At 72.7% G+C, this 115,066-nt stretch carries 104 protein-coding genes, 2 tRNA genes and 1 pseudogene (1 of these 107 cut by a window edge); 79 read left to right on the top strand and 28 right to left on the bottom strand.

All coding sequences use genetic code 11. The features are described from left to right. On the top strand, positions 1 to 435 hold the 3' portion of the coding sequence (locus GXB85_RS02620; RefSeq protein WP_161916078.1) for an undecaprenyl-diphosphate phosphatase. 438 nt of this gene lie to the left of the window's left edge; only the last 435 of its 873 coding nucleotides appear in the window; its start codon lies off the left edge, out of view; its stop codon occupies positions 433 to 435. Positions 436 to 445: 10 nt separating this feature from the next. Here the strand turns inward: GXB85_RS02620 and GXB85_RS02615 are convergent, their stop codons facing one another. Beyond that, positions 446 to 1,399 (bottom strand): CorA family divalent cation transporter, encoded by a 954-nt coding sequence (locus GXB85_RS02615; protein ID WP_161916077.1) that lies wholly within the window; start codon positions 1,397 to 1,399, stop codon positions 446 to 448. 103 nt (positions 1,400 to 1,502) lie between these two features. Between GXB85_RS02615 and mshC the strand changes: the two genes are divergently transcribed. Further along, a complete protein-coding gene (mshC, locus tag GXB85_RS02610; protein ID WP_161916076.1) occupies positions 1,503 to 2,762 on the top strand; it encodes a cysteine--1-D-myo-inosityl 2-amino-2-deoxy-alpha-D-glucopyranoside ligase in 1,260 nt (419 codons plus the stop codon). Positions 2,763 to 2,775: 13 nt separating this feature from the next. Here mshC and GXB85_RS02605 read toward each other — a convergent pair whose 3' ends face one another. Continuing rightward, positions 2,776 to 3,633, bottom strand: coding sequence for a PAC2 family protein (locus GXB85_RS02605; RefSeq protein WP_161916075.1), 858 nt, complete (start codon positions 3,631 to 3,633; stop codon positions 2,776 to 2,778). Between the two features lie 83 nt (positions 3,634 to 3,716). Here GXB85_RS02605 and GXB85_RS02600 point away from each other — a divergent pair, with 83 nt between their 5' ends. Next, complete coding sequence (locus GXB85_RS02600; RefSeq protein ID WP_161916074.1) at positions 3,717 to 4,364, top strand: hypothetical protein; 648 nt, start codon at positions 3,717 to 3,719, stop codon at positions 4,362 to 4,364. Between the two features lie 105 nt (positions 4,365 to 4,469). Further along, positions 4,470 to 5,156: an HAD family hydrolase gene (locus GXB85_RS02595; protein WP_370523962.1), complete on the top strand. Its 687-nt coding sequence runs from the start codon at positions 4,470 to 4,472 to the stop codon at positions 5,154 to 5,156. On the opposite strand, the gene GXB85_RS02590 is transcribed toward GXB85_RS02595, so the two are convergent. Continuing rightward, positions 5,134 to 6,069, bottom strand: coding sequence for a RecB family exonuclease (locus GXB85_RS02590; RefSeq protein WP_370523961.1), 936 nt, complete (start codon positions 6,067 to 6,069; stop codon positions 5,134 to 5,136). The two genes, GXB85_RS02595 and GXB85_RS02590, sit on opposite strands and share 23 nt — an antisense overlap. A 102-nt stretch (positions 6,070 to 6,171) precedes the next feature. Here GXB85_RS02590 and GXB85_RS02585 point away from each other — a divergent pair, with 102 nt between their 5' ends. From GXB85_RS02585 to hisF, 10 genes are all read left to right on the top strand, one after another. Continuing rightward, positions 6,172 to 7,317: a site-2 protease family protein gene (locus GXB85_RS02585; RefSeq protein ID WP_161916073.1), complete on the top strand. Its 1,146-nt coding sequence runs from the start codon at positions 6,172 to 6,174 to the stop codon at positions 7,315 to 7,317. A gap of 11 nt (positions 7,318 to 7,328) precedes the next feature. Continuing rightward, on the top strand, positions 7,329 to 8,375 hold the full coding sequence (locus GXB85_RS02580; RefSeq protein ID WP_370523960.1) for a tRNA (adenine-N1)-methyltransferase: 1,047 nt from the start codon (positions 7,329 to 7,331) through the stop codon (positions 8,373 to 8,375). Between the two features lie 118 nt (positions 8,376 to 8,493). Next, positions 8,494 to 10,137: a proteasome ATPase gene (gene arc, locus GXB85_RS02575; protein WP_161916072.1), complete on the top strand. Its 1,644-nt coding sequence runs from the start codon at positions 8,494 to 8,496 to the stop codon at positions 10,135 to 10,137. Positions 10,138 to 10,214: 77 nt separating this feature from the next. Beyond that, positions 10,215 to 11,798 carry a depupylase/deamidase Dop gene (gene dop, locus GXB85_RS02570; RefSeq protein WP_202627475.1) on the top strand — a complete coding sequence of 528 codons (1,584 nt, stop codon included), beginning with the start codon at positions 10,215 to 10,217 and terminating at the stop codon, positions 11,796 to 11,798. A gap of 145 nt (positions 11,799 to 11,943) precedes the next feature. After that, a complete protein-coding gene (locus tag GXB85_RS02565) occupies positions 11,944 to 12,135 on the top strand; it encodes a ubiquitin-like protein Pup (protein ID WP_161916071.1) in 192 nt (63 codons plus the stop codon). Beyond that, positions 12,132 to 12,965, top strand: coding sequence for a proteasome subunit beta (prcB, locus tag GXB85_RS02560; RefSeq protein WP_161916070.1), 834 nt, complete (start codon positions 12,132 to 12,134; stop codon positions 12,963 to 12,965). Before GXB85_RS02565 ends, prcB begins: the two co-directional genes overlap by 4 nt. Further along, entirely contained in the window at positions 12,962 to 13,654 is a 693-nt protein-coding gene (prcA, locus tag GXB85_RS02555) for a proteasome subunit alpha (protein ID WP_161916069.1), read from the top strand. The genes prcB and prcA overlap by 4 nt, the downstream gene beginning before the upstream one ends. Positions 13,655 to 13,656: 2 nt before the next feature. Then, complete coding sequence (gene pafA / locus GXB85_RS02550; protein WP_161916068.1) at positions 13,657 to 15,018, top strand: Pup--protein ligase; 1,362 nt, start codon at positions 13,657 to 13,659, stop codon at positions 15,016 to 15,018. 124 nt (positions 15,019 to 15,142) lie between these two features. Next, positions 15,143 to 16,027 carry an FKBP-type peptidyl-prolyl cis-trans isomerase gene (locus GXB85_RS02545; protein WP_370523959.1) on the top strand — a complete coding sequence of 295 codons (885 nt, stop codon included), beginning with the start codon at positions 15,143 to 15,145 and terminating at the stop codon, positions 16,025 to 16,027. Positions 16,028 to 16,035: 8 nt separating this feature from the next. Continuing rightward, positions 16,036 to 16,806 (top strand): imidazole glycerol phosphate synthase subunit HisF, encoded by a 771-nt coding sequence (gene hisF / locus GXB85_RS02540; protein WP_161916067.1) that lies wholly within the window; start codon positions 16,036 to 16,038, stop codon positions 16,804 to 16,806. Between the two features lie 27 nt (positions 16,807 to 16,833). Here the strand turns inward: hisF and GXB85_RS02535 are convergent, their stop codons facing one another. Then, complete coding sequence (locus GXB85_RS02535) at positions 16,834 to 17,487, bottom strand: TIGR03085 family metal-binding protein (protein WP_161916066.1); 654 nt, start codon at positions 17,485 to 17,487, stop codon at positions 16,834 to 16,836. Between the two features lie 131 nt (positions 17,488 to 17,618). Between GXB85_RS02535 and GXB85_RS02530 the strand changes: the two genes are divergently transcribed. The 15 genes from GXB85_RS02530 to pyk all read left to right on the top strand — a co-directional run bounded on the left by GXB85_RS02530 (position 17,619) and on the right by pyk (position 37,158). Continuing rightward, a complete protein-coding gene (locus tag GXB85_RS02530; protein WP_370523958.1) occupies positions 17,619 to 19,532 on the top strand; it encodes an ABC transporter ATP-binding protein in 1,914 nt (637 codons plus the stop codon). Beyond that, positions 19,529 to 21,361, top strand: a complete 1,833-nt coding sequence (locus GXB85_RS02525) for an ABC transporter ATP-binding protein (protein WP_161916065.1) — start codon at positions 19,529 to 19,531, stop codon at positions 21,359 to 21,361. The genes GXB85_RS02530 and GXB85_RS02525 overlap by 4 nt, the downstream gene beginning before the upstream one ends. A gap of 48 nt (positions 21,362 to 21,409) precedes the next feature. Further along, positions 21,410 to 21,799 carry a phosphoribosyl-AMP cyclohydrolase gene (gene hisI / locus GXB85_RS02520; RefSeq protein WP_161916064.1) on the top strand — a complete coding sequence of 130 codons (390 nt, stop codon included), beginning with the start codon at positions 21,410 to 21,412 and terminating at the stop codon, positions 21,797 to 21,799. Next, positions 21,796 to 23,355 carry an anthranilate synthase component I gene (locus GXB85_RS02515; RefSeq protein WP_161916063.1) on the top strand — a complete coding sequence of 520 codons (1,560 nt, stop codon included), beginning with the start codon at positions 21,796 to 21,798 and terminating at the stop codon, positions 23,353 to 23,355. Before hisI ends, GXB85_RS02515 begins: the two co-directional genes overlap by 4 nt. After that, positions 23,352 to 23,954 (top strand): Trp biosynthesis-associated membrane protein, encoded by a 603-nt coding sequence (locus tag GXB85_RS02510; RefSeq protein WP_161916062.1) that lies wholly within the window; start codon positions 23,352 to 23,354, stop codon positions 23,952 to 23,954. The genes GXB85_RS02515 and GXB85_RS02510 overlap by 4 nt, the downstream gene beginning before the upstream one ends. 79 nt (positions 23,955 to 24,033) lie before the next feature. Then, on the top strand, positions 24,034 to 24,309 hold the full coding sequence (locus GXB85_RS02505; RefSeq protein ID WP_161916061.1) for an HGxxPAAW family protein: 276 nt from the start codon (positions 24,034 to 24,036) through the stop codon (positions 24,307 to 24,309). After that, a complete protein-coding gene (locus tag GXB85_RS18035) occupies positions 24,306 to 24,794 on the top strand; it encodes a DUF4190 domain-containing protein (RefSeq protein ID WP_237727932.1) in 489 nt (162 codons plus the stop codon). The genes GXB85_RS02505 and GXB85_RS18035 overlap by 4 nt, the downstream gene beginning before the upstream one ends. A gap of 4 nt (positions 24,795 to 24,798) precedes the next feature. Beyond that, the gene (locus GXB85_RS02495; RefSeq protein WP_370523957.1) at positions 24,799 to 25,293 is read left to right on the top strand and encodes a DUF2752 domain-containing protein; all 495 of its coding nucleotides are present in this window, start codon (positions 24,799 to 24,801) and stop codon (positions 25,291 to 25,293) included. Between the two features lie 121 nt (positions 25,294 to 25,414). Continuing rightward, positions 25,415 to 26,227: an indole-3-glycerol phosphate synthase TrpC gene (gene trpC / locus GXB85_RS02490; protein ID WP_161916059.1), complete on the top strand. Its 813-nt coding sequence runs from the start codon at positions 25,415 to 25,417 to the stop codon at positions 26,225 to 26,227. A 59-nt stretch (positions 26,228 to 26,286) separates the two neighbouring features. Continuing rightward, positions 26,287 to 27,513, top strand: coding sequence for a tryptophan synthase subunit beta (gene trpB, locus GXB85_RS02485; protein ID WP_161916198.1), 1,227 nt, complete (start codon positions 26,287 to 26,289; stop codon positions 27,511 to 27,513). Beyond that, on the top strand, positions 27,510 to 28,364 hold the full coding sequence (gene trpA / locus GXB85_RS02480) for a tryptophan synthase subunit alpha (RefSeq protein ID WP_370523956.1): 855 nt from the start codon (positions 27,510 to 27,512) through the stop codon (positions 28,362 to 28,364). Before trpB ends, trpA begins: the two co-directional genes overlap by 4 nt. Continuing rightward, positions 28,361 to 29,395 carry a prolipoprotein diacylglyceryl transferase gene (lgt, locus tag GXB85_RS02475; RefSeq protein WP_161916057.1) on the top strand — a complete coding sequence of 345 codons (1,035 nt, stop codon included), beginning with the start codon at positions 28,361 to 28,363 and terminating at the stop codon, positions 29,393 to 29,395. The genes trpA and lgt overlap by 4 nt, the downstream gene beginning before the upstream one ends. A 188-nt stretch (positions 29,396 to 29,583) precedes the next feature. Next, complete coding sequence (gltB, locus tag GXB85_RS02470; protein WP_237727920.1) at positions 29,584 to 34,119, top strand: glutamate synthase large subunit; 4,536 nt, start codon at positions 29,584 to 29,586, stop codon at positions 34,117 to 34,119. Beyond that, positions 34,112 to 35,593: a glutamate synthase subunit beta gene (locus GXB85_RS02465; RefSeq protein ID WP_161916055.1), complete on the top strand. Its 1,482-nt coding sequence runs from the start codon at positions 34,112 to 34,114 to the stop codon at positions 35,591 to 35,593. Before gltB ends, GXB85_RS02465 begins: the two co-directional genes overlap by 8 nt. A 137-nt stretch (positions 35,594 to 35,730) precedes the next feature. Next, positions 35,731 to 37,158, top strand: a complete 1,428-nt coding sequence (gene pyk / locus GXB85_RS02460) for a pyruvate kinase (protein WP_161916054.1) — start codon at positions 35,731 to 35,733, stop codon at positions 37,156 to 37,158. A gap of 155 nt (positions 37,159 to 37,313) precedes the next feature. Here the strand turns inward: pyk and GXB85_RS02455 are convergent, their stop codons facing one another. Further along, the gene (locus GXB85_RS02455; RefSeq protein WP_161916053.1) at positions 37,314 to 38,273 is read right to left on the bottom strand and encodes a hypothetical protein; all 960 of its coding nucleotides are present in this window, start codon (positions 38,271 to 38,273) and stop codon (positions 37,314 to 37,316) included. A gap of 144 nt (positions 38,274 to 38,417) precedes the next feature. Here GXB85_RS02455 and GXB85_RS02450 point away from each other — a divergent pair, with 144 nt between their 5' ends. Genes GXB85_RS02450 through GXB85_RS18725 form a run of 3 tightly spaced genes read left to right on the top strand, consistent with a single transcriptional unit; the run spans position 38,418 to position 40,404 of the window. Continuing rightward, a complete protein-coding gene (locus GXB85_RS02450) occupies positions 38,418 to 38,924 on the top strand; it encodes an RNA polymerase sigma factor (protein ID WP_370523954.1) in 507 nt (168 codons plus the stop codon). Further along, entirely contained in the window at positions 38,921 to 39,535 is a 615-nt protein-coding gene (locus GXB85_RS02445) for a methylated-DNA--[protein]-cysteine S-methyltransferase (protein WP_161916052.1), read from the top strand. Before GXB85_RS02450 ends, GXB85_RS02445 begins: the two co-directional genes overlap by 4 nt. Beyond that, entirely contained in the window at positions 39,532 to 40,404 is an 873-nt protein-coding gene (locus GXB85_RS18725) for a DNA-3-methyladenine glycosylase 2 family protein (RefSeq protein ID WP_161916051.1), read from the top strand. The genes GXB85_RS02445 and GXB85_RS18725 overlap by 4 nt, the downstream gene beginning before the upstream one ends. On the opposite strand, the gene GXB85_RS02435 is transcribed toward GXB85_RS18725, so the two are convergent. Next, positions 40,376 to 40,618, bottom strand: a complete 243-nt coding sequence (locus GXB85_RS02435; protein ID WP_161916050.1) for a hypothetical protein — start codon at positions 40,616 to 40,618, stop codon at positions 40,376 to 40,378. The genes GXB85_RS18725 and GXB85_RS02435 overlap by 29 nt on opposite strands. A gap of 189 nt (positions 40,619 to 40,807) precedes the next feature. Here GXB85_RS02435 and GXB85_RS02430 point away from each other — a divergent pair, with 189 nt between their 5' ends. The 4 genes from GXB85_RS02430 to GXB85_RS02415 all read left to right on the top strand — a co-directional run bounded on the left by GXB85_RS02430 (position 40,808) and on the right by GXB85_RS02415 (position 45,109). Continuing rightward, positions 40,808 to 41,503 (top strand): GntR family transcriptional regulator, encoded by a 696-nt coding sequence (locus GXB85_RS02430; protein ID WP_161916049.1) that lies wholly within the window; start codon positions 40,808 to 40,810, stop codon positions 41,501 to 41,503. Further along, positions 41,503 to 43,014, top strand: a complete 1,512-nt coding sequence (locus GXB85_RS02425; RefSeq protein WP_161916048.1) for an MmgE/PrpD family protein — start codon at positions 41,503 to 41,505, stop codon at positions 43,012 to 43,014. The genes GXB85_RS02430 and GXB85_RS02425 overlap by 1 nt, the downstream gene beginning before the upstream one ends. After that, positions 43,014 to 43,940, top strand: a complete 927-nt coding sequence (gene prpB / locus GXB85_RS02420) for a methylisocitrate lyase (RefSeq protein ID WP_161916047.1) — start codon at positions 43,014 to 43,016, stop codon at positions 43,938 to 43,940. Before GXB85_RS02425 ends, prpB begins: the two co-directional genes overlap by 1 nt. A 65-nt stretch (positions 43,941 to 44,005) precedes the next feature. Continuing rightward, entirely contained in the window at positions 44,006 to 45,109 is a 1,104-nt protein-coding gene (locus GXB85_RS02415) for a bifunctional 2-methylcitrate synthase/citrate synthase (RefSeq protein ID WP_161916046.1), read from the top strand. A gap of 24 nt (positions 45,110 to 45,133) precedes the next feature. On the opposite strand, the gene GXB85_RS02410 is transcribed toward GXB85_RS02415, so the two are convergent. Further along, positions 45,134 to 46,327: a TerC family protein gene (locus GXB85_RS02410; protein WP_161916045.1), complete on the bottom strand. Its 1,194-nt coding sequence runs from the start codon at positions 46,325 to 46,327 to the stop codon at positions 45,134 to 45,136. 58 nt (positions 46,328 to 46,385) lie between these two features. Continuing rightward, positions 46,386 to 46,459: transfer RNA gene (locus GXB85_RS02405), tRNA-Leu, on the bottom strand. A gap of 127 nt (positions 46,460 to 46,586) precedes the next feature. Here GXB85_RS02405 and GXB85_RS02400 point away from each other — a divergent pair. Continuing rightward, entirely contained in the window at positions 46,587 to 47,264 is a 678-nt protein-coding gene (locus GXB85_RS02400; protein ID WP_161916044.1) for a response regulator, read from the top strand. A gap of 241 nt (positions 47,265 to 47,505) precedes the next feature. After that, complete coding sequence (locus GXB85_RS02395; protein WP_161916043.1) at positions 47,506 to 48,777, top strand: ABC transporter substrate-binding protein; 1,272 nt, start codon at positions 47,506 to 47,508, stop codon at positions 48,775 to 48,777. A 69-nt stretch (positions 48,778 to 48,846) separates the two neighbouring features. Here GXB85_RS02395 and GXB85_RS02390 read toward each other — a convergent pair whose 3' ends face one another. From GXB85_RS02390 to GXB85_RS02375, 4 genes are read right to left on the bottom strand one after another with little or no spacing between them, the layout of a single operon-like run. Continuing rightward, positions 48,847 to 49,671 (bottom strand): ABC transporter ATP-binding protein, encoded by an 825-nt coding sequence (locus GXB85_RS02390; RefSeq protein WP_161916042.1) that lies wholly within the window; start codon positions 49,669 to 49,671, stop codon positions 48,847 to 48,849. Next, a complete protein-coding gene (locus GXB85_RS02385) occupies positions 49,668 to 50,582 on the bottom strand; it encodes an ABC transporter ATP-binding protein (protein ID WP_161916041.1) in 915 nt (304 codons plus the stop codon). Before GXB85_RS02385 ends, GXB85_RS02390 begins: the two co-directional genes overlap by 4 nt. Further along, complete coding sequence (locus GXB85_RS02380; protein WP_161916040.1) at positions 50,572 to 51,558, bottom strand: branched-chain amino acid ABC transporter permease; 987 nt, start codon at positions 51,556 to 51,558, stop codon at positions 50,572 to 50,574. The genes GXB85_RS02385 and GXB85_RS02380 overlap by 11 nt, the downstream gene beginning before the upstream one ends. A 10-nt stretch (positions 51,559 to 51,568) precedes the next feature. After that, entirely contained in the window at positions 51,569 to 53,023 is a 1,455-nt protein-coding gene (locus GXB85_RS02375; RefSeq protein WP_370523953.1) for a branched-chain amino acid ABC transporter permease, read from the bottom strand. Positions 53,024 to 53,396: 373 nt separating this feature from the next. Here GXB85_RS02375 and GXB85_RS02370 point away from each other — a divergent pair, with 373 nt between their 5' ends. After that, entirely contained in the window at positions 53,397 to 54,092 is a 696-nt protein-coding gene (locus tag GXB85_RS02370) for an N-acetyltransferase family protein (RefSeq protein ID WP_370523952.1), read from the top strand. On the opposite strand, the gene GXB85_RS02365 is transcribed toward GXB85_RS02370, so the two are convergent. After that, complete coding sequence (locus tag GXB85_RS02365) at positions 54,005 to 54,427, bottom strand: hotdog fold thioesterase (RefSeq protein WP_161916039.1); 423 nt, start codon at positions 54,425 to 54,427, stop codon at positions 54,005 to 54,007. The genes GXB85_RS02370 and GXB85_RS02365 overlap by 88 nt on opposite strands. Between GXB85_RS02365 and polA the strand changes: the two genes are divergently transcribed. Further along, the gene (polA, locus tag GXB85_RS02360; RefSeq protein ID WP_161916038.1) at positions 54,426 to 57,137 is read left to right on the top strand and encodes a DNA polymerase I; all 2,712 of its coding nucleotides are present in this window, start codon (positions 54,426 to 54,428) and stop codon (positions 57,135 to 57,137) included. The genes GXB85_RS02365 and polA overlap by 2 nt on opposite strands. 24 nt (positions 57,138 to 57,161) lie before the next feature. Here polA and GXB85_RS02355 read toward each other — a convergent pair whose 3' ends face one another. Next, positions 57,162 to 57,965 (bottom strand): class I SAM-dependent methyltransferase, encoded by an 804-nt coding sequence (locus GXB85_RS02355; RefSeq protein WP_161916037.1) that lies wholly within the window; start codon positions 57,963 to 57,965, stop codon positions 57,162 to 57,164. Positions 57,966 to 58,113: 148 nt separating this feature from the next. On the opposite strand from GXB85_RS02355, the gene GXB85_RS02350 reads away from it, so the two are divergent. The 9 genes from GXB85_RS02350 to uvrB all read left to right on the top strand — a co-directional run bounded on the left by GXB85_RS02350 (position 58,114) and on the right by uvrB (position 69,954). Next, the gene (locus GXB85_RS02350; protein ID WP_161916036.1) at positions 58,114 to 59,787 is read left to right on the top strand and encodes an ABC transporter substrate-binding protein; all 1,674 of its coding nucleotides are present in this window, start codon (positions 58,114 to 58,116) and stop codon (positions 59,785 to 59,787) included. Between the two features lie 16 nt (positions 59,788 to 59,803). Continuing rightward, positions 59,804 to 60,808 carry an ABC transporter permease gene (locus GXB85_RS02345; RefSeq protein WP_161916035.1) on the top strand — a complete coding sequence of 335 codons (1,005 nt, stop codon included), beginning with the start codon at positions 59,804 to 59,806 and terminating at the stop codon, positions 60,806 to 60,808. Further along, positions 60,805 to 61,743: an ABC transporter permease gene (locus GXB85_RS02340; protein ID WP_161916034.1), complete on the top strand. Its 939-nt coding sequence runs from the start codon at positions 60,805 to 60,807 to the stop codon at positions 61,741 to 61,743. Before GXB85_RS02345 ends, GXB85_RS02340 begins: the two co-directional genes overlap by 4 nt. A gap of 5 nt (positions 61,744 to 61,748) precedes the next feature. Continuing rightward, complete coding sequence (locus GXB85_RS02335) at positions 61,749 to 63,479, top strand: dipeptide ABC transporter ATP-binding protein (RefSeq protein ID WP_370523951.1); 1,731 nt, start codon at positions 61,749 to 61,751, stop codon at positions 63,477 to 63,479. Positions 63,480 to 63,595: 116 nt separating this feature from the next. Then, positions 63,596 to 64,621: an ATP-dependent 6-phosphofructokinase gene (locus tag GXB85_RS02330; protein WP_161916032.1), complete on the top strand. Its 1,026-nt coding sequence runs from the start codon at positions 63,596 to 63,598 to the stop codon at positions 64,619 to 64,621. A 262-nt stretch (positions 64,622 to 64,883) separates the two neighbouring features. After that, on the top strand, positions 64,884 to 66,362 hold the full coding sequence (gene rpsA, locus GXB85_RS02325; RefSeq protein ID WP_161916031.1) for a 30S ribosomal protein S1: 1,479 nt from the start codon (positions 64,884 to 64,886) through the stop codon (positions 66,360 to 66,362). 97 nt (positions 66,363 to 66,459) lie between these two features. Then, on the top strand, positions 66,460 to 67,113 hold the full coding sequence (gene coaE, locus GXB85_RS02320) for a dephospho-CoA kinase (protein WP_370523950.1): 654 nt from the start codon (positions 66,460 to 66,462) through the stop codon (positions 67,111 to 67,113). After that, complete coding sequence (locus GXB85_RS02315) at positions 67,110 to 67,760, top strand: pyroglutamyl-peptidase I (RefSeq protein ID WP_161916030.1); 651 nt, start codon at positions 67,110 to 67,112, stop codon at positions 67,758 to 67,760. The genes coaE and GXB85_RS02315 overlap by 4 nt, the downstream gene beginning before the upstream one ends. Positions 67,761 to 67,836: 76 nt before the next feature. Then, on the top strand, positions 67,837 to 69,954 hold the full coding sequence (gene uvrB, locus GXB85_RS02310; protein ID WP_161916029.1) for an excinuclease ABC subunit UvrB: 2,118 nt from the start codon (positions 67,837 to 67,839) through the stop codon (positions 69,952 to 69,954). Positions 69,955 to 69,959: 5 nt separating this feature from the next. Here the strand turns inward: uvrB and GXB85_RS02305 are convergent, their stop codons facing one another. Next, positions 69,960 to 70,298 (bottom strand): YciI family protein, encoded by a 339-nt coding sequence (locus GXB85_RS02305; protein WP_161916028.1) that lies wholly within the window; start codon positions 70,296 to 70,298, stop codon positions 69,960 to 69,962. Between the two features lie 83 nt (positions 70,299 to 70,381). On the opposite strand from GXB85_RS02305, the gene GXB85_RS02300 reads away from it, so the two are divergent. Both GXB85_RS02300 and GXB85_RS02295 read left to right on the top strand, forming a co-directional pair. Beyond that, positions 70,382 to 71,722, top strand: a complete 1,341-nt coding sequence (locus tag GXB85_RS02300; protein WP_161916027.1) for a serine/threonine-protein kinase — start codon at positions 70,382 to 70,384, stop codon at positions 71,720 to 71,722. Continuing rightward, entirely contained in the window at positions 71,719 to 72,315 is a 597-nt protein-coding gene (locus tag GXB85_RS02295; protein ID WP_161916026.1) for a hypothetical protein, read from the top strand. Before GXB85_RS02300 ends, GXB85_RS02295 begins: the two co-directional genes overlap by 4 nt. A gap of 16 nt (positions 72,316 to 72,331) precedes the next feature. Here GXB85_RS02295 and GXB85_RS02290 read toward each other — a convergent pair whose 3' ends face one another. Then, on the bottom strand, positions 72,332 to 73,018 hold the full coding sequence (locus GXB85_RS02290) for an MBL fold metallo-hydrolase (protein ID WP_161916025.1): 687 nt from the start codon (positions 73,016 to 73,018) through the stop codon (positions 72,332 to 72,334). Between the two features lie 4 nt (positions 73,019 to 73,022). Then, positions 73,023 to 74,900: a glycoside hydrolase family 15 protein gene (locus tag GXB85_RS02285; protein WP_161916024.1), complete on the bottom strand. Its 1,878-nt coding sequence runs from the start codon at positions 74,898 to 74,900 to the stop codon at positions 73,023 to 73,025. Between the two features lie 116 nt (positions 74,901 to 75,016). Here GXB85_RS02285 and uvrA point away from each other — a divergent pair, with 116 nt between their 5' ends. Beyond that, positions 75,017 to 77,878, top strand: coding sequence for an excinuclease ABC subunit UvrA (uvrA, locus tag GXB85_RS02280; RefSeq protein ID WP_161916023.1), 2,862 nt, complete (start codon positions 75,017 to 75,019; stop codon positions 77,876 to 77,878). Positions 77,879 to 77,894: 16 nt separating this feature from the next. Here the strand turns inward: uvrA and GXB85_RS02275 are convergent, their stop codons facing one another. Next, positions 77,895 to 78,413, bottom strand: coding sequence for an OsmC family protein (locus tag GXB85_RS02275; protein WP_161916022.1), 519 nt, complete (start codon positions 78,411 to 78,413; stop codon positions 77,895 to 77,897). A gap of 106 nt (positions 78,414 to 78,519) precedes the next feature. On the opposite strand from GXB85_RS02275, the gene uvrC reads away from it, so the two are divergent. The 9 genes from uvrC to GXB85_RS02230 all read left to right on the top strand — a co-directional run bounded on the left by uvrC (position 78,520) and on the right by GXB85_RS02230 (position 87,741). Then, positions 78,520 to 80,691, top strand: a complete 2,172-nt coding sequence (uvrC, locus tag GXB85_RS02270) for an excinuclease ABC subunit UvrC (RefSeq protein WP_161916021.1) — start codon at positions 78,520 to 78,522, stop codon at positions 80,689 to 80,691. Then, positions 80,688 to 81,626, top strand: coding sequence for an RNase adapter RapZ (gene rapZ / locus GXB85_RS02265; protein WP_161916020.1), 939 nt, complete (start codon positions 80,688 to 80,690; stop codon positions 81,624 to 81,626). The genes uvrC and rapZ overlap by 4 nt, the downstream gene beginning before the upstream one ends. Further along, on the top strand, positions 81,623 to 82,603 hold the full coding sequence (yvcK, locus tag GXB85_RS02260) for a uridine diphosphate-N-acetylglucosamine-binding protein YvcK (RefSeq protein WP_161916019.1): 981 nt from the start codon (positions 81,623 to 81,625) through the stop codon (positions 82,601 to 82,603). The genes rapZ and yvcK overlap by 4 nt, the downstream gene beginning before the upstream one ends. Before the next feature lie 16 nt (positions 82,604 to 82,619). Further along, on the top strand, positions 82,620 to 83,600 hold the full coding sequence (gene whiA, locus GXB85_RS02255) for a DNA-binding protein WhiA (RefSeq protein WP_161916018.1): 981 nt from the start codon (positions 82,620 to 82,622) through the stop codon (positions 83,598 to 83,600). 254 nt (positions 83,601 to 83,854) lie between these two features. Beyond that, complete coding sequence (gene gap, locus GXB85_RS02250) at positions 83,855 to 84,862, top strand: type I glyceraldehyde-3-phosphate dehydrogenase (protein WP_161916017.1); 1,008 nt, start codon at positions 83,855 to 83,857, stop codon at positions 84,860 to 84,862. A 111-nt stretch (positions 84,863 to 84,973) separates the two neighbouring features. Continuing rightward, positions 84,974 to 86,164, top strand: a complete 1,191-nt coding sequence (pgk, locus tag GXB85_RS02245; protein ID WP_161916016.1) for a phosphoglycerate kinase — start codon at positions 84,974 to 84,976, stop codon at positions 86,162 to 86,164. Beyond that, positions 86,164 to 86,955, top strand: coding sequence for a triose-phosphate isomerase (gene tpiA, locus GXB85_RS02240; protein ID WP_161916015.1), 792 nt, complete (start codon positions 86,164 to 86,166; stop codon positions 86,953 to 86,955). The genes pgk and tpiA overlap by 1 nt, the downstream gene beginning before the upstream one ends. Before the next feature lie 177 nt (positions 86,956 to 87,132). Continuing rightward, a complete protein-coding gene (gene secG, locus GXB85_RS02235) occupies positions 87,133 to 87,378 on the top strand; it encodes a preprotein translocase subunit SecG (protein WP_161916014.1) in 246 nt (81 codons plus the stop codon). A 15-nt stretch (positions 87,379 to 87,393) separates the two neighbouring features. Further along, positions 87,394 to 87,741, top strand: coding sequence for an RNA polymerase-binding protein RbpA (locus tag GXB85_RS02230; RefSeq protein WP_161916013.1), 348 nt, complete (start codon positions 87,394 to 87,396; stop codon positions 87,739 to 87,741). Between the two features lie 60 nt (positions 87,742 to 87,801). Here GXB85_RS02230 and GXB85_RS02225 read toward each other — a convergent pair whose 3' ends face one another. From GXB85_RS02225 to tkt, 6 genes are all read right to left on the bottom strand, one after another. Next, a complete protein-coding gene (locus GXB85_RS02225) occupies positions 87,802 to 88,467 on the bottom strand; it encodes an O-methyltransferase (RefSeq protein WP_161916012.1) in 666 nt (221 codons plus the stop codon). Further along, the gene (gene pgl / locus GXB85_RS02220) at positions 88,457 to 89,269 is read right to left on the bottom strand and encodes a 6-phosphogluconolactonase (protein ID WP_161916011.1); all 813 of its coding nucleotides are present in this window, start codon (positions 89,267 to 89,269) and stop codon (positions 88,457 to 88,459) included. Before pgl ends, GXB85_RS02225 begins: the two co-directional genes overlap by 11 nt. Beyond that, positions 89,266 to 90,192 carry a glucose-6-phosphate dehydrogenase assembly protein OpcA gene (locus tag GXB85_RS02215; RefSeq protein ID WP_161916010.1) on the bottom strand — a complete coding sequence of 309 codons (927 nt, stop codon included), beginning with the start codon at positions 90,190 to 90,192 and terminating at the stop codon, positions 89,266 to 89,268. Before GXB85_RS02215 ends, pgl begins: the two co-directional genes overlap by 4 nt. Positions 90,193 to 90,202: 10 nt before the next feature. Beyond that, positions 90,203 to 91,744, bottom strand: coding sequence for a glucose-6-phosphate dehydrogenase (gene zwf / locus GXB85_RS02210; RefSeq protein WP_161916009.1), 1,542 nt, complete (start codon positions 91,742 to 91,744; stop codon positions 90,203 to 90,205). 37 nt (positions 91,745 to 91,781) lie between these two features. Continuing rightward, positions 91,782 to 92,936, bottom strand: coding sequence for a transaldolase (gene tal, locus GXB85_RS02205; RefSeq protein ID WP_202627473.1), 1,155 nt, complete (start codon positions 92,934 to 92,936; stop codon positions 91,782 to 91,784). A 103-nt stretch (positions 92,937 to 93,039) separates the two neighbouring features. Then, positions 93,040 to 95,208, bottom strand: a complete 2,169-nt coding sequence (gene tkt, locus GXB85_RS02200) for a transketolase (RefSeq protein ID WP_161916008.1) — start codon at positions 95,206 to 95,208, stop codon at positions 93,040 to 93,042. Positions 95,209 to 95,624: 416 nt separating this feature from the next. Here tkt and GXB85_RS02195 point away from each other — a divergent pair, with 416 nt between their 5' ends. The 13 genes from GXB85_RS02195 to GXB85_RS02135 all read left to right on the top strand — a co-directional run bounded on the left by GXB85_RS02195 (position 95,625) and on the right by GXB85_RS02135 (position 107,113). Continuing rightward, on the top strand, positions 95,625 to 96,554 hold the full coding sequence (locus GXB85_RS02195; protein ID WP_370523948.1) for a heme o synthase: 930 nt from the start codon (positions 95,625 to 95,627) through the stop codon (positions 96,552 to 96,554). Next, positions 96,551 to 97,513 carry a site-specific tyrosine recombinase XerD gene (xerD, locus tag GXB85_RS02190; RefSeq protein ID WP_202627486.1) on the top strand — a complete coding sequence of 321 codons (963 nt, stop codon included), beginning with the start codon at positions 96,551 to 96,553 and terminating at the stop codon, positions 97,511 to 97,513. Before GXB85_RS02195 ends, xerD begins: the two co-directional genes overlap by 4 nt. Before the next feature lie 129 nt (positions 97,514 to 97,642). After that, the gene (locus GXB85_RS02185) at positions 97,643 to 98,470 is read left to right on the top strand and encodes an AAA family ATPase (protein WP_161916189.1); all 828 of its coding nucleotides are present in this window, start codon (positions 97,643 to 97,645) and stop codon (positions 98,468 to 98,470) included. Then, complete coding sequence (locus GXB85_RS02180) at positions 98,460 to 99,323, top strand: ScpA family protein (protein ID WP_161916190.1); 864 nt, start codon at positions 98,460 to 98,462, stop codon at positions 99,321 to 99,323. Before GXB85_RS02185 ends, GXB85_RS02180 begins: the two co-directional genes overlap by 11 nt. 2 nt (positions 99,324 to 99,325) lie before the next feature. Beyond that, complete coding sequence (gene scpB / locus GXB85_RS02175) at positions 99,326 to 100,009, top strand: SMC-Scp complex subunit ScpB (RefSeq protein WP_161916007.1); 684 nt, start codon at positions 99,326 to 99,328, stop codon at positions 100,007 to 100,009. Further along, entirely contained in the window at positions 100,006 to 100,752 is a 747-nt protein-coding gene (locus GXB85_RS02170; protein WP_161916006.1) for a pseudouridine synthase, read from the top strand. The genes scpB and GXB85_RS02170 overlap by 4 nt, the downstream gene beginning before the upstream one ends. Before the next feature lie 105 nt (positions 100,753 to 100,857). Continuing rightward, a complete protein-coding gene (aroH, locus tag GXB85_RS02165; protein WP_237727919.1) occupies positions 100,858 to 101,223 on the top strand; it encodes a chorismate mutase in 366 nt (121 codons plus the stop codon). Further along, complete coding sequence (locus GXB85_RS02160; protein ID WP_370523947.1) at positions 101,220 to 102,392, top strand: prephenate dehydrogenase; 1,173 nt, start codon at positions 101,220 to 101,222, stop codon at positions 102,390 to 102,392. The genes aroH and GXB85_RS02160 overlap by 4 nt, the downstream gene beginning before the upstream one ends. 16 nt (positions 102,393 to 102,408) lie before the next feature. Further along, positions 102,409 to 103,152, top strand: a complete 744-nt coding sequence (cmk, locus tag GXB85_RS02155) for a (d)CMP kinase (protein ID WP_161916005.1) — start codon at positions 102,409 to 102,411, stop codon at positions 103,150 to 103,152. Next, on the top strand, positions 103,149 to 103,862 hold the full coding sequence (locus GXB85_RS02150) for a lysophospholipid acyltransferase family protein (RefSeq protein ID WP_161916004.1): 714 nt from the start codon (positions 103,149 to 103,151) through the stop codon (positions 103,860 to 103,862). Before cmk ends, GXB85_RS02150 begins: the two co-directional genes overlap by 4 nt. 46 nt (positions 103,863 to 103,908) lie before the next feature. Further along, positions 103,909 to 105,429 carry a ribosome biogenesis GTPase Der gene (gene der, locus GXB85_RS02145; protein WP_161916003.1) on the top strand — a complete coding sequence of 507 codons (1,521 nt, stop codon included), beginning with the start codon at positions 103,909 to 103,911 and terminating at the stop codon, positions 105,427 to 105,429. 6 nt (positions 105,430 to 105,435) lie between these two features. Next, the gene (locus GXB85_RS02140; RefSeq protein ID WP_161916002.1) at positions 105,436 to 106,512 is read left to right on the top strand and encodes a hypothetical protein; all 1,077 of its coding nucleotides are present in this window, start codon (positions 105,436 to 105,438) and stop codon (positions 106,510 to 106,512) included. Further along, positions 106,505 to 107,113, top strand: a complete 609-nt coding sequence (locus GXB85_RS02135) for a histidine phosphatase family protein (RefSeq protein WP_161916001.1) — start codon at positions 106,505 to 106,507, stop codon at positions 107,111 to 107,113. The genes GXB85_RS02140 and GXB85_RS02135 overlap by 8 nt, the downstream gene beginning before the upstream one ends. Here GXB85_RS02135 and GXB85_RS02130 read toward each other — a convergent pair. Next, the gene (locus GXB85_RS02130; RefSeq protein ID WP_161916000.1) at positions 107,093 to 108,337 is read right to left on the bottom strand and encodes a cation:proton antiporter; all 1,245 of its coding nucleotides are present in this window, start codon (positions 108,335 to 108,337) and stop codon (positions 107,093 to 107,095) included. The genes GXB85_RS02135 and GXB85_RS02130 overlap by 21 nt on opposite strands. 181 nt (positions 108,338 to 108,518) lie before the next feature. On the opposite strand from GXB85_RS02130, the gene GXB85_RS02125 reads away from it, so the two are divergent. The 4 genes from GXB85_RS02125 to istB all read left to right on the top strand — a co-directional run bounded on the left by GXB85_RS02125 (position 108,519) and on the right by istB (position 111,230). Further along, positions 108,519 to 108,592: transfer RNA gene (locus GXB85_RS02125), tRNA-Pro, on the top strand. Between the two features lie 415 nt (positions 108,593 to 109,007). Next, a complete protein-coding gene (locus tag GXB85_RS02120) occupies positions 109,008 to 109,181 on the top strand; it encodes a hypothetical protein (protein ID WP_161915999.1) in 174 nt (57 codons plus the stop codon). Between the two features lie 40 nt (positions 109,182 to 109,221). After that, positions 109,222 to 110,445: an IS21 family transposase gene (gene istA / locus GXB85_RS02115; RefSeq protein ID WP_370523946.1), complete on the top strand. Its 1,224-nt coding sequence runs from the start codon at positions 109,222 to 109,224 to the stop codon at positions 110,443 to 110,445. Next, entirely contained in the window at positions 110,445 to 111,230 is a 786-nt protein-coding gene (gene istB / locus GXB85_RS02110) for an IS21-like element helper ATPase IstB (protein ID WP_161915998.1), read from the top strand. The genes istA and istB overlap by 1 nt, the downstream gene beginning before the upstream one ends. A gap of 495 nt (positions 111,231 to 111,725) precedes the next feature. Here istB and GXB85_RS02105 read toward each other — a convergent pair whose 3' ends face one another. The 3 genes from GXB85_RS02105 to GXB85_RS02095 all read right to left on the bottom strand — a co-directional run bounded on the left by GXB85_RS02105 (position 111,726) and on the right by GXB85_RS02095 (position 114,346). Then, complete coding sequence (locus GXB85_RS02105) at positions 111,726 to 112,427, bottom strand: TIGR02391 family protein (RefSeq protein ID WP_161915997.1); 702 nt, start codon at positions 112,425 to 112,427, stop codon at positions 111,726 to 111,728. A gap of 132 nt (positions 112,428 to 112,559) precedes the next feature. Continuing rightward, the gene (locus tag GXB85_RS02100; protein WP_161915996.1) at positions 112,560 to 113,885 is read right to left on the bottom strand and encodes a hypothetical protein; all 1,326 of its coding nucleotides are present in this window, start codon (positions 113,883 to 113,885) and stop codon (positions 112,560 to 112,562) included. 38 nt (positions 113,886 to 113,923) lie between these two features. After that, positions 113,924 to 114,346: a hypothetical protein gene (locus GXB85_RS02095; RefSeq protein WP_161915995.1), complete on the bottom strand. Its 423-nt coding sequence runs from the start codon at positions 114,344 to 114,346 to the stop codon at positions 113,924 to 113,926. A 317-nt stretch (positions 114,347 to 114,663) separates the two neighbouring features. Between GXB85_RS02095 and GXB85_RS02090 the strand changes: the two are divergent. After that, positions 114,664 to 114,963 (top strand): annotated as a pseudogene (locus GXB85_RS02090) (toll/interleukin-1 receptor domain-containing protein); the annotation flags it as partial. Positions 114,964 to 115,066 lie beyond the last annotated feature (103 nt).

Here is a 115,066-nt window from a genome sequence, read left to right as displayed (position 1 = left end):
AAGCGGCGCCGGCTCGACGAGCTCACCCCGCGCCACGCGGTGCTGTTCGGGTTCGCCCAGGCGATGGCGCTCGTCCCCGGCGTCTCGCGCTCCGGGGGCACCATCACCGCAGGCCTCCTCATGGGCTACACGCGCGAGGCCGCCGCGCGGTACTCGTTCCTCCTCGCGATCCCGGCGGTGCTCGGCTCGGGGCTCCAGCAGCTCGTCACGAGCATCGGTGACTTCGGCGAGCCCGGCACCCCCGGGCTCGGTGCGACGGTCCTGGCCACCGCCATCGCTTTCGTCGTGGGCTACCTCGTGATCATCGCGTTCCTGCGGATCGTCTCGGCGTACAGCTACCAGCCGTTCGTCCTGTACCGCATCGGGCTCGCGACCGTCGTCGTCGTGCTGCTCTGGCTGGGCGTGCTCGAGCCCTTCGGCTCCACCACGGGGTGAGGCCGCTACCTCACAGCCAGCCGGAGCGCGTGAAGAGCCGGTGCAGCAGGACCGAGACGCCGAGCATCGCAAGGAGCACCACCGGATAGCCCCAGGGTTGCGCGAGCTCAGGCATGTGCCGGAAGTTCATCCCGTACACGCTCGCGACCAGCGTGGGCGCCGCGGCGATCGCCGCCCAGGCCGAGATGCGGCGCACGTCGTCGTTCTGGCGCACCGACACCATGGCCAGGTGGGCCTGCAGGAGGTCCGCGAGGAGGGCGTCGTGCGCATCGAGCCTGCGGTCGAGACGGTCGACGACGACCACGAGCCGGCGGGCCCAGGCGTCCTCGGGTCGCGTTCCCGCCGGGTCGGCCACCAGGTCCGCGATCTCGGCGCCCACGGGCAGCAGGCCGCGACGCGCCTCCGCGATCTCGCGCTTGAGCGCGTACACCCGGCCCACGTGCCTCGCCTCGGTCGTCGAGAAGACCGCCCGCTCGAGGTCCTCGACGTCCTGCGCCAGCGCGTCCTCGACGTCGGCGGCCGCACCGACCAGCACCGCGAGGAGCGACGAGAGCACGCCGCCCGTCAGCGCGTCCGGCTCGGGTCCCGGAGCCCGCAGGCGTGCCTCGAGCGCCTCGAGCGCGGCGGCCTGGCCTGTCTCGTACGTCAGCGTCGTGGCCCCCACGACGACGCAGGTGACCTCGCCGGTGAGGACGTCGGACCCGGCCTCGACGTACGTGAGCGTCGGGGCGCGCAGGAGCACGCCGTCCGCCAGGTGCTCGACATGGGGCCGGGCCCGGTGCGTCGTGCCAGCGCGTCCCGCGGCCGGCTGAGGTCGAGCGTCCACCCCACGGCCCAGGGCGGCGTCGGCGAACGCGGCGGCGTCCCGGAAGCGGACCCACGTCCGGACGTCGCCGTCCTGCCCGGTGCCGGGCCTCCAGCCGTCGGCGCCCAGGTGCCAGATGACCGACCCGTCGTGTGCCACCCCCTCAGTGTGGCCCTGCGGCCCGCACGGGCGTGCCCGGCTGCGGCCGCGGCCTCGCCCGGATCGGTTCGAGCGGGCTCCTACGGTGGCCTAGGCTGCCGACGTGCGTACCTGGCCAGCCCCCCACGTCCCCGCCGTCCCCGGGCAGGGGGGAGACGTCAAGGTGGTCGACAGCACCACCGGTGAGCTCGTCGTCGCCGCCACGGGAGGCCGTGCCGGGCTGTACGTGTGCGGCATCACGCCCTACGACGCGACCCACCTGGGCCACGCGGCGACCTACATCGCATTCGACCTGCTGCACCGTGCGTGGCTCGACGCGGGGCTCGAGGTGCACTACGTGTCGAACGTCACGGACGTCGACGACCCGCTGCTCGAGCGCGCGACCCAGACCGGTCAGGACTGGGAGCGCCTCGCAGCCGACCAGACCCAGCTGTTCGCCGAGGACATGACCGCGCTCGGCGTCCTGCCGCCGCACACGTACCTCGGGGCCGTCGAGACGATCCCGACGATCGCGACCACCGTGGGCGCCCTGCTCGAGCGAGGCTTGGCCTACCGCGTGCCGGTCGAGGCCGGGGCGGGGGGCGACCGTCCCGACCTCGGTGACGTCTACGCGGACATCTCGGCCGACCCGCACTTCGGCGCCGTCGCGGGTCTCGACCACGACCAGACGGTCGCGCTGTTCGCCGAGCGCGGGGGAGACCCCGACCGCCCGGGCAAGCGTGACCCGCTGGACCCCGCCCTGTGGCGCCGCGAGCGCCCGGGTGAGCCGGCCTGGGACGGCGGGGGCCTCGGCACCGGGCGACCCGGCTGGCACATCGAGTGCACGGTGATCGCCCAGGCCGCTCTCGGTCCGGAGTTCGACGTGCAGGGTGGCGGGCGTGACCTCTGCTTCCCGCACCACGAGATGAGCACCGCGCACGCCCGGGCCCTCGGGGGCGCCGGGGCACGCGTCCACGTGCACACCGGGATGGTGGGGCTGGGCGGCGAGAAGATGAGCAAGTCGCTCGGCAACCTCGTGCTCGTCTCGCGGCTGCGAGCCGACGGCGTCGACCCCATGGCGGTGCGCCTCGCCGTCCTCGCGCACCACTACCGCACGGACTGGGACTGGGACGACGACGTGCTCGCGACCGCGACCGCGCGGCTCGAGCGGTGGCGGCGAGCGCTGTCGGGCAACGACGGCCCCGACCCCGACTCGACCGTGGCGGCCGTGCGAACGGCCCTCGCGGCCGACCTCGACGCACCCGCGGCCCTGCGTGCCGTCGACAGCTGGGCCGACGCGGCCCTGAGCGTCGGAGGGCACGTCGAAGGCGCTCCGGGTGTCGTCGCGCGCGCGATCGACGCGCTGCTCGGGATCCGCCTCTAGCCGACCGGGCGGCTCAGGACGCGCCGGGCCCGGGGTCGCGTCGCCGCAGGTAGCGCTCGAACTCGCGTGCGATCGCCTCGCCCGACGCCTCGGGCAGCTCGGCCGTGTCCTTGGCCTCCTCGAGCGCCGCGACGTACTCCGCGATCTCGGTGTCCTCCGCCGCGAGCTCGTCGACGCCGTGCTGCCACGCCTCGGCGTCGTCCTGGAGCTCGCCCAGGGGCACGGGCTCGCCGAGCAGCTCCTCGAGGCGCTGCAGCAGCGCGAGGGTCGCCTTGGGCGACGGCGGATGTGCGACGTAGTGCGGCACGGCGCCCCACACGGACAGCGCCCGCATCCCGCGACGGGCGGCCTCGTGACCGAGCACCCCGACGATCCCGGTGGGCCCCTCGTAGGTGCTCGCGTCCAGCCGTAACGTCGCCTGGACCGCGGGGTCCTCGGCGGTGGCCGTCACCGGGATCGGACGCGTGTGCGGCACGTCGGCGAGCAGCGCGCCGACGGTGACCACGGTGCGCACGCCGAGCCTCTCGGCCGCGTCGAGAAGCTCCGCGCAGTAGCGCCGCCAGCGCATCGAGGGCTCGATGCCGTGGACGAGCACCACGCGTTCCTCGTCGACCGGCCGGTCCGCGACCGCGATCGAGGTCGACGGCCAGGTGATCGTCCGGACTCCGTCCTCGCCCACGGCCACGGTGGGTCGGTTGACCTGGAAGTCGTGGTAGTCCTCGGGGTCGAGCTCGTCGACGACCTCGGCGCCCCACATCTCGTGCAGGTGCACCAGGGCCTGGGTCGCGGCGCCCCCCGCGTCGTTCCACCCCTCGAACGCTGCCAGCATGACCGGTCCCGTGAGGGGGCTCGCACCGAGTGCCTCGCTCATGCGGCCAGCCTAGGCGCTCCCCGCCAGGTGGCCGGTGAGCGGGCGAGCCGCCGCGAGCCGCGGTGCTGGCACACTCCTGCTCCGTGACGCGCCCCCGACGCCTGAGCGACGCCGAGCGCGCGCGCCGCCGGGAGCTGCGTTCTCAGCGTCGTGCCGAGCGGCTCTTCGCCGCGGACCCGCAGGTGACCATGCGCTCGGTGCGCCGCGCCCGCACGGCGTTCGGAGTGGCTCTGGCCGGGCTGGCGGTCGGGACCGTCGGTGCGTGGTGGTTCGCGTCGTCGGCGCCCACCGAGGAGCTCCGCTGGGGGCTCGGCCTCGGCGGGCGCCACAGCGGCGGGATCGTGCTCGACGTACTCGTGTCGCCCGGGCACCTCGTTCCGCTCGCCGCGGTCGTCACCGGCCTGCCGGTCGTGGTCGCGCTCGTCGGGCTGTGGCGCACACCGGCCACCGCCCGCCCCGGGCGGCGCGCCGCGACGTCCACGTCCGTCTGGTCCTGGGTCGGGGCCGTGCTCGCGCTCGGCGCGGCACCGAACGTGCTGGGCTGCTACGCGGTGTCGCACGTCCCGGGCCGCTGGCACGACCTGATGCTGCTGCCGATGCTGTGGCCGCAGCTCAGCTTCTTCTTCCTCTTCTACGGTGCTGCTGCCTGGGTGCTCACCGAGCGGCGGCGTCGGCGTGCCGGTCGCACGGGGGCTCGCAGCGGCGGACATCGTCGGGTGGGGCGCGCGTGAGGCGGTTAGCCTCCTGGGGGCCGCCCCGGCGGACGGACGACGACAGGAGCACGGTGTGACCCTCCGACCCACCTCCCACCTCGAAGACCGGCGGAGGTACGCCGCGTGACACGCCCCGCTGCGGTGCTGTGGGACATGGACGGCACGCTCGTGGACACCGAACCGTGCTGGATGGCCGCCGAGACCGCGATCGTGACCGAGTTCGGTGGGCGATGGACCCACGAGGACGCGCTCCAGATGATCGGGCTGCCGCTCATGACGGCGGCACGCATCCTCGCCGAGCACGGCGTCCCGCTGCCGCACGAGGAGATCGCCCGGCGCCTCGTCGACAGCGTGGTGACCGCGGTCGCGCGTGAGCTCGTGTGGCAGCCCGGGGCGCGCGAGCTCCTCGAGCAGCTGCGAGACGCCGGGGTCCCGTGCGCGCTGGTCACGATGTCGTACCGTGTGCTCGCCGAGGCCGTCGTGGCCCAGGCGCCCGACGGCGTCTTCCAGGTCATGGTCACGGGCGACGAGGTCGAGCGCGGGAAGCCCCACCCCGAGCCCTACCTGCGTGCGGCCGAGCTGCTCGGCGTGCGCGCCGAGGACTGCGTCGCGGTGGAGGACTCACCGCCCGGGATCAGCTCGGCGCTCGCCGCAGGGGTGCACACCCTCGGCGTCCAGCACATCGTCCCCGTCGAGCAGCGGCCGGGCCTGAGCCGGGTCGCGACGCTTGAGGGCGTGACCCTGGCGGACCTCGAGGGTCTCGTGCGCGGTCAGGTGCTCGACCGCCTCACGGGCGCAGCCCCAGGGTGAGCTCGATCGCGCCGTCCGGCACGGGCGGCGGCGTGCCACCGAACACCGGGCACAGCGACTGGTGGGCACACCAGTCGCACAGCGCGCTGCGCCGCGGCTGCCAGGTGCCCGTCTCCGCCGAGCGGCGCACGGACTCCCACAGGGCGCGCACCTTGCGCTCCGTCGCGGCGACGTCGCCGGCGTCGGGGACGTGGCGCAGCAGGCGACCGTCCCCGAGGTAGACGAGCTGGAGCATGTCCGGCACGCGCCCACGCAGACGCGAGACCACGAGCGCGTAGAAGCGCATCTGGAACATCGGCTTGGACTCGAAGCCCTCGCGCGGGGACCGACCCGTCTTGTAGTCGACCACGCGGATCGCACCGTTGGGCGCGACGTCGAGGCGGTCGATGATGCCTCGGAGCTCGAGCCCGTCGTCGAGGTCCGTGGACACGTGGAGCTCGCGCTCCGCGGGCTCGAGGCGGTTCGGGTCCTCGAGGGTGAACCACCGGTCGAGCAGCGTCCCTGCCTGGGCGAACCAGTCCGTCAGGTCCGACGCGTCGGGCAGGACGTCGGCGCAGTCGGGCTGCGTCTCGACCATCCCGTCCCACGCCTGGGGGAGGAGGGCGCGCGCGGCATCCGGCGTGCGCTCACCCGCGGGGGCGTCGAAAAGGCGCTCGAGCACCGCGTGCACGAGCGTGCCGCGCACCGCCGCCGCGCTCGGCGGCTCGGGGAGACGGTCGACCACCCGGAAGCGGAAGAGCAGCGGGCACTGCAGGTAGTCGGCCGCGCGGGACGGCGACAGACCGGGGCGGCGCCGCCGTGGGGGTTCGTCCGGCCGCGTGAGCGTGGCCGTCGCGATCGGCCCGGTGGTGGCGGCGGGGGGCCCGGGGTCTGTGGTCGGGCCGGTGGCGGGCTGACTGTCGGGGACGAGCACGCGGACACCCTACGTGCGTGGTCGGACACGTGGCCGCGGCCCACCGGCCCGCCCGGTGGGACCGCGCCGGGCGGCGTCCGTGCCGCGCCGTAGGGTGGCGCCGTGGCAGCAGCGGACGAGCACCCCGGCACGCGCACCAGGGGTTGGGTGGTCGGCCGCGTCGCGGGCGCGCCCGTCGTGGTCTCCCCGGGCTGGGCCGTCGCCGCGGTCGCGCTCACCCTGCTGTTCGCCCCGACCGTGCGTGCACTCGCCCCGACCGTGGGCGACAGCGCGTACGTGGTCTCGGCGTCCTTCGTGCTCCTCCTGCTCGTCTCCGTGTTCCTGCACGAGCTCGCGCACGCCCTCATGGCCCGGCGCTGCGGGATCGAGGTCCGCGAGCTCGCGGTCACCCTGCTGGGCGGCCACACCCGGTTCGCCTCCGCGGCGTCCACACCGGGGTCGAGCGCGCTCGTCGCCGTCGTCGGCCCCGCGGCGAACCTCGCGCTGGGGGCCCTGGCCTGGGGCGTCGCCCAGCTCCTGCCGACGGGCGGGATCGCGGCCGTGGTCGTCGCGGCCGCGGCCGTCGCGAACGGCTTCGTCGCCGTCTTCAACCTGGTCCCGGGCCTCCCGCTCGACGGCGGGCGCGTCCTCGAGGCGCTCGTGTGGCACGTGACGGGCCGTCGCGGACGCGGCTCGGAGGTCGCCGGCTGGGTGGGGCGGCTCGTGGCCGTGGGCGTCGTCGTCTGGGTGCTCGCGCGGCCTCTGCTCGCGGGCACCCGACCGAGCCTCACCGCCGTCGTGTGGGCGTCCCTCGTCGGTGCCTTCCTGTGGAGCGGGGCGGCTGCGGCGGTGCGCGCCGGACGGACCGAGCAGGCGGTCGAGCGGATCACGGTGCGCGGTCTCATGACGCGCGCGTCCGCGCTGGCCGCGCGCGGGACGCTCTCCGACGCCCTCGACGTGCTCGACTCGGGTGGCGAGGTGGTGCTGCTCGACACGGACGGGCGGCCCGTCGCCTACCTCGACCGGTATGCCGTCGCGTCGGTCCCGCGCGAGCGCGCCGCGAGCGTCCCGCTGACCGCCGTGGCCGTGGCGCTGCCGGGTGGTGCGGTGGTCCAGGCCGACCTCACGGGGGCGGCGGCCGTGCGTGCCGTCGGCGGTGCCGCGCGTACGTCCGCGGCGAGCGCCGTCCTCGAGCCCGACGGGCGCGTCGTCGGGCTGCTGCGGACGCAGGACGTGATCGACGCCCTGCGCACCGGTCGCCGCACCTAGACTCCTGCGGCGTGACCGAGGCCCAGAACCCAGACCTGCTCAGCGAGCCCACGTCGAGACCGACGGGTGCCGAGCTGCGGCGCGGTCCGTTGCGCCCGGGTGACCGGGTCCAGCTCACGGACCCTCGTGGCCGGCTCCACACCATCACGCTCGCACCCGGTGCCACGTTCCACACCCACAAGGGCTGGTTCGCCCACGACGACCTGATCGGTGCGCCCGAGGGCACGGTGGTGACCAGCTCGGGTGGCGTCGAGTACCTCGCCCTGCGGCCGCTGCTCGCCGACCACGTGCTGTCGATGCCGCGCGGTGCGGCCGTCGTGTACCCGAAGGACGCCGGGCAGATCGTCGCCATGGCGGACATCTTCCCGGGGGCCCGCGTGGTCGAGGCCGGCGTCGGTTCGGGCGCGCTCAGCATGTCGCTGCTCCGCGCCGTCGGCGACGGAGGGGCGCTCCACTCGATCGAGCGCCGTGAGGACTTCGCGGCGATCGCGCGGGCGAACGTCGAGGGCTTCTTCGGCGGGCCGCACCCTGCGTGGACGCTCACCCTCGGGGACCTGTCCGAGGCGCTGCCGGACGTCGTGGCCCCCGGGACGGTGGACCGCGTGGTGCTCGACATGCTCGCGCCGTGGGAGAACCTGGACGCCGTCGCCGACGCGCTCGCGCCCGGCGGCGTGCTCGTCGCCTACGTCGCGACGACCACCCAGCTCTCGCGTCTCGCCGAGGACCTGCGGGCCGACGGTCGGTACACCGAGCCCCAGGCGTTCGAGACGATGGTCCGCGGCTGGCACCTCGAGGGCCTCGCGGTGCGCCCGCAGCACCGGATGATCGGCCACACCGGTTTCCTCCTGACCACGCGGCGCATGGCACCCGGCGTCCCGGTGCCCGAACGCCGCCGTCGGCCCGCGAAGGGTGCGTACCCGGCGGACGCCGAGTGGAGCCCCGAGGAGCTCGGCGAGCGCACGGTCTCGGACAAGAAGGTCCGGCGCCTGCGTCGCGACCTCGGCGCTGGGCCGCAGGAGGGCGGAGGGGCGCACGAGGGCCCGGGGCCGCTCGGCTGAGTGCCCGCTCGACACGAGCGACGGGCGCTCGACGCTGCTGCGGACCACGCGCGAGGACGCATAGGGTCGTGCTGAGGGCGCCGCGCGCCCGGCACGTCCCCCGACCGAGGAGGCACCGATGAGCCAGACGCCCGACCCCGAGGCGACGCGGCGCGGAGCGCAGGCCGAGCGGGAGGCCGCGGTGCTCGCCGCGAAGAACGAGCGGCTCGCCGAGGCTCTCCGCCAGGCGCGGGACCGGATCGTCGAGCTCCAGCAGCAGATCGAGGACCTGGGCCGGCCGCCCGGCACGTTCGCGACGTTCCTGCGCGCACGCGTCGACGGCACGGTCGAGATCTTCTCGTCGGGCCGCAAGATGCACGTCGACGTCGGTCCGGGCGTCGACGTGCCGTCGCTGAGGCCCGGCCAGGAGGTCAAGCTCAACGAGGCGCTCACGGTCGTCGAGGCCGGCGCGTACGAGAACGTCGGTGAGATCGTCACGGTCAAGGAGCTGCTCGGGGCCGACCGTGCGCTCGTGGTGGGGCGCGCGGACGAGGAGCGCGTGGTGCGGCTCGCGGGCTCGGTGCTCGACGAGCGCGTGCGCGTCGGTGACGCGCTCACCGTCGAGACCCGCACCGGCTTCGTGTTCGAGCGGGTCCCTCGGTCCGAGGTCGAGGAGCTCGTGCTCGAGGAGGTGCCGCAGATCGACTACGCGGACATCGGCGGGCTGGGACCTCAGATCGAGCAGATCCGCGACGCGGTCGAGCTGCCCTTCTCGCACCCCGAGCTGTTCCGCGAGCACGGGCTCCGGCCGCCCAAGGGCGTGCTCCTGTACGGCCCGCCCGGGTGCGGCAAGACGCTGATCGCGAAGGCCGTCGCGCACTCGCTCGCCGAGACGCGCGGGCGGCGCGAGGACGGCGGGCCGACGACGAGCTACTTCCTCAACGTCAAGGGCCCCGAGCTCCTCAACAAGTACGTGGGCGAGACCGAGCGGCACATCCGCCTGATCTTCGCGCGCGCCCGCGAGAAGGCGTCGCAGGGCAACCCCGTCGTCGTGTTCTTCGACGAGATGGAGTCGCTCTTCCGGACGCGCGGCACCGGGGTGTCGAGCGACGTCGAGACGACCATCGTGCCCCAGCTGCTGAGCGAGATCGACGGTGTCGAGCGGCTCGAGAACGTCATCGTCATCGGCGCCTCGAACCGCGAGGACATGATCGACCCGGCGATCCTGCGCCCCGGCCGCCTCGACGTGAAGATCAAGATCGAGCGTCCCGACGCCGAGGCGGCGCGCGACATCTTCGCCAAGTACCTGACCCCCGACCTGCCCCTGCACCCCGACGACGTGTCGGAGCACGACGGCGACGTCGCGGCGACCGTCGAGGCCATGATCAGGAGCGCGGTCGAGCGCATGTACGCGGAGAGCCCCGAGAACGAGTTCCTCGAGGTCACCTACGCGTCGGGGGACAAGGAGGTCCTCTACTTCAAGGACTTCAGCTCGGGCGCGATGATCCAGAACGTCGTGGACCGGGCCAAGAAGAGCGCGATCAAGGACTTCCTCGCGACCGGTCGGCGCGGGATCCGTGTCGACCACGTGCTCGCGGCGTGCGTCGACGAGTTCAAGGAGAACGAGGACCTGCCCAACACGACGAACCCGGACGACTGGGCCCGGATCTCGGGCAAGAAGGGTGAGCGGATCGTGTTCATCCGCACGATCGTCCAGGGCAAGGGCGGCAAGGAGAGCGGCCGCACGATCGAGACGGTGACCCCCACGGGTCAGTACCTGTGAGCACCGGCGCGCCCGTCGGCACCACGCCGCCAGAGCCGCACGGGGAGGCCCGTGGACCGTCGGGTGTGCGTCGGGTCATGGGCATCGAGACCGAGTACGGCGTGGTCGAGCCGGGACGTCCGAACGCCAACCCGATGGCGCTCTCGAGCCATGTGGTCGCCGCCTACGCCGCCGTCGCGGCGCGCGACGTCGGCTCCCGGGCGCGGTGGGACTACGAGGACGAGGACCCCCTCGCGGACGCCCGGGGGTTCCGGCTCGACCGGGCGTCGGCGCACCCGTCGCTCCTGACCGACGACGAGGCCCGTCCAGCGCCGTCGGGCGAGGACCTCGCGTCGACCGAGCTCGAACGCCCTGCGGTCGCCGAGTACGACGACCCGGGCGCCGCGACCACCATCCTCACGAACGGCGCCCGCCTGTACGTCGACCACGCGCACCCCGAGTACTCCTCGCCCGAGGTGACCGGGCCGCGTGACGCCGTCGTCTGGGACAAGGCGGGTGAGCTGGTCGCGCTCCGTGCGATGCGTGCGCTCGGGGCGAACCCCGCCATGCCCGACGTCGTCCTCTACAAGAACAACGTCGACGGCAAGGGGGCCTCGTACGGCACCCACGAGAACTACCTCGTCGAGCGCGACGTGCCGTTCGAGCTGCTCGTGCGCGCCCTCACGCCGTTCCTCGTCACCCGGCAGGTGTTCGCGGGTGCCGGACGCGTGGGCATCGGCCCCACGGGGCGGGTCCCCGGTTTCCAGCTCGGGCAGCGTGCCGACTACATCGAGGCCGAGGTGGGCCTCGAGACCACGCTGCGTCGACCGATCGTCAACACGCGTGACGAGCCGCACGCCGACCGGCGTCGCTGGCGCCGCCTGCACCTGATCCTCGGTGACGCGACCCTGCTCGAGGTCGCCACGTGGCTGCGGCTCGGCACCACGGCCGCGGTGCTCGACCTCGTCGAACGAGGGCACCGTGACCCCGCGCTGCTCGAGCCGCTCACGGGCCTCGCGCTCGCCGACCCCGTCGGCGCGGTGCACCAGGTGAGCCGTGACCCGTCGCTGACGGCGCGCGTGGCGCTCGTCGACGGCCGGCACCTCACCGCTCTCGAGGTGCAGCACGAGGTCCTCGCGGCGGTGCGTGCCGGCCTCGCCGGGCACCACGTCGACCCGCAGACTGCCGAGGTGCTCGAGCGGTGGGCCTCGGTGCTCGACCGGCTCGGCACGGACCCGATGAGCTGCGCCTGCGAGGTCGAGTGGGTCGCCAAGCTGCGGGTGCTGGAGGCGATGCGGGCGCGCGACCGCCTCGCGTGGGACCACCCGCGGCTCGCGGCCCTCGACATCCAGTGGTCGGACCTGCGTCCGGAACGCGGGGTCTACCACCGCCTCCTCGCCGCGGGAGCGGTCGAGCGGCTCACGGGCGACGACGAGGTCGAGCGCGCCGTGCACGAGCCGCCCGAGGACACCCGCGCGTGGTTCCGCGGCAACGTCGTGCGCCGGTACGGACCTCACCTGCGCGCGGCGAGCTGGGACTCCGTCGTCCTGGACGTGCCGTCGTCCGCGTCGTTGCGACGGATCCCGCTGCGCGACCCGTGGCGTGGCACCCGGGCCCACGTCGGCGCCCTGCTCGACGCGTGCCCTGACGCCGAGACCCTCGTCGCGCGCCTCGCACGCTGACCGTTGCGCCCGTGGCGGACACGGGACGCCCGCCTCCCGCAGGTGTCGGCCGTGCCGCCTAGGATCGAGGACGTCGGATGAGGGCGTCCGCCCGTGCGGTACCTGCCGTCGCGACGGGCGCCCGACGAGCAGCAGGAGGGTCACCATGGCCGGTCAGGACCAGGTCCGCGGACGTCGCGAGGACGAGGAGCCGGTCGAGCCTCCCGAGCCGGCGACCGCACCGGCCGCGCAGAGCCGTGACCAGGAGGTCGACTCGCTCCTCGAGGAGATCGACGAGGTGCTCGAGTCCAACGCCGAGTCGTTCGTGCGCGGGTTCGTGCAGAAGGGCGGCCAGTGAGCCGCAGCGCGGGCGGGGACGGCCGGCTCCCGGCCGCCTTCACGACGCCCGGGACGTCGTCGTTCCTGGACTTCCTCGCCCAGCACGAGCCGTCGTTGCTGCCCACCGGGCGCGCGCTGCCCCCGGGAGACGTGCCGGCCGCGCCGCACGCGACGACGATCGTCGCGCTCACGTTCGACGGCGGCCTGGTCATGGCAGGGGACCGGCGCGCGACCGCGGGCTCCATGATCGCCTCGCGGCACATCGAGAAGGTCTTCCCGGCGGACGACTACTCCGCGGTCGGGATCGCCGGCACGGCGGGCCTCGCGCTCGAGCTCGTGCGTCTCTTCCAGCTCGAGCTCGAGCACTACGAGAAGATCGAGGGCACGCTGCTGTCGCTCGACGGCAAGGCCAACCGGCTCGCGACGATGATCCGCGGCTCGCTCGCCCTCGCCATGCAGGGACTCGCCGTCGTCCCCCTCTTCGGCGGCTTCGACCTCGACCGCGGCACCGGGCGTCTGTTCTCGTTCGACGTCACCGGCGGTCGCTACGAGGAGACCGACTTCCACGCCGTCGGGTCGGGCTCGGTCTTCGCGCGGGGATCCCTGAAGAAGCTCTGGTGGCCGGGGATGAACGCGTCCGACGCCGTGCGCACGGCCGTCCACGCCCTCGTCGACGCGGCCGACGACGACGCGGCGACCGGGGGGCCGGACACCGTGCGACGCATCTGGCCCGTCGTGGCCACCGTGACCGCGGACGGCTACCGCCGCGTGGACGACGCGGCCCTCGCGGCCGTCGCTGCCGAGGTGGAGGCGCTCCGCCGCACGAGCGAGGGAGGTGAGCAGCGATGACGATGCCGTTCTACGTCTCGCCCGAGCAGCTCATGAAGGACCGGGCCGACTACGCACGCAAGGGCATCGCGCGCGGACGGTCCGTCGTCGTGCTGCAGTACGACGACGGCATCGCGTTCGCGACCGAGAACCCGTCGCGCGCGCTGCACAAGATCTCCGAGATCTACGACCGCATCGCGTTCGCGGCCGTCGGCAAGTACAACGAGTTCGAGAACCTGCGCGTGGCAGGCGTGCGGTACGCCGACCTGCGCGGCTACTCCTACGACCGCTCCGACGTGAACGCCCGCGGCCTCGCGAACGCGTACGCGCAGACGCTCGGCACCGTCTTCACCACGGAGTCGAAGCCGCTCGAGGTCGAGCTCGTGGTCGCCGAGGTCGGAGCGACGCCCGAGCTCGACCAGATCTACCGGCTGTCGTACGACGGCTCGGTGGCCGACGAGCGCGGGCACGTGGCGATGGGCGGGCAGGCCGAGCACCTCTCCGAGAAGGTCGCCGAGAGCTGGGGGCCGGGGATGTCGCTCGAGGAGGTCGTGCACCTCGCTGTGCGCGTCCTCGGAGCGCAGCCCGAGGGCGAGGACCGCGTCATCGAGCCGACGGCGCTCGAGGTCGCCGTCCTCGACCGCACCCGGCCACGCCGTGCGTTCCGGCGCCTTGCGGCCCCCGCCCTGACCGAGCTGCTGGGCGCCTAGGCGTGGACCGCCGCATCTTCGGTCTGGAGACCGAGTACGGCGTGACCTGCGCCGTCGACTCCGGCCGCGGCCTCTCCGCGGACGAGGTCGCTCGCTACCTGTTCCGCAAGGTCGTGGCCTGGGGCCGTTCGTCGAACGTCTTCCTGCGCAACGGGTCACGGTTGTACCTCGACGTGGGCTCCCACCCCGAGTACGCGACGGCCGAGTGCGACGACGTGCGCCACCTCGTGGCCCACGACCGCGGGGGAGAGCGGATTCTCGAGGGGCTCGTGGCCGACGCGCAGCAGCGCCTCGAGCACGAGGGGATCCCGGGCCGCATCCACCTGTTCAAGAACAACACCGACTCGGCGGGCAACTCCTACGGCTGCCACGAGAACTACCTGATCCGCCGGCAGGGCGACTTCGGCCGACTGGCCGACGTGCTCGTCCCCTTCCTGATCACACGCCAGGTGCTCACCGGCGCGGGCAAGGTGCTGCCCGGCTCGCGCGGTGCGACGTACTGCCTCTCGCAGCGTGCCGACCACATCTGGGAGTCGGTCTCGAGCGCGACCACCCGCTCCCGCCCCATCATCAACACGCGCGACGAGCCGCACGCCGACGCGGAGTCGTACCGGCGCCTGCACGTGATCGTGGGCGACTCGTCGATGGCCGAGCCGACGACGCTGCTCAAGGTGGGGGCCACCGACCTCGTGCTGCGGCTCGTCGAGGCGGGCATCCCGATGCGCGACCTCACGCTCGAGAACCCGATGCGGGCGATCCGCGAGATCAGCCACGACGTCACGGGGACCGCGCCCGTGCAGCTCTCCAACGGTCGCACGGCCACGGCCCTGGACCTCCAGGAGGAGTTCCTCGGGAGGGTCCTGGACCTTGTGGGCCAGCACGTCGAGCGGACTCCCGTCGTAGAGCACGTGCTCGACCTGTGGGAGCGGGGGCTCCGTGCGGTCCGCTCGGGAGACCTCGGCCCCGTGGAGCGTGAGCTCGACTGGGTGATCAAGCTGCGCCTGATCGAGCGCTACCGCGCGAAGCACGGGCTCGAGCTCGACGACCCGCGGGTCGCGCGGCTCGACCTCGCGTACCACGACATCTCACGGACCGAGGGGCTGTACAACCTCCTGGCGGCGCGCGGCATGGTCGAGCGCGTCGTCGACGACCTCGACACCTTCGAGGCGACCGCCGTCCCGCCGCAGACCACGCGCGCGAAGCTGCGTGGCGACTTCGTGCGCCGCGCGCAGGAGGCGCGCCGTGACTACACGGTCGACTGGGTGCACCTCAAGCTCAACGACCAGGCGCAGCGCACGGTGCTCTGCAAGGATCCGTTCCGCAGCGTGGACGAGCGTGTGGACAGGCTGCTCGAGTCCATGTGAGGTGCGGCCGACGCGGCGGACGGCGGGCCACGAGGGTCGGAGGTCGCCGTACAGTGGACGCGGCGGCCGAGGGGCTCTCGGTCCGTCGCAGTCGCACCGGAGGCCGGTGCCGGGAAGGAGCGGTGTGCCCGTACGTCGAGGCAGGGCGGTCGTCGCAGCCGCTGCGTTCGTGCTCGCCGCCGGGACCTTGGCCGCCTGCGGTGACGAGCCCGAGGTGACGGTCGACGTCGAGGTCACCGGTGAGGCAGGGGTGGTACCCGAGCTGACCTACCCGCAGCCGCTCGAGGTCGACGAGGCGTTCGCCGAGGTCGTCTGGGAGGGCGAGGGCCCCGAGGTCACGGACGGTGAGCCGATCCTCCTGCACTACTACGCGGAGGACGCGAGCGACGGGTCCGTCGTCGGCGAGACGTTCTCCGGAGTCCCGAAGGCCTTCGTCATGAGCCGGGACTCCGTCGGCTCGGACATCTACGACGCGCTCCAGGGCACCACCGTGGGGTCGCGCGTGCTGAACGTCGTGCCGGCGGGCGATCAGCCCACCACCACGGTCGCCGTCTTCGACGTGCTGCCCACGCGGGCGTCGGGGGAGGCCGTCGAGCCTCGTGAGGGGCTTCCGGTCGTCGAGCTCGCCGCCGACGGCGAGCCGCTCGTGACGGTGCCGGAGGCTGAGCCGCCCAGCGACCTGGTCGTGCAGCCGCTCATCCGCGGCACGGGTGCGCAGGTCACGGCCGGTCAGGTGATCACCGTGCAGTACACCGGGCTGACGTGGTCCGACGGCGAGGTCTTCGACTCGAGCTGGGCGCCCGACGAGCTCCCCTGGCCGTTCCCGATCGGGGTCGGGTCGGTCGTCGCGGCATGGGACCAGGGGCTCGTCGAGCAGACCGTCGGCAGCCAGGTGCTCCTCGTCGTCCCGCCGGGCCTCGGCTACGGTGGCGACGACAGCGAGCTCGTCGGTGAGACCCAGGTCTTCGTCGTCGACATCCTCGCCGCCAGCGGCGGCCCCACCTCCTGAGGTCTCACATGTCTGCAGCGATCCGGGTGATCCCGTGCCTGGACGTCGACGCCGGCCGCGTCGTCAAGGGTGTCAACTTCGCCGACCTGCGGGATGCGGGCGACCCGGTCGAGCTCGCGCGCCGCTACGACGCAGAGGGTGCGGACGAGGTCACGTTCCTCGACGTCTCGGCCTCGTCGTCGGACCGGAGCACGACGCTCGACGTCGTGACGCGCACCGCCTCGGAGGTGTTCGTCCCCCTCACCGTGGGCGGCGGCGTGCGGACCACCGACGACGTCGACCGGCTGCTGCGCGCGGGCGCGGACAAGGTGGGGGTCAACACCGCGGCGATCCAGCGCCCCGAGGTGATCTCGGAGATCGCCGAGAGGTTCGGCAGCCAGGTCCTGGTCATCTCGGTCGACGCGCGTCGGGTGGTCGACGGCCCGCCGACGCCCTCGGGCTACGAGGTCACGACGCACGGTGGGCGGCGCGGCACGGGGATCGACGCCGTCGCGTGGGCGCGGGAGGCGGTCGAGCGCGGCGCCGGTGAGGTCCTGCTGAACTCCATGGACGCGGACGGCACCACCGACGGCTTCGACCTCGAGATGCTGCGCGACGTGCGTCGCGAGGTCGCCGTGCCGCTGATCGCGAGCGGCGGTGCAGGTGTGCCCGAGCACTTCGTCGAGGCCGCGCGGGCGGGTGCCGACGCCCTGCTCGCCGCCACCGTCTTCCACTTCGGCACCCTCACCGTGGGTCAGGTGAAGAGCGCGCTGCGCGAGGCGGGCGTGCACGTGCGCTGAGCCGCGCCGTGGCCCGCCGGCGGTCCGTCAGGCCACCGGGCGAGGACGCACCTCGTCGAGGGCCGCGACGTCCTCGAGAGCCCCCTCGACCGTGACGCGCGCGGCCGCCGACCGGTCGTAGGCGTGCAGCACGAGGTCGCCGACGTCGCCGGTGACGACGACCGTCGACGCACCCCGCGGACCGGCGCGCAGCACGCGGCCCTCGCCGTCGCACAGGGCGACACGGACGGGCGAGCGTCGGTAGAGCATCCCCGCCATGCGGGTGAGGCCGCGCCAGAGTGCCTCGGTGTGCTCGGGCGTCCTCGGACGCGGCGGGAGCGGACCGGCCCCTCGACGCACGTCCTCGGTGTGCACGAACAGCTCGACCAGCTGCGCGGCGTCGCTCCACTCCAGCGGGTGCCACCGGCCCGGCCCCTGACGCACGCGCTCCACGAGCGCGGCGTACCCGGCCTCGGCGCCCGAGGCTGCCGCGAGCTCGGAGATCGCGCGCTCGGTGCGCGCGGCGAGCTGCGGCACCACGATGCCGGCCGCGACGAGGGGTGCACGTTCCCTTAGCACGACGTGGGCCGCGAGGTGCTCGCTGCGCCAGCCCTCGCAGAGCGTGGGTGCTCCCGGCCCGGCGTCGGCGAGGGCGTCGGCGAGCGCGGTTCGTTCACGGGGGTGGAAGAGCGCTCGAGGCATGGCCCGATCGTCGCACGCGCGACCTCGGCCCGCCGGTCGTCCGAGGCGCCGGGGGCGGCACCGCACCCCGGAGGGAGTGCGTGTCCCCTGCGCGTGAGAGGCTTGAGGTCTCCCCATCGAAAGGATCCGACGTGCCTGTGCCCGGAGTCGGAGGGCCCGCAGCGCGCGGGCGGCGCACCCCCGCGCGGGCGGCGCTCGCAGGCGGCACGGCGCGGCGGTCGGTCCTGCTGATGTGGCGCGGGCTCGCGACGCAGCCGCGCGTCTACGCGGCTGCGATCGGGGCGTCGGCGCTGTTCGGCGCCCTGACCGTCGGCGTGAGCCGCGCGCTGGGCGTCGTCACGGACGACGTCGTGGTCCCGGCGCTCGAGGGTGACCTGGACGCGCGCTCAGCCGTCTGGGTCGCCGGGGCGGTGCTGCTCGGGGTCGCGGTCGCGCTCGCGGCCTCGGTCGCCGGGCGACGGATCCTGGCGGGCATGGGGTACGCGGGCGTGCAGGCCACGCACCGGCGCGGGGTGACCCGCCAGTACCTACGACTGCCCATGTCGTGGCACCGGCGTCACCCGACCGGCCAGCTGCTGTCCAACGCCAACGCGGACGTCGAGGCGGCCACGGGCGTCTTCAACCCCCTCCCGTTCGCGCTGGGCGTCGTCGTGATGATCGCGGTCGCGGCGGTCGCCCTGCTGCGTGTGGACGTGTGGCTCGCGCTCACCGCGCTCGCGGTTCTGCCGCTGGCCATCGTCGCCAACTTCGTCTTCCAGCGGTACATGTCGCCCGCCATCACACGCGCCCAGCAGCTGCGTGCGGAGGTGTCGGACATCGCTCACGAGAGCTTCGAGGCGGCCCTGCTGGTGAAGTCCCTCGGCACCGAGGCGCGCGAGGAGTCGCGCTTCGCCGAGCGCGCCGACGAGCTGCGGGCGGCGAACGTCCGCGTCGGCCAGGTGCGCGCCGTCTTCGACCCCGTGATCGACCTGCTGCCGAGCCTCGGCACGCTGCTGGTGCTGCTCGTCGGCGCCCAGCGAGCCTCGGTCGGCGCGGTGCAGACCGGTGAGATCGTCTCCGCCGCCTACCTCCTCACGGTCATGGCCGTGCCCGTGCGGGCGTTCGGCTGGGTGCTCGGTGAGCTCCCGCGCGGGCTCGTGGGCTACGACAGGATCGCTCGCGTGCTGGACGCCGAGGGGGAGCTGCGCAGCGGTGCACGGCGGCTCACGTCGTCGGGCGGCGCTCGGGTCGCGCTCCGTGGGGTCGGCGTGACGGTCCCGAGCCAGCTGGGCGAGCAGGGGATCCTCGCCGACGTCGACCTCGACCTCTCGCCCGGTCGCACGGTCGCGCTCGTCGGCGTCACGGGCGCCGGCAAGACGACGCTCGTCTCGTTGCTCTCGCGTCTGCAGGACCCGACCCGCGGCACCGTGCAGATCGACGGTACGGACCTGCGTGACGTCGACCTGGACGACCTGACGCGTCACGTCGCGCTCGTCGCGCAGAGTGCCTTCCTGTTCGAGGACACGGTGCGTGCGAACGTGACCCTGGCCGACGCCGACGACCCGGGAGCGCCCGACGACGACGCGGTGTGGGAGGCGCTCCGCCTCGCGCGCGTCGACGACGTCGTGCGTCGCCTGCCCGAGGGGCTCGACGCGCCGCTCGGCGAGCGAGGGGCCAACCTGTCGGGCGGCCAGCGTCAGCGGATCGCGATCGCCCGGGCGCTCGTCCGCCGTCCGCGGCTGCTCGTGCTGGACGACGCGACGTCGGCGGTGGACCCCCGCATCGAGCAGGAGATCCTGGCCGGCCTGCGAGCCGCGAACGGCGCGTCCGACGGCGCGGGGCCGACGGTGCTGATGGTCGCGTACCGGATGTCGTCGATCCTGCTCGCCGACGAGGTCGTGCACCTGCACGCGGGCCGCGTGGTGGACCACGGGACGCATGCCGAGCTCCTCGCCCGCGACCCTGGCTACTGCGAGCTGGCGACCGCGTACGAGCAGGAGACGGAGCGGCGTGCAGCGGACGCCGCCGCGCAGGACGAGGACGAGAACGCCGAGGTGGCCGGGTGAGTGCGGTGAAGGACGGGGTCCGCCTCGAGACGACGAGCGACCTCGGGCCCCTCGCGACCCTGCGCCGTGGCGTCCAGCTCTCGCCGCAGCTGCTCGTCGGGCTGCGCGTCACGGTGCTCCTCGCCGTCCTGGCGGCCGCCGGCCGGGTGGTCGTGCCCATCGCCGTCCAGCAGACGATCGACACCGGCATCCTCAGCGAGGGCGGTCCCCGCACCGACCGGGTGCTCCTCCTCGTGGGGCTCGCGGCGCTCGCGCTCGTCGCCGCCGGCGTGTGCTCGGCCCTCGTCAACGTGCGGCTGTTCCGCAGCAGCGAGGCCGGCCTCGCGAACCTGCGCACACGCGCGTTCCGGCACGTCCACGACCTGTCGGTGCTGACGCAGAGCACCGAACGTCGCGGAAGCCTCGTCTCGCGCGTGACGAGTGACGTCGACACGATCTCGCTGTTCGTCCAGTGGGGCGGGATCATGCTGCTCGTCTCGGTGCTGCAGATCGGCGTCGCCACGGTGCTCATGCTCGTGTACTCGTGGCAGCTGACCCTGGTGGTGTGGCTCTGCTTCCTCCCGCTCATGCTGGTCATCCGGCCGGCGCAGAAGAAGGTGAGCGCGGCCTACGCGCTGGTGCGGCAGAGGGTCGGCGCGATGCTCGGTGCCATCTCGGAGGCCGTGGTGGGCGCCGAGACCATCAAGGCCTACGGCGTGGGCGAACGGACGCAGCGCCGCATCGACCATGCCGTCGAGGCGACCCGGGACGCGATGGTGCGGGCGCAGGTGCGCGTCGCGGTCGTCTTCTCGAGCGGTGTGCTCACCGCGAACCTGGTGCTGAGCGTCGTCGTCGTCGTGGGCACCTTCCTCGGCATCGACGGCTCGCTCACGGTCGGCCGCGTGCTCGCCTTCCTCTTCCTCGTCCAGCTCTTCACCGGCCCCGTCCAGATGGCGACCGAGATCCTGAACGAGCTCCAGAACGCCCTCGCGGGATGGCGTCGCGTGATCGGCGTCATCGACACCGAGGTCGACGTCGTCGACCCGCTCGAGGGCGTCGTGAGCCCGCGCGGACCGGCCCGCGTCGAGCTGCGGGGCGTGGCGTTCGCGTACCCCGGTGGGCCGCGCGTCCTCGAGGACGTCGACCTCGTGCTCCCGGCGCGAGCCAAGGTCGCCGTCGTCGGGGCCACGGGCTCGGGCAAGACGACCCTCGCGAAGCTCGTCACGCGCCTCGTGGACCCCGCCGAGGGCACTGTGCTGCTCGACGGCACCGACCTGCGCGACGTGACCCTCGCGAGCCTGCGCCGCCGCGTCGTGCTCGTGCCGCAGGAGGGCTTCCTCTTCGAGGGGACGCTCGTCGAGAACGTCGCCTACGGCGCGCGGGACCTGGACGGTCCGCACGGCACCTGGTCGCCCGACGCCACCGACGCGCGCGACGCCGCGGTCGCGGCGGCGTTCGCCGAGCTCGGGCTCGCGGACTGGCTCAGCGACCTCCCGGAAGGGCTGCACACGCAGGTGGGCCAGCGTGGGGAGCGGCTCTCGGCGGGGGAGCGGCAGCTCGTCGCGCTCGCGCGCGCGCACCTCGCGGGAGCCGACTACCTGGTCCTCGACGAGGCGACGAGCGCCGTCGACCCCGCGACAGAGGTGCGCATCGCCCGGGCACTCGACTCGCTCACCGCGGGCCGCGGCACGCTCACGATCGCGCACCGCCTCTCGACGGCCGAGGCATCCGACCTGGTGGTCGTGGTCGAGGCCGGCCGCGTGGTCGAGGTGGGTCCGCACGCCGAGCTCGTCGGGCGCGGCGGCGTCTACGCGGGCATGCACGCGGCGTGGCTGAGCCAGACCCGCTGACGCGAGCAAGCGACGCGGGCGGCGCGGGGCACGTGGCAGGATCGGCACGTGCCTGAGACCGATGCCGCCGTGCGCCCGTCCGACCTCGACCCGGCCGTCGCCTCCCGCCTGAGCCGCGACGCCGCCGGCCTGGTCTGCGCCGTGGTCCAGCAGCACGACACGGGCGAGGTGCTCATGGTCGGCTGGATGGACGACGAGGCGCTCCACCGGACCCTGACCAGCGGCCGGGTGACGTTCTGGTCGCGCTCGCGGCAGGAGTACTGGCGCAAGGGCGACACGTCGGGCCACGTCCAGCACGTCCGCTCGGTCGCGCTGGACTGCGACGGTGACGCGCTGCTCGTCCGCGTCGACCAGGTGGGCCCCGCGTGCCACACCGGTGCCCGGACCTGCTTCGAGGCCGGCGGAGACCTCGGCGCGGTGCGCGGGGACGACGCATGACCGCGCGCACGACGCCGGACCTCGCGACCGATCTCGCGTGGGGTGCGACGTGGCCGCGGCTCGACACCTTCCGGGAGCTCGCGCGTGACCGTCGCGTGGTGCCCGTGGTCCGTCGTGTGCTCGCCGATGACGCCACGCCGGTCGGCCTGTACCGCACACTGGCGCAGGGGCGAGCGGGCACGTTCGTCCTCGAGTCCGCCGAGGTCGACGGCACCTGGTCGCGCTACTCGTTCGTGGGGGTGCGGTCGCGCGCGACCCTGACGGTCGGCGACGGGCAGGCGGCGTGGCTCGGTGACGTCCCGGTGGGTGTGCCGACGGAGGGCGACGTCCTCGAGGTCCTCGGGGCCACCCTCGAGGCCCTCCGAACCCCCGCGATCCCGGGTCTGCCACCGTTCACGGGTGGCCTCGCGGGTGCGCTCGGCTGGGACGTCGTCCGGCACTGGGAGCCGACCCTGCCCGCGAAGGCGCCCGACGAGCTCGGGGTGCCCGAGGTCACGTTGTGCCTCGCGACCGACCTCGCCGTCGTCGACCACGTCGACGGCTCGGTGTGGCTCGTCGCCAACGCGATCAACTTCGACGACACCGACGCGCGTGTCGACGAGGCGCACGCGGACGCGGTGCGCCGCCTCGACGAGATGCAGGCCGCTCTGGCCACGCCGGCCCCGCCGGCCGCGAGCGTGCTCGGCGGTGGAGACGAGCCCGAGCTCGAGTTCCGCAGCACCCGGCCAGAGTTCGAGGAGGCCGTGCGGATCGGCAAGGAGGCGATCCGCGACGGCGAGGTGTTCCAGGTGGTCGTCTCGCAACGGCTCGACCTCGACTGCCCGGCGTCACCGCTCGACGTGTACCGCGTGCTGCGGACCATCAACCCGAGCCCGTACATGTACTACTTCCAGCTGCGGGACGCGGCAGGGGCGGACTTCGCGGTCGTGGGCTCGAGTCCCGAGACGCTCGTCAAGGTGACTGACGGGCAGGTCGTGACCTTCCCGATCGCCGGTTCGCGCCCGCGCGGTGCCACGCCGGCCCGCGACGCCGAGCTGGCCGAGGAGCTGCTCGCGGACCCGAAGGAGCGGGCCGAGCACATCATGCTCGTGGACCTCTCGCGCAACGACCTCGTGAAGGTCTGCGAGCCCACGTCCGTCGAGGTCGTGGAGCTCATGGCCGTCAAGCGCTACAGCCACATCATGCACATCTGCTCGACCGTGGTCGGCCGCCTGCGCCCGGGCGCGACGGCCCTCGAGGCGTTCACGGCGACCTTCCCCGCCGGCACGCTCTCAGGCGCGCCCAAGCCCCGCGCGATCGCCCTCATCGACGAGCTCGAGCCTGCTCGCCGCGGCATCTACGGCGGAACGGTGGGGTACTTCGACTTCGCGGGCGACATGGACATGGCCATCGCGATCCGCACGGCCCTGATCCGTGGTGGTCGGGCCAGCGTCCAGGCGGGCGGCGGGATCGTCGCCGACTCGGTCGAGGCGCTCGAGTACGAGGAGTCGCGCAACAAGGCCGCCGCCGCCGTACGAGCGGTCCAGGTCGCGGCACGGCTGCGCGCACCCGCATGAGGTTCACTCGACGCACGGCCGTGGTCGCGGGACTCCTCCTCGGCGGTCTCGCCGTCGGGGTCGCCGCGGTCACCTGGGTGACAGCGAGCACGACGAGCGCCCTCGCGACGACGGTCGACCTGCGCGTACCGGGCAGCGAGGCCGCTCCGGGCGCGGCGGCCGGCGGCCTCGTCGTCGTGGCCGCGGCACTCGCGCTGAGCCTGGGCGGACGCGTCGGTCGGGTGCTCGCGTCGTCGGGCCTGGTCCTCGGCGGGCTGCTGGCGCTCGGCTCGGCCGTGGCCGTGGTGGTCGACCCGACGAGTACCGCGACGTCCGCCGCGCGGGCCACGGTCGGCGTCGCCGATCTCACCGGCGCTGCGGCCCTGACCCCCGCACCATGGCTCGCCGCAGCGATCGGCGGCGCGACGGCGGTGCTCGGCGTCGCGGCGCTGCTGCGGGCGAGGGCGTGGACGGCCACCCCGGACCGGTACGACCGCGCGACGTCGGAGTCACGCGTGGGGTCCCCAGGGGCTGTGCGCCAGGGCGACCGCGCCGACGCCGACGGTCACGACGAGCAGGAGGCGTGGGACGCCCTCAGCCGTGGCGAGGACCCGACCTGACGACACATCCGCATCCGCGATGCGCGACGCCGTGGGTCCGCTAGGGTCTGCGGAAGGTTTCACGAAAGGCACACAACCCATGGGCGACACGTCCCCCGACCGCTTCGTCGAGCGGGCCCACCTCCCGGTGGCCTCGCCTCCCCGCAACCACGGCAACACGACCGCCGCGTGGGTCACCGTCACGCTCGTCGTGCTGGGTGGCCTTCTCATGGGGCTCGGGATGATCGCCCCGCTGCTGTGGCTCGTGTGGGCCGGGCTGGGTGTGATCGTCGTCGGGCTGGTCGTGGGCCGCGTGCTCGCGACCCTCGGCTTCGGCCAGCCACGGCCGTCCGCGAGCCCGTCGCCTGACGCCTGACCACGGCGCCGCCGGCGCGGCGCCCCGCACGACCGACCACCGACGACGTCGACCGCAGACCCGAGGAGCACCATGAGCACCGGACCCCAGGACCCGTACAGCCCGCAGCCGCCCGCCGACGGCTCGTCCAGCGGCGGCTACGGCGCCCCCGGCGGTGGCTACAACGCCCCGCCGCCGCCTCCTGCCTACGGTGGCGGCAACGCCTACGGGGCGGCACGGAGAAGAACAACCTCGGTGTCTGGGCCCTCGTGCTCGGGATCCTCGGCGTCGTCTGCTGCGGGTTCTTCGCAGGCATCCCCGCGATCATCCTCGGCAACAAGTCCAAGGCGGCGGCGGCGCAGGGTCTCGCGAACAACGGCGGGATGGGCCAGGCAGGTGTCGTCCTCGGCTGGATCGCCATCGTCCTCGGGATCATCGGCGTGATCTGGGCCGTCGCCATGGGTGGCTTCGCGGCTATCACCGACGGCACCTACACGGGCTACTGAGACCGTGACCTCGTCCGTCGACGCCCCGGCCCTCTTCGTGCGCGATGAGGACCGGGGCGTCGACGTACCTGCCCGAGCGCGCGGCGGCTGGGTCGCGCCGGCACTGTCCGGTGCCCTGGTCGCCGGAGCAACAGCAGTGCTGGCGGTGCGCTCGCCCTACCAGGACGGGAGCTACGGCTGGTGCCCCGTCGTCGCTGTCACCGGCGCGTGGTGCCCCGCATGCGGAGGGCTACGGGCCGTCCACGACCTGACCCAGGGCGACGTGGTGTCGGCCTGGGGCATGAACGCCCCCGTCGTCGCGCTCCTGCCGTTCGTGGCGCTCGGCTGGGCGATGTGGTTGGTGGCCGCCCTGCGCCGCCGTCCCGTCCCGGCGTGGGCGCCCACGTGGGTGGCCTGGGCACTGCTCGCTGGCGCGCTCGTCTTCACGGTGCTGCGCAACGTGCCGGCACTGGCACCCTTCCTCGCGCCCGGAGGCGCGCCGCCACCGTTCCTCGGCTGACCCCCTGGCTCCGTCCACGCCGTGGTCCAGCACGTGGGCGTGACCGGGACCACTCCGTCGCGCCCGTACGATGGCCACGTGGGTCAGCCGGGGGAGCGGGCCGGTGAGGGAGGTGAGCGCGATGACCGTTCTCGAGGACATCGTCGCCGGGGTCCGGGAGGACCTCGCGGAGCGTGAGGCGCGGACGCCCCTCGCGGAGCTCAAGGAGCGCGCGTCCCGCGTGCCCGCGGCGATCGAGTGCGTCGGGCGGCTGCACGACGACGAGGCCGTCGCCGTGATCGCCGAGGTCAAGCGCTCGAGCCCGAGCAAGGGCGCGCTCGCGTCGATCGACGACCCCGCGGCTCTCGCCGCCGAGTACGAGGCGGGCGGCGCAGCGGCCATCTCGGTGCTGACCGAGCGGCGCCGGTTCGGCGGCAGTCTCGCCGACCTCGAGGCCGTTCGTGCGCGCGTCGACGTGCCGGTGCTGCGCAAGGACTTCGTGGTCACGCCCTACCAGGTGTGGGAGGCCCGTGCGCACGGCGCCGACCTGGTGCTGCTGATCGTCGCGGCACTCGAGCAGACCGTGCTCACGTCGCTCGTCGAGCGCGTGCACTCGCTCGGCATGACCGCGCTGGTGGAGGTGCACGACGGCGAGGAGGTCGCCCGCGCCCTCGATGCCGGCGCGCGCTGCGTCGGCGTCAACGCCCGCAACCTCAAGAACCTCGAGGTGGACCGCACGACGTTCGCGCGGCTCGCACCCCTCATCCCGTCGGGCGTCGTCCGCATCGCCGAGTCAGGTGTGCGTGGCCCGCACGACGTCATGGACTACGCACGCTCGGGTGCCGACGCCGTGCTGGTCGGCGAGAGCCTCGTGACCGGCCGGGACCCGCGCTCGGCGGTCGCCGACCTGGTCGCGGCAGGCGCCCACCCCTCGCTGCGGGCGGTGCGTCAGTGAGGTCCGAGGTCGACGGCGGGACGCGGGGCGTGTCGACCGACGAGGCGGCGGCCGAGGCCGTGGGCCCCACGACGAGCGCAGCCGGCCACGGTCCGTACTTCGGTGACTTCGGCGGTCGCTTCGTGCCCGAGGCGCTGATCGAGGCGCTCGACGAGCTCGAGACGGAGTGGGCCAAGGCGCAGGCGGACCCGGAGTTCGCGGCAGAGCTCGCTCACCTGCACCGCAGCTACACGGGGCGGCCCTCGATCATCACCGAGGTGCCCCGGTTCGCGCGTCACTGCGGCGGTGCCCGCGTGATCCTCAAGCGTGAGGACCTGAACCACACGGGCTCGCACAAGATCAACAACGTGCTGGGCCAGGCCCTGCTGACCAAGCGTCTGGGCAAGAAGCGTGTCATCGCCGAGACCGGGGCCGGGCAGCACGGTGTCGCGACCGCCACCGCGGCCGCACTCTTCGACCTCGAGTGCGTCATCTACATGGGCGAGGAGGACACGGAGCGGCAGGCGCTCAACGTCGCACGGATGCGCCTCCTGGGTGCCGAGGTCGTCCCCGTCAGCACCGGCTCGCGCACGCTCAAGGACGCGATCAACGAGGCCTTGCGCGACTGGGTGACCAACGTCGAGACGACGAACTACGTCTTCGGCACCGTCGGCGGCCCCCACCCGTTCCCCGCCATGGTGCGCGACCTGCAGCGCATCATCGGCGTCGAGGCCCGCGCCCAGGTGCTCGAGCTCACGGGGCGCCTGCCCGACGTCGTGGCGGCGTGCGTCGGCGGCGGGTCGAACGCGATCGGCATCTTCCACGCGTTCCTCGACGACCCCCAGGTGCGGCTCGTCGGGCTGGAGGCAGGCGGCGACGGCGTGGACACCGGGCGCCACGCGGCGACCATCACCGGCGGTGCGCCGGGCGTGCTGCACGGTGCGCGCTCGTTCCTCCTCCAGGACGACGACGGCCAGACGATCGAGTCCCACTCCATCTCGGCCGGTCTCGACTACCCGGGCGTAGGTCCGGAGCACGCCTGGCTCGCGTCGATCGGCCGCGCGGAGTACCGGCCCATCACCGACGCGGAGGCGATGGAGGCCTTCCGGCTCCTCTCGCGCACCGAGGGGATCATCCCCGCCATCGAGTCGTCGCACGCCCTCGCGGGTGCGATGAAGCTGGGCCGCGAGCTCACCGTCGAGGGTCAGGAGCCGCCGATCATCCTCGTGAACCTCTCGGGGCGTGGGGACAAGGACGTCGAGACCGCCGCGCGGTGGTTCTCCCTGCTCGACGAAGGAGCCTCGTGAACGGCAGCGTCACCGTGACCGACACGCCGTCGGGCGACCTCCACGCGCCCAGCCGCACGGCCGAGCGGCTGCGTGCGGTCCGACGCGAGGGCCGCCCTGCGCTCGTCGGCTACCTGCCCGTCGGCTTCCCTGACGTCGACGGCGCCGTGGCGGCCGCACGGACGATGGTCGACGCAGGTGTCGACGTGATCGAGCTCGGCCTGCCGTACTCGGACCCCGTGATGGACGGCGCGGTCATCCAGCGCGCCGTCGAGCACGCGCTGCGCGGTGGCGTCCGCGTGCGCGACACGTTCGCGACCGTCGAGGCGGTCGCGAGCACCGGTGTCCCGGTGCTCGTCATGACCTACTGGAACCCCGTGGTCCGCTACGGCATCGCGCCGTTCGCACGGGATCTCGCGGCCGCCGGAGGGGCGGGGCTCATCACCGCGGACCTCATCCCCGACGAGGCGGGGGACTGGCTCACGGCGTCCGACGAGCACGCGCTCGACCGCGTCTTCCTCGTCGCCCCGAGCTCGACCCCCGAGCGACTCGCCCTCACGGCTCAGGCCACGCGCGGATTCGTCTACGCCGCCTCGACCATGGGCGTCACGGGCACCCGTGCGACGGTCGGTGCCCACGCGGAGCGCCTCGTCGCCGACACGCGGCGCGCAGGTGCGGAGCACGTCTGCGTCGGCCTGGGCGTGAGCACGCGTGACCAGGCGGCCGAGGTCGGTGCCTACGCCGACGGCGTCATCGTGGGCAGCGCGTTCGTGCGGGCCCTCGCAGAGGCCGACGACCAGCAGGCGGGGCTGCACGCCCTGCATCGAGTGGTCGAGGATCTCGCCGAGGGCGTGCGCGAGGTGCGGCGATGAGCGGCGCGGCGCTGGGAGTCGCGCTCGCCCCGGGCATCCCGAGCCCGTCGCAGTCCGTCTGGTACCTCGGTCCGCTGCCGTTGCGGGCCTACGCCCTCGCGATCATGGCCGGGATCGTCGCCGCCGTGTGGCTCACGCAGCGTCGCTGGAAGGAACGCGGGGGTGATCCGGAGACGGTCCTCGAGATCACGTTCTGGGCGGTGCCGTTCGGCATCCTCGGGGGCCGCGTCTACCACGTGATCTCGTCCCCGGACGCCTACTTCGGCCCCGACGGCGACCCGATGAAGGCCTTCGCGATCTGGGAGGGCGGACTCGGCATCTGGGGTGCGATCGCGCTCGGCGCGGTCGGCGCATGGATCGGCTGCCGTCGCCAAGGGGTGCGGTTCTCGAGCTTCGCCGACGCCGTGGCGCCCGGGTTGCTCGTGGCCCAGGCGATCGGACGCCTGGGCAACTGGTTCAACCAGGAGCTGTTCGGTGCGCCGACCACGCTGCCGTGGGGCCTGCGCATCGATCCTGCGAGCCCGACCTTCCCGTCCGACCTCCCGCCGGACACGCTGTTCCACCCGACGTTCCTGTACGAGATGCTCTGGAACCTCGCCGCGGCCGCGCTCCTGCTCTGGCTCGACCGCCGGTACCGGCTCGGGCACGGTCGGGTCTTCTGGCTCTACGTGGTGACCTACACGCTCGGGCGCGTGTGGATCGAGGCCCTGCGGATCGACCCGGCCGAGACGGTCCTCGGCCTCCGGCTCAACATCTGGACGTCGATCGTCGTGCTCGTCGGCGCGGCGGTCGCGTTCGTCGTCGTGGGCCGACGGCATCCGGGGCGCGAGCCGGGGGTCGAGCTCCCGGGTGCGGTCCCGCGTGGCCCGGACGAGGACGAGGCGCGCACCGATGCCGCACACGAGGACCCTGCGCACGTCGACGGCGCGGGCAGCGAGCCTGCGCACGTGGACGCGGAGTCGCCCGACGCCGGTGCGGCACCGGGCACCGAGTCCGCTGCGGTCTCCCGGAAGGGCACCGACCAGGCGTAACCTGACGGCAACGTCCAGGCAAAGCGTGAGATATGTCACCCGTCACACCCTTCTGAGGCGTGCGGACCTGCGGGTATCGTCGCGTCGCCTGGGCCGACGTCGTCCCGTGATCCCTGACCACGCCCGGTACCCCTGCCGGGTACCCCCGGAGGACGGTGCACATGGAGCGTCCCGCTCACCCGCATGCGATGCCCCCCGCCCACGGTCTCTACGACCCGGCGGCCGAGCACGACGCGTGCGGAGTCGCGTTCGTCGCGACGCTGCGCGGGACGCCCGGACGCGACATCGTCGACGCGGGGCTGACCGCGCTGCTCAACCTGGACCACCGCGGCGCCGTCGGCGCCGAGACGGACAGCGGCGACGGTGCCGGCATCCTCACCCAGGTCCCCGACGCCTTCCTGCGGGACGTCGTCCAGGCCGAGCTCCCGGCTGCGGGCCACTACGCCATCGGCATGGCCTTCCTGCCGACCGACGACGACGCCCGGGCTGCGGCCGTGGCACACGTCGAGGGCCTCGTGGCGGAGGAGGGGCTCGAGCTCCTCGCCTGGCGTGACGTGCCGGTGGCGGCCGACCTCGTGGGGCCGACGGCACGCGCGAGCATGCCGGTCTTCCGCCAGCTGGTCGTCGCTGACCCCGCGCGCACCCTCGCCGGGCTCGACCTCGACCGCAGGGCCTTCCGTGTGCGCAAGCGTGCCGAGCGCGAGGTGGGCGTCTACTTCGCCTCGCTGTCGGCCCGCACCCTCACCTACAAGGGGATGCTCACGACGGCGCAGCTCGAGCCGTTCTTCCCCGACCTCTCCGACCCGCGCTACGCGTCGGAGATCGCGCTGGTGCACTCGCGCTTCTCGACCAACACGTTCCCGTCGTGGCCGCTCGCGCAGCCGTTCCGCCTGCTCGCGCACAACGGCGAGATCAACACGGTGCGCGGCAACCGCAACTGGATGGCCGCGCGGCAGAGCACGCTCGAGAGCGAGGCCCTGGGCGACCTCACCTCGCTGCTGCCCGTCTGCACCCCGGGCGGCAGCGACTCCGGCACGTTCGACGAGGTGCTCGAGCTGCTGCACCTCGCGGGGCGCAGCCTGCCGCACGCCGTCCTCATGATGGTTCCCGAGGCGTGGGAGAACCACGCCGAGATGGACCCCGACCGCCGCGCGTTCTACGAGTACCACTCGACGCTGATGGAGCCCTGGGACGGCCCCGCAGCCCTGACGTTCACGGACGGCACGCTCATCGGTGCGGTGCTCGACCGCAACGGCCTGCGGCCCGGCCGCTACTGGGTCACCGACGACGGTCTCGTCGTCCTCGCGTCCGAGACGGGCGTGCTGGACATCGACCCCTCCACCGTGGTGCGCAAGGGCCGGCTCGAGCCCGGCCGGATGTTCCTCGTCGACACCGGAGCGGGTCGGATCGTCGAGGACGAGGAGGTCAAGGCCCAGCTGGCGGCGCAGCGCCCCTACGCGCAGTGGGTGTCCGAGCACTCGGTGTTCCTCGACCAGCTCCCCGAGCGTGAGCACGTGCGGCACAGCCCCGCCTCGGTGCGCCGGCGCCAGCGGGCGTTCGGGTACACCGAGGAGGAGCTCAAGATCCTCCTGACGCCGATGGCGCAGACCGCCGGTGAGCCGCTCGGCGCGATGGGTTCGGACACGCCCGTCGCCGTGCTCTCGGCGCGACCGCGGCTGCTCTTCGACTACTTCACCCAGATGTTCGCGCAGGTCACGAACCCGCCCCTGGACGCGATCCGCGAAGAGCTCGTCACCTCGATCGGGGGCGCGATCGGGCCCGAGCCGAACCTGCTGGCCGACGTGCCCGAGCACGCGCGCAAGCTCGTGCTGCCCTTCCCGGTGCTCGACAACGACCAGCTCGCGAAGATCGTGCGCATCGACCGCGACCCCGACCTCGAGGGCGTCTTCAGCGCCGAGATCGTGCGCGGCCTCTACCGTGTCGACGGCGGGGCCGAGGCACTGCGGGCCCGGCTCGAGGAGATCTTCGCCCAGGTCGACCGTGCGGTCGAGGCCGGCACGAGCTTCCTGATCCTGTCGGACCGCGACTCGGACGCCGACAAGGCGCCCATCCCGTCGCTGCTCCTCGTGAGCGCGGTGCACCACCACCTGCTGCGTCGACACACCCGCACCCGCGTGAGCCTCGTGGTCGAGGCGGGCGACGTGCGCGAGGTGCACCACGTGGCGCTGCTCATCGGCTACGGTGCCGCGGCCGTCAACCCGTACCTCGCGATGGAGTCCGTCGAGGACCTCGCGCGCGACGGGTCCCTCGGCGAGGTCAGCCCGGAGAAGGCCGTGGCGAACCTCATCAAGGCGCTGGGCAAGGGCGTGCTCAAGGTCATGAGCAAGATGGGGATCTCCACCATCCAGTCCTACCGGGGCGCCCAGGTCTTCGAGGCGCTGGGCCTCTCGCACGAGCTGGTCGAGGAGTACTTCACCGGCACCACGAGCCGCCTGGGCGGCATCGGTCTCGACGTCGTCGCGACCGAGGTGGCCGCACGGCACGCGCAGGCCTACCCGCCCAGCGGCAACCCGCAGGCCCACCGCCGCCTGGACGTCGGTGGCGAGTACCAGTGGCGACGCGGCGGCGAGGAGCACCTCTTCGACCCCGAGACCGTGTTCCGCCTCCAGCACTCGACCCGCACGCGCCAGCTCGACGTCTTCCGTCAGTACACGCGGCGCGTCGACGACCAGGCGGAGCGGCTCATGACGCTGCGGGGGCTGCTGACGTTCGCCGAGGGCGTGCGGCCACCCGTCCCGCTCGACGAGGTCGAGCCCGTGAGCGAGATCGTGCGGCGGTTCAACACCGGTGCGATGTCCTACGGCTCGATCTCGGCCGAGGCCCACGAGACGCTCGCGATCGCGATGAACCGTCTGGGCGGCCGGTCCAACACGGGCGAGGGCGGCGAGACCCCCGAGCGCCTGCGCGACCCGGAGCGCCGCAGCGCGATCAAGCAGATCGCGTCCGGACGCTTCGGCGTGACGTCCGAGTACCTGACGCACGCCGACGACCTGCAGATCAAGATGGCCCAGGGCGCCAAGCCCGGCGAGGGCGGCCAGCTCCCGGGGACCAAGGTCTACCCGTGGGTCGCAGCCACCCGGCACTCGACGCCCGGGGTCGGCCTCATCTCGCCGCCGCCGCACCACGACATCTACTCGATCGAGGACCTCGCGCAGCTGATCCACGACCTCAAGAACGCGAACCCGGCGGCGCGCGTGCACGTCAAGCTCGTGAGCGAGTTCGGCGTGGGAACGGTCGCCGCAGGCGTGGCCAAGGCCCATGCCGACGTGGTCCTCATCTCGGGTCACGACGGCGGCACCGGCGCGAGCCCGCTCACGTCGCTCAAGCACGCGGGTACGCCGTGGGAGATCGGCCTCGCCGAGGCGCAGCAGACGCTCGTGCTCAACAACCTGCGCGACCGCGTGGTGGTGCAGGTGGACGGTCAGCTCAAGACCGGTCGTGACGTCGTCGTGAGCGCGCTGCTGGGTGCCGAGGAGTTCGGCTTCGCGACGGCGCCGCTGGTGGTGAGCGGCTGCGTGATGATGCGCGTCTGCCACCTCGACACGTGTCCCGTGGGCGTCGCGACGCAGAACCCCGAGCTGCGGGCACGCTTCACGGGCAAGCCCGAGTTCGTCGAGACGTTCTTCGAGTACGTCGCGACCGAGGTGCGCGAGTACCTCGCGGCCCTCGGCTTCCGGTCGATCGACGAGGCCGTCGGTCACGTCGAGTCGCTCGACACCCGGGCGGCCGTCGCGCACTGGAAGGCCGCGGGCCTCGACCTCGGCCCGGTCCTCGCACGTCCCGAGCCTGCGCCCGGCTCGTCCCTGCGGCGCACCACGAGCCAGGACCACGGCCTCGACAAGGCCCTCGACAACCAGCTCGTCGCGATGGCGGCCGACGCGCTCGAGCGTCGCGAGCCCGTCGAGATCGCGCTGCCGATCCGCAACGTGAACCGCACCGTCGGGACGATGCTCGGCCACGAGGTCACGCGGCGCTACGGGAGCCATGGCCTCGCGGACGGCACCATCGACGTGACCCTCACCGGGTCGGCCGGCCAGTCGTTCGGTGCGTTCGTGCCGCAGGGCGTGACGCTGCGGCTCGTGGGCGACGCCAACGACTACGTCGGCAAGGGCCTCTCGGGCGGCACGATCGTCGTGCGTCCCGACCACGCGTCGGTGCTCTCGGGCGACCGCGACGTGATCGCGGGCAACGTCATCGGCTACGGCGCGACGTCGGGTCGGATCTTCCTGCGCGGGGTCGTGGGGGAGCGGTTCGCGGTCCGCAACTCGGGCGCGACGCTCGTCGTCGAGGGCGTCGGTGACCACGGCTGCGAGTACATGACGGGCGGCACCGTCGTGGTGCTCGGAGCGACGGGCCGCAACTTCGGCGCCGGGATGTCCGGCGGTCAGGCCTTCGTCCTCGACCTCCGCCGTGAGGCCGTCAACATCCCTGCCCTCACCTCGGGTGAGCTGTCGCTCTCGCCGCTCGGCGAGGAGGACCGCGAGCTCGTCACCGCGCTCCTGCGCGCCCACGTGGAGGCGACGGGCTCGCCCCGCGCCGCCGAGCTGCTGGCGGACCTGCCGGCCTCGCTCGACCGCCTCACCCGGGTGATGCCCACCGAGTACGAGCGCATGCGCATCACGTTGGCCCAGGCGGCGGAGCGCGGGCTCGACCCGTCGGCCCCGGGCGTGTGGGACGAGATCCTGGAGGTGTCCCGTGGCTGACCCCCGCGGCTTCCTGAAGGTGCGCGACCGCGCGCTCCCGCCCAGCCGGCCCGTGCCGGTGCGTCTCATGGACTGGCGCGAGGTCGTCGAGCACCGCACGGCGCAGGACGACCCGGCGCACGCCGTGATGCTGCACGAGCAGGCGGGGCGCTGCATGGACTGCGGCATCCCCTTCTGCCACCAGGGCTGCCCGCTCGGGAACCTCATCCCCGAGTGGAACGACCTCGTGTGGAAGGGGCAGTGGGCCGAGGCGAGCGACCGCCTGCACGCGACGAACAACTTCCCCGAGTTCACGGGGCGCATCTGCCCCGCGCCGTGCGAGACGTCGTGCGTCCTCGGCATCAGCCAGCCGCCGGTGACGATCAAGAACGTCGAGGTCTCGATCGTCGACGAGGCGTTCGCACGCGGGTACGTCACACCGCAGGTGCCGTACTTCCTCACCGGCCACACGGTCGCGGTCGTCGGCTCGGGGCCCGCGGGGCTCGCGGCTGCCCAGCAGCTCACCCGCGCCGGCCACACCGTCGCGGTCTTCGAGCGGGACGACCGGATCGGCGGGCTGCTGCGCTACGGCGTGCCCGACTTCAAGCTCGAGAAGCAGCTCATCGACCGCCGTATCGCGCAGATGACCGAGGAGGGCACGCGCTTCCGCCCGGGCGTCGAGATCGGTCGCGACATCACCTGGAAGGAGCTCCGCGCACGGTACGACGCCGTGGTCGTCGCGACGGGGGCCCCGGTCGCGCGCAGGCTCGCCGTCCCCGGCGGCGACCTCGAGGGGATCCACCTCGCGATGGAGTACCTGCACCAGTCCAACGCCGTCGTGGCCGGCGACGAGGTGCCCGACCAGATCACGGCGACCGGCAAGCACGTCGTGGTCATCGGCGGCGGCGACACCGGCTCCGACTGCGTCGGCACCGCCCTGCGTCAGCAGGCCGCCTCGGTGACGACGCTCGCCATCGGCGTCCAGCCACCGCTCGAGCGCCCGGAGAACCAGCCGTGGCCCACCGACCCGCTGCTCTTCGAGGTGTCGAGCTCGCACGAGGAGGGCGGTGAGCGCACGTTCCTCGCCTCGACCGTGGGCTTCGTCGGGGACGACGACGGCCGCGTGCGTGCGTTGCGCGTCGCCACCACGGAGTACCTGCCCGACGGGCGTCGCGTCCCGACCGCGGGGACCGAGAAGGACATCCCGGCGGATCTGGTGCTCGTCGCGATGGGCTTCACGGGCCCGGAGACCGAGGCGCTGAGCGAGCAGACGGGCGCGGACGTCACCGGGCGAGGCCTCGTCGCCCGCGGTGAGGACTACGCGACCTCGGTGCCGGGCGTCTTCGTCGCCGGCGACGCGGGCCGGGGCCAGTCCCTGATCGTCTGGGCCATCGCCGAGGGTCGCGGCGCCGCCGCGGCCGTCGACGCCTACCTGCGTGGCAGCACCGAGCTGCCCGTGCCCGTGACGCCGAGCACCATGGCGATGCGCCCCTGAGACCTCCGGCGTGCCGGGACGGGGGTGACCCGCCGACGGTCGCGCCCGCTGGAGCCGGTCCCGCCCCCGTGACCGGCACGACCGACACGGGTCGGACGGGTCGAAAGGTCCCGGGACCCAGGAACTAGGCTGGAGACATGCGTAAAGCCAAGATTGTGTGCACCATCGGCCCCGCGACCGAGTCGCCCGAGCAGATCCAGGCGCTCGTGGACGCCGGCATGGACGTGGCCCGGATCAACCGCAGCCATGGCGAGGCCGACGAGCACGCCGCCGTGATCGACCGTGTGCGTGCCGCGGCCAAGGCCTCGGGCCGCGCCGTCGCCGTCCTGGTCGACCTGCAGGGCCCCAAGATCCGCCTGGGTCGCTTCGTCGAGGGCAAGCACGAGCTCGCCGAGGGCGACGTCTTCACGATCACGACCGAGGACGTGCCGGGCACCAAGGAGCTCGTCTCGACCACCTACAAGGGCCTGCCGGGCGACGCCAAGGTGGGCGACCGCATCCTCATCGACGACGGTCGCGTCGCGGTGCGGATCACCGAGGTCGACGGCCCGCGCGTCGTGACCCGCGTCGAGGTCGCCGGCCCCGTCTCGAACAACAAGGGCCTGAACCTGCCTGGCGTCGCGGTGAGCGTGCCCGCGATGTCCGACAAGGACGAGCAGGACCTGCGCTGGGCCCTGCGCCTGGGCGCTGACCTGATCGCGCTGTCGTTCGTGCGCAGCGCGGACGACTACGCCGACGTCGCCCGGATCATGACCGAGGAGGGGCGCACCGTCCCCGTCATCGCCAAGGTCGAGAAGCCGCAGGCGGTCGAGAACCTGGCCGAGATCGTGGACGCGTTCGACGGCGTCATGGTCGCGCGCGGTGACCTGGGTGTCGAGCTCCCGCTCGAGCAGGTCCCGCTGGTGCAGAAGCGTGCGATCGAGCTGTGCCGTCGGTCGGCCAAGCCCGTCATCGTCGCGACGCAGGTGCTCGAGTCCATGATCTCGGCCCCTCGCCCCACGCGGGCCGAGGCGTCGGACTGCGCCAACGCGGTGCTCGACGGCGCCGACGCGGTCATGCTCTCCGGCGAGACCAGCGTGGGCGACTACCCGATCGAGGCCGTGCGGACGATGGCCCGCATCATCGAGAACACCGAGGAGCACGGGCAGGACCGCATCGCGCCGCTCGGCTGGAGCCCGCAGACGCGCGGTGGTGCGATCACCCACGCGGCCTCCGAGGTCGGTGAGACCCTCGGCGTGAAGTACCTCGTGACGTTCACCCAGAGCGGGGACTCGGCGCGGCGCATGTCGCGCCTGCGCTCGGGCATCCCGCTGCTCGCGTTCACGCCGGTCCCGGCCGTGCGCAACACGCTCGCCCTGAGCTGGGGCGTGCAGACGTACGAGGTCCCGACCGTCGAGCACACCGACGCGATGGTCCGCCAGGTCGACCAGACCCTGCGGGCCAACGGCCTCGCGGAGGACGGCGACCTCGTGGTGATCGTCTTCGGCGCCCCGGTGGGCGTCCCGGGCACCACGAACTCGCTCCTCGTGCACAAGATCGGCAGCGAGCAGCGCTCGGTGGCCTGACACCTCTCGGGCCGCCCGGCGCGGCCCGAAGCACGACGACGGCGCCCCGTCCCCGCGTGGGACGGGGCGCCGTCGCCGTCGGGGCCGGTGCGGCACGTCGCGGCCCCCACCGCGGACGCGGCCCGCGCGCGCCGTGACCGCGTCGGTGGGCGCGGTCACCACCCGCAGTGGTCGGCGACGAACGCTCGCAGCTCGCCGCGCAGCTCGTCGCCCACATCGAGCGGGACCGTCGGCAGGCTCCGGCCGGCGACGGTCGCGCGCAGCCCGAGGTACGTGCCGCGCTTGTCCTCGGCGACCGCGTGGGCGTCGCACCGCGTGGGGACGATCGGCAGCCGCACCGTGGTCGGCCCTTCCACGACCGCCCCGAGCGGGGGAGCCGTCCAGGCCGTCCCACCACCCGCCGGCCCGAGGAGCACGGTCCCCTCCACGCTCTCGACGACCACCTCGGGGGCGTCCCGGGTCGGGACGAGCACCAGCGTGAGCGTCGCGACGAGGCCGTCCGGCCCGCGCGACGTCGCGAGCCCGGAGCCGATCTCCACGTCGAGCGCTGCGGTCAGGGCGGCACGCGCGCAGTCCTCCGCGTGGATGCGCGCGAGGTGCCCCTGCGGATCCTCCGCCTCGGTCCGGACCTCGGTGCGCGCGCCGTCGGCGAGCACGAGCCTCACGCGGCCGTCGCCCGAGGGCTCGGCGCACCGTGCCTCGCCGAGCGCCACGGACGCGTCCCGCGTGCGGCCGGCCGGGACCCGTCGGTCCCAGCTCTCGAGCGCCGCGACGCCGACGAAGCCCGCCGCCTCGAGGGCCGCGGACGCCACCACCACCTCCGTGGACGGGGGTGCGTGCACGCGCAGCTGGACCACACGAGCCGCCTGGTCGGAGCGGCTCTGACGGATCTCGACACGGATCTGCTCCGCGGCGCCGGGCGCCAGGGGCGGCGCCGCCGTCGTCCCGGAGGGCGGCGGTGTCGCCGGGGTCGCGAGCGGTCCGCAGGCGGCCAGAGCCGCGACCGTCCCCGCGAGCAGTGCGGCGACGCCGCGCGCGGCGGTTCCGGCCGCCCCGCGACTGCCGTCACGTGGCCGTGGGCCGGCCACGACGGTCGCACGGGCCCGGGCCTCCATCCGGCCATGATGCTCCGCCGGGAGGTGAGCGCGCGACGCCGCAGCGGTGCGCGGCCGAGGTGCGATGCTGGCGCCATGCCGGCCGACGTGCAGATGTCCGAGCGCCCGACCTCACATCCTGGCGCTCCCGGACGTCTACCTGGTGTGAAGCCCTTCGAGCAGGTGGTCGCGGACCACGGCGGGACCGTCTGGCGCGTCTGCCGTGCGGTCGTCGGGCCGCTGGACGCCGACGACGCGTGGTCCGAGACGTTCCTGGCGGCGTTGCGCGCGTACCCCGGTCTCCCGGAAGGTTCGGACGTGCGTGCGTGGCTCGTGACGATCGCTCACCGCAAGGCGGTCGACATCCATCGCGCGCGCGCCCGGCGCGCCGTGCCGGTCGCCGAGGTGCCCGACCACGGTGTCGTCGAGCCGGCGTCGGACGAGCACGACGAGCTGCTCGCCGCGGTGGCGCGCCTGCCCGAGCGGCAGCGTCTCACGGTCGCCTACCACCACGTCGCAGGGCTCCCGTACCGCGAGGTGGCCGAGCTGGTCGGAGGGACGCCCGAGGCCGCTCGGCGAGCCGCCGCCGACGGCGTGGCCGCCCTGCGGCGAGCGCTCGGGACCACCGCAGCCGCGCGCCCCGTCGTCCCCGTCCCCGGAGGTGCCCGATGACCATCCCGACGAACGACACCTGGTCGCGCGACGACCTCGGCGGCGTCCCACGTGAGACGCACCTCGCCACCCTGCGCGAGCACCTCGTGGCGCGAGGCGAGGCCGAGCGGCTCGTGGACGTCACCTACCGCACCGTCGCCTCACCCGTGGGCGAGCTGCTCGTCGCGGCCACGCCCCTGGGTGTGGTGCGCGTCGCGTTCGACGTCGAGGGGCACGAGCGTGTGCTCGAGGACCTCGCCCGCCGCGTGGGTGTGCGCATCCTCGCGTCGCCGCGACGCCTGGACCCCGTCGCGCGCCAGCTCGAGGAGTACTTCGCGCACCGCCGCACCACGTTCGACGTCCCGATGGACCTCCGGCTCTCGTCGGGCTTCCGGCGTCGCGTGCTCGCCCACCTGAGCGAGATCGGCTACGGGGCCACCGAGAGCTACGCGCAGGTGGCGGTCGCGGCAGGGAGCCCCCGGGCCGTACGCGCCGTCGGCTCGGCGTGTGCGACCAACCCGCTCCCGGTCGTGGTGCCGTGCCACCGCGTGCTGCGTTCGGACGGAACGCTCGGCGGCTACGTCGGTGGGCTGGACGCGAAGCGCGCGCTGCTCGCCCTCGAGGCCGCGTGAGCGTGGACCTCTGGTACCCCGCCACGGGTCCGTTCGACCGGGACTCGCTGCTCGACTGGATCGTCGGCCACGCGGTACCGGGGCTCGAGCGGACCGATCGCGAGACGGCGACCACGGTGCGCCTGCTCGACGTCGGACGTCAGGTGGCGGTCGCGGCACGGCTCGAGGCCGACGGCGTGCGCGTGCGGGTCGAGGAGCTCGCCGCGCCCGAGCGCCGCAGGCTGGACGAGCTCGTGCGTCGCTGGTTCGACCTCGCCGACGACCCGCGCGTGCTCGACGAGCCGCTGGGCCGCGACGTGCTGCTCGCCGACAGGGTCCGTGCGCGTCCCGGCCTGCGTGTCGCCGTGCACCCGGACGGTTGGCAGGCGGCGCTGCAGACGGTCATCGGGCAGCAGGTGAGCCTCGCTGCGGCCCGGACGCTCACCGGTCGCCTCGTCGCCGCATTCGGCGGCGACGGGCAGGGCGGGCTGCGCACCGCGCCCACGCCCGAGGCACTGCTCGACGCGGGCGAGGAGGTCGTGCGCGGGGCCGTGCGGCTGACCCGGGCACGCGCCCGCACGCTGCTCGACCTCGCCCGCGCCTGCGCGGACGGCCTGAGGCTCGCGCCGGGCGAGGACGCCGCCGCGGTGCGGGAGCGGCTGGTCGCGGTGCCCGGGATCGGGCCGTGGACGGTCGACTACCTCAGCCTGCGTGCGCTGGGGGAGCGTGACGTCTTCCCGGCGAGCGACCTGGTGCTGCGTCGCGCGGCGGGGATCGACGACGCACGTGCCCTCGCGCGCCGCGCTGAGGCGTGGTCCCCGGTGAGGGCCCGCGCGGCCGGCCACCTCTGGGCGGCCGCGGTCAGCTCTCCGCGCGCGCCAGGGGGATGAGGAACGCGAGGCCCGCGAGGAGCAGGCCGCCGCAGAAGACGAGCCCGTTCTCGAGGTCGAACGAGACGGCCATGGCCCAGAAGCCCGCGAGCATGAGCACGAAGCAGAGCACGAACACGAGCGGCCCCGCGGAGGCGGGCCGGTCGGTCAGACGGTGATCGCCGATGTGGTCCGCGTCGTGGTCGTGCGCAGGGACGCGCGTGGTCTCGCTCATGGGGCCTCCTCCAGGTTCGTGACAGTCTCCCAGATCCGGCGGACGACGGCGTCACGGTGACACGACGGTGCGACCGGACAGCGACGTTGTATGCATGCGGTTCCGACGACGCCCGCAGAGCGGCGCGAACACCGCCCGCCTAGAGATTCGCTGTATACATCAGAACCTCGGCCGACGTAGCATCGTGAGGTGCGCGCGAGCGATCAGGCCTATGCCTCCCTCCGGGACGAGATCCTGCGGTGGGAGCTGCGCCCCGGTTCGCTGCTCTCCGAGGTCGACCTGGCCGCGCGCCTCGGCGTCTCCCGCACACCGGTGCGCGAGGCGCTCGCACGTCTGGAGGCGGACGGTCTCGCCGCACCCGGCCGCGGCCGCACCACGGTGGTCGCCCCACTCGACGCGACCGATGTCGTGCACCTCTTCGAGCTGCGCCAGGCGCTCGAGCTCGAGGCGGTGCGACTCGCCGCGCGTCGCCGCACCGACGGCGTGTTCGAGGCGCTCACCCGTCGGTTCGAGACGACCGCACGCAGCGTCGGAGCGGGCCTCGACGTCGGCGCGTACTACGCCCTCGCGTCGGAGCTCGACGTCGCCGTCGACGCCGCCGCGGCGAGCCCCTACCTCACGCGGGCGCTCCAGGGCCTGCGCGGCCACGTGGTGCGCGCACGCCGCCTGGCGCACGACGACATGGCACGGCTCGAGCGCGCGGCGCGCGAGCACGCGCTGATCTCGCGCGCCGTCGCCGAGCGGGACGAGGCGCTCGCCGCGCACGCGACGGCCGTTCACCTGGACGCGAGTCTGCGCAACGTCCTCGAGGGCCTCGCCGCCCAGGGCGGGGCAGGCCCCCTCGTCGTCCCGTCCGGAGCCACCACTTCGAGCGAGGGAGTCTGATGCTCGTCCACACCCTGCGCGTCCATCCGAGCGCCGACCGCCTGCCCCCGCACGAGCAGCTCGCCTGGCGCCTCGCCGAGGTCGCCGCCGACGACGTCGAGGTCGACGACGACGTCGCGGAGATGGTCGTCAACCGCGTGATCGACGACGTGGCCGTCGCGATCGCCTCGGTGCACCGCGAGCCGGTCCGCGTGGCCCGGGCGCAGGCCGTGGCGCACCCCGCGAGCCCGGGCGCGGTCGTGCTCGGATCGGGGACCCGGGTGGACCCGGCGTGGGCCGCCTGGGCGAACGGCGTCGCGGTCCGCGAGCTCGACTACCACGACACGTTCCTCGCGGCCGACTACTCGCACCCGGGCGACAACATCCCGCCCGTGCTCGCGGTCGCGCAGCACGTCGCGACACGACGCGGGGTGAGCGGGCGCGACGTCGTCCGTGCGATCGCGACGGGCTACGAGGTCCAGGTGGACCTCGTGCGTGCGATCAGCCTCCACGCGCACAAGATCGACCACGTGGCCCACCTGGGCCCCTCCGTGGCGGCGGCGCTCGGCACGCTGCTCCGGCTGCCCGTGGAGCAGACGTTCCACGCGATCGGCCAGGCGCTGCACACCACGACGTCCACGCGGCAGTCGCGCAAGGGCGAGATCTCCACGTGGAAGGCGTACGCGCCGGCGTTCGCCGGCAAGGTCGCGATCGAGGCCGTGGACCGGGCGATGCGCGGCCAGACCTCGCCCACGCCCATCTACGAGGGCGAGGACGGGGTCGTCGCGTGGTTGCTCGACGGGGCGGACGCGCGCTACGAGGTGGGGCTCCCGGCGCCCGGGGAGGCCAAGCGCGCGATCCTCGACACGTACACCAAGGAGCACTCGGCCGAGTACCAGGCCCAGGCGCTGATCGACCTCGCGCGCCGGATGGGCCGCGAGCACCCCGAGCTGCGTGACCCGGAGCAGGTCGAGGACCTGCTGATCCGCACGAGTCACCACACGCACCACGTCATCGGCTCGGGCGCGAACGACCCGCAGAAGTACGACCCGACGGCCACGCGCGAGACGCTCGACCACTCGATCCCGTACATCGTGACCGTGGCGCTCCAGGACGGCGCGTGGCACCACGTCGAGTCCTACCGGCCGGAGCGCGCGGCTCGTGCGGACACCGTGGCCCTGTGGCGCCGGGTGCGCACGGTCGAGGACCCGGAGTGGACGCGCCGCTACCACGCCCCGGACCCGGCCGAACGCGCCTTCGGCGGCCGCATGGAGGTGCGGCTGCGGGACGGCCGCACGATCGTCGACGAGCTCGCGGTGGCTGACGCCCACCCCCAGGGGGCGCGACCCTTCGGCCGCGAGCAGTACGTGGCGAAGCTGCGCACCCTTGCCGACGGCGTCGTCGAGCCGGCCGAGGTGGACCGGTTCCTCGAGGTGGTCGCACGCCTGCCGCACCTGCGTCCGGACGAGCTCGACCAGCTCACGGTCGCCGTCGACGGCGGGGACGTCCCGACGGACGAGGGGATCTTCTGATGCTGCACACACGCACCACGGCGGCCCAGCGGCGCGGGGCGTTCCGTGCGGGTCTCGCCTCAGGCCGTCTCCAGCGCCTTCCCGGGGCGTTCACGCCGCTCACCGCGCGGCTGATCGAGGACAAGGGCTTCGAGGGCGTGTACGTCTCGGGCGCCGTGGTGTCGGCCGAGCTGGGCCTGCCCGACGTCGGCCTGACGACGCTCACCGAGGTGGCGGCACGCGCCGCGCAGGTGGCGCGTGTGACGGACCTGCCCGTGCTGGTCGACGCCGACACCGGGTTCGGGGAACCCATGAACGTCGCGCGCACCGTCCAGGTGCTCGAGGACTCCGGGGTCGCGGGCCTGCACGTCGAGGACCAGGTGAACCCGAAGCGGTGCGGCCACCTCACGGGCAAGGCCGTGGTCGACACCGCGACCGCGGTGCGCCGCGTCCGCGCCGCGGTGGACGCCCGCCGCGACCCGGACCTCGTGGTGATGGCGCGCACCGACGCCCGTGGCGTCGAGGGCCTCGACGCCGCGCTCGACCGGATGCGGGCCCTGGTCGACGCGGGCGCCGACGCGATCTTCCCCGAGGCGATGGCCGACCTGCGCGAGCTCGAGGCGGTGCGCGCCGCCGTCGACGTCCCGATCCTCGCCAACCAGACGGAGTTCGGCAGGTCCGAGCTCGTGACCACCCGGCAGCTCGAGGACGTCGGCGTGAACGTCGTGATCTACCCGGTCTCGCTGCTCCGCGTCGCCATGGGTGCCGCCGAGCGGGCCCTCGACACCCTGGTGGCCGAGGGCTCGCTGGTCGGCGAGGTACCGGGCATGCAGCACCGCGCGCGGCTCTACGAGCTCGTCGACTACGCGGGCTACAACCACTTCGACGACGCGATCTTCACGTACCGGTCCGACGACGACGCCACGCACGGTTCGGTGACGCACTGACCCGCGGTCGGCCGACGCCGACCGCACCGCACGCAGCACCCCGGACGCGCAAAGGAGCGAGCACGGTGGACGAGATCCGCAAGGGACTGGCAGGGGTCGTGGTCGACACGACGGCGATCTCCAAGGTGGACCCCGAGAGCAACTCGCTCCTGTACCGGGGCTACCCGGTGCAGGAGCTCGCACGCGCGTGCTCGTTCGAGGAGGTCGCGTGGCTGCTCTGGCACGGCGAGCTGCCCACGCCCGACGAGCTCGACCGGCTCCGGGCGGCCGAGCGCGCCGCGCGCGCGCTGCCGCAGGACGTCTGCGCCGTCGTCGACGCCCTGCCTCTGACGGCTCACCCGATGGACGTGATCCGGACCGCGGTGAGCGTGCTCGGCGCTCTCGACGACCTGGGCGACGCGCCCGGGGCCGACCTGGAGCGCTCGGTGCGGCTGCTCGGCGCGCTGCCCGCCGTGGTCGCGCGTGACCAGCGCCGTCGTCGCGGGCTCGCCCCGGTCGCCGCGCGGGCGGACCTCGACTACGCGGAGAGCTTCCTGCACCTGACCTTCGGCCAGGTACCGCCGCCCGAGGTGGTCGACGCCTTCCGGGTGTCGATGGTGCTCTACGCCGAGCACTCGTTCAACGCCTCGACCTTCACCGCGCGCGTGATCACCTCGACGTTGTCGGACCTCCACTCCGCGGTCGTGGGGGCGATCGGCGCCCTCAAGGGTCCGCTGCACGGCGGCGCGAACGAGGCGGTCATGGCGACCCTCGAGCAGATCGGCACGGCGGCGCGCGTCGACGCGTGGCTGGACGAGACGCTCGGTGCCCGCCGCAAGGTGATGGGCTTCGGCCACCGGGTGTACCGCCGGGGCGACTCGCGCGTGCCGACCATGAAGGCCGCGCTCGACGACCTCGTGCGGTGGTCCGGGCGCGACGACCTCGCACAGCTCTACGACGCGCTGGAGCGGGGCATGGTCGAACGCACCGGGATACTCCCGAACCTCGACTTCCCCTCGGGCCCCGCGTACCACCTGATGGGCTTCGACACCGCGACCTTCACGCCGCTCTTCGCGGCGAGCCGCGTCGTGGGGTGGACGGCGCACGTCATCGAGCAGCGCGCGGCGAACAGCCTGATCCGGCCGCTCAGCGCCTACGACGGCCCTGCCGAGAGGCACCTGGCCGGCTGACCGCGCACGCCGTGCCGCGACCGCTCAGGTCGAGGTCGCGGGGTGCTCGCGGTGGGCCGAGTGCGCCGAGGCGATGAGCTCCTCGAGGCCCTCGTCGACGACGACCTTGTCGGGGTAGCGCGCGGCGAGGGCGCGGATGTCGCGCTCCTCCTCGACGAGCTCGGCGTACACGCGCTCGCGCTCCGAGAGGTCGGCGGTGTACTCGAGGTCGAGGTACAGGCCCGCGTGGCGACGTGCGCTCATCACGGCGTTCTGGATCTTGCCCGCGGGGCTCACGAGCGAGGCGATCACGGTGACCGTCAGAACCCCCACGATCACCGAGAGCGAGACTGGCGTGCTGACCTCGACGACGTCCACGTGCTCGCCACCGTTGATGAACGGCACGTTGTTCTCGTGCAGCGCGTGGAGGACGAGCTTGACGCCGATGAACCCGAGGATCGCCGCGAGGCCGTAGGAGAGGTAGATGAGCCGGTCGAGCAGGCCGTCGATGAGGAAGAAGAGCTGACGCAGGCCCATGAGCGAGAACGCGGTGGCCGTGAAGACGATGAAGACGTCCTGCGTGAGGCCGAAGATGGCCGGGATCGAGTCGAGGGCAAAGAGGATGTCAGTGCCGCCGATGGCGACCATCACGAGCAGCATCGGGGTGAGCACCCGCCGGCCGTCGACCACCGTGAAGAGCTTGTCGCCGTCGTAGTGCTCGGAGGTGTGGAACACGCGCCGTGCGATGCGGATCACGAAGTTGTCCGCCGAGTGCTCCTCCTCGTTCTCCTTGCGCAGCATGCTGCCCGCGGTCATCAGCAGCACGAGCCCGAACAGGTAGAACACCCACGCGAACGAGTTGATGAGCGCCGCGCCGAGGAAGATGAAGCCCGAGCGGGCGATGAGTGCGAAGACGATGCCGAACAGCAGCACCTTCTGCTGGTCCTCACGCGGCACGCGGAAGCTCGCCATGATGATGAGGAAGACGAAGAGGTTGTCGACCGACAGCGCCTTCTCGGTGATGTAGCCGGCGAAGTACTCCTGGCCCGCGTCGCCACCGCCGAGGACGAGCACGCCGAGGCCGAACAGGATCGCGACGCCCACGTAGAAGGCCGACCATCGCGCCGCCTCGCCGAGGGTCGGGACGTGGGCCTTGCGGACGTGGAAGAAGAAGTCGAAGGCCAGCAGTGCGCCGATCGCGGCGATCGTCAGGCCCCAGACCCAGGAGGGAACGTCCATCGGGGAGAGGTCTCACCTTCGGTGTGCGCACCGCAGTGCGTCGAGCGGAAAGGGAACGTGCCCCGAGTGGGATTCGAACCCACACTGGATCGGGTTTGAGCCGAACGCCTCTGCCGGTTGGGCTATCGGGGCCGGACGGCGCACTCCTGCGACGCCGTCCGACGCCGGGCCGCGCGGAGCCGGACGTGACCACCGACACGCACGACGCGCGGGTGGACGCGGTTCCAGGCGGGCCGACGTCGGCACTAGGCTAACGCCCGTGACCGAGAGCGACGCCCCGAAGAGCCCCGAGCTCGACCTGCCCCTCGGTGGGCTCAGCGAGACCCCCACCGAGGCGCCGGAGGAGCCCAAGGCGGCGCGTCCGGCGCGACGTGCGGTCGTGGCCGAGGACGAGGCGCTCATCCGCATGGACGTCGTCGAGACCCTGCGCGAGGCCGGCTTCGACGTCGTCGGTGAGGCCGGGGACGGTGAGACGGCCGTGCAGCTCGCGGTCGAGCTCACGCCCGACGTCGTCGTCATGGACGTGAAGATGCCGGTGATGGACGGCATCTCGGCGGCGGAGAAGATCGTCAAGGAGCACGCGGCGCCCGTGGTGCTGCTGACGGCCTTCTCGCAGACCGAGCTCGTCGAGCGTGCGCGCGACGCGGGTGCGATGGCCTACGTCGTCAAGCCCTTCACGCCGGCCGACCTGCTTCCCGCGGTCGAGATCGCGATGTCGCGCTACAGCCAGATCACCGCGCTCGAGGCCGAGGTGGCCGATCTCGCGGACCGGTTCGAGACCCGCAAGCGCGTGGACCGCGCCAAGGGGCTCCTGATGACCAAGATGGGGCTCACGGAGCCCGAGTCGTTCCGCTGGATCCAGAAGACGTCCATGGACCGACGTCTGACCATGCGCGAGGTCGCCGACGCCGTCATCGAGCAGGTCGGCGGGTCCTGACGGCCGTCGTCGCGACGCGTTCTCGCGACGGATACCGCGCTGATCCGCCCGGATGCTGCCGTTCCCGTCGTGATCCGGTCGACGGAGGCCGCGTTTGGTCACAACTCGGCAACGACCGGGCGTGAGACCGCTTATGTCACACTCCGGACACACGGGCGGGGTACGTTGCTGCGCACAGTCCCTGACCGGGACAAAGGTCCCGGTGCGGGAGATCAGCGTGCTCAGCTAAGGAGTACCCCGCATGAAGAGATCGACCCACGCGGCCCGGGCAGCAGCGCTCGCCGGTGCCGTCGCACTCGTCCTCACCGCGTGCAGCGGCGACGCGGACAACGGTGACGCAGGTGGCGACGCCGACGGTGACGGGGGAGGCGGCGAGCAGCTGATCGTCGGCTCGCTCCTGCCACAGACCGGTTCGCTCGCGTTCCTCGGCCCGCCCGAGATCGCGGGGGTCGACCTCGCGGGTGAGGAGATCAACGAGAACGGTGGCGTGCTCGGTCAGGACGTCAAGATCGTCCACACCGACTCCTCCGACGCGGACAACGCCGAGGTTGCGACGCAGTCCGTCACGGACCTGCTGAGCCAGGGCGCCCAGGTCGTCGTGGGTGCGGCGTCGTCGTCCGTGACCCTCAACGTGGTCGACGACATCACGGGGGCCGAGGTCGTGCAGATCTCGCCGGCCAACACCTCGACGAAGCTGAGCGGGTACAGCGACTACTACTTCCGCACGGCGCCGTCGGACCTGGTCCAGGGCTCGGCGCTCGGCAACCTCATCCTCAACGACGGCCACGCGAACGTCGCGTTCCTCGTCTTCAACGACGACTACGGGACGACGCTGCGCGACGTCGCGAAGCAGACCATCGAGGACGCGGGCGGCACGATCACCTACGGCAACCCGGGTGAGGAGTTCGACCCGGCGTCGGACGACGTGATCCCGTCGGCCGTGACCGCCGCGGTCGCGACCAACCCCGACGCGATCGTCCTCATCGCGTTCGACCAGACGAAGCTGATCGTCCCGCAGCTCGCCGCGGCGGGCTTCGACACGTCCAAGCTGTACTTCGTCGACGGCAACCTCGCGGACTACAGCGCCGACTTCGAGCCCGGCACCCTCGAGGGCGCGCAGGGCACGCTGCCCGGCGCGAACGCCGAGGGCGAGTTCCGTGACCGCCTGCTCGAGATCGACCCCGACCTGACCGACTTCGCGTACGCGGCGGAGTCGTACGACGCCGTCATGCTGGCGGCCCTGGCGGCCGTGCGTGGCGAGGGCGTCGACGGGCCGACCATCCAGGAGAACCTGGCGGCGGTCTCGGGCGCCGAGGGCGGCACGGAGTGCTCGGGCTTCGCCGAGTGCGTCGAGCTGCTCGAGAGCGGTGAGGAGATCAACTACCAGACGGTCTCGGGCGCCGGTCCGTTCAACGAGGACAACGACCCGTCGTCCGCGTACGTCGGCATCTACCAGTTCAACGCCGACAACACGTACACGTGGGTCAAGGAGGAGTTCGGCGAGGTCGGCTGACCCTGCCTGACGAACGAGGGCCCGGCCGGACGACGTCCGGCCGGGCCCTCGTCGCGTCGAGGGGGCACCTCAGGGAGCGGCCGGTGCCACGCCGTCCCCGGAGCCCTTCTCCTGCGCTGCGGCCTTCTCCTGGTCGGCGGCGAGCGTGCCGAGGTAGAGCTCGATGACCTTCGGGTCGTTCATCAGCTCGCGCCCGGACGCGGTGTAGGCGTTGCGGCCCTGGTCGAGCACGTAGCCCCGGTCGCAGATCTGCAGGCACCGCCGCGCGTTCTGCTCGACCATGATGATCGACACGCCGGTCCGGTTGATCCGGCGGGTGCGCAGGAAGGTCTCGTCCTGGCGCACGGGGGACAGGCCCGCCGAAGGCTCGTCGAGCAGCAGCACCGACGGCTTCATCATCAGGGCGCGCGCCATGGCCACCATCTGACGTTCCCCGCCCGAGAGCGAGCCGGCGCGCTGACGGCGTCGGTCGCCGAGCGTCGGGAAGAGGTCGACGATCTCCTCGAAGCGTTCTGCGAACGTCCTGGGCGCCTGGAAGCTGCCCATCTGCAGGTTCTCCTCGATGGTGAGGGAGGGGAACACGTTGTTGTTCTGCGGGACGAAGCCGACGCCACGGTGGACGAGGGAGTCGGCCCGCTCGTTCGTGATGTCCCGGCCCTCGAGCGTCACGGAGCCCGAGCGCACCGTGACGAGGCCGAAGAGCGCCTTGAGGAGCGTCGACTTCCCGGCTCCGTTGGGGCCGATGATGCCGATGAGCTCGCCCGGGTACAGGTCGAGGTCGCAGCCGTTGAGGATGTTGACCCCGGGCAGGTAGCCCGCGACGAGCTCGCTCGCGCGGAGCAGCGGTTCGCCGGTGGGTGTGGGCCTCGTGGCGGTGGCGGGACTCGTGCTCATCGGTGGTCCTTCCGCTCGTCCTCGGCGCGTTCCTCGGCCTCGAGCTGATGCGTGTACTCGTCGTCGAGGAGGCTGTCGTCGCCGAGGTCCGTGTCGTGGTGCGCACCCAGGTAGGCGTCGACCACGGCCGGGTCGGCCATGACCGTCGTCGGCGGCCCCTCCGCCACGAGGCGTCCCTCCGCCATGACCGCCACCCAGTCGGAGATGTGACGCACCATGTGCATGTCGTGCTCGACGAACAGGACGGTCGTGCCCTCGTCGCGCAGCGACTGGATGTGGCCGAGGAGCGACTGGGTGAGCGCGGGGTTCACCCCCGCCATCGGCTCGTCGAGCATCACCATCGTCGGGTCGCTCATGAGCGCCCTCGCCATCTCGAGGAGCTTGCGCTGGCCGCCCGAGAGGCTCCCGGCGAAGTCGTCCTTCTTGTCGAGCAGCTTGAAGCGCTCGAGCAGGTGCTCCGCCTTCCCGGTGATCGCGCGCTCGCGCGAGCGCCACACCGGGGGGACGAGCGCGGCGAGGATGTTCTCGCCGGGCTGGTCGCGCGCGCCCAGGCGCATGTTCTCCATCACCGTCATGCGGCTGAGCGCCTTGGTGAGCTGGAAGGTGCGCACCATGCCGCTCCGCGACACCCGGGCGGCAGACACACCCCCGAGCGAGCGTCCCTCGAAGGACCAGCGGCCCTCCTGGGGCTGGTCGAAGCCCGTGAGCAGGTTGAAGAGCGTCGTCTTGCCCGCGCCGTTGGGGCCGATGAGCGCGGTGATCGCGCCGCGCTGGACCTCGAGGTGGTCGACGTCCACGGCGGTCATCCCGCCGAACCTTCGCACCACGCCGTCGGCCACGAGGATCGGGTCGGGCTTGGGCGCCCCGGGCCGGTGCTCGACCCCGGCGAGAGCCGTCGTCTCAGCGGACATTGATCGCCAGCTCCTTCTTGTCGCCGAGCATCCCCTGTGGTCGGAAGATCACCAGCAGCATCAGCGTGACACCGACGACGATCTGACCGAACTGCTCGATCTGGGCGCTCGACATCACGGTCGTCGGGATGACCTCGCGGCCGACCGTCTTGATGAGCATGAGCGCGGCCCAGAAGACCATCGAGCCGAGGACGGGCCCGAAGACCGTCGCAGCTCCGCCGAGCAGCAGGATGGTCCAGACCCAGAACGTCATCGGGCGTCCCATCGAGTCGGGCTGGACGGCTCGTGGCAGCACGTAGACGATGCCGGCGAGCGAGCCGATCGCCCCGCCGAGCACGAGGGCCTGCATCTTGTAGCTGTAGACGTTCTTGCCGAGCGAGCGCACCGCGTCCTCGTCCTCGCGGATCCCCTTCAGCACGCGGCCCCACGGGCTGTTGAGCAGGCGCCACACCAGCACGCACGCGATCGCGACGAGCACCCAGCCGACCACGCGGATCCACCAGCTGTTCGACGAGCTGTTGGAGTAGGTGAACGGGCCGAGCGTCGTGGACCCGTCACCGAACGGCGAGAGCGCCGTGAAGGTCTCCTTGTAGCTGTCGCCACGGAGACCCGACGAGGCGCCCGTGACGTCGGTCAGGGCGGTCGAACGACCGATGATGCGGACGATCTCGGCGGCCGCGATCGTCACGATCGCCAGGTAGTCGCCGCGCAGCTTGAGCGTCGGGATGCCGAGGATGAGCGCGAAGATCGCCGAGCAGGCGAGTGCCACGAGCACCGCGGCCCACACGGGGTACCCGGCGATCGTCGAGATCGCGAAACCGTAGGCGCCCAGGAGCATGAAGCCGGCCTGGCCGAAGTTGAGCAGCCCCGTGAGCCCGAAGTGGATGTTGAGGCCGATGGCGGCGAGCGCGTAGGCGGCCGTCGTGGGGGCGAAGACCTCGCCCGCGACGTTGGTCAGGATGCGTTCCCAGTCCATGGTTCCTCCGTTACCCGACCCGCTCGGCGCGGCCGAGGATGCCTTGGGGGCGCAGCAGCAGCACGAGGATGAGGATCACCAGCGCGCCTGCGTAACGCATGTCCGACGGGATGACGAGGTTCGAGAGCTCGACGACGAGGCCGATCACGATCGAACCGGCGAGCGCTCCGAAGGCCGTCCCGAGGCCCCCGAGCGTGACGGCGGCGAACATGAGCAGGAGCAGCGTCGTGCCCATGTTCCACGCGGTCGCGTTGAGGTAGAGGCCCATGAGCACGCCGCCGAGCGCCGCGAGCGCGGCTCCCGCGACCCACACGAGCCGGATGATCCTGTCGACGTCGATGCCCGAGGCCGCGGCCAGCGCGGGGTTGTCCGAGACCGCGCGCGTGGCGCGGCCCGTGCGGGTCGCGATGAGGAAGTACGAGACGCCGCCCAGCACGACCACGCCGATGAGGAGCGACCACAGGGACTGCTGGGTGATGAACACGGACCCGAGGTTCACCGTGGACGGGTTGGTGCGGACGATCCGCAGCGAGTTCCCGCCGAGGAAGAACTGGTAGAGGTACTGCATCGTGATCGCGAGGCCGATGGTCACGATGAGCTGCTGCGTCAGGCCGATGCGACGACGGCGCAGCGGCCGCCAGATGCCGACGTCCTGGAGCAGTCCCGCCGCACCGCCGACGACGACGGCGAGCACCGCCGAGACGACCAGCGGGAGTCCCACGACCTGGGTGAAGACGTACGCGCTGATCCCACCGAGGGTCACGAGCTCGCCGTGCGAGAAGTTGCTCAGCCCCGTGGTGCCGAAGATCAGGGAGAGACCGACCGACGCGAGGGCGAGCAGCGTCCCGAAGACGAGGCCGGCCGTCGCCTGCTGCGCGAACCGCGCCCATGTGAAGCCGCCCCCGCTCGCGCTCCCGGGCACCGCGGTGTCCAGCCCGGGCTCGTCCCCACCCGCACCCGGTGCGGCGTCCCCTCCGGCGTCGACGTCCGACGTCGGCTCGTCCGCCGGTGCCGCGGGCGCGGGCTCGCCGAGCGGGAACAGCGCCGCCGACGTGGAGCCGAGGGTCACCGTCACCGTGCGCGGGTTGGCGGCCGGGTCCCGCAGCGTCTCTCCGTCGGGGAGGGTCGCCTCGTCGAGCGTGACCGTCCAGTCGCCCGGCTCGCTCACGGAGATCGACCAGCGGCCGTCGTCGCCCGACGTCGTCTCGGCCGTCTCGCCCGGGCCGGTCGCCTCGAGGGCCACGCCGACCGCGGGCTCACCCGCCGACGTGCGCAGGGTCCCTCCGATGCAGCCGTTCTCCGCCCCCGGCGTGCACTCCTGCGTGGTCGCGCCCGCGGGGGCCGCCGTCACGAGGACCGTGAGCAGCCCGACGGCGGCCAGCACGAGGCCGCGCAGGCCCCGGCGCGGCGGTGGGCGGAACGCGCTCGTGCGCGTCCGGGGGATCGCTGCAGGTCGGTTCCGCACCTGTGGGGCCTCCGTCCGTCTCGCGCGAGTCGCGCGACGTGTCGCCGTTCGGTCCTGCTTCTCGGGTACCCGTGGCAGCTCCGGCACGTGCTCCGTCGCACGTCGCCGAGGTGTCACCACGGGCTCTCCCGGTGCCGGTGCGGCGCCGAGGTGACGGCGACGATAGGCACCCCATGTGTCGCGCGGGTTTCGCGACACGCACACCTTGTCAGGATTTCGCCGGTGCGCGCAGCATCACGCGGGCACCTGGGCGGGCGGCGAGCACGGACTTTCCCTCGACGGGCCGCACCGTTATCTTTTCGTCATCGAACCGTCTCGGCCCCCCAGCGCCCGCGGCGCTCCGAACGGCTCACGGACGAGGAGGCCCGTCGTCGTGCGTCCCATCGAGGTCACCGCAGCCGCTCCCGCGGACATGGACGCGCTCGTCCGCCTCTGCCTCGGCGCGCGGGCCGAGTCGGCGGTCGGCTCGCAGGTGTGCACCGACGACGCCGGGACGCTCGCACAGCAGCTCGGTGCCCTCACGGCGGCGCCCGGGGGGACCGTGCTCGTCGCGCGCGCAGAGGGCGACGTCGTCGGCCTCCTGCTCGGCCGGGTGCTCGGGCCGAACCCGTTCACGGACGAGGTGAGCCTCGCCGTCGAGGCCGTGTACGTGGACCCGGTGCACCGACGCAGAGGCGTGGGGCACGCGCTGATGCTCGGTGCCACGGTGGCCGCCGAGGCGGCCGGAGCGGGGCACGTCTACGCCTCACCCATCCCGGGCGCGCGCGGGATGCAGCGGTTCTTCGTGCAGCTCGGCTTCACCCCGGCGGCCTCCCACCGGGTCTCGACGACGGCGGCGCTGCACCGCAGGCTCGTCGCCGAGCCGACGACCGGGCAGGCCCGGCGCGGTACCGCACGCCACCTCGAGGACCTCATCGCGAGGCGCCGCCAGTCACGGCTCGCCACGGGCGATCGTGCCGTGGTCGCGCCCACGGTCAAGGATCAGGGGCGCCGTGCGTCCATCAGCACGCACGTCAGGCGGGCGGTGCAGATCCGTCGCGAGGCCGAGTCCTCGACGACGATCTCGTAGCTCGCCGTCGTCCGGCCGCGGTGGAGCGCGGTCGCGCGACCCGTCACCACCCCGTCGTGCGCGGCGCGGTGGTGCGTCGCGCTCACCTCGATGCCCACGGCGCGACGGCCCTCACCGGCGTGCAGCATCGCGCACCACGAGCCGAGGGTCTCTGCGAGCACGACCGACGCACCTCCGTGCAGGAGGCCGTAGGGCTGGGTGTTGCCCGCGACGGGCATCGTGGCGAGCGCACCCTCGGACGAGGCCTCGAGGATCTCGATGCCCATGCGCTCGATCAGCGTCCCGGCGGACGAGGCGCGGACGGCCTCGAGGGTGGCGGCGTCGGTGTCGGTCATGGCGGATAGGTTGGCACCCGTGACCGACCTCGTGCGACACCGACCGCTGCTCCTGCTGATCGACGGCCACTCGATGGCGTACCGCGCCTACTTCGCGCTGCCGGTCGAGAACTTCTCGACGCGCACCGGGCAACCGACCAACGCGGTCTACGGCTTCACCGCGATGCTCGCGAACCTCCTGCGGGACGAGGCGCCCACGCACGTCGCGGTCGCGTTCGACACCGGCCGTGTCACCTTCCGCACGCAGGAGTACCCCGAGTACAAGGGCACGCGCGACGCCACCCCGCAGGAGTTCAAGGGGCAGGTGCCGCTCATCGACGAGATCCTCGGCACGCTGCGCATCCCGACGCTGCAGAAGGAGGGCTTCGAGGCCGACGACGTCATCGCGACCCTGACGGGCCAGGCCGTGGACGCCGGGATGGACGTGCTCGTCTGCACGGGTGACCGCGACGCCCTGCAGCTGGTCTCGGAGCACGTGACCGTGCTGTACCCCCGCAAGGGCGTCTCCGACCTCGTCCGGTTCACGCCCGCCGCCGTCGAGGAGAAGTACGGCGTGGTGCCCAGGTGCTACCCCGATCTCGCGGCGCTCGTGGGGGAGTCGAGCGACAACCTCCCGGGGGTCCCCGGGGTGGGCCCCAAGACGGCCGCCAAGTGGATCAACCTCTACGGCGGTCTCGACGGGGTGCTCGCGGCGTCGACGCAGATCACGGGCAAGGCGGGCGAGAACCTCCGCCTCCACCTCGACCAGGTGCGACTCAACCGGAGGCTCAACGCGGCCGTCGTCGACGTGCCGCTCGAGCTCGGGGTGACTGACCTCGAGGTGCGGCCGTGGGACCGCGAGGCGATGCACCGGGTCTTCGACGCCCTCGAGTTCCGGACCTTGCGTGAGCGGCTCTTCGCGATGGTGCCCGAGGAGGCCGGTGAAGCCGGCGGGTTCGAGATCGACGTCGCGCTCCCGGCCCCGGGAGAGCTCCCGAGGTGGTTGGACGCGCGTCGGGGGACATCGCTCGCGCTCGACGTCAGCGGCCGCGCCACCCCGGCGTCGGGAGACGCGTGGAGCCTCGCGATCGCCGACGGCGCCTCGGGTGCCGTCGCGGTCGACCTCGCCGAGATCTCGCCCGACGACGAGGCCGCGCTCGCGAGCTGGCTCGCCGATCCGGCGGCCCCCAAGGCGGTGCACGGCGCGAAGGACGCATGGCACGCGCTCGCCGGGCGTGGGCTCGACCTCCGCGGCGTCGCGTTCGACACGCTGCTGGCGGCCTACCTGTGCCACCCGGACCAGCGCTCGTACGACCTGGGCGACCTGTCGATCCGGCACCTGCACCGGGAGCTGCGCACGGAGGTGGCCGCCTCGGGCGACGGACAAGGCGCCCTCGACCTCGACCTCGAGGGGGGTACGTCGGAGGCGCAGCGGTCGGGTGTCCGCGCCGCGGCGGTCGCCGAGCTCACCGAGGTGCTCGCGGTCGAGCTGGCGGACCGTGGCTCGCAGCCGCTCCTGAGCGACCTCGAGCTGCCCTTGGTGGACGTGCTCGTGCGCATGGAGTCCGCGGGCATCGCGGCTGACACCGCCTACCTCACCGAGCTCGAGGGCGGGTTCGCGGCCCAGGTCGCCGACGCGGCCGCCGAGGCCTACGCGGTGATCGGCCGGGAGGTGAACCTGGGCTCGCCGAAGCAGCTCCAGGAGGTGCTCTTCGACCAGCTCGCGATGCCGAAGACGAAGAAGATCAAGACGGGCTGGACGACGGACGCGGCCTCGCTCACCGATCTGTTCGAGCGCACCCAGCACCCGTTCCTCGCGCACCTCCTCGCGCACCGCGACGCGTCCCGCCTGCGCCAGACCGTCGAGGGTCTGATCCGGTCGATCGGGTCGGACGGACGCATCCACACGACGTTCCAGCAGACGATCGCCGCCACGGGGCGTCTGTCGTCCACGGACCCGAACCTCCAGAACATCCCGATCCGCACCGAGGCGGGCCGTCAGATCAGGCGCGCGTTCGTGGTCGGCGACGGCTACGAGACCCTCCTGACCGCCGACTACAGCCAGATCGAGATGCGGATCATGGCCCACCTCTCGAACGACGAGGGGCTCATCACCGCCTTCCGGTCGGGCGAGGACCTGCACAACTTCGTCGGCGCGCGCGTCTTCGGCGTCGCGACCGACGAGGTCACGAGCCAGATGCGGGCCAAGATCAAGGCGATGTCGTACGGCCTCGCCTACGGCCTGTCGTCGTTCGGCCTGTCCAAGCAGCTCTCGATCTCCGTGGGCGAGGCGTCCGAGCTGATGGAGGACTACTTCGCGCGCTTCGGCGGTGTGCGTGACTATCTCGCGGGCGTCGTCGACGAGGCGCGACGGACGGGCTACACCGCCACCATCCTGGGCCGCCGCCGCTACCTGCCGGATCTCACGAGCGACAACCGGCAGCGTCGCGAGATGGCCGAGCGGATGGCCCTCAACGCGCCGATCCAGGGCAGCGCGGCGGACCTCATCAAGGTGGCGATGCTCGGGGTCGAACGTGCGCTGCGTGCCGACGGTCTCGCCTCCCGGCTCCTCCTCCAGGTGCACGACGAGCTGGTGCTCGAGGTCGCCCCCGGGGAGCGCGAGCAGGTCGAGCAGATCGTCCGGCACGAGATGGGTGCGGCCGCGCGGCTGTCCGTCCCGCTCGACGTGTCGGTCGGGACAGGACGCAGCTGGCACGAGGCGGGGCACTGACGTCGACGTCGCGCGGGGCCGGTCTCAGGGACGACGGCACACGAAGATCGCGGTCCCGGGCAGGACGCGGCCCCGGGCCGGCCCCCAGCCGCCCCAGGTGCGGTAGTGGCCGTCGGGCCACGCGGGCTCGACGAGCCGCTCGAGGGTGAGGCCCGCCCCCACGACGTCGGCGACATGGTCCCCGACGGTGCGGTGATACTCCGCGTACAGCACCGAGCCGTCGTCACCGAGCTCGACGTAGGGGCGACGGTCGAAGTAGGACCGGACGGCGGTGAGACCCGCGGGGTCGTCCGGGAACGCCCAACGCACGGGATGGGTGACGGAGAAGACCCACACGCCGCGCGGGCGCAGCACACGGGCGACCTGGGCGTGCACCCGCGGTGCGTCGGGGACGAAGGGCAGGGCGCCGAAGGCGGTGAACACGACGTCGAACGCCCCGTCGGGGAACGGCAGGCGCCGCGCGTCCGCCTGGACCACGGGCACCTCGACCCCGGTCGCCCCGTCCAGCTCGCGGCTCGCGGCGAGCATCCCTGCCGAGACGTCCGAGGCGACGACGCGGACCCCACGACGTCGCAGCCACCGCGAGCACTGAGCGGCCCCGGCCCCGATCTCGAGCACGTCCTTGCCGCTGACGTCACCGAGCAGTCCGGCCTCCGACTCGCGCAGGCCCTCCGGGCACCAGAGGAAGTCGTCGGCGCCGAGGAAGTCACCGTGCTCGGCCAGGTACTCGCCGGCGTTGTGGTCCCACCACGCGCGGGCCGCTCGACCGCCCTCGTCGGGCGGTACTGCCCGGAAGCCGGCGTACCCCGGACGGCGTACGTCTGTCATAGCGGTAGTGTCTCCGAGTCATCGTCGAGGTGGGCTCACGGGCGAGCCGGACACGCGCCGGAAACACCCGTGTGACCCGGGGCGGCTACGTTCGCGCGGCGTCACCGTACCGGTGCGCCGTGGAGCATCAGGAGCAGGGAGTCCAACTGTGAAGACCTTCGGACGGGCGGTCGCGCTGACCGTCGGGGCGGCACTCGCCCTGACGGCGTGCGCTGCGAGCGACCGCGACAACGACGGCGGCGAGGCCGCCGACACCGACGGCGGCAGCCGTGACACGTTCATCTTCGCGGCCTCCTCGGACCCGGCGTCGCTCGACCCGGCGTTCGCGAACGACGGCGAGTCGTTCCGGGTGGCCCGGCAGATCTTCGAGGGTCTGGTGGGCGTCGAGCCCGGCACCGCGGATCCCGCGCCGCTGCTCGCCGAGTCGTGGGAGGTCAGCGAGGACGGGTTGACGTACACGTTCGACCTCAAGCAGGACGTGACGTTCCACGACGGCACGCCGTTCGACGGTGAGGCCGTCTGCGCGAACTTCGAGCGCTGGAACAACTTCACCGGCGTGCTGCAGTCCGAGAGCCTGTCCTACTACTGGCAGAAGGTGAACGGGGGCTTCGCGAGCAGCGACGTCGAGTCGCTCGACGGCACCGGCAAGTACGAGAGCTGCGAGGCGCCCGACGCGCACACGGCTGTGATCACGCTCGCGAGCCCGCTGCCGGAGTTCATCTCGGCGCTCTCGCTGCCGTCGTTCTCGATGCAGTCGCCCACGGCGCTCGAGCTGTACGCGGCCGACGAGGTGGGTGGGGACGAGGCCGCTCCCGTGCTTCCCGAGTACGCGACGGCGCACCCCACCGGGACCGGCCCGTTCCAGTTCGACTCGTGGACGCGCGGCCAGGAGGTCGTGCTCACGGCCTACCCCGAGTACTGGGGCGAGCAGGGACAGGTCCAGCGGATCATCTTCACGGTGATCGACGACGCCAACGCACGCCGCCAGGCGCTCCAGGCGGGTGACATCGACGGCTACGACCTCGTGGGCCCGGCGGACGTGCTGGCGCTCGAGGAAGCCGGCTTCCAGATCGTGGACCGCGAGCCCTTCAACATCCTCTACCTCGGCATGAACCAGGCCGACCCTGCGCTCGCCGACCTGCGCGTGCGCCAGGCGATCGCCCACGCGGTCAACAAGGAGGCGCTCGTCGCCCAGACGCTCCCGGAGGGCACCGAGGTCGCGACCAACTTCATCCCGCCGTCGGTGGACGGCTGGAGCGCCGACGTCGAGACCTACGAGTACGACCCGGACCGCGCACGCGAGCTCCTCGCGGACGCAGGCGCGAGCGACCTCACGATCGACTTCAACTACCCGACCAACGTCTCGCGTCCGTACATGCCGACGCCCGAGCAGGTCTTCCAGTCGATCAGCGCGGACCTCGAGGAGGTCGGCATCACGGTCAACCCGGTTCCCGAGCCCTGGGCCCCGGACTACCTCGACCGGATGCAGGGCACCGCCGACCACGGCCTGCACCTGCTCGGCTGGACCGGTGACTACAACGACACCTACAACTTCATCGGCGTCTTCTTCGGGGCCGAGTCGAACGAGTGGGGCTTCGACGACCCGGAGCTCTTCCAGCTCATCGGTGACGCGCGCTACATGGCGTCGAAGGACGAGCAGGTGGCGGCGTACGAGGAGGCCAACGAGGCGATCCTCGAGCGGCTCCCCGGGGTGCCGCTCGCACACCCGGTGCCCTCGCTCGCCTTCAGCCCGAAGGTGCACGGGTACCCCGCCTCGCCCGTCCAGGACGAGGTCTACAACGTCATCACGCTGGACGACTGAGGAGCTGCACGTCTCGATGGCCCGACTCGTCCTGCAGCGCCTCGCGCTGCTCGTCCCGACCCTGGTCGGGCTGTCGATCCTCCTGTTCCTGTGGGTGCGCGCTCTCCCGGGAGGGCCTGCCACGGCCCTCCTGGGGGAGCGCGCGACCCCGGAGGCCGTGGAGCGGATCAACCAGCTCTACGGCTTCGACAAGCCCCTGGTCGAGCAGTACCTGACGTGGGTCGGGCAGCTCCTCCAGGGCAACTTCGGCACCTCGACGCGCACCGGCGTGCCGGTGCTCGAGGAGTTCGCACTACGCTTCCCGGCCACGATCGAGCTCACTGTCCTCGCCCTGGTCATCGCCGTGGGAGTCGGCATCCCCCTCGGGTACGTCGCCGCACGGCACCAGGGCCGGCTGCTCGACCACACCACGGTCGTCGTCTCGCTGCTGGGTGTGACCGTGCCGGTGTTCTTCCTGGCCTTCCTGCTCAAGTGGCTCTTCGCGGTGCAGCTCGGCATCTTCCCGAGCGCGGGCCGGCAGACGCCGTCGATGATCGCGACCCATCCGACCGGCTTCTACGTGCTCGACGGGCTCGTGACCCGAGAGTGGGACGCCGCGTGGGACGCGCTCGCGCACCTCGTGCTCCCCGCGCTCGCCCTGGGCTCCATCCCGCTCGCGATCATCGCGCGCATCACGCGGGCGTCGGTGATCGAGGTCCAGAACGCCGACTACGTGCGGACGGCGCGGGCGAAGGGCCTCGGCCGGCCGCGCCTGCGCCGCCGCGTCGTGCTGCGCAACGCGATGCTCCCGGTCTCGACCACCATCGGACTGCAGGTGGGGCTCCTGCTCTCGGGCGCGGTCCTCACCGAGACGGTCTTCGCCTTCAACGGCATCGGGAGCTTCCTCGCCGCGGCCGTCTTCAACCTCGACTACGCGGTGCTGCAGGGGTTCATCCTCTTCATCGCGGTCGTCTACGCGTTGGCGAACCTGGCCGTCGACGTCTCCTACGGCCTGATCGACCCGAGGATGCGAGTGCGATGAGCGACGTCGACGTCCAGGACGCCCTGGGGCCGAGCCCCGACGAGGCGCCCCGTCCACGAGGCCCGCGGGATGCGGGTGCGAGCATCTGGCGTCTCGCTGCGCACCGCCTGCGCCGCAACCCCGGTGCCCTGCTCGGTGCCGCGATCGTGCTCGTCTTCGTCCTCGTGGCGCTGTTCGCACCGCTGCTCGCGCCGTTCGGGCCGACGGAGCTGCCGGGCCGCACCGAGATCCGGCCCACGTACATCCCCGGCCCGTCCGCCGAGTACCTGCTGGGTCTCGACCGCTACGGCGGCGACCTGCTGTCCAAGCTCATCTGGGGTGCGCGCGCGTCGCTGCTCGTCGGCGTTCTGTCGACCCTCCTGGGACTGGTCGGGGGCAGTCTGCTCGGCCTGGTCGCGGGCGCGTTCGGCGGGTGGGTCGACACCGTCACGATGCGGTTGGTCGACCTCATGCTCTCGGTCCCGTCGCTGCTGCTCGCCGTGTCGATCGCGGCGGTCATCGGCCAGTCGCCCACGGCCGTGGTCGTGGCGATCGGCGTGGTCCAGGTGCCGATCTTCGCGCGCCTGCTGCGCGGCACGATGCTCGCCCAGCGCGGGCAGGACTACGTGCTCGCGGCACGCTCGCTCGGCCTGTCCCGCCGCACCGTGACGATGAGCCACGTGCTGCCCAACTCGGTGGGTCCGGTGATCGTGCAGGCCACCCTGATGCTCGCGACCGCGGTCATCGAGGCCGCCGCGCTGTCCTTCCTGGGGCTGGGCGGCGGTTCGCCCACCACCGCGGAGTGGGGCCGCATGCTCACCGCGGCCCAGAACGAGCTCGAGGTCGCCCCACGGCTCGCCCTGTGGCCCGGTGCGTGCATCGCGGTCACGGCGCTGGGCTTCACCCTGTTCGGCGAGGCCCTGCGCGAGGCCCTCGACCCCAAGACCCGGAGGTGACGCAGGTGAGCCGAGAGCCGCTGCTGAGCATCCGTGACCTCGAGGTCACGTTCCGCACCGAGCAGGGCGAGACCACCGCCGTGCGCGGTGCCTCGTTCGACGTGCTGCCGGGCGAGACGGTGGCCGTCGTGGGGGAGTCGGGCTCGGGCAAGTCCACGACGGCCATGGCCGTCCTCGGGCTCCTCGCGCAGAACGGCCGCGTCAGCGGCGGCTCGTTGGTCTTCGACGGCGAGGACCTCGCGCGCGCGACTCCCGCCGCCAGGGCGCGCCTGCGTGGTCGGGAGATCGGCATGGTCCCGCAGGACCCGATGTCCAACCTCAACCCCGTGATGCGCGTCGGCGACCAGATCGTCGAGGCCCTCGAGGACACGGGGGTCGCGCGCGGGGCGGAGGCGCGACGACGCACGGTCGAGCTGCTCGAGGAGGCGGGCCTGCCCGATGCGGAGCGCCGTGCCCGGCAGTACCCGCACGAGTTCTCGGGAGGCATGCGTCAGCGCGCGCTGATCGCGATGGGCCTCGCGTGCCGTCCGCGGCTCCTCATCGCCGACGAGCCGACGTCGGCCCTCGACGTCACGGTCCAGCGGACGATCCTGGACCGGCTCGAGGAGCTGACGCACGAGCTCGGCACGGCGGTGCTCCTGATCACCCACGACCTCGGCCTCGCGGCGGAGCGCGCCCAGCGCGTCGTCGTCATGTACCGCGGCGAGGTGGTCGAGACCGGTCCGGCGGCGCAGCTCCTGCGCGACCCGCAGCACGAGTACACCCGGCGGCTCCTCGCCGCGGCTCCGTCGCTGGCCTCGCGCCGCATCCAGATCGCTCGCAGCGCGGGCGAGACCGCGGAGGCCGACCTGCTCGCGTCCCACCCCGGCGACGTGCACGAGCCCGCCGGCGGTGCGCCGGGAGCCTCCGGTGCGTCGTCCGACGCGCGTCCCGACAACATCATCGAGGTGCGGGCCGTCTCGAAGCGGTTCCAGCTGCGCGGCCGGGGCCTGTGGGGGCGGGGGACCGAGATCACCGCCGTCGACGACGTCTCGTTCGACATCCCGCGCGGGACCACGGTCGCGGTCGTCGGCGAGTCCGGGTCGGGCAAGTCGACCGTCGCACGGATGATGCTCGACCTCGTCGAGCCGACGTCGGGGACCATCACCTTCGAGGGGCGTCCGGTGGGCGGCCGTGACCGTGCGGCCGAGGTCGAGTTCCGGCGTCGGGTCCAGCCGATCTTCCAGGACCCCTACGCCTCGCTCGACCCGCTCTACACGGTCCACCGGACCATCGAGGAGCCGTTGCGTGCGCACGGACGCGGCGATGCCGTGTCCCGCAGGGCACGCGTGCACGAGCTGCTCGACGCCGTGGCGCTCCCGCGCGACCTGCTGCGGCGCTACCCGGCCGAGCTGTCGGGCGGCCAGCGCCAGCGGGTCGCGATCGCGCGTGCCCTGGCGCTCGAGCCCGAGCTCGTCGTGTGCGACGAGGCGGTGTCGGCGCTCGACGTCATCGTGCAGTCGCAGATCCTGCACCTGCTCGCCGACCTCCAGCACCGGCTGGGACTGAGCTACCTGTTCATCAGCCACGACCTCGCGGTCGTCCGCCAGATCGCCGACCAGGTGTGCGTCATGGAGCGCGGGCGGATCGTGGAGCAGGGCACCGTCGACGACGTGTTCGACCGACCGCAGCAGGAGTACACCCGGATGCTCCTCGACTCGATCCCCGGACGGGACCTCGACCTGCGCAGCGCCTAGCACGACGACCGGGGCGGAAGGGCCTGCCGCCGTCGTGCCCGGGGTCGCTAGGGTGGCCGGTGGTCGCCCTGCGGCGTGCGGCCGACACCCCTCCCTCGACGAACGGAGTGACGCGCGTGCGCATCGGACTGCTCACCGGCGGCGGCGACTGCCCGGGCCTCAACGCGGCGATCCGCGCGGTCGTGAAGCACGGCGAGGGCACCCACGGCCACTCGATCATCGGCTTCCGGAACGGCTGGAAGGGGGTCGTGGACGGGGACGTCCTGCCCCTGGGCCGCCAGCACATCCGCAACGTCCTGCCGGTCGGCGGCACCCTGCTGGGCACGGCGCGCTTCCACCCGAACGAGGCCAACGGCGGGCTCGAGGCGGTACGGGCGACCCTGGCTGCCGAGAAGATCGAGGCGCTCATCTGCATCGGCGGCGACGGCACCCTGCACGCCGCCAGCAAGGTCGCAGAGACGGGAGTGCGCATCGTCGCCATCCCCAAGACGATCGACAACGACGTCGCGGGCACGGACCTGTCGATCGGCTTCCACACCGCGGTGAACATCGCGACGGAGGCGATCGACCGCGTGCACACGACGGCCGAGAGCCACAACCGTGTCATGGTCGTCGAGGTCATGGGGCGCCACGCGGGCTGGATCGCGGTCGCCGCGGGGATCGCGGGCGGGGCGGAGCTCGTGCTCGCGCCCGAGGAGCCCTTCGACATCGACGAGGTCGTGCGGTTCCTCAAGCATCGCCACCGCGCGCACGCGAACTTCTCGATCGTCGTCGTGGCCGAGGGCGCCGCACCCCGCCCGGGAGGGTCGATGGAGTTCACCACCCAGCTGGGTGCGTACGGCGAGATCGTGGCGGGTGCCGTCGGCGAGCGGGTCGCGAAGGAGATCGCGGACCGCACCGGCTTCGACACCCGCGTGACGATCCTGGGTCACGTGCAGCGCGGGGGCTCGCCCACCCCGACGGACCGCATCCTGGGCAGCAGGTTCGGCGTCGCAGCCGTCGACGCCGTGGTCGCGGGCGAGACCGCGGTGATGACGGCGCTCCGCGGCGAGCACGTGGAGCTGGTGCCGCTCGCGGAGGTCGCCGGTCACGTCAAGCACGTGCCCGAGGACATGCTGCGCACCGCGCGCGTGCTCGCCTGACCGGTCTGCTGCTGCCCCTCTCACGAGGTTCCCACGGCTGTGCGGCCGGGGTGACCGGAACTTGACAGGGCCTTTTGACCCTCACTTCCTGCCGCGCATAGGATGAGGGGCGGTGCAGCGCGTCTTCGACGTGCCTGATCCCGAGACGTGCCTCTTCTCGACCCGAGGGACGGTGCGTCCACCCGCGGGTGGGCTCGAGGTCGGGTGCTTGCACCACTCCCTGTCCGCACTACTCCCTGTCCGCATCGGAGCTCGAAACTCAATGACCATCTCCACCCCGACGAAGCCGAACACGCCGCAGGTCGCGATCAACGACATCGGCTCGAGCGAGGACTTCCTCGCCGCGATCGACGCGACCATCAAGTACTTCAACGACGGCGACATCGTCGAGGGGACCATCGTCAAGGTCGACCGCGACGAGGTCCTGCTCGACATCGGCTACAAGACCGAGGGTGTCATCCCCTCCCGCGAGCTCTCGATCAAGCATGACGTGGACCCGGACGAGGTCGTCCAGGTCGGCGACGCGGTCGAGGCGCTCGTCCTCCAGAAGGAGGACAAGGAGGGTCGCCTGATCCTCTCCAAGAAGCGCGCCCAGTACGAGCGTGCCTGGGGCACGATCGAGAAGATCAAGGAGGAGGACGGCGTCGTCACCGGCACCGTCATCGAGGTCGTCAAGGGCGGCCTGATCCTCGACATCGGTCTGCGCGGCTTCCTGCCCGCCTCGCTCGTCGAGATGCGGCGCGTGCGCGACCTCCAGCCGTACGTCGGCAAGGAGATCGAGGCCAAGATCATCGAGCTCGACAAGAACCGGAACAACGTCGTCCTCTCGCGCCGGGCATGGCTCGAGCAGACGCAGTCCGAGGTGCGGTCGACGTTCCTGCAGACGCTCCAGAAGGGGCAGGTCCGCCCGGGCGTCGTCTCGTCGATCGTCAACTTCGGCGCGTTCGTGGACCTCGGCGGGGTCGACGGCCTCGTCCACGTCTCCGAGCTCTCCTGGAAGCACATCGACCACCCGTCCGAGGTCGTCGAGGTGGGCCAGGAGGTCACGGTCGAGGTGCTCGACGTCGACTTCGACCGCGAGCGGGTCTCGCTGTCGCTCAAGGCGACGCAGGAGGACCCGTGGCAGGCGTTCGCCCGGACGCACGCGATCGGCCAGGTCGTGCCCGGCAAGGTCACCAAGCTCGTCCCGTTCGGCGCCTTCGTGCGCGTCGAGGACGGGATCGAGGGCCTCGTGCACATCTCGGAGCTCGCCGTCCGCCACGTCGAGCTGCCCGAGCAGGTCGTCAACGTGGGTGACGAGACCTTCGTCAAGGTCATCGACATCGACCTGGAGCGCCGCCGCATCTCGCTGTCGCTCAAGCAGGCGAACGAGGGCCTCGACCCGCACAGCGAGGACTTCGACCCGGCGCTGTACGGCATGGCTGCGGAGTACGACGAGAAGGGGAACTACAAGTACCCCGAGGGCTTCGACCCCGAGACGAACGAGTGGCTCGAGGGGTACGAGAAGCAGCGCGAGGAGTGGGAGGCGCAGTACGCGGCCGCCCAGTCGCGTTGGGAGGCCCACAAGAAGCAGGTGCTCGACGCGCAGCAGGCCGACGCCGACGCCGCGAACGCCCCCGAGGCGTCGTCGTCGTCCTCGACCACGAGCTACGCGTCCACGCCGGCGCCCGCCGACACCGCGGGCACGCTCGCCTCGGACGAGGCGCTCGCGGCGCTCCGCGAGAAGCTCACGGGCAACTGAGTCCGGGCCGCCTCGGCGGCGCACGTCCTGACGGGCGGTCACCCCACGGGGTGGCCGCCCGTCGGTCGTCGTTGCCGGGACCGCCTACGCTGGGCACGTGAGCGATCCGAGCGGCGGGCTCCCGGTTCCCGACGTGGCGCCTCCGCTGCGGGTCGGTCTCACGGGCGGGATCGCCGCGGGCAAGTCGACCGTGGCGCGCCGGCTCGCGGCCCTCGGAGCCGTCGTCGTCGACCACGACGTGCTCGCGCGTGAGGTCGTCGAGCCCGGAAGCGCCGGCCTGGCCGCGGTGGTGGAGGCTTTCGGCCCGGATGTGCTCGGGCCCCTCGGGGAGCTGGACCGGGGCGCGCTCGGCAGGATCGTCTTCGCCGACCCCCGCGCGCGAGAACGTCTGAACAGCCTGCTGCACCCCCGCATCCGTGCGGCCGCCGCGGAGCAGGACGCGCACGCGGAGGCGGACGGTGCGCGCGTTGTCGTGCATGACATCCCGCTGCTCGTCGAGAGCGGCCAGGCAGGTCACTTCGACGTCCTGGTGGTGGTCGACGCGCCGGCCGAGCTGCGCGTGCGTCGGCTGGTCCAGGGGCGCGGCATGGGTGAGGCCGAGGCCTGGCAGCGTGTGGCGTCGCAGGCGGCCGACGACGAGCGGCTCGAGGTCGCCGACGAGGTGCTGGACGGCTCGGGCAGCGTCGCATATCTCGAGCGGCAGGTCGACGAGGTCTGGGCCCGGTGGACGGCTCACGCGGGCGAGCGATGAGCGTGCCGGAGGGGCCCGTCCTGCTGACGGGCTTCGAACCGTTCGACGGCCGCCCCACGAACGCGTCCTGGGACGCCGTCCGTGCGGTCGCCGCCGGGTGGCGGTGGGAGCGTCGGCTCGTCACCGCGTGCCTGCCGGTGTCGTTCCGGCGGGCGCGCCAGGAGCTCCGCGCGCTGGTCGGCGCGCACGCGCCGGCCGTCGTCGTCGCCGTCGGGGAGGCCGCGGGCCGAGGCGCGGTCGGGCTCGAGCGCGTCGCGGTCAACGTCATCGACGCGCGGATCCCCGACGCGGACGGCTCGGCGCCCGTCGACGTGCCCGTCGTCGCGGGCGCACCGACGGCGTTCCTCTCGACGCTCCCCCTCAAGGCGGCCCACCGCGCCGTCCAGGCGTTGGGCGTGCCGGTCGAGGTGTCGGGCACGGCGGGCACCTACGTGTGCAACGCGACCTTCTACGCGCTCCAGCACCTGCTCGCCCGTACGCCGCAGGTGCGCGGCGGGTTCGTGCACGTCCCGTGCGTGCCCGGGCAGGCAGCCGACGGGACCGTCGGCCTCCCGACCGCCGACGCAGCCCGCGCCCTCGCGGCGACGATCGAGCTCGCGCTGTCCCGCGAGGGCGACGAACGCACGAGCGCCGGCACGCTCGACTGACTCCCGCGACGGTCGATCCCGAGGCAGGACCGACCGCCGTCGGGCTCGTGTCGGTGCTGGGACGTACGGTGTGGACATGCGTCCCGTCACCGACCTGCAGCGCCGAGCCGCACCGTTCGAGGTCGTCTCGGAGTTCACACCCTCAGGCGACCAGCCCACGGCGATCGCCGACCTCGCGGCCCGGATCGAGGCGGGGGAGAAGGACGTCGTCCTGCTCGGTGCCACCGGGACGGGGAAGTCCGCCACGACCGCCTGGCTCGTCGAGCGGCTCCAGCGTCCCACCCTGGTGATGGCGCCGAACAAGACCCTCGCCGCACAGCTGGCCACCGAGTTCCGCGAGCTGCTCCCGCACAACGCGGTCGAGTACTTCGTCTCCTACTACGACTACTACCAGCCCGAGGCGTACATCGCGCAGTCGGACACGTACATCGAGAAGGACTCCTCGATCAACGAGGAGGTCGAGCGGCTCCGGCACTCTGCGACGAACTCTCTGCTCACGCGCCGCGACGTCGTCGTCGTCGCGTCAGTGAGCTGCATCTACGGGCTCGGCACGCCCCAGGAGTACGTGGACCGGATGGTCCGCCTCGCGGTGGGGGACCAGATCGAGCGCGACCAGCTGCTGCGGCGTTTCGTCGCGATGCAGTACACCCGGAACGACATGGCCTTCACCCGCGGCACGTTCCGGGTGCGCGGCGACACGGTGGAGATCATCCCGGTGTACGAGGAGCTCGCGATCAGGTTCGAGTTCTTCGGCGACGAGATCGAGGCGATCCACACGCTGCACCCGGTGACGGGAGAGGTGCTGCGCTCAGAGGACGAGAGCTATGTGTTCCCTGCGACGCACTACGTCGCAGGTCCTGAGCGCATGGAGCGCGCGATCGCAGGGATCGAGGCCGAGCTCGAGGAGCGCCTGGCCGAGCTCGAGCGTCAGAACAAGCTGCTCGAGGCCCAGCGGCTGCGCATGCGCACGACGTACGACATCGAGATGATGCGCCAGGTCGGGAGCTGCTCGGGGATCGAGAACTACTCGCGGCACATCGACGGGCGTGGCCCGGGGACTCCGCCCCACACGCTGCTCGACTACTTCCCCGAGGACTTCCTGCTGGTCATCGACGAGTCGCACGTGACCGTGCCGCAGATCGGCGCGATGTTCGAGGGCGACATGTCCCGCAAGCGCTCGCTGGTCGAGCACGGGTTCCGGCTGCCGTCAGCGATGGACAACAGGCCGCTGCGCTGGGAGGAGTTCGTCGAGCGCATCGGTCAGACCGTGTACCTGTCCGCGACGCCGGGCGCGTACGAGCTCTCCCAGTCGGACGGCGTGGTCGAGCAGATCATCCGCCCGACGGGACTGGTGGACCCCGAGGTCGTGGTGAAGCCGACCAAGGGCCAGATCGACGACCTGCTCGAGGAGATCCGCACCCGGGTCGAGCGCGACGAGCGCGTGCTGGTGACGACGCTCACCAAGAAGATGGCCGAGGACCTCACGGACTACCTCCTCGAGAAGGACGTCCGGGTGCGCTACCTGCACTCCGAGGTGGACACGCTGCGCCGGGTGGAGCTGCTCCGCGAGCTACGGCTCGGCCAGTACGACGTCCTCGTCGGCATCAACCTGCTCCGTGAGGGCCTCGACCTCCCGGAGGTCTCGCTCGTGGCGATCCTCGACGCAGACAAGGAGGGTTTCCTCAGGTCCGGGACGTCACTGATCCAGACGATCGGCCGTGCGGCGCGCAACGTCTCGGGTCAGGTCCACATGTACGCGGACAAGGTCACCCCGGCCATGGGCCAGGCGATCGAGGAGACGAACCGCCGTCGTGAACGGCAGATCGCCTACAACCGAGAGCACGGCGTCGACCCGACGCCGCTGCGCAAGCGCATCAGCGACGTGACCGACATGCTGGCGCGCGAGGACATCGACACCGAGGAGCTCCTCAAGGGCGGCTACCGCAAGGCGAAGGGAACGGGTCGGGGCACCGCGCCCGTCCCCGCAGGCACGGCGGCGTCCGGCTCCCCGACGTCGGAGCGGGCCCGGCTCACCGCGGTCCCCGCGAGCGAGCTCGCGGAGCTGATCCAGGAGCTCAGCGAGCAGATGCACGGCGCAGCGGCCGAGCTCCAGTTCGAGCTCGCGGCGCGTCTGCGCGACGAGATCTCCGGGCTCAAGAAGGAGCTGAGGCAGATGCAGGCCGCGACTGCCTGACGGGGTCAGGCTTCGGCCCAGGGGCCGATGACCGGGTCCCAGGCGCGCACAGATCGTGCCGTGATCAGCCTCTCGAGCCAGAACGGGTCCTCGTCGAGCGCGGCAACGGCCTCGGACGGCGAGCCCGCGCGCACCAGGAGGAGGGCCCCGGCAGCTGCGTCGGGCTCGTCCGCGTCCGGTGCGTGCAAGGCGGTGCCGTCGAGCGGCGGGCCCGCCCAGGGGCCCGAGGCGAGCAGGACGCCCCGGGCAGCCAGGTCCCTCAGGTGGGCGCGGTGCGCGGCGCGCAGCTCGGCACGCCGCGCGTCCCTGTCGTCGTAGCGGTACTCGATCGCGTAGGTCGGCATGGCGACATCCTGCCCCACACCCGGAACGGGTGAACTCGTGCCCCCGACGTGCGGTGCCCCGGTCACGGCCGTAGCGTCGAGTCGTGCTGCACGGCGCGCCAGCGCGTGCCGGGGTGGGCGGTGACGGGCACGCGACGTGCACCGACGAGGAGGCTGACGTGGTCCCAGGGCTCGAGATCGCCCGCGGGGTCGTCCTCGACGGCAGGTACCGGATCGAGGGCGTCCTGGGCCACGGCGGCATGTCCACGGTGTACCGGGCCCACGACGAGGTCCTCGAGCGCGACGTCGCCCTCAAGATCTTCCCTCCGACCCCGGACGCCGACGAGGTGAGGCGCCACCACGCGGAGATGCGTGTCCTCGCGCAGCTGAGCCACCCGGGCCTCGTGACGCTGCACGACGCCGGTTCCGCACGCACCGGCGAGTCGGTCGTGCAGACCTACCTGGTCATGGAGCTCGTCCCGGGGCCGACCCTGGCCGACCTGCTCGCGACCGGTCCGCTCGCGGCCCGGCACGCCGCCCGGGTCGGTCGGCAGCTCGCCGAAGCGCTCGCCGCCGTCCACGACGCGGGTGTCGTCCACCGTGACATCAAGCCCGCCAACGTGCTGCTCGTGGCGCCGCGGGACCGTGAGGACCCCGAGGACGCCCTGGCCACCGGCCCGGTGGTCAAGATCGCGGACTTCGGCATCGCCCGGCTGGCCGACGCCGCGCGGATGACGGTGACGGGTACCACCCTGGGGACGGCGACGTACCTGAGCCCCGAGCAGGCGGCCGGGACCGAGGTGGGCGCGGCGACCGACGTCTACGCCCTCGGTCTGGTGCTGCTCGAGTGCCTGACGGGGGAGAAGGCCTTCACCGGGACCGTCGTCGAGGTGGCAGCGGCACGCCTGACGAGCTCGCCGCGCATCCCGAGCGCTCTCGGCCGGCCCTGGTGCGAGCTGCTCGGTGCCATGACCAGCACGGACCCGGGTGCTCGGCCGACGATGGCGGAGGTCGCCGAAGGACTGCGCGTGCTCGCGGGTGAGCCGCGCCGGGCCCCGGTCGAGGACGACGGCGACGTGGTGACCGCGGCGCACCCGGCGGTCGGCGTGCCCGTGCGCACCTCGGGCGAGGACGTGAGCACCGCGGGGCTCGAGATCCCGCCCCAGCGGCCGCGGGAGCCCTCGGTCGACACGCGTCGGCTGCCCCCGGACGTCATCCGGGCGCGCGCGGCGTCCGCCCCGACGGGCGAGGAGCCCGGGGGGCCGCAGGGCCCGCACGGGCGTGCGGTGGTGCTCTGGCTGGCCGCCGCGGTGCTCGTCGTCGTGCTGGGTGTGCTCCTCGGGCGTCCGGCCGGCCAGCCGGAGGGAGAGGTCCCCGACCTGCCCGAGGTCGGGGGGACGCTGGGCGACGCGCTCGACGAGCTCGCGCGGAGCGTGACGCCGTGACGCGCCGCACCACGCGCCGGCTCGGGCGCGTCGTCGTCGCTGCGACCACGCTCCTGCTCGCCGGAGCCTGCGCGAGCCCCGAGGCGGACCTCGCGGCGGACGTGGCGGACGACCTCCAGGCCGCGGTCGTGGACGTCGCGGAGGCGGCGGCCCAGGGCCGCTGGGACGCCGCGGACGAGTCGGTCGTCCGCGTGCGGTCGCTGCTCGAGGAGGCGGCGGCCGACGGAGACATCTCGGTGACGCGTTACGCGAGCGTGCTCGCGGCGCTCGAGCGCACCGAGGAGGAGCTCGCCGCCGCACGGGCGACCGACGCGTCGTCCGGCGGCGAGGCGGCCGCGGGCGCCGTCACGGGTGACGTCGAGCTGACCAGCGCGGGCTCGAGCGGGTCCGGGGAGGCCGAGGGCCCGCAGACCGTCGACGGCGGCTCAACCGCAGCCGACGAGACCGGTGCGGAAGGCGCGGCTGCAGGCGGCCCGGCCGGGGCCGGCGAGAAGGCGTCGGGGCCCCCCGAGAAGGCCACCAGGGGCGGGGGCCAGGGCAGCGCCCCCGGTCAGCACGACGGCCGTCCGGGCAAGGGGCGGGGGAGGGGCTGAGGACGTCGCCCGGGCGTCACCACCCGCGCGCCCACCATTGCGCGAGGTGCGGGCGCTCGGCGCCGAGGGTCGTGTCCCGGCCGTGCCCCGGATAGACCCAGGTGCGATCGTCGTAGACGTCGAACACCCGCGTCTCGAGGTCGCGCATGAGCGAGGCGAAGTCCGCCGACGAGGTCGTGCGTCCCGCTCCGCCCGGGAAGAGGCTGTCGCCCGTGAAGAGGTGCACACGACCGGGCACCGCGTCCGGGGCGACCGCGTGCCGCGGCTCGCGGTAGGCGAGCGCGACGGAGCCCGGGGTGTGGCCGCGCAGGGCGACGACGTCGAACGTCACGTGCCCGAGCGTCAGCACGTCGCCGTGGTGCAGGCGGCGGTCCGGACGCACCGGCACGTGGTCGGCGTCGCCGGCACCGCACACGTGCCGGGCGCCGGTGACGGCGTGGATCGACTCGAGGGCGCCGTGATGGTCGGAGTGCCTGTGCGTGGTCAGCACGACGTCGAGCCGTGCCGTGGGGGAACCCTCACGCAGCAGGGCCAGCAGCCGTGCGGGCTCGGCCGCCGCGTCGATCAGCAGCTGCTCACCCCCGGCACGCGCGGTGAGCAGGTAGGTCGCGTTGCCCATCGTGCCGACGGTGAGCTTGCGCACGTCGAGCTCGTCGAGCCGTCGGTGCCCGCCACCGCCCTCTCGGTCGCCGTCGTACGTCATACCCTCATGGTGCGCGCAGCGCGGCCTGCCGCGCAGCGGATCGCAGCGCGAGGTCGTGGCTGTGGACGGCGCGGACCAGCGCCAGGTGGGACAGCGCCTGCGGGAAGTTGCCGGCCATCCGCTCCCCGGGGGCGTCGTACTCCTCGGCGAGGAGGCCCACGTCGTTCGCGAGGCCCGTGAGGCGGTCGAGCACCGCGGTCGCCTCGGTCAGCTCACCCATGCGGGCCAGCGCGTCCGCCAGCCAGAAGCTGCACGCGAAGAAGGCGTGCTCGCCACCGCGCAGGCCGTCGTCGGCGTGCTCGACGCGGTACCTGTGCAGGAGGCCGGGGCTGAGCTCGAGGTCTTCGCGAATCGCGCGGACCGTGCCGCGGAAGCGCTCGTCGTCAGCGTCGAGGAAACCCACCTGGACGATCTGCAGCAGAGCGGCGTCCGTCCCCCTGCCGCCGTAGGACTGCGTGAACGTGCCGCGCTCCGCGTCCCAGCCGTGGGTCAGCACGTCGGCCCGGATCTGCTCGCGCACCTCGCGCCAGTGCTCGACGGGACCGGGCAGGTCGAACTCCTCGACGGCGCGGACGGCTCGGTCGACGGCGGCCCAGGCCATGATCTTGGAGTGGGTGAAGTGGCGTGCGGGCCCCCGGACCTCCCAGATGCCGCGGTCCGCATGACGCCACGTGCGCGTGAGGTCGTCCACGAGCAGGCACTGCAGCGCCCACGTGTCCTTCGACTCGGTGACGCCCGCCTCGCGCGCGAGGTGCAGCGCGCACATGACCTCGCCCAGCACGTCGAGCTGCACCTGGTCGACGGCGGCGTTCCCGATGCGGACCGGACGTGAGCCCGCGTAACCGGGCAGGTGGTCCAGGATCCGCTCGTGCATGTCGCGTCGACCGTCGACCCGGTACATGATCTGCAGGTCCTTGGGGTCACCCGCGACGGCGCGCAGCAGCCACGCCCGCCATGCGGTCGCCTCCATCCGGTACCCCTGCTCGAGGAGCGCCTCGAGCGTGAGCGACGCGTCCCGGAGCCAGCAGAAGCGGTAGTCCCAGTTGCGCTCGCCCCCGAAGTCCTCGGGCAACGACGTCGTCGGCGCCGCCACGATGCCACCCGTCTCGACGTCGCTGAGCATGCGCAGCACGAGCAGCGAGCGCACGACGGCCTCGCGGTAGGGCCCGTCGTAGGAGGTACCCGCCGCCCACTGCGCCCAGCGGATCCGGGTCGCGTCGAGGCGGTCGGTGATCGGCAGCGCACGGGGGACGGGTTCCCACGAACGTGTCCAGGTGAGGACGAGCTCGACGTGCTCCCCCTCCGAGAGCTCGATGTCGTCGACGTGACGAAGACCGTCGCGGTGCGGCAGCCGGCTGCCCCGCAGCACGAGTGCGTCGGGGCCGACGACCGCGCGGATCGCCGGGACGCCGTCGACGTCGTGCGTCCGTGCCACCCACGGGACCGCCGACCCGTAGAGGAAGCGCACGATCCACTCGTGGTGGACGTGAACCGTCCCGGACGTGCAGCGCACGGTCCGCACCATGTCGGCCCGGCCGTCGCCGCTCGGCATCGCGTCCGTCACCACGGCCGTGCCGCCGGGCGTCCGGTAGGTGGTCTCGAGCACGAACGACCCCTCGAGGTACCGCCGCGTGACGTCTGTCGCGTCGGGCACCGTCAGCAGCCAGCGGCCGTGCTCGGGCTTCCCCAGGAGCGCCGCGAAGCACGCGGGTGCGTCGAACCGTGGCAGGCACAGCCAGTCGACCGAGCCGGTGCGGGACACGAGGGCAGCGGTGTGGCCGTCGCCGAGCGCCGCGTACTCGCCGATCGGGGTCGAGTCGGAGGGGTCGACCTCCGGGGTCGCCGGGGGAGCGGGCGGTGGTGGTGCAGGGGCGTCCGTCATCGTGCCAGTGTGGCGGCGGCGCTCCGGGCGCGCAGCCGCGGCGGGACCTGGGAGAGGCGCGTCACACGTCGGTCGAACGCCTGTACGAATCGACGGGGGCGACCTAGGATGGCCCGGTGAACGACCGTCTTCGCGTCCAGGGCGCCCGTGAGCACAACCTCCGTGGCGTCGACCTCGATCTCCCGCGTGACAGCCTCATCGTCTTCACGGGCCTCTCGGGCTCGGGGAAGTCCTCGCTCGCGTTCGACACGATCTTCGCCGAGGGCCAGCGGCGCTACGTCGAGTCGTTGTCCGCCTACGCTCGCCAGTTCCTCGGGCAGATGGACAAGCCCGACGTCGACTTCATCGAGGGCCTCTCGCCCGCGGTCTCGATCGACCAGAAGTCTACGAACCGCAACCCCCGGTCGACCGTCGGGACGATCACCGAGGTCTACGACTACCTGCGCCTGCTCTACGCCCGCGCGGGCACCCAGCACTGCCCCGTCTGCGGCGAGCAGATCAGCCGGCAGACCCCGCAGCAGATCGTCGACCGGCTCCTCGAGCTTCCCGAGGGAACGCGCTACCAGGTCCTCGCTCCCGTGGTCCGGGGGCGCAAGGGTGAGTACGTCGACCTCTTCGCCGAGCTGCAGAGCAAGGGTTTCGCTCGCGCGCGGGTCGACGGCGAGGTGGTCCAGCTGAGCTCGCCGCCCGCGCTCGAGAAGAAGCTCAAGCACACGATCGAGGTGGTCGTCGACCGCCTCGTCGCGCGCGACGGCGTCCAGCGCAGGCTCACGGACTCGGTCGAGACGGCACTCGGGCTCGCGGGCGGGCTCCTGCTCGTGGAGCTGGTCGACGCCGACCCGGACGACCCGGCGCGTGAGCGCCGCTTCTCGGAGAACCGGGCGTGCCCGAACGACCACGAGCTCACGCTCGAGGAGATCGAGCCCCGCACGTTTTCGTTCAACGCGCCGTACGGCGCGTGCCCCGAGTGCACCGGGATCGGCAGCCGCCTCGAGGTGGACCCGGACCTCGTGGTCCCGGACGAGGAGGCGACGCTCGCCGACGGTGCGATCGCCCCGTGGGCGCAGACCTCCGCCGACTACTTCCAGCGCGTGCTGACCGCCCTCGCGGGTGAGCTGGGATTCTCGATGGACGTGCCGTGGCGTGCCCTGCCCGAGCGGGCGCGGCAGGCGATCCTGTACGGCCAGAACCACAAGGTCCACGTGCGCTACAAGAACCGTTGGGGGCGCGAGCGTCAGTACAGCACCGGCTTCGAGGGCGTCGTGACGTTCATCGAGCGCCGGCACGCTGAGACGGAGTCGGACTGGTCGAAGGAGCGGTACGAGGCCTACATGCGCGAGGTCCCGTGCCCCGTCTGCGACGGGGCACGGCTCAAGCCCGAGGTGCTCGCCGTCCGGGTGGGCGGTCTGTCGATCGCCGAGCTCTGCCGCCTGCCGCTGCGCGAGGCGCGTGGCTTCCTCGAGGGTCTCGAGCTCGGTGAGCGCGAGCGGGCGATCGCGGCCCAGGTGCTCAAGGAGATCCAGGCGCGCCTGGGCTTCCTGCTCGACGTCGGCCTCGACTACCTGTCGCTCGAGCGTCCGGCCGGGACGCTCTCGGGCGGGGAGGCGCAGCGCATCCGGCTGGCGACGCAGATCGGCTCAGGTCTCGTGGGTGTCCTCTACGTCCTGGACGAGCCGAGCATCGGCCTCCACCAGCGGGACAACCGCCGGCTGATCGACACGCTCACCCGGCTGCGCGACCTCGGCAACACGCTGATCGTCGTCGAGCACGACGAGGACACGATCCGGACGGCGGACTGGATCGTCGACATCGGTCCCGGGGCCGGTGAGCACGGTGGCCGTGTCGTGCACTCGGGCGACCTGGAGGGCCTCCTGGCCTCGGCCGAGTCGGTGACCGGTGCGTACCTGTCCGGTCGGCGCGGGATCCCGCAGCCCGACGTGCGACGCGCCCCGCAGCCGGGCCGGAAGCTGACCGTGGTCGGAGCACGCGAGCACAACCTCGCGGGCATCGACGTCGACTTCCCCCTCGGCTGCCTGGTCGCCGTCACCGGGGTCTCGGGCTCGGGCAAGTCCACGCTCGTGAACTCGATCCTCTACACCGTGCTGGCGAACGAGCTCAACGGCGCGCGGCAGGTGCCCGGTCGGCACACGCGTGTCACGGGCCTCGAGCACCTCGACAAGGTGGTGCACGTGGACCAGGGCCCGATCGGGCGCACCCCCCGGTCCAACCCGGCCACGTACACGGGCGTGTGGGACCACGTCCGCAAGCTCTTCGCCGGCACCACCGAGGCGAAGGTGCGCGGGTACCAGCCAGGACGGTTCTCGTTCAACGTCAAGGGCGGGCGCTGCGAGGCGTGCTCGGGTGACGGGACACTCAAGATCGAGATGAACTTCCTGCCGGACGTGTACGTCCCCTGCGAGGTCTGCCACGGGGCGCGCTACAACCGCGAGACCCTCGAGGTCCACTTCAAGGGCAAGACGGTCGCCGACGTGCTGGACATGCCGATCGAGGAGGCTGCCGAGTTCTTCGCCGCGGTACCCGCGATCGCGAGGCACCTGACGACCCTGGTGGACGTCGGTCTCGGCTACGTGCGGCTCGGCCAGCCCGCCCCCACCCTCTCGGGGGGCGAGGCCCAGCGGGTCAAGCTCGCGAGCGAGCTCCAGAAGCGCTCGTCCGGCCGGACGGTCTACGTGCTCGACGAGCCGACGACGGGCCTGCACTTCGAGGACATCCGCAAGCTCCTCGGTGTGCTGCAGTCGCTGGTCGACAAGGGCAACAGCGTGATCGTCATCGAGCACAACCTGGACGTCATCAAGAACGCCGACTGGGTCGTGGACATGGGCCCCGAGGGCGGTTCCGGCGGTGGCCGGGTCGTCGCCGAGGGCACGCCGGAGTACGTCGCGACGGTGGCGGCGAGCCACACGGGCACCTTCCTCGCGGAGGTGCTCACGCCGGATCTCGCGCGTGCGTCGGCCTGAGGCCGTGCGTCGCGGCTCAGGTGGTGACCGGTACCGGCTCACCCTCGACACGCACGGGGGCCGGGTCGTGCCGCACCGGGAAGCTCACGGACCGCGCGATGAAGCAGTGCTCGTGGGCCTTGCGGTGGAGCGCCAGCACGTCGGCGTCCGTGATGTCCCGGCCGTCGGCGCGCGCGGCCGACCCGAGGGTCACCACCGGGTGCAGGACGACCTGCGTGAACTGGCCGGCGCCCGCCGCCTCGATACGCATCGTGCCGACGGCGTTGTCCACGTAGCCGGTGACGACCACGCCGTCGGCGGCCGCGAGGTGCAGGAACCACAGCATGTGGCACTGCGACACGGCGCCGACCAGGAGCTCCTCGGGGTTGTAGCGCGCGGGGTCGCCCCGGAACGCGACGTCGGACGAGCCGGCCAGCGTCGGCTTGCCGCTGAACTCGACGTCGTGATCGCGGCTGTACGACGTGTAGGTGCGCGTTCCGGAAGGACCGGCACCGGTCCAGGTCACGGTCGCGTTGTAGGTGTGGAGGGGCCCCATGACCACACGCTAGCGAGCCGACGGCGCCCGGGCGAGACCCTCCGCGCGCACCCTGCGTCCATGGCCGCGGGCCGGCGTGTCGTCGGCCTGACATAGGCTCGGGCGCATGGCCGACCCGGCAACCTACCGACCCCGACCCGGCCAGGTCCCCGACTCTCCCGGGGTGTACCGCTTCCGCGACGAGCACGGGCGAGTCGTGTACGTGGGCAAGGCGAAGAGCCTCAGGTCACGCCTCGCGAGCTACTTCCAGGACCTCTCGGCGCTGCACCCCCGCACGCAGCAGATGGTGACCACCGCCGCCTCGGTCGAGTGGACCGTCGTCGGGACCGAGGTCGAGGCCCTCGCGCTCGAGTACTCCTGGATCAAGGAGTACGACCCGCGCTTCAACGTCAAGTACCGCGACGACAAGTCGTACCCCTACCTCGCCGTCACGCTCGCCGACGAGTTCCCGCGCGTGCAGGTGATGCGCGGCGCGAAGCGTCCCGGCACGCGGTACTTCGGCCCCTACGGCCACGCCTGGGCCATCCGGGAGACGGTCGACCTGCTGCTCCGGGTGTTCCCGGTGCGCACCTGCTCGGCGGGGGTCTTCAAGCGCGCCGCGCAGTCGGGACGGCCCTGCCTCCTCGGGTACATCGACAAGTGCTCGGCGCCGTGCGTGGGACGCATCGGCGCGGACGAGCACCGAGCGCTCGCCCAGGACTTCTGCGACTTCATGGCCGGGGACACCGCCAGGTTCGTGCGACGTCTCGAGCGGCGGATGAAGGAGGCGTCGGCGGCGCTCGAGTTCGAGGCTGCGGCACGCCTGCGCGACGACATCGCAGCGCTGCAGCGGGCGACGGAGAAGAACGCCGTCGTGCTCCCCGACGGCACCGACGCCGACGTCTTCGCGCTCGTGGGGGACGAGCTCGAGGCCGCCGTCCAGGTGTTCCACGTGCGCGGTGGCCGCATCCGTGGGCAACGTGGCTGGGTGGTCGAGAAGGTCGAGGACGTCGGCGACGACGAGCTCGTGGAGCACCTGCTCCAGCAGGTCTACGGGGATGGCGGCGCCGCCCCGGTGCCACGCAGCTCGGACGGCTCGCGGCGCCCGGAGCGTGAGGCGCCTGTGAACGACGCCGTGCCGCGCGAGGTGCTCGTCCCGGTGCTCCCGCCGGACACCGACCAGGTGTCGGCGTGGTTGTCGGCGATGCGCGGCGCGCGGGTGAGCGTGCGCGTGCCGCAGCGCGGCGACAAGCGTGCCCTCGCAGAGACGGTGCGCCGCAACGCCGAGCACGCGCTCGCGCTGCACCGCACGAGGCGCGCCGGCGACCTCACGACCCGCAGCCAGGCACTGCGCGAGATCCAGGAGGCGCTCGCGCTCGACTCGGCGCCGCTGCGCATCGAGTGCTACGACATCTCGACCACCCAGGGCACGCACCAGGTGGGGTCCATGGTGGTCTTCGAGGACGGTCTCGCGCGCAAGTCCGAGTACCGGCAGTTCGCGGTGCGGGGACCGGACGGCGACGGCGCGCGCGACGACACCGCGGCGATCCACGAGGTGCTGACCCGCAGGTTCCGGCGCTACCTCGAGGAGCGGTCTCGCTCCGAGCGTCCCGACCTCGGCGAGGACGGCGCCGCGGACGACGCCGCGCCCGAGACCGCGGCGCCGCGCGCCGCGACCGGCACCGACGTTCGCGAGCCGCGCTCGGGCGAGGTGGGTGCGGAGGTGGGTGAGCGAGGTGGGCGGTTCGCCTACCCGCCGAACCTCGTGGTGGTCGACGGCGGCAAGCCGCAGGTCGAGGCCGCGGCACGCGCGCTCGCGGAGCTCGGCATCGAGGACGTCGCGCTGTGCGGCCTCGCCAAGCGCCTCGAGGAGGTCTGGCTCCCGGGGGAGGACTACCCGGTCATCCTCGAACGCTCGTCCGAAGGGCTCTACCTGCTCCAGCGCGCACGCGACGAGGCGCACCGGTTCGCGATCCGCCTGCACCGCAAGCGGCGAAGCAAGGGCATGACCGCATCGGCCCTCGACGACGTCCCGGGCCTCGGGCCGACGCGGCGCGCCGCGCTGCTGAGCCATTTCGGGTCGGTGGCGCGGCTGAGGCGGGCCACCGTCGAGGAGGTGGCCGCGGTGCCCGGGCTCGGTCGCCGCACCGCCCAGGCGGTGCTCGACTCGCTCAACGGCACGCAGGACGCGCCGGAGCGGGTCCGGACGCCCGCGACGACGGAGGCCGACGGGACCGGAGCAGGGGAGGACGCCGAGCCCGCCGCCCCCGCTTCCCGGCCTGGCATGCTGGAGCCATGACGTCGGAACCGCCCCCCACGACAGTCCCGACAGGGATCCCCGCCCTCGAGCAGAGCACCCCGGCCCCGGCGGGTGAGACGCCCGAGCTGCTCGTGATCACGGGCATGTCGGGAGCCGGTCGTAGCCGCACGGCCGCCGTCCTCGAGGACCTGAACTGGTACGTCGTCGACAACCTGCCACCGCAGCTGCTCACCCAGCTCGCGGGGATGATGACCACGAGCGCGGGTGGGGTCACCCGGCTCGCCGCCGTGGTCGACGTGCGCGGGCGCGAGTTCTTCGCCGACCTCGTGCACGTCATCGACCAGCTGCGCGACGCGGGGATGCGCTACCGCATCGTGTTCCTCGACGCGTCCGACCCGGTGCTCGTGCAGCGTTTCGAGGCCGTGCGTCGCCCGCACCCGCTCCAGGGCGAGGGTCGCATCCTCGACGGGATCGCGGAGGAGCGGGAGATGCTCCGCGGCATCCGCGAGCGGGCCGACGTGCTGATCGACACCAGCGACCTCAACGTGCACGACCTCGCGCACCACGTGCGGCAGGCGGTGCTGGGCGGTGGTGAGGAGACGCTGCGGATCAACGTGCTGAGCTTCGGCTTCAAGTACGGCCTCCCGCTCGACGCCGACCACGTCGTCGACATGCGCTTCCTGTCGAACCCGTACTGGATCACCGAGCTGCGCCACCTGACGGGGCGCGACGCCCCGGTGCGCGACCACGTCCTCGGCCTGCCGGGTGCCCAGGCGTTCCTGGAACGGTATGTCGACGCCCTCGAGCCTGTGCTGGCCGGCTACGAGCACGAGGACAAGCGGTACGCGACGGTCGCGGTCGGCTGCACGGGCGGCAAGCACCGCTCGGTGGCTCTCGCCGAGGCGCTCGCGCACGCGCTGCGCGACCGCGGGCACCGGGTGGTGGTCTCCCACCGCGACCTGGGGCGCGAATGAGCGAGGCCGGCGCGGGTGGCATCGGCCCGGCCGTGGTCGCCCTGGGCGGCGGCCACGGGCTGGCGGCGAGTCTCGGTGCCCTCCGCCTCATGTCGGACCGCCTCACGGCCGTCGTGACGGTTGCCGACGACGGTGGCTCGTCGGGCCGGCTGCGCGCGGAGATGGACGTGCTGCCGCCGGGGGACCTGCGCATGGCGCTGTCGGCGCTGTGCGACGACACGGACTGGGGCCGGACGTGGCGGGACCTGCTGCAGCACAGGTTCCGTTCGGAGGGTTCGCTCGACCAGCACGCGGTGGGCAACCTGCTGATCGTGGCGCTCTGGGAGCTCCTGGGCGACACCGTGACGGGGCTCGACTGGGTGGGGCGGCTGCTCGGTGCGCGTGGTCGTGTGCTGCCGATGGCGTCCGTCCCCCTCGCGATCGAGGCCGAGCTCGTGGACGAGACCGGCCGGACCGAGGTGGTGCGCGGGCAGAGCGAGGTCGCCGTGGCCCCGGGCCGGGTGCGAGCCGTGCGACTCATCCCGCGCGACCCGCCCGCGTGCCCCGAGGCCGTGGCCGCCGTCGACGCGGCCGACTGGGTCGTGCTCGGTCCCGGCTCGTGGTTCACCTCGGTCATGCCGCACCTGCTGGTGCCCGAGCTCTCGGCGGCCCTGCACCGGACGTCGGCGCGCCGCTGCGTGACCCTCAACCTGAGCCAGGAGACCGCGGAGACCCCGGGGATGACGGCGCACGACCACCTGATCGCCCTGCGCGAGCACGCTCCCGACCTGCGGATCGACGTCGTCCTCGCGGACCCGACGGCCATCGAGGACGTCGGGGCGCTGAGCGACCACTGCCGTGCGCTGGGGGCGGACCTGCTGCTGCGGCAGGTGCGGGTGGGTGACGGCTCGCCGCGCCACGACTCGCTGCGGCTCGCGGCGGCCTACCGGGACGCGTTCGAGGGGTTCCTCGGCGACGTCGGGGAAGCGGCGCGGTGATGGCAGGATGACGCCCATGGCTCTGACGGCACAGGTGAAGGACGAGCTGGCCCGGCTCACCGTCGACAAGACCTCGTGCCGCAAGGCCGAGGTCTCGGCGACCCTCCGGTTCGCGGGTGGGCTGCACATCATCTCGGGCCGCATCGTCATCGAGGCCGAGCTCGACACCGGGGTCGCCGCGAGGCGACTGCGGACGTTCGTCTCCGAGGTGTACGGGCACACGAGCGACGTCGTCGTGGTGAGCGGTGGCGGCCTGCGTCGCGGCACGCGCTACGTCGTGCGGGTCGTCAAGGACGGCGAGTCCCTCGCCAGGCAGACGGGTCTGCTCGACAGCCGTGGCCGTCCGGTCCGCGGGCTCCCTCCGCAGGTGGTCTCGGCCGGTCTCGGCGAGGCCGAGGCGGCGTGGCGGGGCGCGTTCCTCGCGCACGGCTCGCTCACCGAGCCAGGGCGGTCCGCGGCCCTCGAGATCACCTGCCCGGGACCGGAGGCGGCGCTCGCGCTGGTGGGCGCCGCGCGCAGGCTCGGCATCTCGGCCAAGGCCCGCGAGGTGCGCGGCGTGGACCGCGTCGTGATCCGTGACGGTGACGCGATCGGCGCCATGCTGACGCGCCTCGGTGCGCACGACGCCGTCCTGGTGTGGGAGGAGCGCCGGATGCGGCGCGAGGTCCGCGGCACGGCCAACCGGCTCGCCAACTTCGACGACGCCAACCTGCGCCGCTCGGCGCGCGCGGCCGTCGCGGCGGGGGCGAGGGTCGAGCGCGCGTTCGAGATCCTCGGTGAGGACCTGCCCGACCACCTGCGCGAGGCCGGCGAGCTGCGCCTCGCGCACAAGCAGGCCTCGCTCGAGGAGCTCGGTCAGCTCGCCGACCCGCCGCTCACCAAGGACGCGGTCGCCGGGCGGATCCGACGTCTGCTCGCGACCGCTGACAAGCGCGCGTCCGAGCTCGGGATCCCCGACACCGAGGCCGGCCTGACCGCTGACATGCTCGACGTCTGAGCCAGGGCGCGACCTGCGGACCCGCCGCGCGGGTGGCATGCTCGGAGACATCCGGCCTCACCCCGGACGCGGGACGGACGTCCCGGCGCGACATGTGTCCGGGGTGTAACCTCGTGGACATCTGGTGACCGACACCACACGCCGTCCTGGGACGGTGTTGGTGATCTCTCGGCCCAGGCGTACAGGGCCGTACGCAACGTCAAGCGACCAAACTGAGCGTGTCGGCCGAACCGGCGCGCGCCGAGGAGGGCATTGTGACCATCCGCGTCGGGATCAACGGCTTCGGCCGTATCGGACGTAACTTCTTCCGCGCCGTACTCGAGTCGGGTGCCGACATCGAGATCGTGGGAGTCAACGACCTGACGGACAACAAGTCCCTCGCGCACCTGCTGAAGTACGACTCGATCCTCGGCCGCCTGGCCCAGGACGTGACGTACGACGAGACGAGCATCACGGTCGGTGGCAAGTCGTTCAAGGCCCTGGCCGAGCGTGACCCGTCCGCCCTCCCGTGGGGTGAGCTGGGTGCCGACATCGTCATCGAGTCGACCGGCATCTTCACGGACGCGACCAAGGCGAAGGCGCACATCGACGCCGGTGCCAAGAAGGTCATCATCTCGGCCCCCGCCAAGAACGAGGACGCGACCTTCGTCGTCGGCGTGAACCACACCGAGTACGACCCGGCGAACCACCACATCGTCTCGAACGCGTCGTGCACCACGAACTGCCTCGCGCCGATGGCCAAGGTCCTCGACGAGCAGTTCGGGATCGTCCGCGGCCTCATGACGACGATCCACGCGTACACGCAGGACCAGAACCTGCAGGACGGCCCGCACAAGGACCTGCGTCGCGCCCGCGCCGCGGCCCTGAACATGGTCCCGACGTCGACCGGTGCCGCCAAGGCGGTCTCGCTGGTGCTCCCGCAGCTCAAGGGCAAGCTCGACGGCTACGCGATGCGCGTGCCCACGCCCACCGGCTCGGCCACCGACCTCACCTTCACCGCGGGCCGCGAGGTCACGGTGGAGGAGGTCAACGCCGCGATGAAGGCCGCCGCCGAGAGCCCCGAGCTCAAGGGGATCCTCACCTACACCGAGGAGCCCATCGTCTCGAAGGACATCGAGACGGACCCGGCCTCGAGCATCTTCGACGCCGGCCTCACCAAGGTGATCGGCGACCAGGTCAAGGTCGTCGCGTGGTACGACAACGAGTGGGGCTACTCCAACTCGCTCGTCAAGCTCACCACCTACGTGGGCGAGCGTCTCTGACCTCGTCGCACCACCGAGCAGGCGACATGCGTCCGCGTGCCCCGCGCGAGATCTCGCCGGGGCACGCGGACGCCGTCATGTGAAGGCCCCGTCACACCACCAGGAAGAGCCATGAAGACCATCGACGACCTGGGCGACCTGCGCGGCAAGCGCGTGCTCGTCCGCTCCGACTTCAACGTGCCGCTCGACGGCACGACCATCACGGACGACGGCCGCATCCGTGCCGCGCTGCCGACCCTGACCGCCCTGCTGGACGCGGGCGCCCGCGTGGTCGTCACCGCGCACCTCGGCCGCCCCAAGGGTGAGCCGGACCCGAAGTACTCGCTCGCGCCCGTCGCGACGCGGCTCGGCGAGCTGCTCGGCCGCCCCGTGGCCCTCGCGGAGGACGTCGTGGGGGAGTCGGCCCGCGCGACCGTCGCGGCGCTCGAGGACGGTGAGCTCGCGCTGCTCGAGAACATCCGCTTCGACGCCCGTGAGACCTCCAAGGACGAGGCCGAGCGTGGCGCGCTGGCCGACGAGCTCGCGGCCCTCGCCGACGTGTTCGTCTCGGACGGCTTCGGCGTCGTGCACCGGAAGCAGGCCTCGGTCTACGACGTCGCGCTGCGCCTGCCGCACGCGGCCGGCTCCCTCGTGCGGGCCGAGGTCGAGGCGCTGCGCAAGGCGGTCGAGGACCCCGAGCGGCCCTACGTCGTGGTGCTCGGCGGCTCGAAGGTGTCGGACAAGCTGGGCGTGATCGCCAACCTGCTCACCAAGGCCGACAAGCTCCTCATCGGTGGTGGCATGGTCTTCACGTTCCTCAAGGCGCAGGGCCACGAGGTCGGCTCGTCGCTGCTCGAGGAGGACCAGGTCGAGGCCGTGCGCGGCTACCTCGCCCAGGCCCAGGAGTCGGGCGTCGAGATCGTGCTCCCCACCGACATCGTCGTGGCCGACGCGTTCGCGGCCGACGCGCCCCACGACACCGTCGCAGCCGACGCGATCCCCGCAGGCCGCATGGGCCTGGACATCGGCCCGCGTTCGGCGGAGCTGTTCCGGGAGGCGATCCTCGGCGCGCGCACGATCGCGTGGAACGGCCCCATGGGCGTCTTCGAGTTCCCGGCGTTCGCCGAGGGCACGCGCGCCGTCGCGCAGGCGCTCGTCGACACGGAGGGCTTCTCGATCGTCGGCGGCGGCGACTCCGCGGCCGCTGTGCGCACGCTCGGCTTCGACGAGGCCGGATTCGGCCACATCTCGACCGGTGGAGGCGCGAGCCTCGAGCTGCTCGAGGGCAAGACCCTTCCCGGTATCGCGGTTCTGGAGGACTGATGGCACGCACCCCGCTCATGGCCGGCAACTGGAAGATGAACCTGGACCACCACCAGGCCACGCATCTGGTCCAGAAGCTCGCCTGGACGCTCAAGGACGCCAAGCACGACTACAGCCAGGTCGAGGTGAGCGTGCTCGTCCCGTTCACCGACCTGCGCTCGGTCCAGACGCTGGTGGACGCCGACAAGCTCGAGCTGAGCTACGGGGCGCAGGACGTCTCGGCGCACACCGAGGGCGCGTACACGGGTGAGATCTCGCCCGTGATGCTCAGCAAGCTCGGTGTCACGTACGTGGCTGTCGGGCACTCGGAGCGTCGTCAGTACCACGGTGAGGACGACGCGCTGTGCGCGGCCAAGGTCGCCTCCGCGTTCGGCCAGGGGATCGTCCCGATCCTGTGCGTCGGTGAGGGCCTCGACGTCCGCAAGGCGGGGGACCAGGTCTCGTACACCCTCGCGCAGCTCGACGGTGGTCTGGCCGGCCTGCCGGCCGAGCACGCGGCCAAGGTCGTCATCGCGTACGAGCCCGTGTGGGCGATCGGCACCGGTGAGGTCGCGACCCCGGAGGATGCGCAGGAGGTCTGCGGCGCGATCCGTGCGCGGCTCGCGGAGCTCTACTCGGCCGAGGTCGCCGACGCGGTGCGCGTGCTCTACGGCGGGTCGGTCAAGTCGGGGAACGTCGCGTCGATCATGGCCCAGCCGGACGTCGACGGTGCGCTCGTGGGTGGCGCGAGCCTCGACCCCGAGGAGTTCGCGAAGATCGTCCGCTACCAGCAGCACAACGTCGGTCTCTGACCTGAGCGTCCCCGTGGGGGCGGTGGCGATCCGCCACCGCCCCCACGGTGCGCCCGGGCGGTCGGCGGCACCCACAGCAACCCACCCGGACGGGTGTTCGCCTGATCGGGAGCCCGTCGCCTATCCTTGACCGGGCGCCTGCCGGTGCCATGACTTCGAGTGAGGACGTACGAGCACGTGGACGCACTGCGCATCACCCTGCAGGTACTGCTGGTCCTGACCAGCATCCTCGTCATCCTCTTGGTGCTCCTGCACAAGGGGAAGGGCGGCGGACTGTCCGACATGTTCGGCGGCGGCGTGTCGAGCGGCGCGGGCAGCTCAGGAGTCGCCGAGCGCAACCTCAACCGGATCACGATCGGCCTCGCGCTGCTGTGGACCGTCGTGATCGTGCTGCTCGGTCTGATCCAGCGCGTCAGCGCCTGACAACGGAGGTCCACGGTGGCGAGCGGTAGTGCGATCAGGGGGTCCCGCGTCGGAGCCGGCCCCATGGGTGAGGCCGAGCGCGGAGACTCCGCCCCCCGGTTCTGGGTGTCCTACTGGTGCGCCAACGGGCACGAGACGCGCCCGAGCTTCTCGGAGGAGGCCGGTGCCGAGGCGCCGGAGACGTGGGACTGCCCGCGCTGCGGCTACCCCGCGGGGCAGGACAAGGAGAACCCTCCTTCGCCCGTGCGCAACGAGCCCTACAAGACGCACCTCGCGTACGTGAAGGAGCGCCGCTCGGACGAGGACGGTCAGGCGATCCTCGACGAGGCGCTCGCCGCGCTGCGCGCCCGTCGAGGCGGCTGAGCGCGACTCGCTGACGCGCCGTCCTCAGGGGCAGCGCGTGCCCCGGGGCAGGTGCGGGTGTCAGGCGAGCCGGCGGAGCAGCAGGAAGCCGTCGTAGCCCTTGCTGCCGACGGTCTGGACGACCGTCCCCGACAGGCGCGCGTCCTGTGCGGCGCGCTCCACCACAGCGCGCGAGCCCTGGACGCGCTCGTCGTCCTGGGGGTCCGCGAGGGCCCCGGCCCGCACCACGTTGTCGACGACGATGACGGCGCCCGGGCGTGTGAGCTCGAGTGCGGCCTCGAGGTAGGCCACGTTCGAGGGCTTGTCGGCGTCGATGAACACGAGGTCGTACGGCGCGACGTCGTCTGCGACGAGGCTCGCGAGCACGTCGACACCCTTGCCGACCCGCACCTCGACGACATCGGCCAGGCCTGCGCGATCGAGGTTCTCACGCGCGACGTCGGCGTGCCGCGGATCGACCTCGATCGTGGTCACGTGCCGGCCCGGGCCCTGCAGGCCCCGCGCGAGCCAGATGGTGCTGTAGCCCCCGAGGGTCCCGACCTCGAGCGCGCGCTGGGACCCGTGGAGCTGGGCGACGAGGTGGAGCAGCTTGCCCTGCGCGGCGGACACCTGGATCGCCGGGAGTCCCGCTTCGCGCGCCCTGTGGTTCGCCGCCCGCAGCGCCTCGTCCTCACCGACGAGCGGCTCGAGGTAGGTGTCGACGGCGGCCCAGGTCTCAGCGCTCATAGGTGACCTCGGGTGAGCTCGCCTGCTCCTCGGGCGTGAGGTCGAACGACGCGGCCTCCATGTCGAGCAGCCATCGCGTCGTGCTGCGTCCCGCGACTCCGGCGGCGGGGGTCGTGTGCAGGTCGTCACCGCGCAGCGCCCGCCCCACGGCCGGCGCCTTCTCGGCGCCCGAGACGAGCAGCAGGACCGTCTGCGCGCCGTTCAGGGCCGGGAAGGTGAGGCTCACGCGCTCGGGAGGCGGCTTCGGCGAGCCGTGGACACCGACGACGAGCCGGTCGACGACGTCGAGCCCGGGGTGGCCGGGGAACAGCGACGCGACGTGCCCGTCCGGTCCCATGCCGAGCAGGACGAGGTCGAGCTCGGGCGGGACCGGGCCTGCGTCGTCGGACGGCGCGTCGCCCGCGGGCCCGACCACCCGCACCAGCTCGTCGGCGTACAGGCGCGCGGCGTCCTCCGGCGACGTGACGCCCGGGGCGTCCGCGGCGGGCACGGGGTGGACGTTCTCGGCCGGGATGTCGAGGTGGTCGATGAGCGCCGCACGGGCCTGCGTCTCGTTGCGGTCCGGGTGTCCGGCCGGGAGGAACCGCTCGTCGCCCCACCACAGGTGCACGGTGCTCCAGTCGATCTGCGGGAACCTCGCCGCACCGCGGACCTCCGCGAGGCCCCGGATGCCGATGGTCCCGCCGGTGAGCACGAGGTGGAACGGTGAGCTGCGGCGGGGCGCCGTGAGCTCCGTGACGATCGCGGCGCCGATGAGGCGCGCGAGGCGATCGGCGTCGGGGCACACCTGGGTCGACGTCATGCGGCACCGACGCGGGGGAGACCGAGCTCGAGGACCTCGCTGTAGACGTCGTCCGGGTCGAGGCGTCGGAGCTCCTCGGCGAGGCACTCGGTCAGCTCCCGGATCGGCATCGCGATCCGCCGCTCGGGCTGACCGGGCTGGTTGAGCACACCCTCGCGCCCGTCCGGACGGTCGATCACGACGGGGCCCGAGGGGCGCTCGAGCACGACCCGCGTGATGCCGCGGACGTCCTGCTGCCGCACGATCTCGACGGGGCACTCGAGCGCGTGGGCGAGCCAGGCGCCCAGGAGGTAGACCGAGGGGTGGCGTTCGTGCCCGGAGACCTCGGCCCGGGTGACGGCCTCGTGCGGCGGCTGGTCGAGGGCGGCTGCCAGCAGCCCCCGCCACACGGTGAGGCGCGTCCACGCGATGTCGGTGTCACCCGCGCTGTGGCCCGCGCGCAGCCGGCGCAGGCTGCCCACAGGGTCGGCGCACGACAGGGAGTCCGTGATCCGGCGCTGCGCCATGCGCCCGATCGGGTGCTCCTCGGGGCTCTCGGGGATCTCGTTCGGCCACCACACGACGATCGGGGCGTCCGGGAGCAGGAGCGGCATGACCAGGGTGTCGGCGTTCTCGAGCATCGCGTGCGACGCCCTGAGCACGACGACCTCGCTGGCCCCCGCGTCACCGCCCACGCGCACCTGCGCGTCGAGCCGGCCGTCCTCGCCGGGCGCCGGCTCCGACTCGGCGAGCACGATGACACGGCACGGGTGCTCGCGGCTGGCCTCGTTCGCGGCATCGATCGCGGGCTCGACCGCGCCGCCCTGGGCGTCGATCACGAGCGTGAGCACGCGCCCGAGGGCGACGGCGCCGCCCTCCTCGCGGAGCGTGACAAGAGCCTTCGTGACCGCGTTCGTGGTGGTCCTGGGCAGGTCGACGATCACGGGGTCCTCCTCATGGCCGCCGCCAGGCTCGGCCGTCGCGCGCCATCATCTGGTCCGCCGACTCGGGTCCCCACGTGCCCGAGCGGTACTGGTCGGGCTGGCCCTGGCCGGCCCAGAACTCCTCGATCGGGTCGAGGATCTTCCACGAGAGCTCGACCTCCTCGTGCCGCGGGAACAGCGGGGGGTCGCCCAGCAGGACGTCGAGGATCAGCCGTTCGTACGCCTCGGGCGAGGACTCCGTGAACGAGTGCCCGTAGCCGAAGTCCATGGTGACGTCCCGGACCTCCATCGCGGTGCCCGGGACCTTGGAACCGAAGCGGATCGTCACGCCCTCGTCGGGCTGCACCCGGATGACGAGCGCGTTCTTGCCGAGCTCGGCCGTGGCGGTCGACTCGAAGGGCAGGTGGGGCGCGCGCTTGAAGACGACCGCGATCTCGGTCACGCGCCGGCCGAGCCGCTTGCCGGTACGCAGGTAGAACGGGACCCCGGCCCATCGGCGGGTGTCGATGTCGAGCCGGATCGCGGCGTAGGTCTCCGTCTCGGAGTCGGGCGAGATGCCGTCCTCGTCGAGATAGCCACGCACCTGCTCGCCGCCCTGCCAGCCGGCGGCGTACTGGCCGCGGGCCGTGTGCAGCGCGAGGTCCTTGGGCAGACGGACCGCCGAGAGCACCTTCTCCTTCTCCGCGCGCAGGTCCTGCGCGTCGAACGAGACCGGTTCCTCCATGGCCGTGAGCGCGAGGAGCTGCAGCAGGTGGTTCTGGATCACGTCGCGCGCCGCCCCGATGCCGTCGTAGTACCCCGCACGGCCGCCGATGCCGATGTCCTCGGCCATGGTGATCTGGACGTGGTCGACGTAGTTCGCGTTCCAGATGGGTTCGAAGAGCTGGTTCGCGAAGCGCAGCGCCAGGAGGTTCTGGACGGTCTCCTTGCCCAGGTAGTGGTCGATGCGGAAGACGGACTCGGGCTGGAAGACCTCCGACACCACGTCGTTGAGCTCGCGAGCGCTCGCGAGGTCGTGGCCGAAGGGCTTCTCGACGACCACCCGTCGCCAGGCGCCCTCGTGCTGCTCGGAGAGGCCCGAGCGGGCCAGCTGACGGCACACCAGCGGGAACGACCCGGGCGGCACTGAGAGGTAGAACGCGTGGTTGCCGCCCGTACCCCGCTCCGCATCGAGCTCGGCCACGGTCGCGCTCAGACGGTCGAACGCCTCGTCGTCGTCGAACTCGCCCTGCACGAACCGGATGCCCTCCGAGAGCTGCCGCCAGGTGCTCTCGCGGAACTCCGTACGGGCGTTCGCCTTGACGGCGTCGTGGACGACCTTCTCGAAGTCCTGCTTGTCCCACTCGCGCCGGGCGAAACCGGTGAGCGCGAAGCCGGGGGGCAGCAGACCACGGTTGGCGAGGTCGTACACGGCGGGCATCAGCTTGCGCTTGGCGAGGTCCCCGGTGACACCGAAGATCACCAGACCGCACGGTCCCGCGATCCGCGGCAGTCGCCGGTCGCGCGGGTCGCGCAGCGGGTTGGCGGCCTCCTCGGCCGAGGTCGGGCTCATCGACGGGCCCCGTGTCGCGCCGGGACGGTCGGTGTGGTCACGCGTTCTCCTCGGGACGGGACGGGGTGGCCTGCGCCAGCCCCTCGGACACGGTGGCGAGGAGCTCGTGCCAGCTCGCCTCGAACTTGGTGACGCCCTCGGCCTCGAGCTTCTTGGTGACGCGGTCGAGGTCGATCCCCAGCGCGGCGAGCAGCTCGAGCCGGTCGTGCGCCTCCGCATACGTACCCGTGACGGTGTCCGTGGCCGCACGGCCGTGCTCCGCGACCGCCTCGAGCGTCGCACCGGGCATGGTGTTGACGACGCCCGGAGCGACGAGCTCGTCGACGTAGAGCGTGTCGGGGTAGGCAGGGTCCTTGACACCCGTGGACGCCCACAACGGACGCTGCGGGCGGGCGCCGGCCTCGGCGAGAGCCCGCCACCGGCGACCTGCGGTGACCTCCTCGTACAGCTCGTAGGCGAGCCGGGCGTTGGCGATCGCGACCTTGCCCCGCAAGGTGGCCGCCTCGCGTGCGTCGTGCGCGTCGAGCAGCGGGTCCACGGCGGCGTCCACCCGCGAGACGAAGAACGAGGCGACCGAGGCGATCGCGGAGAGGTCGAGGCCCTGCTCGCGTGCCTTCTCGAGGCCTGCCATGTAGGCGTCGAGCACCTTGCGGTAGCGCGAGAGCGAGAAGATCAGCGTGACGTTGACGCTGATGCCCTCCGCGACGGCCGCCGTGATCGCGGGGAGGCCCTCGACGGTCGCCGGGATCTTGATGTAGAGGTTCGGCCGGTCGACCGTCGCCCAGAGCCGGCGCGCCGTCTCGACGGTCGCCCGGGTGTCCCGCGCCATACGGGGGTCCACCTCGATCGACACGCGCCCGTCGAGGCCCGCGGTCGCGGCGTGCACGGGCGCCAGGACGTCGCAGGCCTCGCGCACGTCGTCGGTCGTGATCGTCTCGACCGCCGCGTCGACGTCGGTACCACGGGCAGCGAGCTCGGCGAGCTGCTCGTCGTACGCCGAGCCCTTCGCGAGTGCCGACGCGAAGATCGTCGGGTTGGTCGTCACGCCCACCACGCCGCGCTCGGCGACGAGTCGTTCGAGCCCCCCACCGCGCAGCAGCTCACGCGAGAGGTCGTCGAGCCAGATCGCGACCCCCGCCTCCTGGAGGGTCCGGACGGGGTCGGGCAGCCGGTCGGCGGGTGTCGTGCTCATGGGGCTCCTTCGGTCGGTACCGGCCCCGCCCGAGGGCGGGGCCGGTCGTGCGTCGGGTCCTGCGGTCGGTCGTTGAGGGACTCCTCGGCGGGCCGAGCCGCGCTCAGAGGTCCCCGGTCCCGCTCTCGGTCGGCACCGAGTCTGCCCCCGGCCCCTCGTCGCCGCGCGCTGCGGCGATCGAGTCGCGCGCCGCGGCGACGACCGTCTCGGGGGTCAGCCCGAACTCGCGGTACAGGGTCTCGTAGTCGGCCGAGGCGCCGTAGTGCTCGAGCGAGACGGTGCGGCCGGCATCCCCGACGATGCGGTGCCACGGCATCGCGATGCCGGCCTCGACCGAGACGCGTGCGCGGATCGACGAGGGCAGCACCTGCTCGCGGTAGGCATCGTCCTGCTCGGCGAACCACTCGAGGCTCGGGGCCGAGACCACGCGGGTGGCCACGCCGTCGGCCTCGAGGCGCGTGCGCGCCTCCACCGCGAGCTGCACCTCGGAGCCTGTCGCGATGAGGATCACCTCGGGGGTGCCCGCGCTCGCCTCCAGGAGCGTGTACGCGCCGCGCGCGACGCCGTCGGCCGAGGCGAAGCCCTGCTCGCCGCGCGGGAAGGTCGGCACGTTCTGCCGCGTGAGCACGAGGGCGACCGGGTGGTCGGTGCGCTCGAGCGTCGCCTTCCACGCAGCGGCCGTCTCGTTCGCGTCGGCCGGACGCACCACGCTCAGGCCCGGGATCGCGCGGACGGCGGCGAGGTGCTCGACCGGCTGGTGCGTGGGGCCGTCCTCACCCAGGCCGATCGAGTCGTGTGTCCAGACGTAGATCACAGGGACGCCCATGAGGGCCGCGAGGCGGACGGCGCCACGCATGTAGTCGCTGAACGTGAAGAAGGTGCCGCCGTACGGCCGGGTGAGGCCGTGGAGCGCGATGCCCGAGAGGATCGCGCCCATCGCGTGCTCGCGGATGCCGAAGTGCAGCGTGCGGCCGAACTCGTAGCCTGCGAACTCCTCGGTCGATCGGTGGGCCGGGATGAAGGACGGCTCACCCTTCATGGTCGTGTTGTTCGAGCCCGCGAGGTCGGCCGAGCCGCCCCAGAGCTCGGGGAGCACGGGGGCCAGCGCCGAGAGCACCTCGCCCGACGCGGCACGGGTGGCGATCGCCTTCTCCGGGCTGAACGTGGGCAGTGCGTCGGCCCAGCCCGAGGGCAGCTCGCGGGACACCAGGCGGTCGAGCAGCGCGGCACGCTCGGGGGACGAGGCGCGCCACTGGTCGTAGGCGCGCTGCCACTCGGCCTTGGCGCCGGCGTTGCGCTCCCGGACGCCGCGCGTGTGCGCGATGACCTCGGGCTCGACGGCGAACGTCGCGTCCGGGTCGAAGCCCAGCAGCTCCTTGAGCGCGCGCACCTCGTCGCCACCGAGCTTCGAGCCGTGCGAGCCGTGGGTGTTCTGCTTGGTCGGCGCGGGCCACGCGATGATCGTGCGCAGGCGGATGAACGACGGACGGTCCGTGACGGCCCTGGCGGCCTGGATCGCGGCGTGGAGCGCCTCGACGTCCTCGTGGTAGGCGCTGCCGTCGGCGGTCTGGGTCCAGTCCACCGACTGCACGTGCCAGCCGTAGGCCTCGTAGCGCTTGAGCACGTCCTCGGTGAAGGCGATCTCGGTGTCGCCCTCGATCGAGATGCGGTTGTCGTCCCAGAGCACGACGAGGTTGCCGAGCTCCTGCGTGCCCGCGATCGAGGACGCCTCGCTCGTGACGCCCTCCTGGAGGTCGCCGTCCGAGGCCACGACGAACACGTGGTGGTCGAACGGGCTCGTCCCCGGCGCGGCTTCCGGGTCCAGCAGGCCGCGCTCGCGCCGGGCCGCCATCGCCATGCCGACCGCGCTCGCCAGGCCCTGGCCGAGCGGACCGGTGGTGATCTCGACACCCGTCGTGTGGCGGTACTCCGGGTGGCCGGGGGTCTTCGAGCCCCAGGTGCGCAGCGCCGCGATGTCCTCGACCTCGAGGCCGTAGCCCGCGAGGTACAGCTGGATGTACTGGGTGAGGCTCGTGTGGCCCGCGGAGAGCACGAACCGGTCGCGCCCGAGCCAGTGCGGGTCGCTCGGGTCGAGGCGCATCACCTTCTGGAACAGGAGGTAGGCGGCCGGGGCCAGGCTGATCGCCGTGCCGGGGTGGCCGTTGCCCACCTTCTCGACCGCGTCAGCGGCGAGGACGCGCACCGTGTCGACGGCCCTGCTGTCCAGGTCAGACCACTCGAGCGGCGGGGTGCTGGGGGCGGACGCGTTCACGGGACCTCATTCCTGCCCGGGCCGGACCCGGGCCTTCGCCTGGTACGTGCGGTGTCGGGCCGTGGTCGTCCTCCGAGCCACGGGAGCCTGAGCGGATCCGTCAGCGGTCGGGCACCGATCGGCCGCACCAGCGCCGACCCTACCGGCGCGTGGCCCGCGACGAGAGGTGGGCCAGCAGGTGGACGGCCTCGTCGGGGACCGCCGAGGCCGCCCCGCGGCACGGCTACCGCATCCGTCGACGCGCGGACCCGTACGATGGTCCCGGACCACGCCTGCCCCGGGCGTGCCCACGACCACGACCCGCCGCGTGCACCCGGTGCAGCGGCCGGGTCCGGCAGCGAGAACGGAGCCCATCCGACGTGCGGACAGCCAGCCACGCCCCGGCCGAACGACCCGCCGGCGTCGGAGACCTCGGCGTGGCCCGCACGAGCCCCGGCCGGGTCACGACGTCGTGGGCGACCGTGGTCTCGCGCGTCGGCGCCTATGTCGCACTGACCAAGCCGCGGATCATCGAGCTCCTGCTCGTCACGACCGTGCCGACGATGCTGCTCGCCGCAGGAGGCTTCCCGTCGTTCGGGCTCGTGCTCGCGACCCTCGTGGGCGGCACGCTGGCGGCGGGCTCGGCCAACACGCTCAACTGCTACCTCGACCGCGACATCGACGAGGTGATGAGCCGCACCCGGCGTCGCCCGCTCGTCACGGGCGAGGTGAGCCCGCGCGCCGCCGTCGTCTTCGGTCTCGTGCTCGGCGCGGTCTCGGTGCTGTGGTTCGCCGTGCTCGTGAACCTCGTGTCCGCCGCCCTGGCACTGGCGGCGATCCTGCTCTACGTGGTCGGCTACACGATGCTGCTCAAGCGGCGCACCCCGCAGAACATCGTGTGGGGTGGCGTGGCAGGGTGCATGCCCGTCCTCATCGGCTGGTCGGCCGTGACCGGCTCGCTCGGGTGGGCCCCGATCGCGCTCTTCGGCGTGATCTTCTTCTGGACGCCGCCGCACTACTGGCCGTTGTCGATGAAGTTCCGCAAGGACTACGCGGCCGCGGGCGTCCCGATGCTCCCCGTCGTCGCGAGCGACGTCCGGGTCTCGACCGAGATGGTCGGCTACACGGTCGCGATGATCGCGAGCTCCCTGCTGCTCGTCCCCGCCGCCGGCATGTCGTGGGTCTACACCGTCGCGGCCTCGGCCCTGGGCGTCTGGTTCCTGTGGGCGACGGTGATGCTCCTGCGACGTGCGCGGCAGCCCCAGGCGGGTCGCAGGCTCGGCGAGATGAAGCTGTTCCACGCCTCGATCACCTATCTGACGCTGCTGTTCGTCGCGGTCGGCGTGGATCCGTTCTGGCCCCTCTGACGTCCGTGGACGCAGTCGAGGTGCCCGAGGCGCTCGCCACTGCCGTGGCCGGCTACCTGGACCACCTCGCGGTCGAGCGCGGCCTGTCCGGGAACACGCTCGCCGCGTACCGGCGCGACCTCGCGCGCTACACGTCGTTCCTCGTGCTGCGAGGCCGGACCGCGCCCGACGACGTGACGGAGGCGGACGTCCGCGACTTCGTCACCTCGGTACGCACGGGCTCGGACGGCTCGACGCCGCTCGCGCCGTCGTCCACGGCGCGCGTGGTCGCCGCCGTCCACGGCTGGCACCGCTTCTGCGCCCTCGAGGGCATCACGGCGCAGGACCCGGCCCGCGAGGTGCGGCCGCCCGCGCAGCCCCGTCGGCTGCCCAAGGCGATCTCGACCGACGACGTCGCCCGCCTGCTCGACGCAGCCGGGCTCGGTGACGGACCGGTCCCGCTGCGCGACCGCGCGCTGCTCGAGCTCCTGTACTCGACCGGTGCACGCATCAGCGAGGTGGTCGGCCTCGACGTGGACGACGTGGACATGGACCCGGCCACGTCGTCCGTGCGGCTGCTCGGCAAAGGGGGCAAGGAACGGGTCGTCCCCATGGGGTCGTACGCACGCGCGGCGCTCGAGGCGTACCTCGTACGCGCCCGGCCGCAGCTCGCGTCGTCGGGCCGCGGGACACCCGCCGTCCTGCTGAACACGCGCGGTGCGCGGCTCAGCCGGCAGAGCGCGTGGGCCGTGCTGCGGCAGGCGGCCCAGCGCGCCGGGCTGAGCCGGGCCGACGACGTGTCGCCGCACACCCTCCGGCACTCGTTCGCGACGCACCTGCTGGCCGGCGGCGCGGACGTGCGCGTGGTCCAGGAGCTGCTCGGTCATGCCTCGGTGACGACGACGCAGATCTACACCCAGGTGACGGCCGACACGCTGCGCGAGGTGTACGTCGCAGCCCATCCCCGTGCCCTCGGCTGACCCCCTCGTGGCTGCCGGGCGGGACCGGCCCGCTGCGGTAACCTCGCTCGCGTGACCAGCCAGGACCGAGGGACGACGACCCAGGCGAGCCTCCCGCTCGACGCCGGGGCCGACGGCGCCACCGACCCCGTGGGCCGCCCGCTCCCGGAGTTCCCGGAGCCCGCCCCGCTGGCCGGGCACGGTCCGGCGCGCATCATTGCGCTGTGCAACCAGAAGGGTGGCGTCGGCAAGACGACCACCACCATCAACCTCGCCGCCGCTCTCGCGGGCTACGGGCGGCGCGTGCTGATCGTGGACTTCGACCCTCAGGGTGCGGCCTCGGTGGGGCTGGGGGTGAGCCCGCACGAGCTCGACCGCACGGTCTACAACCTGCTCATGGAGCGCGGCGCGCAGCTGGCTGACGTCGTGCGGCCCACAGCGGTCGACCGCCTGGACCTGCTGCCCGCGAACATCGACCTCTCCGCGGCCGAGGTGCAGCTGGTGGGCGAGGTCGCGCGTGAGTCGATCCTCGCGCGCGTGCTGCGCGCGGCAGAGGACGAGTACGACGTGATCCTCGTGGACTGCCAGCCGTCGCTGGGCCTGCTGACCGTCAACGCCCTGACCGCGGCGCACGGCGTGCTGATCCCGCTCGAGTGCGAGTTCTTCGCGCTGCGCGGCGTGGCGCTGCTGATCGAGACCGTCGAGAAGGTGCGGGACAGGCTCAACCCGCGCCTCGAGGTCGACGGGATCCTCGCCACGATGCACGACCCGCGCACCCTGCACTCGCGCGAGGTGCTCCAGCGCGTGCACGAGGCGTTCGGCGACCAGCTGCTGCACACGGTGATCGGGCGCACGGTCAAGTTCCCGGACTCGTCGGTCGCGGCCGAGCCGATCACGTCCTACGCGCCGTCGCACCCGGGTGCGGTGGCCTACCGCCAGCTCGCGCGCGAGCTCGTGGCCCGTGGCGATGCCGCCTGAGGAGCCCGCACCGCGCACGTCCGGGCCGTTCGAGGTCCACCTCGAGAACTTCACCGGCCCGTTCGACCTGCTGCTCGGCCTCATCGCCAAGCACAAGCTCGACATCACGGAGGTCGCGCTCGCGCAGGTGACCGACGAGTTCATCGCTGCCGTGCGCGCCGCCGAGCAGAGCGACACGCCGTGGGAGCTCGGCCAGATCAGCGAGTTCCTGGTGGTGGCGGCGACGCTCCTGGACCTCAAGGCCGCACGCCTGCTCCCGCAGGGTGACGTCGAGGACGCCGAGGACCTCGAGATGCTCGAGGCGCGCGACCTGCTGTTCGCGCGGCTGCTGCAGTACCGCGCCTACAAGCAGGCCGCTGCGGAGATCGGCGAGCGACTCGCCACACAGGGGCGCAGCGTCCCGCGCAGCGTGGGTCTCGAGCCCGAGCACGCGGCGTTGCTGCCCGAGCTCGTGCTCGAGATCGGCCCGGCCGAGCTCGCCGTCCTCGCGGCGCACGCCCTGCGCCCGAGGCCGCTGCCGACGGTGGACCTCGCGCACCTGCACGCCCCGGCCGTGAGCGTGCGTGAGCAGGCCGCCGTGCTCGTCGACCGGTTGCGACGCCACGGCTCTGGCACCTTCCGGACGCTCGTGCAGGACGCGGACAGCACGCTCGTCGTCGTCGTGCGGTTCCTCGCGCTGCTCGAGCTCTTCCGCGAGGGGGCGGTGGCGTTCGAGCAGCTGCAGCCGCTCGGCGACCTGACCGTACGGTGGACGGGCGGCGACGAGACCGAGGTGGACGTGACCGACGACTACGGCGACGTGGGCGGCGAGCCCGCGACCGTGGGGGCGCCCACGGCGCCGGAGGGGACCTGAGGATGAGCACGACCGACGAGCACGTGGACGAGCCGCGCGCCGACGCGCCGGCGGACGGACCGCAGCCGGACGTCTCGACCGACACGCCCAAGGTCGACGAGCTCGCGTTCGACGTGACGACGCTGCCGGGTGGCGCCGCCGCGGCTCTCGAGGCGGTGCTGATGGTCGCGGACGAGCCCGTGCCGGCGGTGCGCCTGGCCGCAGTCCTGGGCCTGCCCACCGACGAGGTCGAGCAGCTGCTCGGTGAGCTCGCGGACGAGTGCACGCGGGGCGAGCGACCGCGCGGGTACGTGCTCCGGCACGTGGCGGACGGCTGGCGGTACTACTCGGCCCCGGCCCATGCTGACGTCGTCGGGCGGTTCGTGCTCGAGGGCCAGACGGCGCGGCTGACCCACGCCGCGCTCGAGACCCTCGCCGTCATCGCGTACCGGCAGCCCGTCACCCGCGGCCAGGTCTCGGCGGTCCGCGGCGTCAACGTCGACTCGGTCGTGCGCACGCTCGCGGCGCGCGGCCTCGTGGCCGAGCTCGGGACCGAGCCGAGCGGCGCGGTGCTCTACGGCACCACGCCCTACTTCCTCGAACGGATGGGCATGACGAGCCTCGACCAGCTTCCGCCGCTCGCCCCGTACCTGCCGGACATCGACGCGCTCGACGAAGGTGTCGACGAGCTGGGAGCGCGCCGGTGAGCCGCGACGTGCACGATCCCGACGGCGTGCGGCTGCAGAAGGTGCTCGCGGGCGCGGGGCTCGGCTCGCGCCGCGCGTGCGAGGAGCTGATCGCGCGCGGGCGCGTGCAGGTGGACGGCGAGGTGGTGCGCGAGCTGGGTGTACGGGTGGACCCGCGGAGCGCGGTGATCCACGTCGACGGCATGCGCGTGCAGCTCGACACGTCCCTGGTCACGATCGCGCTCAACAAGCCCGCGGGCGTCGTGTCGACGATGCACGACCCGCAGGGCCGGCCCTCGCTCGCGCAGTTCGTGGCCGACCGGCCCGAGCGGCTCTTCCACGTGGGGCGGCTCGACGCCGAGACCGAGGGGCTGCTGCTGCTCACCAACGACGGCGAGCTGGCGAACCGCCTCGCGCACCCGTCGCACGGCGTGCGCAAGACCTACCTCGCGACGGTCGAGGGCAGGGTGCGGCCGGCCGTGGGTCAGCGGCTGCGCGAGGGCGTCGAGCTCGAGGACGGCCGGGTGGCCGTCGACGCGTTCCGGATCGTGGACCAGACCCCCGGGTCGACCATGGTCGAGGTGGTGCTGCACGAGGGCCGCAACCGCGTGGTGCGACGCATGCTCGACGCCGTCGGGCACCCGGTGACGCGGCTGCTGCGCACGCAGGTGGGCCCGATCCGCCTCGGCACGCTGCGCCCAGGCAGCACGCGCGTGCTCGGGCGCGAGGAGCTCGGGACGCTGATGGCCGCCGTCGGCATGTGAGCACCGCGCGCTGACGGGGCCACGACGTGGCCGCCGCGTCCGCCCGTCCGCGTCGGCGGGTAGCCTCGACGCCGGTGTCCCGCCGGGGGACGCGGGGGAGGGTGCATGATGACGGTCAGGGCGATCCGCGGGGCGACCCAGCTCGACCGTGACGAGCGTGAGCACCTCTTCGAGCGCACCATCGAGCTGGTCCGTGAGGTGCTGGCCGCGAACGACCTCACCACCGACGACCTGGTCTCGATCATCTTCACCTGCACGCCTGACCTGCGCAGCGACTTCCCTGCGGCCGCGGCACGCGAGATGGGGCTCGGCGACGTGCCGCTCATGTGCGCGGTCGAGATCGACGTCGCGCACGCCCTGCCGCGGGTCGTGCGCCTCATGGCGCACGCCAACCTCGAGCGTCCGCGCGACCAGGTGCGGCACGTCTACCTGCACGGGGCGACGGTGCTGCGCAGGGACCTCGCGCAGTGAGCGCCGGGGCGTCCGCCGTGGGTCCCGCCGCCACGGCCGGCCCCGTCCGCGTGGTGGGCACCGGGCTGCTGGGTGCGAGCGTGGGCCTCGGGCTCCGCGCGCTCGGCGTCGAGGTGCAGCTGAGCGACCCCTCGCGGACCGCGGTGCTGCTCGCGCGCGACGTAGGTGCAGGTGTGCCGGCGGACGACGCCTCGGTCCCACCGCGGCTCGTCGTGGTCGCGGCACCGCCGGACGTCACGGCCGACGTGGTGCGCGCCGAGCTCGAGGCGTGGCCGGGGGCCGTGGTGACCGACGTCGCGAGCGTGAAGTCGGCCGTGCTCGCCGAGCTGCGGGAGTCGGGAGCCGACCTGACGCGTTACGTGGGCTCGCACCCCATGGCGGGGTCGGAGCGCTCGGGCCCGACGGCGGCGCGTCCGGACCTGTTCGCGGGGCGGCCGTGGGTCGTGGTCGGCTCGCCCGCGTCGTCGGGTGAGGCGGTGCTCGCGGTGCGCAACCTCGCCGTCGACCTGGGCGCGAGCCCCGTGATGCTCGACGCGCGCACGCACGACGAGGCCGTCGCGCTCGTCTCGCACGTGCCGCAGGTCGCGGCCTCGCTGGTGGCGGCGCGTCTCACTGCGGCCGACCCTGCAGCCCTCGACCTCTCGGGCCAGGGCCTGCGTGATGTCACGCGGGTCGCGGCGAGCGACCCGGCGCTGTGGACCTCGATCCTCACGGCGAACGCCGACGCCGTGGTACCGGTGCTCGAGGCCCTGCGCACCGACCTCGACGCGCTCGTGGACGCACTCGTCACCGCCCGCGTCGCGACGGCGTCCGCGGACGCGGGCGACGGGGACGACGAGGGCGCGGCAGGCCTGGGGGACGGGCCAGCGCCGCACGCCGTCGTCGCCCGCACCATCGCCGCGGGAAACGCGGGCGTGAGCCGCATCCCGGGCAAGCACGGCGGGGTGCGCCGTGCGTACGACGTCGTGACGGTGCTGGTGCCGGACAGCCCAGGCGAGCTCGCGCGGCTGCTCGCCGACGTGGGCGCCGCGGGGATCAACCTCGAGGAGCTCCAGCTCGACCACGCGCCGCACCAGCCGGTGGGCCTCGCGTCCGTCTCTGTGCTGCCGGGGCTCGGTGGCCGGCTCGAGACCGAGCTCACCGGCCGCGGCTGGCGGCTGGCCGGATGACCGCGCGGCCCCGCGCATGACCACCCCCACCACCCAGGAGAGGACCACAGTGCCGCAAGGACTCGTGATCGCCGTCGACGGGCCGTCCGGCTCGGGCAAGTCGAGCGTGTGCCGGCGCGTCGCCGCCGAGCTGGGGCTCGCGTACCTCGACACGGGCGCCATGTACCGGGCCGCGACGTGGTGGTGCCTCGAGCAGGGGGTCGACCTCACCGCGACCGACGACGTCGCGGCCACCGTGCGGGACATGGTGCTCGAGATGGGCCCGGACCCGCGGTTCCCCACCTTCGCGGTGGCGGGGCACGACGTGGGCACGGCCATCCGGGCCGGTGAGATCTCTGCGGCGGTGAGCGCGGTCGCGACGAACCTCGAGGTCCGTGCCGACCTCGGCGCCCGCCAACGTCGCGTGATCGACGTCGAGACGGGCCCCGAGGGGTTCAGCCGCGGCGCGGGCGTCGTGGTCGAGGGCCGCGACATCACCACCGTCATCGCCCCCGATGCCCCCGTGCGTCTGCTCCTCACCGCGAGCGAGGAGGCGCGGCTCGCCCGGCGCGCGAAGGAGCTGCACGGTGCGGCCGACGCCCGGGCGATCGAGGCCACGCGCGACCAGGTGGTGCGACGCGACCGCGACGACTCGACCGTCGTCGACTTCATGACCGCGGCCGACGGTGTCGTCACGGTCGACTCGTCGGACCTCGACCTCGACCAGACCGTCGCCGCGGTGCTCGAGGTGGTGCGCCGGCTGACCGTCGACGCGACGTGAGCGCGGACACCGGACGGGCGGTACCGAGCGCCCGCGGCCCCCGGTGGTCACGGCGCGTGGGCTGGTTCCTCGCACACGTGGTGTGGCGGACGACGGTCGTCGGCGCCGAGCGGGTGCCGCGCACCGGTCCCGTGCTGCTCGCGGCGAACCACCTGGGAGTCGTCGACGGTCCGCTCGTGCACGGCGTCTCGCCGCGTGGCTCGCACATCCTCGTCAAGCAGGAGATGTTCCGCGGCCCGATCGGCGTCGTGCTGCGGGCGGCCGGGCAGATCCCCGTGGACCGGACCAACGGCAGGCCCGCCCTCGCGACCGCCCTCGCCGTGCTGCGTCGGGGCGACGTCGTCGGGATCTTCCCCGAGGGCAACCGCGGACGCGGGGACGGCTCGGGTGCGCGCGCCGGCGTCGCGTGGCTGGCCGTCGCCTCGGGCGCGCCGGTGGTGCCCGTCGCGGTGCTTGGCACGCGACGTACGGGGGAGTCGGTCCACCGCCTCCCAGGGCTGCGGCGCCGTCTGCTCGTCGAGTTCGGCGAGCCCGTGCACCCGGTACCCGAGGGAGTGACGGGACGTGCAGCGGTCACGCACGTGCACGCCGCGCTGCAGACCGTCCTGGCCGAGCACGTGCACGCCGTGAGCGCGCGCACCGGCGTGCCGCTGCCGCAGGACGACGTGCCCCCGCGTCCGGGCGGTGACGGGGGCCAGGCTCCGCTGTGAGGCCCGGGTTCGTCGGGAGGGCCCGCGGCAGGGGAGGATGGGGCCCATGACCGACGAGACCCCGACCGCCGCCGACGACGCGGCTCCCGAGGCGCCCCAGGAGGCGACCCTCGGCGACGCCACCGTCGACTCCGACGAGGCCCGCGAGCAGGCGCTTCGCGCCGGCCTCGCCGAGTACGAGCTGGACGAGGGCGACCTCGCGCTGCTCGAGGGCGAGGGGCTCGGTGACGGCGAGCCCGAGATCACCGCTCCGCTGCCCGTGCTCGCAGTGGTCGGGCGGCCCAACGTGGGCAAGTCGACGCTCGTCAACCGCATCCTCGGACGGCGTGAGGCCGTGGTCGAGGACAAGCCCGGCGTGACGCGTGACCGCGTGAGCTACACCGCGGAGTGGTCGGGGCGCCGGTTCACGCTGGTCGACACGGGTGGCTGGGAGGTCGACGTCGCCGGGATCCACGCGCGCGTCGCCGAGCAGGCCGAGGTGGCCATCGACCTGGCCGACGTCGTGCTGTTCGTGGTCGACGCCACGGTGGGTCCCACGTCGACCGACGAGCAGGTGGTCCGCCTGCTCCGCAAGGCGGGCAAGCCCGTGGTGCTCGCCGCCAACAAGGTCGACGGCCCGCGAGGCGAGTCCGACGCGGCCGAGCTGTGGAGCCTCGGGCTCGGCGAGCCGCACCCGGTGTCTGCGCTGCACGGACGCGGGACGGGCGACCTCCTGGACGCCGTGCTCGAACGACTGCCCGAGTTCTCGACCCAGGGCGGCCCCGTGCGTGCGGGCGGCCCGCGACGTATCGCGCTCGTCGGCCGCCCCAACGTGGGCAAGTCGAGCCTGCTCAACAAGATCCTGGGCGAGGACCGCGTGGTGGTCGACGCCGAGGCCGGCACCACCCGGGACCCGGTGGACGAGCTGGTCGAGCTCGACGGGCGCTCGTGGTGGTTCGTCGACACCGCGGGCATCCGGCGGCGCGTGCACCAGACCTCGGGGGCCGACTTCTACGCGTCGCTGCGCACCCAGGCCGCGATCGAGAAGGCCGAGGTGGGCGTGGTGCTCGTCGACGCGAGCGTCAAGATGACCGAGCAGGACACACGCGTGATCTCGCAGGTGGTCGACGCGGGCCGGGCCCTGGTCATCGCCTACAACAAGTGGGACCTCATGGACGAGGACCGTCGCCCCTACCTCGAGCGCGAGATCGAGCAGGACCTCGTGCGCGTGCAGTGGGCCCCGCGCGTGAACGTCTCGGCGCGAACCGGCTGGCACACGAACCGCCTCGTCCCCGCGATCGAGACCGCGCTGGCGTCGTGGGACACGCGCATCCCGACGGGTCGGCTCAACGCGTTCCTCGGCGAGCTCGTCGCGGCCCACCCGCACCCGCTGCGCGGGGGCAAGCAGCCGCGCATCCTGTTCGCGACCCAGGCCGACACCCGTCCGCCGCGGTTCGTCGTGTTCGCCACCGGCTTCCTCGAGGCCGGTTATCGCCGGTTCATCGAGCGTCGGCTGCGCGAGACCTTCGGCTTCGAGGGCACGCCGATCGAGATCTCGGTGCGGGTGCGCGAGAAGCGCCGGAGGTGAGCCGCGGTGGTCGCTGAGCGCGGGCTCGTGCTGCGCTGGGGGCTGCCACGGGACCCGGCCGCGACCTCGCACCTGGCGGGCTTCCTCGTCGCGACCGTCGCGACGGTGCTGCTGACGCGAGCGTTCCTGGCGGCGGCCGGCTACCCGCAGATCGGCGGCGACGGGTTGCACATCGCGCACGTGCTGTGGGGCGGCCTGCTGATGGCGATCGCGTTCGTCCTGCTGCTGTCGTTCGCCGGGCCCGTGGTGCGGCCCATGGGCGGGGTGGTCGGCGGTGTGGGCTTCGGCCTGTTCATCGACGAGATCGGCAAGTTCGTCACGTCGGACAACGACTACTTCTACGAGCCGACGGCGGCACTGATCTACGTGGTCGTCGTGGCCCTCGTGCTGCTCGCCGAGGCGCTGCACGGACGCTGGCCGCACTACCCCGCCGAGTACCTCGCCGCGGCGGCCGACCACGCCGTCGCGGGCCTCGCCGGTGGCTTCACCGCCCGCGCACGAGCCCGTGCCCATACCGACGTGGACCGTGCCGAGCGAGAGGGTGCGGTCCGCGGAGTCGGCGAGGTGCGCGCACTGCTCGACGTGGTCGACGCCGACGACACCGAGCTGCCGAACCCGGTCGACGTCGTCGGCCGGGCCGTGGTCCGGAGCACGCGCCGGCTCGTGCGGCCGCGGTGGGTTCCGTGGGCGACCGTCGGCGTGCTGGTGCTCGCTTCGCTGGGTGGCGTGGTGCGTGGTCTCGTCGCGTGGCGCGACGGAGCGGACGTGCCGGGGTGGGTCGTCGTCGGGCTGGTCGTGAGCGCAGCAGGCGCGACGGGGCTCGCCTCGTACGGGCTGTGGCTCGTGTCGCGCGATCGCCCGCGCGCGTACCGGATGTTCCGGCGGGCGGTGCTCGTCAGCCTGCTCGTCACGCAGGTGTTCGTCTTCCGCCTCGAGGAGTGGGCCGCGACCGCGGGGCTGCTGGTGGACCTGCTCGTGCTCGGGCTCGTGACGGCCGAGCTGAGCCAGATGTCGGCGGCCGAGCGCGAACGCAGCGAACGCGCCCGCGAGGAGCGCGTGACGCGAGGGGTGGGACATGGCTGAGCTGGTGCTGGTGCGGCACGGGGAGACCGAATGGAGCCGCACGGGTCGGCACACCGGGGTGACCGACCTGGCACTCACGGCGCACGGGACGGACCAGGCCCGTGCCCTGGGGCGCGTGCTCGCGGGTCGCACGTTCGGGCTCGTGCTCGCGAGCCCGCGGCTGCGCGCCCAGCAGACGGCGGACCTCGCGGGCCTGACCTCGCGCGAGGCGGACGAGGACCTGGTCGAGTGGGACTACGGCGCCTACGAGGGCCGCACCACCGAGGAGATCAGTGCCGAGCTGGGCATCTCGTGGGAGGTGTTCGACGAGGGGACGGTCCCGGGCGAGACGCCGGGGGAGACCGTCGAGCAGGTTGCCGCTCGGGCCCGCGCGGTGCTGGAGCGCGTGACGCCCGTGCTCGCCGCGGGGGGCGACGTGGCGCTCGTCGGCCACGGTCACCAGCTGCGGGTGCTCCTCACGCAGTGGCTCGGCCTCGAGCCGAGATCCGGCGCGATGTTCCGCCTCGACGCGGGAACCCTGAGCACCTTGGGCCTCGAGCACGACATCCCGGCGGTACGTACCTGGAACGTGCCGGTCGGGTCAGCCGTCGCCCGGACCTGAGCGCATCGATGGCGGGAACCCGTCCGCGGTCGGCACGGTCTCGTCCTCCTGGCTCGCACCCGTTCCCGGCTCCTCGGCGAACTGGCGTGCGACGAGCACGTCGGTCGACGAGTGGGCGAGGATCGACAGCACGATGACGAGGGCCGTGAGGTGGAACAGCTGATCGGCGAAGGCGATCCCCGACTCGAGCACGAGGAGCCCGTAGACCACCGACGCGAACCCCTTCGGGCCGAACCACATCGCTGCCACCTGCTCCTTGCGCGACAGACCGGTGCGGACGAACGACACGAGCAGGGCGAGCGGTCGGGCCACGACGAGCGCCATGACGGCCAGGACCCAGCCGGTCCACGGGATCTCCTCGAAGAGGAAGTCGGGGGTGATGAGCGCCCCGAACACGAGGATGGCAGCAAGCTTGAGCAGTTCCGTGACGAGCTCACCGAACTGCTCGAACTCGTGCCGCAGCTCCGGGCCTGCGGAGGCGACGGTGATCCCGGCCGCGAAGGCACCCAGGAAGAGGTTGGCGTGCGTCACCTGGCACACGGCGAGCACGAGCAGCCCGATCGAGACCGCCACGAGCGGCTGCAGGGCCCGGGTGGCCATGAGGAACGGTCGGCGTTCGAGCCACAGGACGACGAGGGGCACGACGACCCCGACGACGACCCCGAGCGCGATCTCCTCGAGCAGCATCCAGCCGTTCGCGTCCTCGCGACCACCGGCGGCCGCGAGCAGCACGAGGACGACGGGCAGGGCGAGGCCGTCGTTGACACCCGACTCGACGTTGAGCAGGTGACGGAGCCTGCGCGGCACCTCCTTGCGGCCGACGATCGCGGCGGCGAACACGGGGTCCGTCGGCGCGAGGACGGCACCGAGCAGGAAGGCCTCGAGCCAGGGGAGCCCCACGAGGTAGTGGGCGAGCACCGCGGTGACGGCGAGGGTGAGCGGAAGGCCGAGCAGGAGCGCCCGACCCGGCAGCCGCCATGCGCGCCGCAGGTCGCGGATGCCGACGCGCATGCCGTCGGTGAAGAGCACGGAGAAGAGCGCGAGCTCGGCCAGGGTCGACACGAGCGGGTCGCCGGCCTCGACGTCGACCACCCCGAGCACGCCGTCACCGAGCAGGAAGCCGCCGACGAGGAAGAGCACGGCCGTCGAGAGCACCGTGCGGTGGGCGCGCTCGGAGACGAGCATCGCGACGAGGAGCAGCACGGCGAACGACAGCAGCAGCATCAGGTGATGGCCTTCCTGCGCCGAGGGGTGGCGCCCGTGGGTGACTGTCCGGCGCCGGCGTCGTCGCCGACCAGCCCTTCGACCCTGGCGTGCTGGGGCCGTTTCGGCGACTCGAGGGTGAGACGACGGGACGTCCCCACCCGGGACGTGCGGTAAGGTAACTGCGGCTCGTGAGGGCCATCGGGATGTGGCGCAGCTTGGTAGCGCACTTGACTGGGGGTCAAGGGGTCGCAGGTTCAAATCCTGTCATCCCGACAGTGAAAGAGCAGGTCAGAGGCCCGCACCGCTTCGGCGGGGCGGGCCTCTCGCCGGCTGGTAGGCCTATCGGTAGGCCTAAGTACGCCGTGGACGAACATGGACGCCTGCAGCACGTCTACGGACAGCCGTCACGGAACTCGTTCGGTGTTGGCCAGGGCGTCGTCACCGGGTAGGTGGCGAGCTCGGCGTTCGGCCGACGAGGTGCCAGCCGGCGGGCGGCACACATATGCGGCTGGCGCACCGTACATCGACAGACGCGCGCGGTCCGCGGCAGCTCCGGGCGAGCGTAGCCGCCCTGGGTGCGGCAGATCCGGGCGAGCGTAGCCGCCCTCAGGGCGGCTGACCGGATGGTCCGCGTGCTCGTGTTAGCCGCCTGGCGGACGCGCTCGGAAGCCCCGGCACAATGGGTGATGTGGACAGCGGATGGGGTAGCGACGATCTCCTGCGAGAGGCTGATCGACTCGGCAATGCCGCGGGCACCAATCCATGGCGCAGCCTCATGCGGGTCCTCGTGTTCCGCCTGGAGCGGCTCACCTTGCCCGACGCCGTCGCGCGTGTCGACGACGCGCGAAAACTGACCCCCTAGCGACGGCCGAAAACGGACCCCCTCGGCGACGCTGAGGAGGGTGATGACCGTGGAGGACTGGGCGGAGATCCGTCGGCTGCACCGGGTTGAGGGGATGGCGATCAAGGCGATCGGCCGTCGGATGGGGGTCTCGAGGAACGCGGTGCGCAGGGCGTTGGCTCGTGATGCCCCGCCGAAGTACGAGCGGGCGTCGAAGGGCTCGATCGTGGACGCGGTCGAGCCGGCGGTCCGGGAGCTGTTGCAGTCGCATCCGCGGATGCCGGCGACGGTGGTCGCCGAGCGGATCGGGTGGGACCGGTCGCTGACGGTGCTCAAGGACCGGGTGCGGGAGCTGCGTCCGTACTACCTGCCGCCGGACCCGGCCACGCGCACCGCCTATGACCCCGGCGCGCGGGTGCAGTGCGACCTGTGGTTTCCACCGGCGCCGGTCCCGATCGGGTTCGGGCAGGTGGGCAGTCCGCCGGTGCTGGTGATGGTCTCGGGCTACTCGCGGATGATCTTCGCTCGGATGCTGCCGACCCGGCAGGGTCGGGACTTGATCGCCGGGCGCTGGGAGCTGTTGCGGGCGATGGGTGGGGTCCCGGCGCAGCTGGTCTGGGACAACGAGGCCGCGGTCGGGTCGTGGCGGGCCGGCCAGCCGCGGCTGACCGAGGAGTTCGAGGCGTTCCGCGGGACGTTGGGGATCTCGGTGCATCAGTGCCGCCCGCGGGACCCGGAGGCCAAGGGCCTGGTCGAGCGCGCCAACGGCTACCTGGAGACCTCGTTCCTGCCCGGGCGCACCTTCACCGGCCCGGGCGACTTCAACACCCAGCTCACCGAGTGGCTGACCAGGGCGAACGCCCGCCACCACCGCGCGCTGGGCGCGCGGCCGGTCGACCGGTGGTCGGCGGACCTCGCGGCGATGCTGCCGCTGCCGCCGGTCGCCCCGCAGCTCGGGTGGTCGGCGACGGTGCGCCTGCCGCGGGACCACTACGTCCGGCTGGACTCCAACGACTACTCCGTGGACCCGGTCGCGGTCGGCCGCAAGGTCATTGTCGCGGCGGACCTGGAGCAGGTCACCGTCCGGCTGGGCAGCAAGGTCGTCGCCGCGCACGAACGCTGCTGGGCCCGGCAGCAGACCATCACTGAACCCGCCCACCGCGCCGCAGCACGGGCCCTGGCCCACGCGGCCGCGCACCAGCCCCCGACCACGCCTGTCGAAGTCGTCGAACAACGCGACCTGAGCACCTATGACGCGGTGTTCGGGCTGACGGAGGTGGCCTGATGCTCGCCGCGACCAAGGCCCGCGACCTCAGCGCCGAGCTCGCGTTCTTGACCCGAGCGCTCAAGGCCCCCACCCTGCGCGAGGCCGTCGACCGGCTCGCCGAACGCGCCCGGGCCGAGTCCTGGACCCACGAGGAGTTCCTAGCCGCCTGCCTGCAGCGCGAGGTCGCCGCCCGCGAGGCCCACGGCGGCGAAGGGCGCATCCGCGCCGCCCGGTTCCCCGCCCGCAAGGCGCTGGAGGACTTCGACTACGACCACGCCCGTGGTCTCAAGCGCGAGCAGATCGCCCACCTGGGCACCCTGGACTTCGTCACCGCCAAGGAGAACGTGGTCTTCCTCGGCCCACCCGGCACCGGCAAGACCCACCTGGCCACCGGCATCGCGATCCGCGCCTGCCAAGCCGGGCACCGGGTCCTGTTCGCCACCGCCGCCGAGTGGGTCGACCGCCTGGCAGGCGCCCACCACGACGGGCGCCTGCAGGACGAACTCCGCCGCCTGGGCCGCTACCCGCTGCTGGTCATCGACGAGGTCGGCTACATCCCCTTCGAACCCGAAGCCGCGAACCTGTTCTTCCAGCTCGTCTCAGCCCGCTACGAACGGGCGTCCCTGATCGTGACCTCCAACAAGCCCTTCGGCCGGTGGGGCGAGGTCTTCGGCGACGACACCGTCGCCGCCGCGATGATCGACCGCCTCGTCCACCACGCCGACGTCATCGCCCTCAAGGGCGACTCCTACCGGCTCAAGAACCGCGACCTTGGCCGCCCACCAGCGGCCACGACCGACTGACCACACCAACGAGAGGGGTCCACTTTCAGCCGTCGCCAGGGGGTTCGTTTTCAGCCGTCGTTGACAACGCGACCGCTTGAGACGGCGAGGCGCTACTGGGACGGCGCCGGCACGCCAGAAGATCTGTTGGGCGCGAAGGAAACGTGCTGGGAGTTCATCGAGGCTACGTTCCCGTCTGGAACCGACCTCGCTCACAGCGAGGGTCGCCTCGCGCGAGCCGTCCTGTGCGTGCTGGAACCTGATGGTGACGACGAGGCGCGTCACGATCGCGCCGAGTGGTTCGCGGCGATGGTTGCTCCCACCGACTGAGTGAGCAACGCGATCGCACACCGCCGGGGTGCACTCGCGTACGGCGGCATCACCGGACGTTCGGCCGAGCGTTGCGGCGCGCGGGCGCGACTGTTCCGGTGGGCGGCTGGGCGGTGCGGTGCGTCACCGGCGACCTTCCGCATGAGCCTGCGCCGACGGTTTGCCGACCGAGCTGGAGCGCGACTTCTACGACACCGTGGCGCTGTCAAGCTGGCGGTGCAGCAAGCTGGCGAACCCTAGGTACTCCAGTGCCTGCTGAGGGTCCTGCGGCCGGAAGAGGTCATGCGCCCGTGGATTCCGGACTCCCAGCATCGAGCCACGGAAGAGGGCTGCGAAGCCTTCTTGTTCGTCCTTGCCGCTTTGGCCCGTCGCTTTCGCCACGGAGACCCGAGGCTCCGAGCCGCCGAATGCTTCGCCCATGAGCTTGACGCCTGACTGAGCGGAACCCGTCATCGTCCGCACTCGAACCTCGATTGCTTTAAATGCCTCGCTGACAGCAGCCTCGTAGTGCCCGTCAGCGAATAGGTCGCTCGACGAGCGAATGACCTCCGCGTGGAGGTTCTCGACAGAGAGCCGCCGCACGGGCGCTACGCGTGCCGGCGGCGCTGCTCCCCAAGTCACGTGGATGTGCTCCATGCCGCGGAACGATGATCCGGTGGGGTTGTTCACGTCGACGCTCGCCGCAACCTTCCGCGCCAGACCCCCGCGCGGATCCGGGAACTCCACGACATCGCCCTCGTAGATGGGCGTGTCCACGGCGAAGAACGCGGTCTTGGCTTGGATGTGCGCTTCAGTCTCGAAGCGCTCCTCATCCTCACTGCCGGGGTTGTGAATGACGGTGACTTGCGTAACGCCGAAGGTGCGGAAGTGGGACGGAAGCGGTGTCATGCCTCGATCGTGCCAGTCGAGGCGAGGTGCCGTCAGCAGCCCGCGTCTGCAAGTACTGGCCGCCGGGCCGATCTCGCAGCGGGAGAGCGTCAGCCGTCGGTCATCGGCATGTCCGAGCGTCTCGACGCGACGCTACTTCGCCACGAAGATCGCGGGTGTATCCATCGAAGCGGCCGGAAGACGGCCGACCGGTGCTGCCGTCGAGACTCCTATGGGGTGAGAGGCGACTTCGGTGTACAGCCTGGCAGTCGCTCCGGTGGTGACGTCGGGTGCGTGGACGAGGCGCTGCTCCAGGCGAGCGGTGGCGAGGTCAGGCCGGTCACTCACCAGCTCGCGCGGCAACGTCCGAGCCGGCATGTATAGGAGGCCGGCTCGAGCAAGCCGGTCGAAGGTCGTTCCCTCGTGAACGGCGATGTCGGCCATGACCTGTACGGCGCCGTTGAGGACTGCGGCGACGTGCCGCTCAGCCGGGGCGAAGGGCGCGTGAGTCTGAGGGTGCTCGATCGGGGCGAGTTCGCGAAGGAGACGAACGGCGGCTGCGGCGTCGTCGCGGATGCTTGTCGTGGGCGGCGCGAGGATCGAGAACTCCGACAGGGCTTGGTGAAGGCGCTGCCAGGCGCGTGCATGCCCGACCAGAGCGCCGGTGCCTCGGTCCGCGCCGGCGGTGTCGGGCGCCGTGAGGTCTGCCCCGTGGAAGGCAGCCGCGTGGGCGTGGACTGCGACGCCGAGGGCGGCCATCGTCCGCAGTGACGCGAGCGCGTCGGAGCGGTCGCCGGCGAGCTCCCACGTGGCCTGCCGGAGTCGGATCATGCGGTCCGCGAGCTCGGTCGCGGGCTCGTCCTTGCGTGGCCGCAACGGGACCTGACCGAGGGCGTCGAGTTGAGCCGTGAGGCGTTGCGGCGCGTCGGTGGCCAGGTTGCGCGCGACGTCGGCGAGGTTCTGAAGCCCGGGCAGCTGCCGTGTGACGACGCCGCGCGGCACGCCGGCTTGGATGGCGCGGAGCGCCAACGGGTCTTCGTGGGCGAGGACCGCCTGGGCAAGGTGACCGAGGTCGGCGAGACCGGCGTCGAAGCTCGCCGTCGTGGTGCGGGTAGCGTCTGGTGTTCGAGGTCGTCCTTCACCCGTGTAGTGGGTGGCGACGAGGTCGGCGGCCGCGCGCAGCGACAGCGCGGCGCGTGCCCACGGTGTTCCGGCTCCGCTGATCTGGGATGGGTGAGGCCTCGCCTCGCCGGTGAGGGCCTCGATGCCGGCGGCCAGGTCGATGGCGGCTCGCTCGACCGGTGGTAGGCCGTCGCGGTGGCGGGCCAGCCCGATGCGTCCGAGCTGTGCAGGCCACAGCAGGCGCCGGGTGTGGGAGGCGATGGCGTCCAGCAGGCCGTGGTAGTCGCCGATCGCGTCGAGGGCCTCACGTGGGGTCCAGAAGCGGTCCCCTCGCAGGGTCGTGGCGCCGTCGCGCACGTGCGCCGTCGCCTGCGCCAGGAGGTCGGCGTAGTTGGTCATGACCAGCGTCCGGTGACCTTGGCTCGGCCGGTGATCAGCCGAGCCATCACTCGGGAGAGCGCTGCCTGCGCGGCGAGGTTTGTCTCCACTTCGGCCAGGGCGGCCGCGCGGTCCAGGGCTGCGGCGGCGAGCCGGTCGAGGACCGCGCGGGCTTCGCCTGCGTCTTCGGGGCGGACGGCGCCGAGCCGCACGGGGGTGGCGGTGGTCCGGACGTCGGGGTGAGCCCACTCCAGGTCGTCCTGGGCTTCCCGGAAGTCCATGGCGGCGTAGGAGATCGACACGCCGACGCCGAGTGGCACGGTCATGGCGAGGTTCAGTGCACCCATCGCTGCGGTGTGGGTGAGCGTCCAGATGCCCGACCACCCGGTGTCGGCGTCGTTCAGCAGGACCTCGGCGAGGCCGGTCCAGGTGGTCGTCATCGGGCCCTCCTCGTCGCGGGCGACGTCGTCGTGTCGCCTTTGCTCTCAGGTGTGCGCGGCGGAGGCCCTGCCGTGGCGGTCGTTCGTACTACAGGCCGCCGTCCTACTACTCTCCGCCACCTTTCCGAAGCGGTAGCGGCGGCACGTCGTACGGCGGTGGAGGGTCTTCCGGCGGGAGGACGACCACCCGGCGCACCCGCAGCGGTGGCACGGCGACGTACACGCTCACCGAGGAACGTACGTTCGAGCCCCTCGCACGTCAGGCCGAGGCGGTCGCGCGAACCTACCCGGACCGCCGCGACACCTTCCTCTGCCACGCCTGGGACGACCGGCACGGGGCGGCCAGGGAGTTGTACGACCTGCTCAGGTCCTACGGCGCAAAGGTGTGGTTCAGCGAGTACGACGTGGGCCTTGGCAAGTCGCTGCTCACCGAGATCGATAAGGGGCTGCGGAGTTCCCGAGTTGGCATCGTGCTCGTGACCCCGGCGATGCTGACCACCCTGGAGGCGGCCACCGGGATCGCGAGCAAGGAACTGGCCGCGCTCCTAGCCACGGACCGGGTTATCCCGGTCGCTCACGGCACGGACTTCGACGGCTCTTCGCAAACGAGGGTGTAGCAGGGTGCTGTCCGTTGGCGGCGCGTTGGTGACCGGGTAGGGGTCGAGGTCTCCCGAGGATGAAGGTTCCTACGCCGCTCATCTGGAAGACCTCGACGTGCTT

Source organism: Cellulomonas sp. APG4 (assembly GCF_009996735.1).
Classification (GTDB): domain Bacteria; phylum Actinomycetota; class Actinomycetes; order Actinomycetales; family Cellulomonadaceae; genus Actinotalea.
Note: the sequence above shows the minus strand (reverse complement) of the source record. Positions and strands in the feature narration are given on the sequence as shown.

Excerpts from the sequence above, each read along its gene's own strand:
- prcA (WP_161916069.1), top strand. The coding sequence starts at position 12,962 with ATGACGATGCCGTTCTACGTCTCGCCCGAGCAGCTCATGAAGGACCGG.
- rapZ (WP_161916020.1), top strand. The coding sequence starts at position 80,688 with ATGACGTCGGAACCGCCCCCCACGACAGTCCCGACAGGGATCCCCGCC.
- aroH (WP_237727919.1), top strand. The coding sequence starts at position 100,858 with ATGATGACGGTCAGGGCGATCCGCGGGGCGACCCAGCTCGACCGTGAC.
- GXB85_RS02605 (WP_161916075.1), bottom strand. The coding sequence starts at position 3,633 with ATGAGCGAGGCACTCGGTGCGAGCCCCCTCACGGGACCGGTCATGCTG.
- tpiA (WP_161916015.1), top strand. The coding sequence starts at position 86,164 with ATGGCACGCACCCCGCTCATGGCCGGCAACTGGAAGATGAACCTGGAC.
- GXB85_RS02135 (WP_161916001.1), top strand. The coding sequence starts at position 106,505 with ATGGCTGAGCTGGTGCTGGTGCGGCACGGGGAGACCGAATGGAGCCGC.
- GXB85_RS02340 (WP_161916034.1), top strand. The coding sequence starts at position 60,805 with ATGAGCGACGTCGACGTCCAGGACGCCCTGGGGCCGAGCCCCGACGAG.
- istB (WP_161915998.1), top strand. The coding sequence starts at position 110,445 with ATGCTCGCCGCGACCAAGGCCCGCGACCTCAGCGCCGAGCTCGCGTTC.
- GXB85_RS02395 (WP_161916043.1), top strand. The coding sequence starts at position 47,506 with ATGAAGAGATCGACCCACGCGGCCCGGGCAGCAGCGCTCGCCGGTGCC.
- GXB85_RS02380 (WP_161916040.1), bottom strand. The coding sequence starts at position 51,558 with ATGGACTGGGAACGCATCCTGACCAACGTCGCGGGCGAGGTCTTCGCC.
- GXB85_RS02105 (WP_161915997.1), bottom strand. The coding sequence starts at position 112,427 with ATGACACCGCTTCCGTCCCACTTCCGCACCTTCGGCGTTACGCAAGTC.
- scpB (WP_161916007.1), top strand. The coding sequence starts at position 99,326 with ATGAGCACGACCGACGAGCACGTGGACGAGCCGCGCGCCGACGCGCCG.
- GXB85_RS02305 (WP_161916028.1), bottom strand. The coding sequence starts at position 70,298 with ATGCCGACCTACGCGATCGAGTACCGCTACGACGACAGGGACGCGCGG.
- yvcK (WP_161916019.1), top strand. The coding sequence starts at position 81,623 with ATGAGCGAGGCCGGCGCGGGTGGCATCGGCCCGGCCGTGGTCGCCCTG.
- trpC (WP_161916059.1), top strand. The coding sequence starts at position 25,415 with ATGACCGTTCTCGAGGACATCGTCGCCGGGGTCCGGGAGGACCTCGCG.
- lgt (WP_161916057.1), top strand. The coding sequence starts at position 28,361 with ATGAGCGGCGCGGCGCTGGGAGTCGCGCTCGCCCCGGGCATCCCGAGC.
- hisF (WP_161916067.1), top strand. The coding sequence starts at position 16,036 with ATGTCTGCAGCGATCCGGGTGATCCCGTGCCTGGACGTCGACGCCGGC.
- GXB85_RS02505 (WP_161916061.1), top strand. The coding sequence starts at position 24,034 with ATGGGCGACACGTCCCCCGACCGCTTCGTCGAGCGGGCCCACCTCCCG.
- GXB85_RS02285 (WP_161916024.1), bottom strand. The coding sequence starts at position 74,900 with ATGACGGACGCCCCTGCACCACCACCGCCCGCTCCCCCGGCGACCCCG.
- GXB85_RS02130 (WP_161916000.1), bottom strand. The coding sequence starts at position 108,337 with ATGCTGCTGCTGTCGTTCGCCGTGCTGCTCCTCGTCGCGATGCTCGTC.
- GXB85_RS02385 (WP_161916041.1), bottom strand. The coding sequence starts at position 50,582 with ATGTCCGCTGAGACGACGGCTCTCGCCGGGGTCGAGCACCGGCCCGGG.
- pyk (WP_161916054.1), top strand. The coding sequence starts at position 35,731 with ATGCGTAAAGCCAAGATTGTGTGCACCATCGGCCCCGCGACCGAGTCG.
- GXB85_RS02425 (WP_161916048.1), top strand. The coding sequence starts at position 41,503 with ATGCTCGTCCACACCCTGCGCGTCCATCCGAGCGCCGACCGCCTGCCC.
- GXB85_RS02275 (WP_161916022.1), bottom strand. The coding sequence starts at position 78,413 with ATGGGGCCCCTCCACACCTACAACGCGACCGTGACCTGGACCGGTGCC.
- rpsA (WP_161916031.1), top strand. The coding sequence starts at position 64,884 with ATGACCATCTCCACCCCGACGAAGCCGAACACGCCGCAGGTCGCGATC.
- prpB (WP_161916047.1), top strand. The coding sequence starts at position 43,014 with ATGCTGCACACACGCACCACGGCGGCCCAGCGGCGCGGGGCGTTCCGT.
- GXB85_RS02410 (WP_161916045.1), bottom strand. The coding sequence starts at position 46,327 with ATGGACGTTCCCTCCTGGGTCTGGGGCCTGACGATCGCCGCGATCGGC.
- GXB85_RS02455 (WP_161916053.1), bottom strand. The coding sequence starts at position 38,273 with ATGGAGGCCCGGGCCCGTGCGACCGTCGTGGCCGGCCCACGGCCACGT.
- GXB85_RS02510 (WP_161916062.1), top strand. The coding sequence starts at position 23,352 with ATGAGGTTCACTCGACGCACGGCCGTGGTCGCGGGACTCCTCCTCGGC.
- dop (WP_202627475.1), top strand. The coding sequence starts at position 10,215 with ATGGGCATCGAGACCGAGTACGGCGTGGTCGAGCCGGGACGTCCGAAC.
- GXB85_RS02345 (WP_161916035.1), top strand. The coding sequence starts at position 59,804 with ATGGCCCGACTCGTCCTGCAGCGCCTCGCGCTGCTCGTCCCGACCCTG.
- GXB85_RS02515 (WP_161916063.1), top strand. The coding sequence starts at position 21,796 with ATGACCGCGCGCACGACGCCGGACCTCGCGACCGATCTCGCGTGGGGT.
- GXB85_RS02435 (WP_161916050.1), bottom strand. The coding sequence starts at position 40,618 with ATGAGCGAGACCACGCGCGTCCCTGCGCACGACCACGACGCGGACCAC.
- der (WP_161916003.1), top strand. The coding sequence starts at position 103,909 with ATGACCGACGAGACCCCGACCGCCGCCGACGACGCGGCTCCCGAGGCG.
- cmk (WP_161916005.1), top strand. The coding sequence starts at position 102,409 with ATGACCACCCCCACCACCCAGGAGAGGACCACAGTGCCGCAAGGACTC.
- GXB85_RS02095 (WP_161915995.1), bottom strand. The coding sequence starts at position 114,346 with ATGACGACCACCTGGACCGGCCTCGCCGAGGTCCTGCTGAACGACGCC.
- uvrB (WP_161916029.1), top strand. The coding sequence starts at position 67,837 with ATGCGTCCCGTCACCGACCTGCAGCGCCGAGCCGCACCGTTCGAGGTC.
- GXB85_RS02390 (WP_161916042.1), bottom strand. The coding sequence starts at position 49,671 with ATGAGCACGAGTCCCGCCACCGCCACGAGGCCCACACCCACCGGCGAA.
- GXB85_RS02315 (WP_161916030.1), top strand. The coding sequence starts at position 67,110 with ATGAGCGTGCCGGAGGGGCCCGTCCTGCTGACGGGCTTCGAACCGTTC.
- GXB85_RS02290 (WP_161916025.1), bottom strand. The coding sequence starts at position 73,018 with ATGACGTACGACGGCGACCGAGAGGGCGGTGGCGGGCACCGACGGCTC.
- GXB85_RS02445 (WP_161916052.1), top strand. The coding sequence starts at position 38,921 with ATGACCATCCCGACGAACGACACCTGGTCGCGCGACGACCTCGGCGGC.
- GXB85_RS02355 (WP_161916037.1), bottom strand. The coding sequence starts at position 57,965 with ATGACAGACGTACGCCGTCCGGGGTACGCCGGCTTCCGGGCAGTACCG.
- uvrC (WP_161916021.1), top strand. The coding sequence starts at position 78,520 with ATGGCCGACCCGGCAACCTACCGACCCCGACCCGGCCAGGTCCCCGAC.
- zwf (WP_161916009.1), bottom strand. The coding sequence starts at position 91,744 with ATGAGCCCGACCTCGGCCGAGGAGGCCGCCAACCCGCTGCGCGACCCG.
- pgk (WP_161916016.1), top strand. The coding sequence starts at position 84,974 with ATGAAGACCATCGACGACCTGGGCGACCTGCGCGGCAAGCGCGTGCTC.
- tal (WP_202627473.1), bottom strand. The coding sequence starts at position 92,936 with ATGAGCACGACACCCGCCGACCGGCTGCCCGACCCCGTCCGGACCCTC.
- GXB85_RS02535 (WP_161916066.1), bottom strand. The coding sequence starts at position 17,487 with ATGCCTCGAGCGCTCTTCCACCCCCGTGAACGAACCGCGCTCGCCGAC.
- arc (WP_161916072.1), top strand. The coding sequence starts at position 8,494 with ATGAGCCAGACGCCCGACCCCGAGGCGACGCGGCGCGGAGCGCAGGCC.
- GXB85_RS02180 (WP_161916190.1), top strand. The coding sequence starts at position 98,460 with ATGCCGCCTGAGGAGCCCGCACCGCGCACGTCCGGGCCGTTCGAGGTC.
- polA (WP_161916038.1), top strand. The coding sequence starts at position 54,426 with ATGGCGGATAGGTTGGCACCCGTGACCGACCTCGTGCGACACCGACCG.
- GXB85_RS02565 (WP_161916071.1), top strand. The coding sequence starts at position 11,944 with ATGGCCGGTCAGGACCAGGTCCGCGGACGTCGCGAGGACGAGGAGCCG.
- GXB85_RS02365 (WP_161916039.1), bottom strand. The coding sequence starts at position 54,427 with ATGACCGACACCGACGCCGCCACCCTCGAGGCCGTCCGCGCCTCGTCC.
- whiA (WP_161916018.1), top strand. The coding sequence starts at position 82,620 with ATGGCTCTGACGGCACAGGTGAAGGACGAGCTGGCCCGGCTCACCGTC.
- GXB85_RS02225 (WP_161916012.1), bottom strand. The coding sequence starts at position 88,467 with ATGAGCGCTGAGACCTGGGCCGCCGTCGACACCTACCTCGAGCCGCTC.
- gltB (WP_237727920.1), top strand. The coding sequence starts at position 29,584 with ATGCCCCCCGCCCACGGTCTCTACGACCCGGCGGCCGAGCACGACGCG.
- pgl (WP_161916011.1), bottom strand. The coding sequence starts at position 89,269 with ATGACGTCGACCCAGGTGTGCCCCGACGCCGATCGCCTCGCGCGCCTC.